We start from the raw sequence: 113,254 nt of genomic DNA on the forward strand, positions 1-113,254 counted from the left end.
TGATCTCATTCATGAGCAAGCGCTGAATGTATACAAAGCGACTTCTCTTGTTATTGATGAAGCGGATTTAATGCTGGATATGGGATTTTTAGAAGATGTGGACCGTATTGGTGCACAAATGCCAGAAAAGCTGCAAATGCTTGTGTTCTCAGCAACCATTCCGGAAAAACTAAAGCCTTTCCTTAAAAAATATATGGACAATCCAAAGTATGCCCATGTTGAACCAAAACGTATTACTGCTGAAAACATTCAGCATATTTTAGTCCCGTCTAAACAGCGTGACAAATTAAAATTACTGCATGAGATGGTGACAAATGTACAGCCTTATTTAGGAATCATCTTTGCTAATACAAAATCAACTGTCGATGAAATTGCTTCATTCCTTCAAGAAAAAGGAATGAAAATTGGTGTGCTTCATGGCGGATTAACACCGCGCGAACGTAAAAAAGTCATGAAACAAATTGAAGATTTGGAATTCACCTATATTGTGGCATCTGATCTTGCAGCCCGCGGGATTGACATTAAGGGCATCAGCCACGTGATCAACTATGAACTTCCATCTGATCTTGATTTCTATGTTCACCGTGTTGGAAGAACAGCTCGAGCGGGCTCTTCTGGAATTGCGATGACCATTTATGACCTCGCTGATGAGGATGCACTTGTTCAGATTGAGAAAATGGGCGTTGTATTTGAGAACAAAACCATTGTTCATGGAGAATGGCGAGATGCGGATGACCGTCTGAAGCGTCAAAGACGTAAAAAAGCACCAAATGAAATTGAAGAAAAAGCGAAGCGTCTTGTGAAAAAACCGAAAGCCGTCAAACCTGGATATAAAAAGAAAATGACACGTGAGATGGATAAAATCAAAAAACAAGAACGTAGAAAGTCAAAGCGTAACGGAAAGTAGGGGGAAACATTGTTGAAGATTGGATCACATGTATCCATGAGCGGAAAACATATGCTTCTTGCAGCGAGTCAAGAAGCTGCCTCTTATGGTTCGAATACTTTTATGATTTATACAGGTGCACCGCAAAATACACGCCGCAAAAAAATTGAAGACCTTAATATTGAAGCTGGACAAGCGCATATGAAAGAGCATGGCATGACAGATATCGTCGTTCATGCACCGTATATTATCAATATTGGGAACACAGTCAATCCAGCGACATTCGAGCTTGGAGTGGACTTCCTTCGCTCAGAAATAGAGCGTACGGAAGCACTTGGCGCAAAACAAATTGTTCTCCATCCAGGTGCGCATGTCGGAGCAGGGACAGAAGCGGGCATTCAAAAAATCATCGAAGGTTTAAACGAAGTCATTGTGAAAGGGCAAGAGGTTCAAATTGCACTTGAAACAATGGCAGGCAAAGGCTCAGAGTGCGGAAGAAGCTTTGAAGAGCTTGCCCAAATTATCGACGGTGTGACACATAACGAAGCACTTTCTGTCTGCTTTGATACGTGTCACACACACGATGCTGGTTACCCGATTGTGAGTGACTTTGACGGTGTGTTAGAAGAATTTGATCGAATCGTCGGCATTGATCGAATCAAAGTACTTCATATTAATGACAGTAAAAACGTACAAGGCGCAAGAAAAGACCGACATGAAAATATCGGTTTTGGTGAAATTGGCTTCGATGCATTGAATTATATCGTGCATCATCCGCAGCTTCAAGATGTGCCGAAAATTCTAGAAACGCCTTATGTAGGTGAAGATAAAAAGAACAAAAAACCACCTTACAAATTTGAAATTGCGATGCTGAAAGAAAAGCAGTTTGATGAAGGCTTACGAGAAAAAATTACGGATCAGTAAAAAAACATGCAATGTGATGAGGTGCCGCTAAATGCGGCCCTTTTTTGCCTAATTTGTAAATTGGTTAAACAGATCATTGACAGTCTGTGCTGTCTGTTTAGAAGTAATCGCTTCCACCTGCTTAAGAAGCCGACTTCGCTCTGCATCATTAAAAATATTGACGTTTTTCCCATTCATGAGTTTGGCGACTTCAGCAGCCTGAGTTGATGTTAAGCTGACCCCGTACTGTTTCGCATACCTTAACAAATCATTTGCTGTGATCTGATTGAGGCGTTGCAGTACAATTTTTTGAATTAAAATCAATGTCATTCCTCCCCTCTGTAACAATGTATGGGCGAAAACGGAAAATGTGCAAAAAATTTTATTTTACTCTGTGAAATGATAAAATAGTAAAGTGAATAAAATGTTCATTGAAAATTTAACAAGTGTAGAAGGGAGAACGTATGGCAAATAGTAAACAGCACAGAAAGGAATCAGTGCCTCATTTTATTTTGAGAATTTTTCTGATTCTAGTAGGAGCTGCATGTGCAGCAGTCAGCATTGAATTATTTTTAGTGCCAAACAATATTATTGATGGGGGCATCATCGGCATTTCGCTTATTTTGGATTATCTCTTTACAGATAACCCATTCATCAATTTTGCGACGATTGTTGTCATTTTGAATATTCCATTTATGATATCGGGATACAAACATATTGGGAAAACCTTTCTCGTTTCCACTGTGATTGGGATTGTCAGCTTAGCCGTGATTGAATCTTCACTCCATCATGTAGAGGCGTTTACAAATCAGCCGATCTTAGCGACTGTATTTGGAGGTCTGTTACTAGGATTTGGCGTTGGACTCGTCATTCGGAATGGAGGCTCAATGGACGGAACAGAGATCTTAGGAATACTTCTGACGAAAAAAATTCCTTTCTCCGTCGGTGAGTTTGTCATGATCGTCAATGTGTTCATTTTTATTTGGGCAGGCTTTGTCTTCGGACCAGAGCAGGCTATGTATTCTGTCATGACATATTATTTGGCAATGAAAACAATTGATGCTGTGATTCAAGGACTTGATGAAACAAAAGCTGTCATTATCGTGTCGGATTATTATGATGAAATTTCAGATGCGATTCTTCATCGTCTTGGCAGGGGAACGACAAAGCTTAGAGGAAAAGGCGGTTATACAGATGAAGAGAAAGATGTCATCTATGCCGTTGTCACAAGGCTTGAAATTACAAAGCTGAAATCCATTGTGTTTGAAATTGATGGTCAAGCATTTATTACGATTATGGATACACATGAAACAAAAGGCGGTAAGTTTAAAACAGCCATTCATTAGCTTTTATTTTACTTTTTTATTAATCTTTTATATAATAAGACGTATGTATGGACAAAGAAAATGGCTCTTGCCATTTTCTTTTTGTTGTATAAATCGTAATCATTCTTTTTATATTGATTAAAGGTGGAAAGATTCATGGCAAAGCCAATTATTGAAATGAAAGACATTTCGTACTCGTATGGACAGCGAAATGTCATTGATCACATTCATTTAACAGTAGAGGAAGGGAACTTTCTGGCACTCGTTGGACCGAATGGATCTGGTAAAACAACCCTATTAAAATGCCTTCTTGGGCTCATTAAACCGCAGCAAGGTGAATTAAAACTATTTGGCACGCCTGTTTCAAAATTTAGAGACTGGGATCAAATTGGATTTGTTTCTCAAAAGGCAAATAGTTTTAATACGGGCTTCCCTGCTTCTGTGTACGAGGTCGTCGCAAGTGGATTGACCGCGAAAATTGGTTTATTCAAACGAATGAGTAAGCAGGATAAATGGCAAGTTGAAGATGCCATTCGCTCGGTTGGCATTCAAGATTTAAAGCACCAAAACATCGGTGAGCTTTCAGGTGGTCAGCAGCAGCGTGCATTTATTGCTCGTGCGCTCGTCAGTCAGCCAAAGCTGCTTATTTTAGATGAACCAACGGTTGGGGTAGACCAGCGGACAGTGGAGGGCTTTTATCAGCTGCTCGAAACATTGAACAAAGAAAAAGGAATGTCTTTAATTCTCGTCACACATGACGTTGGAACCGTCTCTGATAAAGTCACCCATGTGGCTTGCTTAAATCAGACCCTTCATTTTCATGGAGATGCAGCAACGTTTGATTCAATGGATGATCAGGCGTTATCTCAATTTTACGGACATGACATTCAAGTGATTCATCACGACCATCACCATCATGGGGGACATGAATAATGCTATTTCCATTTTTCCATTATGAATTTTTACAAAATGCATTTATTGCAGGAATGCTGATCGGTTTTATTGCGCCCTTACTTGGTGTATTTATTGTCGTGAGAAGGCTCTCACTGATTGCAGACGCTCTCAGTCACGTGTCACTTGCGGGGATTGCAGCGAGTCTATTCCTTGATAAAAAGTTTGGACTATTAACAGGGGTTAGCCCGCTGTACTTAGGGATGGCGTTTTCTGTTGCCGGTTCGTTATTTATTGAACGCCTGCGCTCTGTGTATAAGCATTATCAGGAGCTGGCGATACCTATTATTTTATCAGGCGGTATCGGGATTTCCGTCATCTTCATTTCACTAGCGAATGGCTTTAATACAGATTTGTTTAGTTATTTGTTCGGAAGTGTCAGTGCGGTGTCGAGATTAGATCTTTGGATTGTTGTTGGGATCTCACTTGTTGTTGTGTTAGTTGTTGTGCTTTTATATAAAGAATTGTTTTTGCTTTCTTTTGATGAAGAGCATGCAAAGGCTTCTGGTATTTCAGCCAAATGGATTCATTTTATTTTTATCTTAGTCGTCGCACTTGTCATTGCGGCATCGATGCGTATCGTAGGTACACTGCTTGTGTCCGCGCTCATGACGCTGCCTGTTGCGGCAAGTATTCGGATTGCCAAAGGGTTTAAACAGGCCATTTTCCTTTCTATCTTGTTCGGTGAATTGTCTGTCATGGTTGGATTGATCTTAAGCTATTATCTTGATTTAGCGCCGGGCGGAACCATTGTCATGCTGTCCATTTTGATTTTAATCGGGTGTATTAGTATTGGGAAATTCAAAAGGGGGAATCATCATGAACGTACAAGAAGCGCTTGATTTATTAAAGGAAAAAGGCTACAAATATACAAGCAAACGTGAAGATATGCTTCAATTGTTTTCTGATTCTGACAAATACTTAACCGCTAAAAATGTATTAACGTCATTAAGTGAAGACTATCCGGGTCTTAGCTTTGATACGATTTATCGAAACCTGTCCTTATATGAAGACCTTGGGATATTAGAGACAACGGAATTGTCAGGGGAGAAGCTATTCCGTTTTAAATGTTCATTCTCCCATCATCATCATCACTTTATTTGTCTTGCATGCGGTAAAACAAAGGAGATCGATGCCTGTCCTATGGACAAGCTTGAAGCCGATCTAGAGGATTATCACATTAGCGGACATAAATTTGAAATATACGGAACGTGTCCTTCCTGCGAACCGAAGGAAGTTCACTCGTAAAAGCCAGCCGCCGAGCTGGTTTTTTGTTTTGTCTTTTTGAAAACGTTTTACAAAGAGCAGCTGGTTCATTAGAATGAGATCAGGCAGGTCATACGCTCAAGCAATATTGAGTCTTTTGGAATATAGGGAGGGGTCAAAAGTGGCATATTATGTCGTGTTCGATGTAGGCGGAACGAGAACAAAACATGGATTAATGGATGAGGATGGGAAGCTAATCACTCGCGGTGACTATCAAACGAATTGCCGGCAGCTTGAACCGTTTTTAGAGGCAATGGAGGACGTGGTCAAACAATATCAAAAGACTCGAGATGTCAGCGGAATCGCCATCAGTCTTCCGGGGTTTGTGGACAGTCAAACGGGCTATACAGAATTTGCAGGTGCAATCATCGCCTTAAATGGTCAAAATGTAAAAACGCTTTTAGAAGAAAAAACATCTCTTCGTGTCGAAGTGGAAAATGATGCGAACTGCGCAGCCCTGGCAGAAAAATATAGTGGTCATGCGAAAGATTGTGACAGCTTTATTTGTATGACAATCGGCACAGGTGTTGGCGGCGGTATTTTTGCTGGCGGCCAGCTTGTTCGCGGGGCCTCTTTTCGCGGTGGTGAATTTGGCATGATGCTGACAGAAACAGAAAACGGCCAGTTTACGACACTCAACAGCAGTGCTTCAACGGCTGGATTAATTCGAAGCTATAAAGAAAAGCAAGGAATTCCGCAAAGTAAACAAATAGACGGTCAAGAGATATTTGATAAGGCAAAGCACGATCCGTCTATTGAGAAGCTGGTGGATCAGTGGTACAAACGAATAGCCATTGGTATTTATAATGTAGCAACTGTCCTCAATCCAGAGAAAATTCTCATTGGTGGCGGCGTGAGTGCAAGGCCGGATTTGATTCCAAGCATCGAGAAGCATTTACATACACTCCATGCCTGGAAGAACATTCAGGTGAAGCTGGAAACATGCTACTACTTGAATCAGGCTGGTATGAAGGGGGCTCTGTACCATTTTTTAATGAAAGAAGGGCATCTTGATACATCAAAAAAGCCGATATATTAAGGGTATCGGCTTCTTATATTCACTACATTAGTAAGCAGTTTGCAGACGCTGTTCGTATTGTTTGATCCATTGAGACGCTTCTTGCCAGTTATTGACGCGAATGATTCTATCGTCAATTGGCATTTGGTTATAAGGTGAGTTAAAAAGAATGACCGGAATATCAGCCTCTTTTGCAATCATTGTGGCATTGCCATGATGATCCTCGAAAAACACATCAATCTTGTGCTTTTGAACAGCTTCCAGCTTGTGATGACCGCCAACCAGCTCAATGTCATCATAGTGCACGTGATTTTCTTGAAACCACGTGTAGGTGACATCCGTGTGATGCTGCCTTCTTGCTGTGATATAAATCAGTTTGTGGTGATGTTTCATTTGATCTAGGATCACTTTTGCACCCTCGGCAGGCTTCGCCTGTTTATAAATAAGAGGCTCATGCTGATCCATCCAGCCCCAAAATTCTTCATTTGAAATCTTTAAAAGCTTCGTCAAATCATATTCTGTCATATCATCTAGTGTAATGGCACATTGAAACGACTCATTTAAGTAGGGAACAAAGGTGTCCTGCGCCGTCACTGTGCCATCAATATCAATTCCTAAACGTAACATGCCCACACTCCTCATATTTATACTCTTAAAGTGTAACATAATCAATTCACAATTCCAGCAAGTTTTAGCAAACATGAAACAGACATTTTTGCTCATACTAAAAAAGCTCCTTTCTATTAAGCACAAGGGGGAATTGATCATGGAAAGAGACGAGGATTTCAGAAGAAATGATCGTGAAATCGACACACACTTTAGTAATGATGATGGCTATTTAGAGGAAACAGCTGCTGAAATTGCAGAGCCATATCAGGCATCAAGAGATCGAGAAGACAGACGAGAACGTGACCATGTAGGTGACGATTCAGGCAGTAAGGGGATAGGCTATACAGCACTCGCGATTGCGATTATCTCATTATTTGTCTTGCCGGTGCTATTAGGGGTAGCGGCAATCGTCGTTGGTTATATTGCAAGAAGAAAAGGAGCACATGCGCTTGGCGCGTGGTCAATCGGGATCGGAATTGTTTCCGTCATCCTTGGCATTTTTATCACCCCGTTCTTTTAACAAGAACAGAAAAACGCCTGACAGTGACGTCAGGCGTTTTTGCTATGCGTTCGCTTGTTTTTCTTTTTCAGCTTCCATTTTCGCATAGTGTTCTTCAGCGATTTTATCGATTTCTTTTTTCAGTTCTTCGACCATTGTTTCTTCTGGTACTTTACGAACAATTTCACCTTTACGGAACAATAGGCCTTCGCCTCTAGCGCCTGCGATTCCGATGTCAGCCTCACGCGCTTCACCTGGACCGTTTACAGCGCAGCCGAGAACAGCTACTTTAATTGGTGCTTTAATTGTAGAAATATATTCTTCGACTTCATTTGCAATGCTAATGAGGTCAATTTCGATTCGTCCACAAGTTGGGCAAGAGATCAGTGTTGCTGCATTTGCTGCAAGACCAAATGATTTCAACAATTCACGTGCTACTTTTACTTCTTCAACTGGGTCAGCACTTAATGAGATGCGGAGTGTGTTACCAATCCCCATGTTCAAGATAGCGCCAAGTCCAGCTGCACTTTTTACAGTACCTGCAAATAACGTACCTGATTCAGTAATCCCAAGATGAAGGGGATAATCAAAGGCTTTTGCCGCTTTTTCGTACGCCTCAATCGCAAGGTTTACATCAGATGCTTTCATACTGACGATAATGTCATGAAAATCTAGGTCTTCTAAAATTTTAATGTGATGCAGTGCACTTTCGACCATGCCATCTGCTGTTGGGTAGCCGTATTTATCAAGAATCTTTTTCTCTAATGAGCCGGCGTTTACACCAATTCGAATTGGAATACCTTTTTCTTTTGCTGCTTTCACAACAGCTTCGACTTTTTCTCGTCTGCCGATGTTTCCTGGGTTGATTCGGATTTTGTCTGCACCTGCTTCAATGGCTTTTAGTGCAAGCTTGTAGTCAAAATGAATATCAACAACAAGTGGGATATTGATTTGTTTTTTTATGTCCGCAATTGCATTTGCTGCACGCTCATCTGGGCATGCGACACGCACGATTTGACAGCCTGCTTCTTCTAAACGTTTAATTTCAGCTACTGTCGCTTCGACATCATGTGTTTTGGTTGTTGCCATACTTTGAATGACAACCTCATTATTTCCACCTATAGTTAAAGGTCCCACTTTGACGGGACGCGTTTTAGTACGATGTGTGACTTCACTCACTTGTCAATCGCTCCTTAGTGTACACGCAATCATTTGCCATGTACGTCGTGTTTTACAGTTCATATTGTAACAGTCTCTTTGTATGAATGACAAGGAATTAACGTTTTATCTCTTATAGACTGGAAACTTATATGTGCTGCCTGCTCGAATTTCGTTCGCTTTGACGCCTTGATTCAGCTCTTCGAAATCCTCAATGACTTCATCAAGTGGCTTGCTTGTATGTACAATGGATACCACGGTTTCGCCTTGTTTGACAGTGACCGTCTTATACGCTTTTTTCTCAGATGTTTGAAAGGCACTTGCAGGAACAGCGGGTCCTTCTTGAACTGGAATGGTTCCATTTTTTAAATCAAAAAAGATAATAAAGAGGACAAACAAACTGATTAGTAAAAAAATAATTCGCCGCATTTCACTCACCGCTTTTAAGAGTTTACTTCAGTGTATGCATGTCCTGAAATGATAGAACCAAAAAGGGCAGGAAAGCTAGCATCTGTGGTTCTAGTTTGCTCTAGTAAGCCTTGTAATGGATTGAAAATCCTCACTTTGTCTTCATCAGCTAAGAATAGGTGGTGCTTACCCTTATGATCATTATGATAAAATAAAAAAAGGGGGAGAGTTTATGAAAAAAATAAGTCAGCATATATATGTGAGAACGCTAACAGAAAATGATGCAGAATCACTATTAACACTTGAACTTGAAAATCGCTCATATTTTCAGCAATTTACACCTTTGGTCAAAGATGATTTTTTCGCGTTATCTCGTCAAATTGAACGGATTAATCGCAGTATACAAAAGTGTGCACAAGATGAAGCTTACATGCACGGTATTTTCTTAAATGAAACAGATGCCTTAGTCGGAACGATTTCTCTAAGTTCTGTCGAAAGAGGACCTATTGAAGGGGCCATGCTTGGGTATGTACTCGATCAAAAGCAGGGCGGGAAGGGATATATGACAGAGGCCATTCGTTTAATCATCGATTATGCCTTTTATGAACTGCACCTCCATCGTATTGAGGCTGGAGTAAAGCCGGATAACATTGGTTCCATTCGTGTGCTTGAAAAGACAGGTTTTGAAAATGAGGGACTCAATCGTAAAAAAGTAAAGATTAATGGAGTGTGGGAGGATCACTATTTGTTTGCGATCATCCATCCAGATGAGTCATAGAGCATGAACATACATAAAAAGCTCCTCCAAGTCGGAGGAGCTTTCAGCGTGTAGAGAAACCCTTGTTGTATCTTTCGACAAGCGGTTTATTTTTTTGCAGGTATTTCTTTTACCACAAGATATAAGAAGATAAAGTTAATCACCCAATTTAATAAAAATGAGTTCGCAACAGGGGTGTTTAATGCACTCATGATGGCAAAAAAGACCGTCGTTAATGTGAGTGAATAGGCTGAGAGCTTCCATAGCATTTGGAAGGAAAGCTCTTTTTGCTGCATTCGTTTAATAAATGTACCAAGCATCGCAAGGAATGTCGCGCTGATGAACATGAGAGCCGCAGTTGATAGATATAGTAGCACACAAATGACGGGGATAATGATCGCTTGGTTCTGGTTTGTGACGCGAGCGAGTTCATCTTTAGTGAGCGTCCCGCCAAGGAGCTGGTATGGGATATCTGTCATTTGCCCATCAATGGCAATCACTGCCTTTTCCTTTAATAAAGCAATGGCCGTTTGCTTTGATTCAAGCTCACTTGCTTTTATTTTTTCAGCAGGGTCAAAGATGATCGTGATGCCGTTTTCTTCTTTTTCTATCGGTGCACTTTGATCAGCTTGAAGCTTTCCTTTTTCGATTGAAAAATCGGGTAAATCCTTTTTGATCACATGCTGAAATCCTGACATCGCATTCGAAATCTCCTGGCTCATATGATAACCCTGAGGAACAGCTGCGATGATCGAAAGGATAAAAATGAACAAAATCGCTTTTCCAATCCCTGTAAACCTTGCTCTAGCAATATCTTTTGGTGAGTAAATTCCTTTTAACAATAGACTAAATACGTTCAACCGATTCACTTCCTACATTCTTTTCTATTTCTCACATTGTATCAATGTCTATCCATCAAGTACAAGTACGGCCTTCATAGCTGGTTAAGATAGGTGGAATGAGGCATAATGTATACAGCATATAAAAAGGAGGTGCCGCGGATTGGACGTGCTGTATTGGATTCTGATTGGCTGTGCATTTATCATTGCGTTTGTTGGACTTGTCTATCCAATTATTCCTAGTGTTGTTTTTATGGTCCTTGGGTTTATTCTATATGGTTTCTTTTTCACCTTCGAGCCGTTTACGCTGACGTTTTGGCTCATTCAAGCCATGTTTACAGCTGTATTATTTGCGGCAGATTATGTCTCAAACCTCATTGGGGTGAAGCGCTTTGGCGGCAGCCGGGCAGCCATTTGGGGAAGCACCATTGGGTTATTAGTCGGTCCTTTTGTCATTCCGATTGCAGGCATTATCATCGGTCCATTTATCGGCAGTGTCATTGCAGAGCTTCTTGTTCATCAAAAAGATGTGAAGACAAGTGTGAAAGTAGGGTTAGGCTCATTAATTGGGTTTGTATCAGGTGTATTTGCAAAAGGATTGATTCAAGCACTGATGCTGGGCATCTTTTTATTTTATGTCCTTCGCTAAATCAAAAAATGGTGTTTAAAACTTTTTCTAAAGGGCTAAATACAAAATAAACACTGAAATGTTTCAGATCATGAGCAATAACGTTGAAACAAGCCGTTTCTTTTGATACTCTTTGAGTAGGGTGAATTGCTTGCTTACTATCTAAGGAAGCATTTCAGTACATACATTTCTAAGGAGGAATTTAACCATGGCTTTTAAACTTCCAGAATTACCATATGCTTACGATGCATTAGAACCACATATCGACAAGGAAACAATGACGATTCACCACACAAAACACCATAACACGTACGTAACAAACTTAAACAAAGCAATCGAAGGTGTATCAGCTCTTGAAGATCAATCAATCGAAGAGCTAGTGGCTAATCTAAACTCTGTGCCTGAAAACATTCGTACAGCTGTACGTAACAATGGCGGAGGACATGCGAACCACTCATTATTCTGGACGCTTCTTTCACCAAACGGTGGCGGCGCACCAACTGGTGAACTTGCAGATGCAATCGAAAAAGAATTAGGTGGATTTGAAAAATTCAAATCTGATTTCGCTGCAGCAGCTGCAGGACGCTTTGGTTCTGGTTGGGCATGGCTAGTTGTGAACAATGGCAAACTTGAAATCACAAGCACGCCAAACCAAGATTCTCCTTTAACTGAAGGAAAAACACCAATTCTAGGACTAGACGTTTGGGAGCATGCTTACTACTTAAACTACCAAAACCGTCGTCCTGATTACATTTCTGCTTTCTGGAATGTTGTGAACTGGGATGAAGTAGCTCGCCTTTACAGCGAAGCTAAATAAATCATTTGATTCGAAAAGACCTGCTCTGAAAAGAAGCGGGTCTTTTTATATTTTCCCTCCTTTTTTTACATATCTGCCTTTTGATGAGACAGACTATTGTGTAGAAAAGGAGAATGAAATGTATGAGCAGATTAAAGAAAATGTTCGGGGACATGGATGTCACAAGAGATTTATTGCTCCTCCTCACGATTGGTGGATTATACGCACTGGCGATTGCGCTTTCGAATACGTTTGTGAACGTGTATTTATGGAAACAGTCTGGGAAATTCACAGATCTTGCGATTTATAACTTGGCGATTGTTGTGCTTCAGCCCATTACCTTTTTATTCGCTGGTCGGCTCGCTAAAAAAATAGATCGGGCGTTTGTTCTTCGTTTTGGTGTGATCTTCTTAGCGGCTTTTTACTTAATTGTTTTAATAGCAGGAGAACACGCGGCGGCGCGGCTTGTTTTATTAGGGAGTGTCCTTGGGATCGGCTATGGTTTTTATTGGCTTGCTTTTAACGTGCTCACCTTTGAAATCACAGAGCCTGAAACAAGAGATTTCTTTAATGGATTTCTAGGTGTCCTCACCTCTACAGCTGGCATGATCGGTCCACTGATCGCGGGTATTGTCATTTCTCAATTAACAGATGATACGGGCTATACAGTGATTTTTACTTTATCGCTAATTTTGTTTTCATTAGCGGTTGTGATGAGTTTTTTCCTGAAGAGAAGGCAGTCAAAAGGAAAATTTATGATCAAGCAAATTTGGAAAGAACGCCATGCGGATGAGAATTGGCGTAAGATTACAACGGCTCACTTTTTTCAAGGGCTTCGTGAAGGCGTGTTTGTCTTTTTAATTAGTGTCTTTGTGTTTATTGCAACAAATAGTGAGCTTGCTCTAGGGACATTTGGTTTGGTGAATTCAGGTGTTGCCTTTTTTGCTTATTTCTTCGCTACACGTTTGATTAAGAAAAAATGGCGGAAGAAAGCCATTATGCTTGGCGGGCTTATTTTATACGGCGCTTTATTTCTGATTGTATTTCAATTGTCCTATGTATCGCTTCTTATGTATGCAGTGGCCATAGCGATAGGGTATCCGCTCCTTCTTGTTCCGTATGTATCCTTAACGTATGATGTGATCGGTCATGCTAGGTATGCAAGAAAAGCCCGAATTGAATATATTGTGGTGAGAGAGCTATTTTTAAATGCCGGCCGTATTTGTTCCATTGTCTTGTTTCTTTTGTCTGTCACCCTACTAGGTGATGAGCTCGGCATTCCTGCTTCACTTGTTGTGCTTGGAGCGGGGCACACACTCATTTATTATTTTGTGAAAGATATTCATTTAAAAGAGAAAACAGCGGATATGAAAGAGGCTGACGGTCAAAAGCCAGTATCTCAAACGAACCTTATTAAGGGAGAAAGGTAAAATTTCTTACCAATGGAACATCAAATTTCTAGATAAATAATAGAAAAACCGCTAAAATGATGATGGCACCTTTTATACACAAAAAGGGGTGCCATTTCTTTCTTGATAGAAAAGGTGATGTGATGAGAAACAAGAAAAACAAAAAAGACGCGAAGGAAGGGCGCAAAACACTTCCAATCCGGCTGAATTTATTATTTTTAGCTGCGTTCATTATTTTTACTGGTGTTGTAGTAAGACTTGGGTTTGTGCAGATTGTCAATGGAGAAGATTATAAAAAGCAGGCAGAAAAACAAGAAGATGTGAATGTCAGCTCATCTGCTCCGCGCGGAAAAATTTATGATCGAAACTATAACACGATTGTCAGCAATAAAGCGCTAAATGCCATTACATATACGAGAACTTCGACGACTTCACAAGAAGAGCGGCTCAAAGTGGCAGCAAAATTAGCGGATATGATTCATGTGAGCACGAAAAAAATTACAGATCGTGACAAAAAAGATTTTTGGATCTTAACGCATCCGAATGAAGCAAAAAAGCTTGTTCAAAAGGAATCAGGATTAAAGGGTGACGATAAGGTTTCTGATGATAAACTATATGAGCTTCAACTGAAACGCATCACAGACAAGGAATTAAATCAACTGACGAAAAAAGATTTACAAGTGCTAGCGATTAAAAGGCAGATGGATGCAGGCTATGCACTCACGCCTCAATTCATTAAAAATGAAGATGTGAAGCCAAGCGAAATTGCTTACGTCTCTGAGCATTTGGACGAGCTGCCTGGCGTTGATGTTACGACAGACTGGTCACGCAGCTATCCTTATAAAGGACTGCTCCGCAGTATGCTCGGCAGTGTATCCTCAAGTGATGAAGGTCTTCCGCAGTCACTCCTTGAACATTATCTATCACTCGGCTACAGCCGAAATGACCGTGTAGGAAAAAGCTATCTTGAATATCAATATGAAGATGTCTTGCAGGGCCAAAAGGAAAAAGAACAGAGTACAACCGATAAACAGGGCAATGTCACAAGCTCTAAAGTCTTAACAGAAGGAAAGAGCGGGAAAGATCTTGTGCTGACAATTGATATACAGCTGCAAAAAGCAGTTGAAAAAATCATTGAAAAGAACTTGAGAAGTGCGAAGCAAAGAGGTGGAACAGAGCTTCTTGACCGTGCGTTTGTTGTGATGATGGACCCGAGAAATGGAGAGGTTCTCTCGGTTGCGGGTAAACAGATTACAAACAAAAACGGAAAATACAAATTCGATGACTACGCACTAGGAACGATGACATCATCGTATGCGATGGGATCAGCAGTGAAAGGGGCAACTGTACTGACAGGATATAAAACAGGTGTTCTCCACATTGGAAGTACCCAATATGATGAACCGCTCTATATCGCGCAGTCACCGCCAAAGAAATCCTATCAAAATATGGGACTCATTAATGATTTAACGGCACTAGAGCGTTCGTCAAACGTATATATGTTCAAAACAGCGATTGCCATTGGGAAAGGGGAATATCGTAAGAATCAGCCGCTCCCAATTGATACGAAAGCATTTGATACGTTCCGTTACAATTTCAGTAAATTTGGTCTTGGGGTTGAAACGGGTATCGATCTACCAAACGAAGCAACTGGCTACCGAGGAACGTCTACACAATCTGGTCTCTTACTTGACTATGCGATTGGACAATATGACACGTTTACACCGCTGCAAATGGCGCAGTACGTCTCAACGATCGCAAATGGCGGTTACCGTTTACGCCCTCAGCTAGTAAAAGAAGTCAGAGAGCCCGATCCGCAGCGCGGCATTGGAGCCGTGACGGAATCCGTTAAGCCAGATGTATTGAATAAACTTGATATGACAAGTGATGAGATCAAGCGTGTACAGCAAGGCTTCAAGCTTGTGATGCAAAATCCAAGAGGGACAGCCTATGCAAACTTTGGCAACAAAAAGTACAATCCAGCTGGCAAAACAGGGACAGCTCAATCATTCTATGACGGCCCAATTAAAAGCAAACGTGGCACACCGACATATAACACAACACTTGTTGCGTATGCGCCTGCTGATAACCCAGAAGTGGCCATTTCAGTCGTCGTGCCGTGGGTGTATCAAGACTACAACCAGCGTTATCCGATTACGAATGATATTGGTGAACAAGTATTAGACAAATACTTTGAACTAAAATCAAAACAAGAAAGCAACGATACACAAGCGAAAAACAAAAATAAAATTGAAAATGAAGCAGAAACAAATGACTAGACCTTTCCTAGGTAAAAACGCTCACTTTTTGTGGGCGTTTTTTTATGTTTTCTTCACACTTTTCGATATAAATTGACAAAAATCATAAAAAACTCCGCAAGATCTCTACAAAACTTCGACATTTACAAAACCTTAACATTCCATTTAAACGAAATTAATAAAGAACCTTTAATGTATTACTCGTAGGACAAATTATTCAGGGGGTATTCTTGAAATGAAAAAGAACAAATTATGGCTGCTTACTTTCCTTACTATCGCATTGTTAGCATTCGTCACAGCATGCGGAAACAGCAGCTCAAGCGGAGATTCAAAAGACAGTAAAGGAAATGCTTCAAACAAAGATGAGGCATCAGGTTCCATTACCATCTCAGGATCATCTGCGATGCAGCCTTTAGTTCTTGCGGCAGCAGAAAAATTCATGGATAAACATCCAAAAGCCGATATTCAAGTACAAGCCGGTGGTTCTGGAACAGGACTTTCTCAAGTATCAGAAGGATCTGTACAAATTGGTAACTCGGATGTATTCGCAGAAGAGAAAGACGGAATCGACGCAAAAGCTTTAAAAGACCACAAAGTAGCAGTTGTTGGAATGGCAGCAGCTGTAAACCCTGAAGTTGGTGTCAAAGACATCACAAAGGACGAATTGAAAAAAATCTTCACTGGCGAAATCAAAAACTGGAAAGAGATTGGCGGGAAAGACCAAAAAATCACACTTGTCAACAGACCTGACTCTTCAGGAACTCGTGCAACATTTGTGAAATATGCACTTGATGGTGCGACACCTGCAGAAGGAATCACAGAAGATTCTTCAAACACAGTGAAAAAACTGATTGCAGAAACACCAGGTGCGATTGGATACCTAGCATTCTCTTATTTAACAGATGACAAAATTACACCGCTTAGCATTGATGGTGTGAAACCAGAAGAAAGCAATGTAGAAAGCGGTAAATATACAATTTGGGCATATGAGCACTCTTATACAAAAGGTGAACCAGAAGGTTTAGCAAAACAATTTTTAGATTATCTCATGAGTGACGAAGTACAAAAAGAAATCGTAAAAGACCAAGGCTACATCTCAGTTTCTAATATGAAAGTAGAAAGAGACGCAACAGGCAAACAAACTGATAAGTAAGAGGTCTTGAATTGCTGATGAAGGAAAAGTGGAGCTTTTCACTTTTCCTTTTATGACATTCATAGGAGTGTAGAAAAAGATGAAGCAGATAGAACAGACAGAAGCGAGCGATCGACTGATCAGCTCGAAGAAAAATAGGCAAATGGATGAAGTAAGGGGAAGTATTTTGGTGAGATTTTGCGCATTCTTAATGATTGCTGTATCAATCGCCATCACGATCTTCCTTGGTATTAAGGGTTTACAATCTTTCATCGTAAATGGTGTAAGCCCAATTGAGTTCTTAACCAGTATCAATTGGAACCCAACAGCAGAAAACCCTCAATACGGCGCATTTCCATTTATCTTTGGATCAATCGCCGTCACGCTCCTATCGGCACTCATTGCAGCACCGCTAGGCATAGCAGGAGCGATCTTTATGACAGAAATTGCACCTGCATGGGGCCGGAAAATTCTTCAGCCAGTGATTGAATTGCTTGTAGGGATTCCATCCGTTGTTTACGGATTCATAGGTCTTACAGTATTGGTGCCTTTTATTGGACATTTCAAGTCAAGTGGCTCAGGGCATAGTGTATTAGCAGGAACGATTGTCCTGTCTATTATGATTCTGCCAACCGTTACATCCATTGCAACGGATGCAATGGCTTCACTTCCAAAAAGTTTACGTGAGGGATCGTATGCGTTAGGCGCAACAAGATGGCAAACGATCAGACGTGTTCTTGTACCAGCAGCGCTTCCGACGTTAATGACAGCGGTCGTGCTTGGAATGGCAAGAGCATTTGGAGAAGCCCTTGCCGTTCAGATGGTCATTGGAAACACGCGTAATCTACCAGAGAGCATTATGGACACAGCTGGTACATTAACAACCATTATTACGTTAAACATGGGTCACACAACGTATGGAAGTGTTGAAAACAATACACTTTGGTCAATGGGACTTGTCCTTCTAGTTGTATCATTTATGTTCATACTCATTATCAGATACTTGTCATCTAGGAGGAAGATTTAATGAATAGCAAAATGACCGATCGTTTTGCCACATTTGTTTTTGGATTATGTGCCGCCATTATTACGGCGATTCTTGTTGGTTTGTTTTCTTATATCATTTTCAACGGTGCAAAAGAATTAAACTTTGACTTTTTGACAACTCGCTCAAGTGCAATTGGCTCTGGCGGCGGAATTCGGGATCAGCTGTTTAACTCGTTTTACATTCTATTTATTACAATGCTGATCACAGTGCCTCTTGGTGTTGGCGGCGGAGTGTACATGGCGGAATATGCACCTCAAAACAAAGTCACAGATTTTATTCGTACATGTATTGAAGTGCTATCGTCACTTCCTTCTATTGTCATCGGCATGTTTGGTTTACTGATGTTTGTTAATTTAACAGGCTGGGGCTATACGATCATCGGAGGAGCCCTTGCGCTCACTGTATTTAACTTACCAGTGATGGTCAGGGTGACAGAAGACGCGCTTCGATCAGTACCGAAGGATCAAAAGGAAGCATCACTTGCGCTCGGTGTGACAAAGTGGCATACAGTCAAGACGGTCCTCATTCCAGGTGCGCTTCCGTCTATTATCACCGGTGCGATTTTAGCATCAGGAAGAGTTTTTGGTGAGGCGGCTGCCCTTCTTTTCACAGCAGGTCTCTCAACACCGCGTCTTGATTTTACAAACTGGAGTCCGTTTTCTGATACGTCACCACTGAATATTTTTAGACCGGCTGAAACATTAGCCGTTCATATATGGAACGTCAATACGCAAGGGATCATTCCAGATGCAGAGGCCATTGCAAATGGCGCATCAGCGGTACTTGTGCTTTCAGTCTTAGTGTTCAACTTAGCAGCTAGATGGCTTGGTTCATTTATTCATAAGAAGCTTACGTCAAAATAAATTGAGAGAGGTGTGAAGGGGATATGGTTCAAATGCTGGCAGAAAAAAAAGAGATTGCAGCAAAAAAGGCTCCACTTCAATCGGAACAGATTTTACAGGTGCAGGATTTAAGCATTTATTATGGTGAAAAAAGAGCGGTCAATCAAATATCATTCGAAATTGAGAAGAACGCTATTACGGCATTGATTGGCCCATCAGGCTGCGGGAAATCAACCTTTTTACGCAGCATTAACCGCATGAATGATTTGATTCCAGGTGCGAGAAGTGAAGGGGCGATCATGTACGAAGGATTGAATATTTTAGATGATCGCATTAATGTGGTGAATTTAAGAAGAGAAATCGGCATGGTCTTCCAAAAGCCAAATCCCTTTCCTAAATCAATCTACAACAACATTACGCATGCGTTAAAATATGCGGGTGAAAAAAGAAAATCAGTGCTTGATGATGCGGTAGAGGAAAGCTTAACAAAGGCAGCGCTATGGGATGAGGTCAAAGACCGTCTGCACCGCTCTGCATTGTCATTATCAGGTGGTCAGCAGCAGCGCCTTTGTATTGCACGTACACTTGCGATGAAGCCTAGCGTGCTTCTATTAGATGAACCTGCTTCCGCTCTAGACCCGATCTCAAATGCGAAAATTGAAGAACTACTTACAGAATTAAAAAATGATTATTCAATCGTCATTGTGACACACAACATGCAGCAGGCGCTTCGTGTATCTGACCGTACAGCCTTTTTCCTAAACGGTGATTTAGTGGAATACGATGCTACAGAACGTATCTTTACACGTCCTGCGCAGCAAAAAACAGAAGACTATATCAATGGTCGATTTGGATAAGGCGGGTGGATTTTGATGAATGCAGTAGCAACTGAAACAGCCAAAAAAGAAGTGTTTCGTGTGAATGATATGAACCTATGGTACGGGCAGCATCACGCACTGAAACAGATTAATTTAGACATTAGAGAGCATGAAGTCACAGCGATTATCGGACCATCAGGCTGCGGGAAGTCAACATTTATTAAGACCTTGAATCTCATGGTCAAAACAGTGCCAGGTGTGAAAATCACAGGGGATATGATGTATAACGGTGACAATATTTTAAAAGGCCGTGTCGATTTAGTAGAACTGCGTAAAAACGTCGGGATGGTGTTTCAAAAAGGGAATCCATTCCCTCAGTCTATTTTTGATAATGTCGTATATGGCCCAAGAATTCATGGAGTGAAGAGCAAGCAGCAATTGAAAGAAATCGCTGAAAAAGCGCTTCGTGATGTCGCACTTTGGGATGAAGTAAAAGATCGTTTAAGTGCGCCAGCATTAGGTCTTTCCGGCGGTCAGCAGCAGCGCCTTTGTATCGCAAGAGCGATTGCTACAAGCCCAGACATCTTATTAATGGATGAACCAACATCAGCACTTGATCCTGTTTCAACATTAAAGATCGAAGAATTGATTATGAAATTGAAGGAGAAATACACGATTGCTATTGTGACGCACAACATGCAGCAAGCGGCAAGGGTATCAGATCGAACAGCCTTCTTCTTGATGGGGGAGCTTGTTGAGGTCAATGATACAAATGTAATGTTCTCACAGCCAAACGATCAAAGAACGAATGATTATATATCTGGACGATTTGGATAACAAAAACCCCCTGGAGGTCAGCGCCGCCAGGGGGGTTTTTATTGTTATTTTGTTAAGGCTTTGACGATTTGCTTGAACGTCATACCTGTTTTTAAGTTGAATTTGCCTGCGCGAATTTCTTTATGGTAGCCGGCGTCAATGACGTAATCATTAAAATCTTTAGATGAGTTGATGATTCCGTCTTTTTCAAGCATGTCTGAAACATCACTTGTGCTCATACCGTTTTTAATCACGAATTTGACTGATTTGCCTTTTGGCTTGTCCGTTGTTTGTTTATCATTCTTAGAATCGCCGTCTTCATTTGCCTTCAGCGCTTTTTCTTTATAATCAAGAAGCTGCTGATACGTTTCACGACTGACGGATACTTCTTTTTTAGAGTCTAAATAGTTTTTCACGTCAGTGTCTGTCACTTTTGCTGCGAGGGTTTCTTTTGTCGTTGAATCAGCTGCTGCTTCATCTTTTCCAGTGAGGAAAAATACGATGGCCAGAACACCAGTTGCAAGAATCATCCCCGCTGCAAAGGTTTGGATGCTTTTTTTCGTCATACAAGCACCCTCTCGTTGTCTTTAATGATCATGTTGACATCTTCTACAGACACATGCTCTGCGCGCGCAATCGCTTCAGGCGTCATGCCATTTTGATGCTTTGAAATGATTTGTCTTGCAATGGATGGATCAATTTCTGAATGCTTGCGGACGACGATATTTGTTTCAAGTAATTCTTCTTCAAGAACCTTCATTTTCTTTTTCAGTTTATAGATTTCTTGCATTGCAGATAGTTGAAGTGTTTCAAGTTCCTGCTCTACTTCTTTAATCGGCTCTCTTTGAAAATATGAGAATGCGATCAGTACAATACTGACAACTAGCAATCCGATAATTGCAATTTCCATGTTTCATCACCTTTTATTCATATTTTAATGCTGAAAGCCAAAAAAGGCTCTCATGATTGTTTCAGACAGTTTTCGACCCTTCTTTTTTATACCATAAAAAAGCTAGTTTCAAAAGGAATTGCTGAAGAAAATCACCTTTTTTTCATCATTTTTCTTTTTATATGTCAAACGAGTATGAAAACTTTGCTCGCTGTCAAAATAAAAGAAGCCTGACCGATCAAAAAAGCTGTGGATAGAAGAGGGGTTCTCATGTATACAGTACGACAAAGACCTGAGGTTTTATAGGGGAGCAGGCCATTTTTCATGAAATGATCGCGCGATATGGATCAGAACGCGGACGGATTGCACTGAAAATGAAATTGATGAAAAAACATTCTAGCATTCCTAAGCTAGAAGTGGTATTATGGTTAGGTCTGAATGTGAATTGATTTTAGTTTGGAGGGAAAAATATGCGCGTAAATATTACTCTAGCTTGCACTGAATGCGGTGAGCGTAACTATATTACTAAAAAGAATAAGCGAAACAATCCAGATCGCGTTGAATTCAAAAAGTATTGCTCACGTGATAAAAAACAAACTTTACATCGTGAAACAAAGTAAGCAGCAGGGAATTTTCCTGCTGTTTTTTTATGATGGAGGATGATCCGTGTGAAAAAAGAGCTTCGGCGTCAAACATTAGCAATGCTTGAGCAGATGAGTTCTGAGGAATTTAAGCGAAACGCGGCTGTACTGTATGAGCATCTGTTTCAATTAACCGCATGGAAACAGGCGAAGACGATTGCTCTGACCATGTCTAGAGGCAAAGAGGTACCTACAAGGCCTCTGATTGAAAAGGCGTGGGAGGAAGGAAAAACAGTGTGCGTACCAACCTGTTTTCCAGAGTCGAAAGAAATGATATTTTATCAATATACGCCACAAACGAAGATGAACTCCAGCTACTTTGGGCTGACAGAACCAGACCCTGAGACATCGGCAGTTGTACATAAAGAGGCGATCGATTTGATGATTGTACCTGGCGTATGTTTTGATCAGCAAGGCTACCGCATTGGATATGGGGGCGGCTATTATGACCGCTACTTAGTTGATTATCAAGGCGAAACGCTCGCTCTTTGCCTGTCTGTCCAGCAAATCGAGCATGTTCCGGCTGAAACGCATGATATGCCAGTATCTATAATTGTTAGTGAGAAAGGTGTAATGTATACAAAATAAAAGTCCGCTTCTTATATATGAAGAGCGGACTTTTTGTGTTGAAAAAGCTTCACTTCATGCATAAACCCATCCTATTTAAGCCACGATACGAATATAGGAGGGAATATCATGAATAAAATGATTTGGAGCATTGTGTTCACACTGTTTGCATTCGTTCTGGTGCAAAATCGTTATCGGCTCATGAATTTGATCTTAGGTCAAAATCAAGTGCGTCACTTTTTTATTAAGTGGCTGATGAAAATCCCATATTTTCGGACGAAATTTATTCGCCAAGCATTCTAATCCCGCAAAAGCCGGGATTTTTTTGTTCAGAAATGCGGATAAGAACGATTCTTGCTATAATAATGTAAAAAATGGAGCGCGAATAAATGAATGTCATAGATAGTCTATTTTGGCGAGTTGTTGATGAACTAAGACAAAACGGATACGAGATGATTCAAAGTCCGTACCCAGAGGATGAAATATTTTTTGAAGCACCACGAAACTCAGGATATGATCTCATCCGTCTATATAGAAAAGATGTGAACTTTAGACAGGAGATCGTTCGAGATATTGAAGAGCAGACGTTCCGGATGAATCAGCTGAGAGAAGCTATGCGTAAACGATCTCTTCATCTTTTGCAGCTTCAATTTACAGCTGACGAACCAGTAGATGATTGGGAAGACATAAACGGTCAGCCGCAAAAACAGCAAAAGGTGACGGTTACACCAGTTTTACTCAACGCAAAAGCCCTTCAAAACGATATGAATGAGCTGCAAAAATGGCTGAATACATCGCTTACAGTTGATGTAGAAGAGGCGAAGAGAGATACAGTTGAAGATGCGGTGCAGCTTAAAACGAACGTGCTTCAGGCGTTTGATGACCAGGAAAAGCAGCGTGAACGAGAACGGGCCGTTTTTCAAAATGGCAGACCGATTTTCACCTACTTGCTGATTGCTGTTCAAGTTGTCATGTTTCTTTTACTTGAGCTGTCTGGCGGAAGTACAAATACGGCCACTTTAACAGCGTTTGGTGCTAAAAATAATGTGCTGATCTTAGATGGTGAATGGTGGCGCCTGATTACACCGATGTTTTTACACATTGGCTTGACGCATTTACTCTTTAATACCTTTGCTCTTTGGTCCGTTGGTGCGGCCGTTGAAAGAATTTATGGGTCGGGAAGATTTTTGCTCATTTATTTGATTTCCGGCATATTTGGCTCAATTGCGAGTTTTGTGTTTAATACGGCGATCGCAGCCGGTGCATCAGGCGCGATTTTTGGTTGTTTAGGCGCACTGTTATATTTAGCGATCTCTAACCGCAAGCTTTTCTTTCGAACAATGGGGACAAATATTATTGTGATCATCTTGATCAACTTAGGAATAGGATTCACGGTATCAGGTATTGATAATGCCGGTCACCTTGGCGGCCTTGTTGGCGGTTTTTTAGCAGCTTTAGCTGTCCGCCTGCCTAAACAGCTGCAGCCTGTCAAAATGTTTCTTGCCAGTCTTCTCCTTCTGCTTATTGGCGGTTTTGGATTGTATACAGGGTTTCATTCAGACGATCAAAAAGAAGCAGCGGCAACAAGTGAGGCAGCGAGCTTATTCGATGATAAGAACTATAGCGAAGCAAGTAAACGTTTAGAGGAATATGTGCACCAAAAGGATGCATCTGCTGAAGCACTTCATATATATGCACTCTCTGAAGCGCAGCTGGGTCACCTTGACAAGGCGGTGCAATTTTTACAAAAGTCGCTCGAAAAAGATCCAAATGAACCGAATAAACTGTATCATTTATCATTGTTGTACGTAGAAAAAGGGGAGACAGCGAAAGCAGAAAATCTAATTGAGAAAGCCTTAAAAAAAGATCCTGAAAATGATCAATTTTTAAAGCTGAAGCAATATATCGAAAACACTCAAACACGTTGAATGACTTGACTGAAAGCGCATTTATGAATACGCTTATTCTATCTGTTGATTGAAAGAAATGGTGGATATAATGAAAACGTTATATGATGTACAGCAGCTGCTCATGAGATTTGGAAATTATGTGTATTTCGGAGATCGTGAAGTGGAGTTAGAATTTATGGCAGATGAATTGAAAGAGATGTATACATCGGGAATCATAGACCGAACCGAATGGTCAAACGCAATGACCATTCTTCAAATGGAATTGGCTAAATTAAATCGAAAAACAATGTGAAGGTGGAGGGCATATGACAGGGGATTGGTTTGTAGGCGTTGATCTTGGCGGTACGACAATTAAGCTTGCGTTCATTAATCTATATGGTGAGATTCAGCATAAGTGGGAGATTCCTACGGATAAATCTGGGCAGACGATCACAGTCGATATTGCCAAATCAATTGATCATAAACTGGTTGAGATCAGTATGCCAAAATCAACTCTCATTGGTATAGGAATGGGCGCACCTGGACCCGTAGATAAAGTATCCGGAATCGTCTATAAAACAACGAATCTGGGCTGGACAAACTATCCTTTGAAAGATCACTTAGAGGCCGAAACGGGACTTCCATCTGTGATTGAAAATGATGCGAATATTGCGGCACTCGGTGAAATGTGGAAGGGTGCAGGAGATGGCGCAAAAAACATCCTGATGGTCACACTTGGTACGGGTGTTGGCGGCGGTATTATCGTAAATGGAGAGGTTGTTCAAGGTGAAACAGGTGCTGGCGGAGAAATTGGTCATATTTGTGCAGTTCCATTCCAAGGAGCACCGTGTAACTGCGGAAGAACAGGCTGTATTGAAACCATTGCGTCTGCCACGGGCATCGTCCGGCTTGCAAAGGATAAATTAGAAACCGAGCAGCATACATCTTCACTTGGGACGCTCACTTCGCTGTCTGCAAAAGCTGTATTTGAGGCGGCAGAAAACGGAGATGATCTTGGAATGCGGGTGGTAGAAGAAGTGACAACCCACCTTGGACTTGTCCTAGCGAATCTTGCCAGTGCTTTAAACCCATCAAAGATCGTCATTGGCGGTGGTGTTTCTAAAGCAGGAGAGCTTCTTCGCAGTAAAGTAGAACGCGTGGTCAAACATCATGCATTCCCGCCTTGTGCTGAAGATGTCGAAGTTGTCATTGCATCTCTTGGAAACGATGCAGGTGTCATCGGCGGGGCATGGATGGCAAAAAATAAATGGCTGTCCTGAACAAAAAAGTCATAATGATGTCATTTTTATTAAAAAAGCGATATATGGGCATGAAATTGAATGTTTAGCATATTCATAAGTTTGTCATGGGGAAAAAGACATTGATTTTCCAGCACAGACAGGATAAGATATACTTTAGTTATTTTTGAAGAAGCACCAATAATTAGGGTATGTTCCTAACTTGAGTGCGCGTCCAGCATAAGGAGGTTACAATGCGAAAGAAAAGATTAAAGGCGATCTCATTTTTACTGATTGCGACTTTGTTAATGTGGGTCAAAACCTATGTTATCTATAAATCTAGCTTCAATATCAAAATTGAAAATTTCATGCAGGAGTTTATCCTGTTTATTAATCCGCTTAGCTTTCTCTTGTTTATCTTCGGTATCGGTTTATTCTTTAAAGAAAAAAATCGCAATCGATATATCATCGTGACGAGCTTTATCCTGACATTCATTTTGTTAGCCAACATTGTATTTTATCGATTCTATAGTGATTTTCTAACCATCCCCGTCCTATTTCAAACAAACAATATGGGTGACCTCGGGTCAAGTATTACCTCTTTAATTGAACCAGTCGATTTTCTAATGTTCGTTGATATCATCATTTTAATTTGGCTCTATAAAAAACAGCCTTCCTTTAGAACGGATGTCACCATTTCACGAAAGGAACGAGCAGCTTATTACTTATTTGTGGCAGCCACATTTTTCTTTAACCTTGGTTTGGCTGAAACTGAAAGACCAGAACTGTTAACTCGTTCATTTGACCGTGAGATGCTAGTGAAAAATATTAGCTTATATAACTTCCATATTTATGATGGGGTTCTGCAATCGAAGCAGTCCGCTCAACGGGCCCTTGCTGACAGCAATAGCTTAACTGAAATTGAAAACTATGTAAGCGCAAATCAAACCGACCGTAATGAAAAGACGTTTGGTCAAGCAAAAGGGCGAAATGTCATTCTTGTATCACTTGAGTCTACACAGAGTTTCGTGATTAATGAAAAATTAAATGGGAAAGAAATTACCCCGTTTTTAAACAAATTAATCAAGAAAAGCTACAACTTTACTAATTTTTATCATCAAACAGGTCAAGGGAAAACATCTGACTCAGAGTTTATTGTGGATAATTCTCTCTATCCTCTTGGAAGAGGGGCCGTTTTCTTTACAAATCCAAGCAATGAGTTTACAGCGACACCTGAGCTGTTAAAAGATGAGGGCTACCATTCTTCTGTTATTCATGCGAATAACAAAAGCTTCTGGAACCGTGACCTGATCTACGATAGCTTTGGCTACGATAAATTCTTTGATATTAAATCATTTGATGTGAATGAAGAGAACTCAGTTGGCTGGGGATTGAAAGATGGTCCGTTCTTCGAGCAGTCAGCGGAATTGATGAAGTCTATCCCGCAGCCTTTCTATACGAGATTGATTACATTAACGAACCATTTTCCGTTTGATTTAGATGAAGAAGATAAGCTCATTGATGAATATGATTCAAAGAGTAAAACGCTGAACAAGTACTTCCCTACAGTGCGTTATCAAGATGAAGCACTTAAGCTTTTCTTTAAAAAGATGAAGGAAGCAGGCTTATACGATAACTCCATTTTTGTTTTATATGGGGATCACTACGGAATTTCAGAAAACCATAACGAAGCCATGGGGCAATTTCTAGATAAAGAGATTACACCATTTGAAGAAGTTCAGCTTCAAAAAGTTCCGTTTGTTGTACACATACCAGGGATAACCGATCAAAATCCTAAAGAAATTCATACGGTGGGGGGGCAGGTGGATATCCGTCCAACTGTACTCAATCTTATAGGAATTGATACAAGCAAGCAAATTCAATTTGGTCATGACTTATTATCGAAAGATACAAACGACTTTACAGTGCTCCGCGATGGAAGCTTTATTACGAAGGACAGCATTTTCACAGACGGTGTTTGCTATAATAAAGAAACGGGCGAGCCGAGAGATGACGAAACCGTTTGTCAGTCTTATGAAGAAAAGGCGAAGCAAGAGCTTCAATTCTCTGATCAAATTATCTACGGGGATCTCCTTAGATTTTATGACCGGAACAGCCCGGACCATTCACCTTCCAAAAAAGAAGATGAGAGTAAGCTGAAAAAGGCGTCCTAACATATGAGAAAACCTCTGCTATTTTAGAAGCAGAGGTTTTCTTTTTTTGCATGCTGGCTCATATAGTATGAGAGGAGGGATGTAAATGAAGACACCGTCGTTTGGAAAAATTGAATGGCAGCTGGATGAAGCCAGGATGAATGATGTGGCAAAGCAGCTTGGTATAGGGAAAGCGGCCTTCAAATTATCCAATCAAACAAGTACCGAGCATCTTTTTTTACCGGGGTATAGACTCCCAGAAGGTACCTATACATTTCAATCCATAGGTGATATGCAGAGATTTATTTCGCCTTACCGGCTGCAGCAATCAGATGATTGGATCAACGGAACATTTGAATACGATAGCGCGCAATTAAAAGAAGAGTTAAGACATTTGAAAGGCGTATTTCCTTTTCTTCATATCAGTGTGATTGGTCATTCAGTGCTCGATACACCTATTTATGAAATTCGTACAGAGCCTGTTCAGCATTTACATTCTATTCATCTCAATGCCTCTTTTCATGCAAATGAATGGATCACCACCTCTATTTTATTAAAATGGTTGAAATCCCTTTGTTTAGCAGCGTCTGACCCAGTGCAAGCGAGACATTATGAAGCGGTTCATATACTGCAAACCACTGCGCTATCCATTGTGCCAATGGTTAATCCAGATGGAGTGGATTTGGTTTGCAATGGCCCAGAATCACTAGGTCTAAGCAGTGAAGAATTGACATCGCTAAATGGTGGGCTTTCCGATTTTCGAGAATGGAAAGCGAATATTCGAGGGGTTGATTTAAATAATCAATTTCCTGCTTATTGGGAAATCGAATACTACCGTAATCAGCCGAAAGTGCCGTCTTATCGGGATTTTCCTGGTGATCAGCCGTTAACAGAACCAGAAGCGAAAGCGATGGCAAATCTTGCGTTACGTAAGCGGTTTGACCGGCTGATTGCCCTTCATACACAAGGAGAAGAAATATACTGGGGCTTTCTTGGCCACGAACCAGCGATATCCAAAAATACGGTCAAACGATTAGAACATGTGAGCGGCTACAAGCCGATTCAATATCTTGATAGCTATGCAGGCTATCGAGATTGGTTTATTTATCAATTTCAAAGTGAGGGTTATACAGTGGAGCTTGGTCTAGGGAAGAATCCTCTTTCCATGAATCAATTTGATTCCATCTATGAAAAAACAAGGCGGCTATTATGGGAAGCATGTAAGTATTAAAAAGCACCTGTCTGGTGCTTTTTAACATTTGAGAATAACGCAATTTCTTATTGTCAATATAAACAGCGTTGAAGTGATTGACGAGGGCCTTCTTGTAAGCTATTGTGAAAGAAATGGATGTAAAAAAAAGGATATGTTTTAGGGAGATGTCGATCATTGAGTGCTCAAAGCTTGTGGACAAGAAATTTCACTTACTTATTTGTTTCTAAAATGTGCAAAATCACTGCTGATAGTTTATCTTTCAACACCATCTTGTGGCTTTTAGTACTTGGCGGGAAAGGGGCAATAGGAACAGCTTTTTTTATTGCAGTCAGCTTTGTTCCTCAAGCGATTGTTGGTCCATTTATTACCCCAATGATGAAGCCCCATCAATTGAAATTTTGGATGTGTTTTGCTGATTTAACACGAGGAGCGATTATCCTTGTGATCGTGATCAGTTATTTTCATGGTTTTTCCCCATTAGCACTCATCATTGGCGGTATGCTGCTGCATTCGGCGACAGGAGGCTCCTATGAACCGGCTTCGGTATCGATTATTCCAAAGCTTGTGCATGAGGATGTCATTCAAAAAGCGAATGCAACCATCCAATCAGCAAGTCATGTGGTAAGGCTTGTGACGGTTACGATTTGTGGTGTTATGATTGCGTTTGTAGGGGTAGGGTATACAATGCTTGTGATCATTCCTCTTTACCTCATATCAGCTTTATTGGTTTTAATGATTACATATCAAACAGAAGTCATCATTGATAAAGGAAAAAAAGGGTTATCATACGGCAAAAGATTAATTCGAGGATTCTCACTTGTTAGAAGCCATCATATTTTGTTTCCATTAGCGATTTTTTGTGTTTGCTCAAACTTCGCTGCGGCACCATGGGAAGCATTGTCTGTTATTTATTTAACAGAAGACTTACATAGCGGACCTGTTGTATATTCATTGATCAAAGTCACCACGGCACTAGGTGCATTTCTGATGGGGTTTGTTTTGACAAAAGTTAAAGTGAATCGGTATGGATTACTATTTATAGGTGCTGGGATCGTTGATGGTATCGCGTTCTTCATCACAGGAATGAACGCATTATTACCACTTGTGTTTATATCAGCTTTTGCCCTAGGTGCAGCCATTAGTGCAGTCAATGTACCCGAACATACGATGATTCAATTGTCAGTGAAGGCAGAGGATCAGCCGCAAGTGTATGCGATTATCAACATGATCTCCTATTTAATGATTCCGTTAGGCGCCCTCATCGGCGGCTATATGGCAACTCTATTTGGTTCTGGGTATGTCATTGCGGCAGGAGGAATCATTGAAGCTGTTTCTGGTATCTGTCTGCTTCTGTTCACAAAGATTGGGAAGGTAGAGAGGACGGATTTGACGATAGAACGAGACAAACCTGGCTTAAACGCAACGTGATCATGGCTTTTTTAAATGAGGATGGGTTACAATGAGGACGAGAAAACATGAGGATTCGATTGAAAGGAGCAAGAAACATGGCCATAGCAGATGTCACCATCATTCCAATAGGCACTGAAACACCAAGTGTGAGTGCGTATGTAGCAGATGTACAAAGAATTTTAGAAGGCTTTCAACAAGAAGGAAAAATCAAATATCAATTAACACCGATGAATACGTTAATTGAAGGTGAATTATCCATATTATTTGAGGTCATTCAGCGCATTCATGAGGCGCCTTTTGAAAAGGGATTGCATCGAGTAGCCACCAATATTCGCATTGATGACAGACGGGATCAAACCACAACCCTTACAAGTAAATTAGAAAGTGTGAATAAGCACTTGAATCAATAAAAAAAGCCTGCTATATGCAGGCTTTCAGCGTGTAGACAAACCCTCGCATTCGTTGTCAGTCCTGCGTGCCGGTGCTCACGAATGTCAAATTCGCTCCGCTCCGGTACTCGTCCTTCCTAGACTTCAAAGGTTTTCTATCACGCTGAAAAGAAGAAAAAGGGCTAAAATAAAGATCATTTTAGTCCTTTGTCAACAATCTAAAAGCCTGCTATATGCAGGCTTTTAATGTGCAGTTGGATAACCGCTATAGATGATGGTCATGACAGTAAACCATCCAAAAACCAAAAATGTAGCGCCAGCAAAAGCGATGGCAAGTACGTTCACTTTTTTAAGTGAGCGATAGATGCCGAGAGCGGCTAAAATCGTGACTAGACCGAAAATAATGACGAGCATCATATGAAAATCCCCCTTTGTCATCAATCCCCTTGATTTCCTTTCTTTTCATTTTAACCGTTTTCATAAAGCTTGTCGAGTAGATTCCAGTTGACGATTGTTTGAATTTTTATTGAATAGCCTTCATAATAAAAAAGAATGAATAAAGTAGGTGATGAAAAATGAATTGGAGAAGAATGCCACTAGGCTATGTACAAGCAAATGCGTATATTTGGAAAAATGAGCAGGGAGAATGCTTAATTTTTGATCCAGGCGGTGAAGCGCAAAAGCTGATTTCCTATGTAAAAGAAAAACAGCTCACACCGCTCGCTGTCTTACTGACACATGCCCATTTTGATCATATTGGTGCGGCAGATGAGGTGCGCGCAGAGTGGGGAGTGCCACTATATGTACACGAAAATGAAAAAGAATGGCTCACAAATGCTGAGTTAAACGGTTCAGCTCGATTGATTGGAAATGGAATTACAGTCAAAGAAGCTGAAAAAGTGATTACGTCAGAAGGAACTCTTCAAATTGGATCGTTTACATTAGAGATGTTCCATACACCTGGGCATTCACCAGGCAGTGTGTCTTACTATTCGGCAGAAGAAGGATTTGTCATTTCTGGTGACACTCTATTCGAAGGCGGCATCGGAAGAACAGATTTAGTGGGAGGCAGTCAGGATGTGCTGCTTCAATCTATTCATGACAAATTGTTGTCATTGCCAGAAGCAACTCTTGTTTTAAGCGGCCATGGCGGAGAAACCACTGTGCTTACAGAGCAGGAGCAAAATCCGTTTATTCATGGTTTTTCTCTTTAACCGTAGGCATGAAAAAAAGCATCTCTTCTTAAAGAGATGCTCAGCGTGTAGACAAACCCTCGCATTCTTTGTCAGTCCTGCGTGCCGGTGCTCACGAATGTCAAATTCGCTCCGCTCCAGTACTCGTCCTTTCTAGACTGCAAAGGTTTTCTATCACGCTGAAAAGAAGACAAAGGGCTAAAATAAAGTTCATTTTAGCCCTTTGTCAACAGTCTAAGCATCTCTTCTTAAAGGGATGCTTTTTTCTATTAATGTCCGGTACCGGGAACCATGATGAAAATCGAATAATATGTAAATCCGGCAAAGAAAATCGTCAAGTACGCTCCGAAAATGTAAATATACATTCTTTCGGATAAATTCAAGTAGGATAAAAATACAAAAAGAACGGTTTGACCGAAGAATAGCAAGGATGCATCTTTCATATGTCCTAAATAGAACATGACAGCAAAAATACCCGTCCAAAAGCCAAGCACGCGGAACATGCGATTCATTTCTTTCCCTCCCCTTAAAAAAACCCCTTTGATACATATTATAGCTGATCATCACTTGTTATGTAAACATTTACATTTTTGACAACGTGTGAACATTTAATTAGTAAGTAAAAAAATTTTTGAAAAAGTGATGAAAAAGTGTTTATGCCTAAATACATGAGGGTACTTACTCCATAAGAGAAAAGGTTAACGACCTAAGGAGGAAGACTAATGAGTGACATTACTTTTTATTCATACCCGAGCTGCACGTCTTGCCGCAAAACAAAACATTGGCTGAAGGCGAATCAAATTGATTTTAAAGAGCGTCACCTTTTCAGAGAAACGCCAACTCTAGATGAATTAAAAAAGATTCTTTCCTTAACAACAGAGGGAATGGATGAAATTTTAGCCACGCGAAGTCAAGCTTTTAAAAGCTTAAATTTAAATATTAATGATTTAAAAGTAAACGAGGTACTTGAACTACTCATTGAAAAACCAAAGTTGCTGCGGAGACCGATCATCATTGATGGGAATAAGTTAGTGGTTGGCTATAATCCCGGGGAACTCATGAAAATATCAAAAAAGAAAGCGATTCATCAATCGGTTTCCTAATAAAAAACGAAGATCAGCTGAAACATGCTTCAGCCGTCTTCGTTTTTGTGCTGAACTGGGCTAGCTGGGTTCGAACCAACGATCACGGAGTCAAAGTCCATTGCCTTACCACTTGGCTATAGCCCAATATCAAACGTGTAATGATATTGTTCACCATCTGCGGTCATTTATACATAAAAGTTGGTTTGTCACTAGTTTTAAGTGAAAAAGGAGCGGAAGAAATAAATGAAAAATGAAAAATCTGAGCAATTATATGAATTTATCCTAAAAGAAGCCCCTGTTATGACCGAAGAATGGCTGAAAACAAGAACAGAAGAAGGATCATTATACTCTAGACATGCTTCAGAGGAGACAGAAAAGAAGCTGAAGGAACAGAACACAGCGTTTATTCAAACCATTGCAGCGACGCTTGTAACGGTATCAGACAAAGTAGAGCATCATTTGAAAAAGTGGTCTATTGATATTGCACGTGATCGAGCAGTTCACGAGGTGCCTTTATATGAAATCATCGGACAATTTAAGATATTCCGCCACATATTCTGTTCGAGAATTGAGACATTCACACAAGAAACAAAGCTTGAAGTGACGCTGCAAGATGTGTGCGGGTGGAATCAGCACTTTCACGGCACGTTTGATGATATGATTGAGCGTTTATCAGAAGAATATGACCGCGTGACCCTGAGTCAGCTAAATGCACAAAGAGAAATGATCCAAGAACTTAGTGCCCCTGTTATTCCAGTTTCAAAAGAGATCGGGATTTTGCCGCTAATCGGCGAAATAGATACGTACCGGGCCAAAATTATTTTGGAGTCAGTACTAGAACAGGCTTCGAGACTGCGTCTGACCCATTTATTTATTGATATATCTGGCGTACCAATCGTTGATACAATGGTTGCTTATCAGCTCTTTAAAGTGGTGGATAGTGCGAAGCTTCTAGGAATTGAGACGATTATTTCAGGTATTCGACCAGAGATTGCTCAGACAGTTGTCAAACTAGGCATTGATTTCTCAAAAGTAAACACTGAACATAGCCTTGCAAAAGCGTTAGAAAAGAGAGGATTCCGTATCTTTGAAGAGCAGCCGCAAGAAGCAATATGATCAAAAAACCTGAACTTATAAAAGTCAGGTTTTTTTTATATGCTCTTTTTTTATATTTAATAAAATGCATCCTAATTTGAGGATTTTAACGCTTGATCAGGCGTTAAAATCATGAAATGCGCTTTTGTCAGACTGGTTCCTCCACCTTACAATATGGTCAGAGAAAGGAGTGAATCACTTGTATGGGATTGAATATTTGGGACAAGAGCTGCTAGAAGAAGCATGCCGCATGAGAGCATCTGATGTGCATATTGTCCCAAAAGAAAAGGAAGCTTCGGTATCTTTCCGTGTAGACTCAGATTTAATCCAGCAGCGAACCATTGATAAAAAACGCGGGGAGCGGTTAATTGCTCATTTTAAATTTTTATCCTCCATGGATATCGGCGAAAAAAGGAGACCGCAAAACGGATCATTGGCAGTCATGCTAAGAACTGGCCAAGTGTTTGTTCGGATGTCTACATTACCGACTGTGAATGATGAAAGCTTGGTGATTAGAATTTTACCGCAGGATCATGTCCCGGAAATAAAATATCTGTCGTTATTTCCGAAAGCCTCAGCTAGATTACTATCATTTTTGAATCATTCGCATGGACTCATTTTATTTACTGGGCCAACAAATTCAGGGAAAACAACAACACTTTATTCATTGATACAGTTTGCAAAAAAGCATTTTAACCGAAATATTATTACACTTGAAGATCCTGTGGAAACAAGAAATGAAGAAGTGTTACAGGTCCAAGTCAATGAAAAAGCAGGCATCACGTATGCGGCAGGATTACGCGCTATTTTAAGACATGACCCAGATATGATTGTGTTAGGAGAAATAAGAGATGCTGAAACAGCTAGAACGGCAATTAGAGCAGCATTGACAGGCCATTTAGTGCTGAGTACGCTGCATGCGAAAAATGCAAAAGGTGCTCTTTATCGAATGCTTGAATTTGGTGTGACGATGAATGAACTCGAACAAACAATGGTTGCGATTGCTGCGCAACGATTAATCGAGCTCACGTGTCCTTTTTGCGGGGAAACGTGTCAGCTTTATTGCAAATTAAATCGACCAGTCAGACGAACAAATGTTTTTGAATTACTTTACGGAAAGGAGCTTGGTGAGTGTATCAAAGAGGCCAAAGGAGAATATGCTCACTCGTCATATGAAACACTGCAAAGATTAATTCGTAAAGGAGTGGCACTGGGCTATCTATCGAAAAACACATATCATCGCTGGGTTTATGAAGAAGCGAGTCTCTAAAGCCTGGTCTAGAAGAGAACAAGCTGAATTTCTATCAAAACTTGCTCAATTGATTCAAGCTGGATATACATTGATTGAGGCATTAAAGATGGTGAATATCCAGTTATCAAAGAAACAACAGCTGCTATTAACTAGAGGCATTCAGTGGCTGCTTGAAGGGGAGTCTTTTTATGTGGTGCTGGAGAGATTTCATTTTCAGAGAGAAGTCATTGCCATTCTCTGTTTTTCAGAGAAGCATGGCAGCCTATCACGCGCTCTTGAACAAAGCTCACGTTTTTTAGAGAAAAAAATCAAGCAGTTAGACTCGTTCAAACGCATGTTACGGTACCCGATCTTCCTCATCTTTACGGTTTTAGTTGTCCTGATACTTGTTCAGCAGATGATCATTCCTCAATTTTCTTTATTGTACTCGTCAATGGATACCCGCATGTCATGGCTGATCCAAGGGATGTTTGCACTCTTTCAATTCCTACATGCTTTCCTCCTCATCATAGGGTGTATGTGTATCTGTCTGACTGGATATTATCATGTCTTTTTTAAGAAAAAGTCGACCCTTGAGAAACTGAGAGTGTTGAGCAGGTTGCCTATGTTATATAAAGGGATGCAGCTGATGCATACGTATCTTTTTTCCCTTCAGCTAAGCGGGCTTCTTCAAGCTGGATTATCGATGTACGAAAGCTTGCAAGCTTTCAAACAGCAAAGCTATTTACCCTTTCTTCAAGAAATATCTGAACGGATGATCGGAGAGTTAAGAAAAGGAGAAAGCATGGAACATCAAATAAGTGGGTCTCCTTTTTTTGAAAAACATTTTGCAGCTGTCATCAAACATGGTGAAGCTAGCGGGATGCTTGCCAGAGAATTGTATACGTATAGTCAATTCCTATTAGAGAATGCAGAGCTGAAAATTGAAAAATGGGTTTCATGGCTGCAGCCGGTCATATATGGTTTGACAGCGCTTCTTATACTCATTGTATATTTATCTATTCTTTTACCGATGTATCAATTAATGGAACAAGTGTGAGAAGGAGGCAAAGGCATGAATGATAAAGGATTTACCCTGTTGGAAATGTTAATTGTCATGCTCGTGATTTCCATTCTTTTACTCATTACTATTCCGAATATCACCCGTCACCATCAAAGCATTCAAGCGAAGGGCTGTGAAGGGCTCAAATCAATGGTGAGTACACAGGTGATGGCATATGAATTGGAGCATGACGGCAAGACACCATCTTTGGCTGAATTAGAAAAAGAAGGCTATGTCAAAAAGGGATTAACTTGTCCTAATGGAAAAGCCATTGTCATTCAAAACGGTGACGTGAAGCATGAGTAAATTGCTTTTACATGAAAAGGGTTTTACCCTCATTGAACAGCTCATGATTTTACTTGTTTTATCTATTCTATTGTCGATCTTAGGAGGAAAAGCCCCAAGTATATTAGAAAGTGTTGAAGCAAAAAAACAAGTGAACATCATGAAACAAGATATCCAACTGGCTGCTTATACGGCATTTATCAAAAAAACCCGTGTGAATGTTGAGATTCATCCGCAACATGTATCCTATCAAGTAATAGATCAAAATGGTGATGAGGTGATTGCTTCTTATCAGCATAAAAAAGGCATCATCAAACATTCTACATTTTCACAGGGGATTCATTTTAATGAAAACGGACATCCGAGCAGCGGCGGTTCTCTCATTGTTCAATTTGGCAGCCAAATATATAAACTCACGATTTATTTGGGGAGCGGGCGTATCCATGTTCAAAAACAATAGAGGATTTAGTACGTTTGAGATGCTGTTAGGTTGCCATACCTTCCTATTTGCAGCTCTTGTGCTCATGCCAGCCTATGAAAAAATAATGATGGAAAAAAAGGAATTAAGAGCAAAACTTGAAGCTTACCAAGTGTTACATGAACATATGAACGAAGCATTCATAGAAGGTACAAAGCCATCCGTCAAAAAGAAGAGAGGCGAGATCACATATGAACTCAATTGGAGTAAACAGAAGGGATGTGTATCATACAAAGTACAAAAAAAGAAAACGATATGCTTTCGTCATGTTGAACGATGAACAGGGGTTTACATTTGTACAAGCTTTGTGGCAATTGCATCTATTACTGTTTCTTTCTTTTGGCTGTGTGCTCATCTTTTCTGTTGCAGAGAAAGCCCACCCATTTGAAGAAATCAACCAATTCTCACAAATGGAGTGGAAGCAAACTGTACTGCAATTAGAAGAGGAATTAAATCGTGCACTGGCTGTTAGAGCGGTGAAAGAAGGAAAAGCGTTAGAGTATCTGTCCGATCAAGGGCGAGTGGTGAGGATTGAGCCCTATCAAGAGATGCTGAGGAAGCGAGTGGATCAGGCAGGGCATCTTCCTTTATTGCAAAAGGTGAAACAATTTCGCGTCAGAACAGATCAGCAAACAACAACCCTTGAAGTCACAGATGTATCTGATAAGGTGTATGAAGCCGTTTTTTTCACATATAAAGGAGTGGTTCCTAAAACGTGAAAAGTGAAGAAGGGTTTATCTATCCCCACGTACTTGCTACGATTCTTTTCTTCCTTTTGATCCTAGGCTCAATGACGATTGGATTTCAAAATGAACTGAAAAGTGCAGAGCTGACGATTTCTTATTATAAAAAACAGCAGCTATTTAGAATGGGTGTAAGTGAGGCTGCAAGTAAATTAAATCGTATTTGTGATCAGCAGCATGCTCATGTGGAGACTGAAGAAGGCCGTGTGACATTGAAACAGATCGGGTGCGATCAAAAGAAAAAACTTGTCCACATGCTGGTCGGCGTTAAAACAAAAGATGGTTTAGCAGATGAGCGGGAACTGGTGATGGATTGGAAGACCCGTGAAATCATGAAATGGACAATCCCTGATTAGCCAGTGTATAAAACCATACTCTTCCTGGTAACACTTTAAGGAAGAAGAGGTGAATGTTCGTTGAAAACAAATGACTATGTAAAATATATGACGCAGGAAATCATTAAATATATGAATACACCACGTGACGAACGGAAGGAACATAAACAAGAAAAGATGGAAACAAAACCGCCATTTTCACAGCGTTTATTTGGTGTTCTGCCGTTTGGCTTTTCCATGATGCTAAAAAAACGACATCGACATCGACAAAAGTAAAAAGCCGCCAGCAGGCGGTTTTTTTATGCCACTTTAGCTGTATTCTTCAACGACAATGACTTTATTGACCTTGTTTGAGTAAGGGTTATAGGAAATGGTGACAAATACCCCAAATTCTTTGGCGTGATCTTTTAACGTAATATGATACTGTTTCACAGATTCTTTTTCCCGGTGCCTGTCCCATACTTTTTGTTTAAATAAGACTTGTGCTAACGGATATCTTTTCTTTGCTTCCTTGACAGCTCTTGTTTCCCATTGATCTGCGGCAGTAGTGAATCCTCTCGATTCCACAGGTTTGGCGTCTTGTATGACAGGACCCAACAGTAAACTGAGCATGATCATGATTTTTCCATAGTTCACTTAACATCACCTCACCAGTTATTATCCTGACCAAATCCTACACTTTTATGTAAATTTTTAAGAAGTACAAATGTCACAGAAAAAAATATAGAATATGGCGAAAGAATGAGAAAATGGAAGAATTTTCTCGCAATAGTTCTTGTTTAAGAACAAAATGGACTAATTTGGCGTTTTGGGTTTTATAGGTATTTCCTTATACTGAGTGTAATCGTTCTCTTTAAAGAACATCCTTCCGAGGAGTTGAAAGAATGAATCAGTCGCTCTTTGTACTCTTTAGTGCCATTTGTTTGATTTTCACGTCTCTTCTTATCACACCTACTAACGCTTCTTTTAACGATGTCGAGCATACAAACTTTGTCATGAACACGTGTGAATATTTTGAACAGACAGATCAGCATTGTCAGCCAAAAAAATGGGATAGAAGTGATTTAAAGCTCATAGATCAAACGATGATCGAAGGAACAGTCTGTGCGCCTCAAAAGCTAAGCATGACATTAAAAAATATTGGACAACCCATCGTATACTCTGAATGGAAGTGGGAATTACACAAAGTAGAAAGTGATCAGAAACCATTACAAAATGGTCATATTCTTGAAAAGGGATCTATACAACACCTTTCATCAGAAGAAACGACGACTGTTACAACAGATAAAGCAAAAACGAATGGAATCTATGCATTTAAAATCTATTTTCCTAAAGGATTTGGTGCATCTGAAAAAACATTCTTTTGGTCTAAACAAATGCAGCTCTCAAGCTGTCAAGAAAAGATATCTTAAATGAAGCTGTCTACTGAATGAAAAAATGATATGTGAAGGGGAGATGGGACATGAAAAAATGGATGAAAATGTCTGGGAGTATTCTTTACGTAATGGTTTTCACGATGATGATTGCATGTATTATTGTCGTGTTGTCATCAAGAACAACAGGTGGAGATCCTCAGATTTTCGGTTATCAATTCAAGCAAGTATTATCTGGTTCAATGGAACCGGAATTTTCGACTGGGTCGCTCATTGTAGTAAAACAAGTGACCTCACCTAAGACGCTCAAAAAAGGAGATATTATCACTTTTCAAACGAAGCAAGACAAGTCTTTTGTGACTCACCGAATTGTTGGGGTAAAAGGAAAAGGGACAAATAAAGCCTTTGAGACCAAAGGAGACCACAATATGTATCAAGACGGTACGCTGGTAAAAGCGGATCAAGTGGTTGCGCAGTATACGGGAACGAACATCCCTTATGCAGGAAAACTTCTTTCGTATGCCGGAACTTCGGCTGGAACCGCTTTGCTGCTGATTATACCAGGTGTGATGCTGCTTGTTTACTCAACAATTCATTTTGTGGGCGCTGCGAAACATCGAAGACACACGGCTGATTTACATATGTCAGAGAAGCAAGCATAAATATTCGTTTGTAACCTAATTAGGTTTCAATAAAACAATTTATTAGGGGGTTCATTCATGGCAATGAAAAAATCAATTCGTTTAGGTGTATTATCAGGGGCATTAGGACTTGCTTTAATTGGCGGGGGAACATGGGCGGCGTTTAATGATGTAGAAAAGGCAAACGCGGTCTACTCGACAGGAGAGCTGAATTTATCTGCAAAAGAGAACTCTGGCGCCATCAACCTTTCGAACTTAAAACCTGGTGACCGAATAAAGAAAGAGTTTAATTTTGAAAATAAGGGGTCGCTTGCGATTAATCAAGTGCTGATGAGTCTTGATTATAGCCAGTTTAAAGATGGAACTTCTGCGAAGAATGGTGGTAAGAATACAGCTGAAGAATTCCTCAGCCAGTTTCAGGTGAGTGTTCTTACGGTTGGAGCCGAAGGTGGAAATGGTTATCCAAAAAATATTATTTTAGACCATGCAAACTTGCTTGACCTGCATCTAGTAACGTCAAAACAGGATCAGACCGCATTTGAAAAGATTCGTCATGCCGTCGATGAGAAGTTTTTACATGAAAGTGGTAAAATTAATGTAGCAACCGTTGATGGAACAGCGGCTCCAGAGTATGACGGCATTCCAAAGAATCCGTTTGATTACGATAAAATGGAAATGATCATTGAATTTGTCAATGACCAGACGAAGGATAAAGCTGGTCACTATATCCAAAATAAATACCAAGGCGATGCGATTCAAATTGATCTTTCCTTCGAAGCGACTCAGTGGAATGGTTTAACGATCAATCCTAAAAAGCATACGGATGAAAAAGGCTACGTGAAAGAAAACGAAAAAGCACACAGCGAAGATAAAAAATAAAGATAAAGACAGTCTTTAGACTGATATCTAGTTCTGCATAGCAAGTGGAGGAGTATGCGCTAAAACGTGCGCTTTACTCCTCTTCTTGCTTTTTTTTCCAGATTTGATAATCTAAAAATTCACGAAATTGCTTTTTCGAAACCCCTGATGTCATTGCATCTCGAACTAGTTTTTCCCATTCACTATCTAATTGACCATCGTATTCGGTTTCATCTTTTTCGTGTAACAGTGTATGAACCGAGACGTCCAGAACAGCGGAGATTTTTTCAAGAAATTGAATGGAGGGGTTTGTTTGCAAGTTTCTTTCTATTGAGCTTAAATAAGACTTCGCTACCCCAGCCTTTTCGGCCAGTTCTGATAGTGAGTAGCCTTTTTCATTGCGGTATTGTTTAATACGCTGGCCAATCAATGTCATCACCTTCCTTTCGATATTATAGCACATTCAGAAAGGTTTGATAGAATGACTTCTTACCATAGGGGGAGACTCAGAGGACTTTTCGCTTGATTTGAGAAAATGACGGACTTCTTCAACTGTTAGTCCTGCTTTGCGAGCTTCGCATAATAATTGAACCCATTCACTGTCTAATACTTTCGTTTTCTTTTCCATACAAATACCCTCCTAAAATACTGAATCGTGTATTTCAGGCACTTAACGCATGAAATGGAAAGACACAGGTGGTAAGACCTCATAGATTGCTTGCGTCATTTTTCCGCCCAATACAAACAGACAAACTTTGCTTTTGACTGATCGAAAATTGTATGTCACATGAAGGGGGGCTCGTGAGTCAACCTCCTCTTTTTTGCTGTAAGTAAAAAAGCCCGCCATTTTCAATCGTTAGACTGATTTTTGGTTCGTATAAAGTTTTAAGTGCTTGTCTTTCTATTTCATATTCTACAGACGTGTCTGAAGTCCCTTCATAAAATAGGTTTAAAAGCTCCGAGTCTTCCCTCCACTTTTGAACAGCCCTCACCGCCCAATCGTCTGGTTCCTCATGGGCATAACGCTTTATCAGGCTATTTAGACGTTTGACGCCGCTTTCAGGCTTAATCATTGTACTCATCGTAAAGCAATAATCAGGAATTTGAGATGACAGCTCCCGGGCTTCTAGCTTTTCTTGAAATTGTTCTATGACTTCTCCTCGTATCAGATGAAGCCCAAGTGATAGCAGCTTATCCTTTTTACGGTCTGCCAGATAGGATATCTTCACATTGAGACCAAGCCATGGCTCCAATGCGATTTGGTTGTTGTTGAGCGGCGTCACTCTTTCATAGAGCCGGATAAATCGGCCCTGCTGTTTAACAGCCTCGAATATTTGAAATAAACGAGGGGAGCCGAAATGGACAAATTCACCTTCGATCGCATCACCGGCTTTTTTTTGATCGGTGATTAAGGTCAATTGCCGCGGCTCAGGTACACCGCCTGTTTTTTCAAGCCAGTGCCAATAAAAAGGGCGGTTCATAATCAATTTATCCATTTCGATTGTCAGCTGTACTGTCATATGTCCTGCACTTTCTTCTAGTATGTCGCATTGATTCGCCTGAAAGAAACGGAGAAGAAATGTGTGAATGTCACGCTGCTCCATTGATCAACTCTCCTTTATGAGCCTTGCTGCCTTTTTTCTAAAAGCGGTGTTTGTGCTTCTGTTAAATAGGAAGCAAACTGAGTTAATTTCTTTTTCATATCTCCGTCAGATTCGTGCTGAAAGAGAATATGATGCAATTCTGTTTCGGCCTCTTGGATATCAATTCGCGTTAAAATATCATCTAGATCGCCAATGACATTTTCAAATAGCTGAATTTTTTCATATAAAAGCTTTAGAATATGTTCCTCGACTGTTCCGTTCGTTGCCATATTGTAAATGTGGACATCCCGTTCTTGGCCAAGGCGGTGAATACGTCCAATTCTCTGTTCTAGACGCATTGGATTCCACGGAAGGTCGTAGTTGATGATCTGGTTACAAAACTGAAGGTTAATCCCTTCGCCGCCGGCTTCTGTAGCAATTAACACTTGAGCCCGTTCTCTAAATAAATCTTTCATCCAGTCTTTTTTGCTCCGCTTAAAGCCGCCTCGAAAAGGAACCGAGCTAATGCCGTTTTGCTGAAGAAACCATTGTAAATAAATTTGTGTCGCACGATATTCAGTGAAAATAATGACCTTCTCATTTAACTGCTGAATGAGTTTGACGACTTCCAGCGCCTTTGAATTTTGCTCAACTTGATTGATTTTCTCCATGATTTGCGCAATGGCAGAAGATCCTAGAATGTGTTTTTCTTCTTCCTGCATTTTTTTGATCGTCATATAGACCGCCTCGCGGCTTGAGCAGCATTCTCGTTCCAAGGTCATGATTGAAAACATGTGCTTTGTATAAGATGGATTCTCTTTCAGCTTACAAATTTCATCATATAACGCTTGCTCTGTCGGAGAGAAATGAATGGAGATCGTTTTGACATGCCGTTTTGACCACTCGATGCCTGTGTCTTGTCTTCGGTTACGAATCATCACTTTATTGACTAGCTGTTTCAATCGATCATGGTCTTCAAGCTGCAAGTCCTTTTTGGCAAAAACATCTTTAAACTGATGTTCATTGCCTAGGTGGCCAGGCTTCAGAAGGGAAACGAGATTGAAAATTTCTCCGATTCGGTTTTGAATAGGCGTAGCTGTCAGCAGCAGGCAGAACTTTTTGTTTAGATTTCTCACAAATTCATAGTTTTTCGTTTTATTGTTTTTTAGTTTGTGTGCTTCATCAATAATGACCATATCGTAGGCGATTGATAAAATCGTGTCTCGATGCGGCTGTCTTTTGGCTGTATCAATTGAGGAAACCACGACGTCACACTGCTCCCATACATAGCTCTTTTTTTGTTCGACAGCATCAATGTAAAATTTCGTCCGCAGCTCCTGCACCCATTGAGACACAAGGGAGGCGGGAACGAGAATGAGAATCTTTTTGGCAAGTCCACGAATCATGTATTCTTTGATAATGAGTCCTGCTTCTACAGTTTTCCCAAGTCCCACTTCATCTGCTAAAATGGCTTTCCCGTTCATCTCTTCTACGACTCTTCTAGCCACTTCGAGCTGGTGCTTTAAAGGAGTGAATGCAGGCAGGTGCGCGGGAGCTTGCAAACCCTCGAATGAATCAATTGCTGTGACTTTCTGAACCTGCGTCGCTAATCGGTACATATCCCAGTTCGCCCAGGGACCGTCTGCTGAAAGCCGCTGCTGAAATTCACTTGCCCATTCCTGATCAAAAATCGTTTGAATATTCAATGTCATCGCCTGCCTTTCTAATTAGTTTGTGATAAAATCGTTCTGTTTTTAAACGCTTCATTTTTTAAGGGGTCTTTAAAAGACTATATATTTCAATAAAAGCGAACGATATTGAACATTTATTTTAAAAATGTTAATGATTTTTCTGTTGCTCTTGATCCGTTTCTAATGGTAGGATGTTGGTAAGTGATCTAGAAAATAAGTCACCCATTTTGATAGTATGTCCAATAAATGTGAAGAATATGAGCGGATGATGGTATGGGGAGAGACTTGGCGGTTATTTAGCACTGGCAGGCGCCGAAGGAGCAAGCTGAATTGATTCAGTGAATCTCTCAGGCAAAAGTACTCTTACCGGACGCAACTCTGGAGAGTGTTTGCTCATTGTTTTTTAGCAAACCACCAAAGGGGAAAACGCACAATGATGTTGTGCTGTAAACTTTCAGGTGCAAGGACAGAGACTTCTTTTTGATAAAAGGGAGCTCTCTGTCCTTTTTTGCTGTGATTTTTTTCTGAAAATTCAGCTTGTGGTCTGCACTGTAAGAAAAAAGGGGGAAACGATTGATGTTGAAACGAACACCGCTTTTTCATGCGTATGAAATGTTTGGCGCAAAAACCATTGACTTCGGGGGCTGGGAATTACCTGTCCAATTTTCTTCCATTAAAGAAGAACATGAAGCTGTTCGAACAAAAGCAGGGCTTTTTGATGTGTCTCACATGGGTGAGGTGGAAGTCAAAGGGCAAGATGCCCTTCCTTTTTTACAAAGGCTATTAACCAATGATCTGTCTAAGCTGACGGATGGTCAGGCACTATATACAGCTATGTGTTATGAAGATGGCGGGACAGTGGATGACCTGCTCGTCTATCAAAAAGAAAAGAACAACTATTTGCTTGTCATTAATGCATCAAATATCGAAAAAGATGTGGATTGGCTGCTCCAGCATCAAGGGGAGGATGATGTATTGATCAAGAATGTCTCTGATCAAATCGCCTTGCTAGCACTTCAAGGACCTCTTGCTGCTGACATCATCAAGGATGTGGCGGACGAAGAGGTGACATCTCTCAAGCCATTTACGTTTTTATCACAAGCTGAGGTCGCTCAAAAAGAGGTGCTTGTTTCAAGAACCGGCTACACAGGAGAAGACGGCTTTGAAATCTACTGCCAGTCAGAAGATGCCGTTCACATTTGGTCGGCTTTATTAGAAGCGGGCCAGCCTAAAGGGTTAATACCGTGCGGGCTCGGTGCACGTGACACCTTAAGATTTGAAGCTAGACTGCCGCTTTATGGTCAGGAGCTCACAAAGGATATTTCCCCATTAGAGGGCGGGATTGGTTTTGCTGTCAAAACGGATAAAGAAGTCCATTTTATTGGGAAAGACGCGCTCAAAAAGCAAAAAGAAGAAGGAGCGAAGCGAAAGCTTGTCGGCATTGAAATGATTGATAAAGGGATTCCGCGAACAGACTATCCGGTCTTTTCAGGAGAGAAGCAGATTGGAATTGTCACAACGGGCACACAATCTCCAACGTTCAAGAAAAATGTCGGGCTTGCTCTGATCGAAACATCAGAGGCGCAGCTTCAGGCAGAAGTGGAAGTACAAATTCGTAAAAAACGTCTAAAAGCCAAAATCGTCGCCACACCATTTTATAAAAGAGCCAAATAACGAGGGGGAATAGAGGATGAAGCACAGGTATTTGCCGCAAACCGAGCAAGATCAAAGAGAAATGCTGGATGTCATTGGCGTTCAGTCGATTGATGAGCTTTTTTCAGATATCCCAGAGAAAGTAAGATTCAAAGGAGTATACAACATCAAAGAAGCCGCATCCGAAACACAGCTTGTGCGGGAATTATCTCTCTTAGCTGCAAAGAATAAGGATACTGTTTCCTATGCATCGTTTCTTGGTGCTGGTGTGTATGATCATTATCAGCCTGTCATTGTCGATCACGTCATCTCACGTTCTGAATTTTATACAGCGTATACACCTTATCAGCCCGAGATTTCGCAAGGCGAATTGCAGGCGATCTTTGAATTTCAAACGATGATTGCTGAGCTGACCGGCATGGATCTTGCCAACTCCTCGATGTATGATGGCGGAACCGCATTAGCTGAAGCGGGGATGCTGGCTGCAGGGCATACAAAGAAGAAAAAGATTGTGGTCTCTGAGACGGTTCATCCTGAATCAAGAGCGGTGCTGAAAACATATGCTAAAGGACAGCATATTGAAGTAGTCGAGGTACCTGCGCGAAAAGGACAGACGGATATAGCTGCATTAGAAGCGGCCGTCTGCGACGAAACAGCAGCTGTTCTTGTACAATATCCAAACTTTTTCGGTGTAGTAGAACCGTTAAAAGAGATTGAACCAATTGCACATAAAGGAAAGAGCCTCTTCATTGTCTCAAGTAATCCGCTTGCACTCGGCTTACTGACGCCGCCAGGAAAACTTGGGGCAGATATTGTCGTTGGTGATGCACAGCCGTTTGGTATTCCGGCTGCATTTGGCGGACCTCATTGTGGGTATTTTGCCGTGACGAAAAAATTAATGCGAAAAGTGCCAGGGCGCTTAGTCGGACAAACAGAAGATGAGAATGGCGTTCGTGGATTTGTGCTGACCCTTCAAGCACGTGAGCAGCACATTCGAAGAGATAAAGCGACGTCAAATATTTGTTCGAATCAGGCATTAAATGCGTTAGCCGCTTCTGTTGCGATGACGGCGCTGGGGAAAACAGGCATAAAAGAAATCGCCTATCAAAACGTGCAAAAAGCCCATTATGCCAAGATGCAGGCGGAAAAACATGGGCTACAGGCTGATGTAGAAGGAGCCCATTTTAATGAATTTGTGATCAAGTTAAATGAGCCTGTGAAAGAGGTCAATAAACGATTGCTTGAAAAAGGGATCATCGGCGGCTATGACTTAGGGAGAGATTACCCAGAGCTTCAGCAGCACATGCTTGTAGCCGTGACAGAGCTAAGAACAAAAGAAGAAATTGATACGTTCATCAAGGAATTGGGGGATCGCCATGAATAAACAAGATCAGCCGCTTATTTTTGAATTATCCAAAGAAGGAAGAATTGGTTATAGCCTGCCTGATTTAGATGTACCTGAACAGGAGCTCCCAGCTCTATTTGATGAAACGTACATCCGTCATGAGGATGCTGAGCTTCCGGAAGTATCTGAGCTTGATATCATGCGTCATTATACGGCACTATCAAGACGTAATCATGGAGTTGATTCCGGATTTTACCCTCTTGGCTCTTGTACGATGAAATATAATCCAAAGATTAACGAAAAGGTCGCACGCCTTGCAGGCTTCTCGCAAGTTCATCCACTCCAAGAAGCAGACACTGTGCAAGGAGCATTAGAATTACTTTATGACCTAGGTGACCATCTTGAAGAAATCACAGGGATGGACGCGGTGACATTACAGCCTGCGGCAGGAGCACATGGCGAATGGACAGGACTCATGATGATTCGTGCGTACCATGAAGCGAGAGGAGATCATAAACGAACAAAAGTCATCGTGCCTGATTCTGCTCATGGAACGAATCCAGCATCTGCGACAGTGGCTGGGTTTGAAACGATTACCGTCGCATCTGATGAAAATGGGCTTGTTGATTTAGAGGATTTACGCCGTGTTGTCAATGAAGAAACAGCTGCGCTTATGCTGACAAACCCGAATACACTCGGCCTTTTTGAAGAAAACATCTTAGAAATGGCTGAAATCGTTCACGGGGCTGGCGGTAAGCTTTATTATGACGGTGCGAACTTGAATGCTGTTTTAAGCAGAGCAAGACCAGGGGATATGGGATTTGATGTGGTTCACTTAAATCTTCATAAAACATTTACAGGTCCACACGGAGGCGGAGGTCCTGGTTCAGGTCCAGTTGGCGTGAAAAAGGATTTGATTCCATACTTGCCAAAGCCAGTGCTTGTGAAGAAAGAAGGTCGTTATTCCTTTGATTACGATTGCCCAGAATCCATTGGTCGTGTGAAACCGTTCTATGGCAACTTTGGCATCAATGTCAGAGCGTATGCGTATATCCGCTCTATGGGACCAGACGGCTTAAAGGCTGTGACTGATAATGCGGTGTTAAATGCGAACTATATGATGCGCCGCTTATGTGCTCATTACGATTTGCCATTTGATCGTCATTGTAAGCATGAATTTGTCCTTTCAGGTAAACGTCAGAAGAAACTAGGTGTGCGGACACTTGATATTGCCAAACGATTACTTGATTTTGGCTATCATCCGCCAACGATCTACTTCCCGCTGAATGTAGAGGAATGTATCATGATTGAACCAACTGAAACAGAATCAAAGGAAACACTTGATGCATTCATTGAAGCGATGATTCAAATTGCAAAAGAAGCAGAAGAGAATCCAGAAGTGGTGCAGGAAGCACCGCATACAACGGTTGTCAAACGAATGGACGAAACAAAGGCTGCACGGAATCCAGTTCTTGTGTTTGAGAGAAAATAAAAAAGACTCAAAGGGGGCGGCTAGCTCCCAGAGTCTTTTTTATTAGTTTTTCGTTTTGATGCGGCCGCCCCATTTTTTAAAGCCGCCCTTTAAATTATAAATCTCACGACAGCCGTTTTTACGTAAAGTTTGGGCTGCTTTCCCGCTTCTCAAATTATTTTGGCAATAGAGATAAACAGGCTTGTCAGGACGTATTTCATTTTTTCGCTGCTTTAGTTGTGAAAGGGGGATGTTTCTTGCCCCTAAAATATGTCCGCCTTCAAACTCATTTGGTTCTCTCACATCAATGAGTTGAGCTTTGCGGTAACCTTTAATGAATTCTTCTTCCGTCAGCGTTTTCATAATGCGTTGCTGATAAATGTAGCTGCCGATGGAATAAAGAACGAAAAGTCCACAAAGTGAGAGGACGATATAGTTGAATATTGGCAATACGACTCGACTCCTTCTTGAGCATCAGCACAGTGGCCTGTCTGATGGTACGTTTTAGACAAATACTATTATAGTAAAGCAAAAGAAACTTGTCATCATAAATGGTCAGAATTATTTTCAATTCCTTCCCTATTTGATAGACTGATGAAGAGAGAAAATCGGTGGTCACCACCATCATCTAACATTGACTACGTAAAAGAGAAGGGATTTTTATATGCAAAAAGAGAAATGGTGTTTCATTGATACAGGAAACCAAGACCCTGCCTTTAACATGGCAATGGACGAAGCCTTGCTTTATTGGCATAGTGAGAAGCTCATCCCGCCTGTGATCCGTTTTTATGGATGGGATCCGGCAACATTGTCTGTTGGATATTTTCAGCATGTTGAAAAAGAAATTAACATGGAAGCGGTCAAGCGCTATGGTCTCGGATTTGTCCGCAGACCAACAGGAGGGCGGGGGGTTCTTCATGATCAGGAGCTGACCTACAGCGTCATTGTGTCAGAGGAGCATCCAGAAATGCCAGCGACAGTGACTGAGGCGTACCGCGTCATTTCAGAAGGCATTTTAGAGGGCTTTAAAGAACTGGGACTTGATGCGTATTTTGCCATTCCTCGTACAGAAAAAGAAAAGGAAAGCTTAAAAAACCCAAGATCGTCTGTATGCTTTGATGCTCCTTCGTGGTACGAGCTTGTCGTAGAAGGCAGAAAAGTAGCAGGCAGTGCTCAAACGAGACAAAAAGGTGTGATCCTTCAGCATGGCTCGATCTTAATTGACCTTGATGAAGACAAATTGTTCGATTTGTTTCTTTATCCAAACGACCGGGTAAGAGAGCGGATGCAGCGCAGCTTTAAAAACAAGGCGGTCGCAACCAATGAAATTTCAGATCGAACATGTACATTAGACGATGCCCGTGTGGCGTTTAAACGAGGGTTTGAAAAAGGATTAAATATCGAGCTTGTGCCTTATGAACTGACAGATGAAGAATTAGCGTTTGTCCACCATCTCGCCAAAACGAAATATGCCTCAGATGATTGGAATTACAAGCGTTAAGACGATGGACATTCTTGTTTTTTAATGGGCGATGGTGTAGAATTGTTATGATTATTAAGTAAAGGTGCATTTTGGAGGGGTTTTATGACTACACCTAGTATGGAAGATTATATTGAACAAATTTATATGCTGATAGAAGAAAAAGGATATGCCAGAGTATCTGATATTGCAGAAGCCCTCGCTGTCCATCCCTCCTCTGTAACAAAAATGGTTCAGAAGCTAGATAAAGATGAATACCTCATTTATGAGAAATATCGTGGTCTGATTTTAACCCCGAAAGGCAAAAAAATTGGAAAACGTCTCGTATACAGACATGAACTGCTTGAGCAATTTTTAAGAATCATTGGTGTAGATGAAGAGAAGATTTATGATGATGTAGAAGGCATTGAGCATCATCTCAGCTGGAACAGCATTGACCGCATCGGCGATCTTGTTCAATTCTTTGAAGAAAACGACGAGCGATCTGTACAGCTGAAAGCGATTCAAAAGAAAAACGAACAAACAAATCAAGAATCTTAAGAAAAAGGACACCTATACTGAGGGTGTCCTTTTTGAATAAAGTTCTAATTGAAAGCAAATGCTCCTACACTATTAATAGTGTGAGATAAAAAGGGGGCTCCTGAATGAAGATAGATGGTGTGTTCTCAGGTGGAGGCATTAAGGGTGCAGCGCTTGCAGGTGCTTATGAAGCGCTTGAAGCGAGAGGATTTCAATTTGTCCGGCTTGCTGGTACAAGTGCTGGTGCGATTATTGCTGCACTTATCGCAGCAGGTTTTACAAGTCAGGAGATTCGGGAGCTTTTAGATGAAATGGATGAACATCAATTGCTCGACCGAAGGTGTCAATTCATCCCGTTTAAAATGCTCAGGTGGGTATCCATTTATTGGCGTCTTGGTCTTTACAAAGGAGACCGGCTGGAAAAATGGCTCACAGATGTTTTAAAACGAAAAGGGGTTACCGTATTTGGGGATCTCAAAAAAAATTCGCTCAAAATCATTGCTTCTGACTTAACAAATGGAAGAATCCTCGTCCTGCCAGACGACCTTCCTTCATATGGATTAAATCCAGAACGGTTTTCCGTTGCACGAGCCATTCGCATGAGCTGCAGCCTGCCGTATTTTTTCGAGCCAGTCAAACTAAAGTCTTCAAAAGGCATTTGTACCATTGTTGATGGCGGAGTCCTCAGTAACTTCCCGATTTGGTTATTTGCTGAAGAGAAAAAAAGACCGTTCGTTGGCGTCACGTTAACCCCAAATGAAAAAGAACGCCCTCAACACTCCATCCGCAATGCGTTTGAACTGTTTGGCGCTCTTTTTGAAACGATGCGTGGTGCGCATGACGAAAGACATATTGCCACAAAACACGAACGTCATATTATTTTTATTCCTGTAGAACACGTCATTGCCACTGATTTTCATCTCATGACAGAAAAGAAAAGGGCGCTCGTCGATCTAGGTAGACAGAAGGCCGAGCAATTTTTAAAAAGCTGGACTTTTTAAAATAAGGCGCGGTTCTTCTTTTTGTTTTTCTTGCCTTCAATCACAGTCAATTGTGTTTGGCTTTTCTTTTTGAGAAGGACGGGCTTAGACTTGTGGTCAGTCGGCACGCTTCGCAAATGAGTGACCCGATTTTTCATCTGGCTTTTCGTTTTTGGTTTAGGCTGCTGCTGGTAGCGACGTTTTGATTGTTTGACTGCTTTACGATAAAGATTGCCTTCTGTTCCAGTTCTTCGATTCATCAGCCATCTAAATAGGAAAAACACAACCGCTCCAATGATCACAACTGATAGCAGCATCGTAAAGAGTCTGCCTGGGTTCGTTGTGAGTAAATACACAAATCCCAAAACACCTAAAGCGAAAATAATGGTAAAAGCAGGATGTACTCGGCGATTCATAACTGTCCACCTCCGAAGGAATTTACCGGATTTATAAGCTAGATCACTTGATGAGCAGAATCTGACGCTTGTTTCTCAGACGCTTCCTCTAAACGAAGAAGTTCATTAAAACTTGCAATGGCTACCTCGACTTGATCGTCAGAGGGTTCTTTTGTTGTGAGCAATTGCAGCCAAAGACCAGGATAGCCAAGCACTTTTAGCACAGGCACGTCACGGAGTTTGTTCGTGAGCTGCAAGACTTCAAATGAAATGCCCAGAACAACCGGAATGAGCGCCAAGCGGTTCAGAACTCTTACCCATAAAGGATCTGTCGGTACGAGTAAATAGACGAACATTCCGACAATGACAGTGAATAAAATAAAGCTGCTGCCGCATCGATAATGCAGCCGGGACTGGCTTTGGACATTTTCCACTGTGATGTCAAGATTCTGTTCATAGCAGTTTATGACTTTATGTTCTGCGCCATGATATTGAAATACCCTTTTAATTAAAGGGGTCATGGAAATAAAGTAAATATAGCCTAATAACAGGATCAATTTAAAGAATGTTTCAACTGCGATTTGTGCGAAATTCCCTGAGAAAATAGGCCGCACAAGCTCAGCTAAAAAGACAGGTACTAGGGTAAAGACAAATTTACTAAAGAGAAGAGAGAGAACTCCGATCACAGCAATGCCAAAGATCATCGATAATTTCGAGCCTTTTTGTTCTTTTTCAAGAGAATGATCTTCAGAAGGATCTAAGTCATAGCGCTCACTGGAGAAGTTTAAGTGCTTACTGCCGTTTGCGCTTGCTTCAACAAGTGCAGCAACACCCCTGACAAATGGGATTTTCTTGAGAAAGGCGGTTCGTTTATTGGAGGTCCGGGGAAGCTTCAAAAACTCAATGGACTGATCCTTACGCCGAATCGCTGTCACATAGTTCTTTTTACCTCCGAACATGACACCTTCGACAACTGCCTGCCCTCCATATGCTGGAGGTTTTGTTTGATTGGACATATTTCATCAACCTGCCTGTTTCCTGTAATTTACATGCATTTCCTTATACCTTCATTGTACAGGAAATGAGGGGAAATCACTAGCTCACAGGTCGATTATCTACTAGAATTCTATCTACCTCTTTTTAGCCAGTATACCCTGTTATAAAAATTTTACACTCACGCATGGAAATCCTTTTTTTTCATGACATATTGGACATACTACTTGCTGGAGGTGTTCATATGAAACGTGATGAAAAGAAAAAGCAAGAAGAAAAAAATCAGTCAGTGCAAACGTCATCGCTCGTGGCAAGAGCAGCTGCTACGGGCTTTGTTGGCGGTGTTTTTTGGAGCTTTATCGGATTTTTGACCCATATGTTTCATTTTTCAGAGGTGAGTCCGAATATGCTGCTTCAGCCTTTTGTGCTCGGAGAATGGAAAAAGGGAGGACTTGGCACTTTTATTAGTATTGTGCTTTTAGGGCTTTTATCTATTGGAGCGGCTTTTATTTATTACGGGCTTTTAAAACGGGTCAAAGGCTTTTGGGTGGGTCTCATTTATGGGGGGCTATTATGGTTGCTTGTTTTTTATGTATTTAATCCTATTTTCCCAGATGTGAAGCAAGTACAAGATTTACAGCAAAGCACCATTGTGACGACATTTTGCCTATATATTTTATATGGCATGTTTATTGGATACAGTATTTCGTTTGAATACAATGAATTAACGAGTCAGAAGCTAGCAAGGGCACTCGGGAAAAAGACAGAATAAAGTGTAAATCGCCCATTCATATGATAAAATATTTTTGGAAACGAAAGGTTTCTAAGGAAAAAGAAACAGATATCGAAATAGATTGAATTAGGATGAAGGAGTGGTCAAATGCCTCATTTTCTTATGCTGAATGGACCCAACTTAAATAGGCTCGGCAAGAGAGAGCCTGCTGTTTACGGAAGTAAAACGCTGACGGATTTAGAAACGGATTTGTTTCAGTTCGCAGAAAGAGCAAATATCCAACTAACGTTCTTTCAATCGAATCACGAAGGGGATCTGATCGATGCGCTCCACGAAGCAGAGGATCAGTACGATGGCGTCGTGTTTAACCCCGGTGCTTTTACCCACTATAGTTACGCGCTGAGAGATGCCATTGCAAGTATTTCATTACCTGTCATCGAAGTACATATCACAAATGTTCATAAGAGAGAGGAATTCCGCCATCATTCTGTACTTGCTCCAGTATGCCAAGGGCAAATCGTTGGTCTTGGTTTAGAAGGGTATAAATTGGCGATTCGTTATTTAGTCAGTGAAGGGGGAGCGGTATCTTGAAGCTTGAAAAACTAAGAAAACTTTTAACCGAATTAGAGATTGATGGTCTTGTGATTACGAGCAGCTTTAATTTGCAGTACATGACCAGCTTTACTGGATCAGCCGGCCTTGCAGTCGTTTCAAAGGATCGAGCGGCCTTTATTACGGATTTTCGCTACACAGAACAAGCCAAGGATCAAGTGAAAGGCTATGACATCATTGAACATAAAGGAAACATTGTGGAAACAGCTGCCCAAACGGCAAGGGAGTTTGGGGTAAAATGTCTTGGGTTTGAACAAAACCATATGACATTTGCCACTTATCAGCAGTATGCTGAAAAAGCAGGCGGTATCGAGCTTGTTCCTGTCTCAGAATCAGTTGAAAAGTTGCGCTTGATTAAGTCTAGTGAAGAGATTAAGATATTAGAGGAAGCTGCGAAGATTGCAGATCACGCCTTCGATCATATTCTCAATTACATCAAGCCGGGCCTGACAGAAATTGCCGTCATGAACGAGCTTGAATTTTTCATGAGAAAAGAAGGTGCTGAAGGATCTTCATTCGATATGATTGTCGCCTCAGGTGTTCGTTCAAGCCTGCCACACGGGAGAGCGAGTGAAAAGGTAATTGAATCTGGTGATTTGGTTACACTTGATTTCGGAGCCTACTATAAAGGCTATTGTTCTGATATGACAAGAACGATTGCCGTCGGAACGCCAAGCGACAAGCTAAAGGAAATTTATCATATCGTATTAGAAGCAGAAAACGCTGGTGTGGATAGAATCAAGCCAGGCTTAACAGGAAAAGAAGCTGATCGCATCACACGAGACATCATTGAAAAGTATGGCTACGGTCAATACTTCGGGCATTCGACTGGACACGGGCTTGGTATGGAAGTACATGAAGCGCCTGGCCTTTCCTCACGCTCAGAGGTCGTGTTAGAAGAGGGAATGGTTGTAACAGTTGAGCCAGGAATTTACTTGCCAGATGTCGGCGGCGTGAGAATTGAGGATGATATAGTCCTAACAGCTGACGGCAATAAACGATTGACCCACTCACCGAAAGAACTTATCATATTATGATGGTGAAATGTAGGAGGATGACAAAATGATTTCAGTAAACGATTTTCGTACAGGCCTGACAATTGAAGTGGACGGCGGTATTTGGCGTGTCGTGGATTTCCAACACGTAAAACCAGGGAAAGGCGCAGCGTTTGTTCGTTCTAAACTGCGTAACCTTCGTACTGGTGCTATTCAAGAAAAAACATTCCGTGCAGGTGAAAAAGTAGCGAAAGCTCAAATTGAAACAAAAACAATGCAATACTTGTATGCAACTGGTGACCAGCATGTATTCATGGATACAAGTTCATACGAGCAGCTTGAACTAAGTGAAACACAAATTAAAGATGAGCTGAAATACTTGCTTGAAAATATGTCAGTTCAAATCGTGATGTACGGTGCTGAAACACTTGGAGTTGAACTTCCAAACACGGTAGAACTAGAAGTAGTAGAAACAGAGCCTGGTATTAAAGGTGACACAACATCAGGCGGATCAAAACCTGCGAAAACTGAAACTGGTTTAATCGTCAACGTTCCTTTCTTTGTGAACCAAGGAGATAAACTAGTGATTAATACATCTGATGGTTCATACGTTTCAAGAGCGTAATGAACGAAGAAAGACTGTAAACCTCGTGTTTACAGTCTTTTTTTATTGAAAAAATATGACTCTCGATAAGAACGCCTTCACTCTATTCTCTCATCTATCTCTCCTACGTCTGAAAAACAAGACTACTTCCGGCTAGTCAAGCATATAGTGTAAAAAAAGCTGGAGGTTCTACATGAAACAATTTCTTTTCCCAGGCATACACCCATCAGTGGCTGCGATGGCAGGCATGAGGTTCTTATCTGCAACCATTGAACTAACAGCAGCCATCCTCATTTTGATCACAAATGATGTACGCAAAGCGGTTGTGATCAATAGTATATTGGCGATCATCGGGCCGCTCATTTTTATTATCACCATGACGATTGGAATCTATCAAATGGCAGGGCAGTTATCCTATGCAAAGCTCGTGTTTATTTTCATTGGTGTCGTGTTTATTCTTGTTGGGATCTATAAGTGAAACGGCTTGGCATAATTAACGACTCGCATCATACATTTTAGAGAAGAAAAAAAGGAGGGGAATTCGTTGCGGAGTTTGTTGGATATTCTCCCGCACTCGATTGGACAAGAACTCAGGCTTCTAAATGAGACAGAATGGGCGCAAATAGAAGAAATCCGCATTCGCACGGATCGTCCGATTGAATTGATGCAAGCCGGAAAACCGCGCTTTCTTTCCTATCACACAACAGGAGAAGATGCGTCTCAGCTATTAGGCAGGTTAAGCAATTACAGCATGTACACACTTGAGGAAGAATTAAAACAAGGCTATATCACCATATCTGGCGGACACAGGGTCGGTCTTGCAGGAAAGGTGATCGTTGAAAATGGATTCGTCAAAGGACTAAGAGATATATCTTCATTTAATATTCGCATCGCAAAAGAAAAAATCGGGATTGCACTTCCCTTTCTTCCTTATTTATATGAACAAAATTGGTGCAATACACTTATTATCGGTCCTCCGCAAACAGGGAAAACAACATTGCTGCGTGACGTAGCGCGTCTTGCTAGTACAGGCACAAAAACAATTTCTCCTAGAAAAACAGGAATTATTGATGAACGCTCTGAAATTGCCGGGTGTATAAGAGGGGTGCCACAGCATCATTTTGGGCACCGGATTGATGTGCTTGATGCGTGTCCTAAGGCTGAGGGCTTAATGATGATGATTCGGTCCATGAGTCCAGAGGTCATCATTGTAGATGAAATAGGAAAAAGTGAGGATGTACAGGCGCTTTTAGAAGCGATTCATGCCGGAGTCACCATTATCGTCTCAGCTCATGGAAATTCACTTGAAGATCTATATAAACGGCCATCATTTAAGCCGTTATGGCAGCTTCGTGTGTTTGAACGATATGTGGAATTAAATAGAAAAAATGGTCCCGGCACGATCGGACGGATGTATGACCAAGATGGACAAGAGATGAAGTGGAGGCGGGGAGTGGACGTATGTTAAAGCTCATTGGTGCTATTTTCATTGTCGCGGCCACGACATGGGGAGGGTTCGAGTTTGCCAAACGATACAGCGATCGACCTAAGCAAATTAGGCAGCTCCGGTTTGCTCTCCAGTCTCTTGAAGCTGAAATCATGTATGGTCAAACACCTCTAGCGCGGGCTGCAGAGCAAATTGCGTCGCAAGTAGGCCCCCCAGTGAATCGGTTATTTGAACAATTTGCAGAAAAGCTCAAAATCGGGACTTTTTCTGCACGACATGCATGGCATGAAAGTCTGGAGGATGTTTGGAAAAAGACCGTTTTGAAAAAAGGCGAATACGAGGCGCTTAAGCACTTTGGAGAAACACTTGGTCAGCATGATGTCACTGCTCAGCAAAAACATATCAAGCTAGCTTTAGGCCATTTGGAATCAGAGGAGAAGGAAGCTGAAATCGCCCAAGCGAAAAATGAAAAAATGGTCAGAAGCCTCGGATTTTTAAGCGGATTACTACTGATTCTTTTATTGATGTGAGAGGAAGGGAGTCGAGAGCATGGGCGTTGATGTGAACGTCATTTTTCAAATTGCGGGAGTAGGCATTGTCGTGGCCTTTCTCCATACGATTTTAGATCAAATGGGGAAAAAGGAGTACGCTCAGTGGGTGACGCTACTTGGGTTTATCTACATTTTGTTCATGGTGGCAACCATTGTAGATGATTTGTTTAAAAAGATTAAAGCCGTATTTCTATTTCAAGGATAGGGGAGGGCTTACAAATCGAAATCATACAAATTGTTGGACTTGGTTTAATCGCTACTTTCTTAGCATTAATCGTCAAAGAACAAAAGCCAACCTTTGCCTTTATGCTTGTTGTGTTTACAGGGTGTGTGATTTTTCTTTATTTAATTGATCAAATTTATGCCATTATCTCGATGATTGAAAAAATTGCGGCAAGTGCCGGCGTCAACATGAAGTATGTTGAAACCATTTTAAAGATTATTGGCATTGCCTATATTGCGGAATTCGGCGCCCAGCTCACGAAGGATGCTGGACAAGGCGCCATTGCATCGAAAATAGAGCTTGGCGGTAAGATCCTCATCTTGGTCATGGCAGTCCCGATTTTAACAGTCATCATTGAGACCATCTTAGGCATGATCCCGTCTATGACTTAATTGAAAAGAGGTGATGACTATGAAACGGGTGACAGCTGTTATAGGACTTATACTTTTCTTTTGGCTGATCGCTCCGCATGCAGGTGCAGAAGAAAATGTGCATTTATCAAGTGAAGAACCAGTAGCAGAAGAAGTAGCGAATGGACAGGCTGATGCATTAGAGCTTCATTCCATCAGTGACTTTTGGGAATCCATATTGGACGAATATGGCGGCTTTCTGCCAGAAAGCCAAAAAGGCACAGTGAAGGAAATGATTGATGGCGACAAAGAACTGTCTCCACAAACGTGGCTGAAGGCATTTGTTCATTATCTTTTTCATGAGGTCATTGCAAACGGAAAGCTCCTTGGAACACTGATTTTACTCACCATCTTTTGTTCGCTTTTGCAGCTTTTGCAAAATGCTTTTGAGCAAAGCACCGTCAGTAAAGTCGCATACGCCCTCGTTTATATGGTACTCATCATTATTGCACTAAACAGCTTTCATGTAGCGATTTCCTATGCAACAGAAGCCATTCAAACGATGACCAGTTTTATTCTTGCTCTTATTCCTCTTTTATTAGCACTCATTGCTTCATCAGGCGGGCTTGTCTCGGCCGGATTCTTTCATCCTGTTATTTTGTTTTTGATGAACACAAGCGGCGTTTTTATTCAGTATGTCGTTCTTCCGCTTATCTTTTTATCAGCGATATTGAGCATCGTCAGTACGCTGACCGAACAATACAAGGTCACCCAGCTTGCCCAGCTGTTAAGAAATGTAGCGATTGGCGGACTAGCCGTTTTTTTAACCGTTTTTCTCGGCGTCATTTCTGTGCAAGGTGCATCTGCTGCCATCAGTGATGGAATCGCACTTCGTACAGCCAAATTTATCACCGGAAATTTCATCCCTGTGCTTGGCAGGATGTTTACAGATGCGACGGATACAGTCATCAGCGCCTCTGTTTTGCTTAAAAATACGGTCGGGCTTGTAGGAGTCGCCATTTTGATTTCCATTGCAGCCTTTCCGGCGATTAAGGTTCTGTCGCTTGCCCTTATATATAAGCTTGCCGCTGCCATTCTTCAGCCTCTAGGGGGCGGACCGATTATTAGCTGTCTTGATGTCATTTCAAAAAGTGTTCTTTATATATTTGCTGCACTAGCTGTTGTGTCGCTCATGTTCTTTTTAAGCATTACCGTCATCATTACTGCTGGTAATCTGACCATGATGATGAAGTAAGGAGGGGACACCTATTGAGTTTTCTTACAGAATGGATCACAAGTATTATTCTCTTTATCTTATTTGCGATTGTGATTGATCTTTTGCTGCCCAATTCAAGCATGCAAAAGTATGCCAAGATGGTCGTCAGCTTACTGTTAATCGTCGTCATGCTCAATCCTATTTTTGCCTTATTTCGAGCAGATCCTGACCAAATTTTCTCAGAATTAATGAAAGGGAAGGAAGAAGCACAGTCAGAAGAAATAAAAAATCAGATGAATTTAGAAAAAAAAGAAATACAAGCCTCACAGCGTGCATATATTTTAAAGCAAATGGCTGTCCAACTAGAAAAAAGCGCAAAGGAGCCACTGGAGAAGGAGAGCTATGAAATGAAACACGTAGAAGTGTTGGCAGATGAGGAGCACCTTGATCAGAATATGGAGGCAGATCAATTTCGCATCAAAGCAGTCCTTTCCCCGCTCGCAGGTGATGCTGTAGAAACGGTGGCAAAGGTAGACATTGATCTCACCAGGCAAAAGGAGGAAAGCGCTGAATCGTCATCAAAAGAGGCCGCAAGGATAAAAAAGACGCTTGCTGACATATGGAATACGAGTCCTGAACACATTGCACTGAACATTGAGGGAGGTGACGCAGCAGATGATGAATAACAAGGACTGGAAACAAAAGCTGAAATCATTGTTCCAACCACCTGAAAAATGTGAAGGGAAACCCAAATTAACAAAACACCATTACTTGCTACTTGTATTCATTATCGGCGTGTCTTTCATGTTAGTCAGTCAGATCCTGTCACCCTCATCAAACAAACAACAGGCTGCTGTTCCTGCTTCTAAAAAAACAACCTCTGAAGAGCAGGAGGTATTCAAACCGGCATCCTCGGGTAAACCAAAGGACTCGATTGAGGATGTTGAGCAAGAATACGAAAATCAGTTGAAAGAAATTTTAGAGACGATCATTGGTGTTGAGGATGTATCCATTGTAGTGAATGTAGACGCGACTTCTTTAAAAGTGTTTGAAAAAAACAAATCCAATAAAAGCACAACGACCGAGGAAACAGATAAAGAAGGCGGCGTGCGAAGTGTCACGGATCAAACAAAGGAAGAAGAGATCGTCATTATCAAAAACGGCAATGAAGAAACACCTGTTGTTGTCCAAACGAAAAAACCAGAAATTCGGGGTGTTCTCGTTGTTGCTCAAGGAGTAGACAACGTTCAAATAAAGAAAACCATCATTGAAGCTGTTACACGAGTGCTTGATGTACCGAGCCATAGAGTAGCTGTTGCCCCTAAAAAAATCAAGGAGGATTCGGAATGATGCTAAAAAAACAAACGGTTTGGCTATTAACGATGCTAAGTTTAGTTGTCGTATTGAGTGTGTACTATATCATGTCGCCACAAGGTGAGAATGCAGTGACAGTAGAAGATATGAAATCAAAAGGAACTGAAGAGAAAAAGACCGAAACAGAAAAAGGCTCAGGTGACAAGTCCACTGACAAAGAAACAAACGCCAAACAAGAGGATGTTGAAGCAAGTGGTGAAGAAGGTAAGGTTGTTTCAGAGCAAACAGATGATGAGCTTTTTACAACATACAGACTAGAGCTTGAAGATAAACGAAGCAAGCAGCGTGAAGAATTCAACGAAATCGTGTCAAGTGACGATGCAACAGCACAAGAAAAAAGTGAAGCCTATGATCAAATGACAGCACTTAGTGAAGCAGAAGGAACAGAGCGTCAGCTTGAGACATTGATTAAGACGAAAGGATACAAAGATGCTCTAGTGAGTGCTGAAGGAGATAAAGTCAGCATCACCGTTCGTTCTGATAAAAAATCAAAGTCCCAAGCGGCAGATATTATTGATATGGTCACAAAAGAAATCAGAGGGCTTGATAACATAGCTGTCACGTTTGAGCCATCCAATCAATAAAAAAATGAACAAACGTCCTTTGCCGAAAAGGGCGTTTTTTGATGCGGTTTGACGCCCTTTTCAAGGTGCCTTCGCAAGGTGTCTGATCACAATAGTAGTTGAATTCAACGAAATCCTCCTGTAAGATGGTTATAGTATGTACTTTTAGTACTAGCCTATAAAAAAAGATAAATCCATACATAGGGGTGCAAATCCATGTTAAAAATCGAAGAAATTCATGAACTGATTAAATTAATTGACGAATCTACAATTGATGAATTTACGTACGAAAACGAAGGTGCAAAAATCAAACTGAAGAAAAATAAAGAAGTCGTTCAGCAAGTTGCGGTACAAGCACCAGTGGCTCCTGTCCAAGCAGCTCCAGCTCAACAAGCTCCTAAAGCACAAGCTCCAGCTCAGACCGAAGCCCCTGCACAAGAGGCAACTGCGTCTGAAAATCTGCATAAAATCACATCCCCAATGGTTGGCACATTTTATGCTTCATCCTCACCAGAAGCAGACCCATACGTGACAACAGGTTCTAAGGTGAAGGAAAACTCAGTTGTATGTATCGTTGAAGCGATGAAACTGTTTAATGAAATTGAAGCAGAAGTAAAAGGCGAAATCGTCGAAGTATTAGCTGAAAACGGTCAGCTCGTAGAATTCGGACAACCCCTCTTTCTAGTGAAAGCAGAGTAAGGAGTACGATCATGATTAAAAAGCTATTAATTGCAAACAGAGGAGAAATCGCAGTTAGAATCATCCGCGCTTGTAAAGAGCTAGGAATTGAAACAGTTGCGGTATTTTCTGAAGCGGATCGCGATGCGCTGCATGTTCAAATGGCTGATGAAGCATATTGCATCGGACCGACTGCTTCTAAAGATAGTTATTTAAATGTCACAAACATTGTCAGTGTAGCAAAACTAACAGGTACAGATGCCATCCATCCAGGATACGGCTTCCTTGCTGAAAATGCAGACTTCGCCGAGCTTTGCGAGGAATGTAATGTCATCTTTGTTGGACCAACTGCGTCAGCGATTTCCAAAATGGGAACGAAAGATGTCGCAAGAGAAACAATGAAGCACGCAGGAGTTCCGATTGTCCCAGGTTCTCAAGGGATTGTAAAAGATCTTGATGATGCCGTTTCAACAGCAGCAAGTATCGGGTATCCTGTTATTATTAAAGCAACTGCAGGCGGCGGTGGTAAAGGTATCCGCGTAGCTCGTACAGAAGAAGAGCTCATTAATGGTGTCAAAATCACGCAGCAAGAAGCCGCACAAAACTTTGGTAACCCTGGCGTCTATTTGGAGAAGTTCATCGAAGACTTTAGACACGTGGAAATTCAAGTGCTTGCAGATCAGCATGGGAATACCATTCACCTAGGTGAGCGTGACTGTTCGATTCAAAGAAGAATGCAAAAGCTTCTTGAAGAAACACCATCACCAGCACTTAATGCAGACATACGTGAGCAAATGGGTGAAGCAGCCGTGAAAGCAGCAGAAGCGGTTGAATACACAGGCGCTGGAACGGTTGAGTTCATTTATGATTATAATGAAGAGAAGTTCTACTTCATGGAAATGAATACTCGCATTCAAGTAGAGCACCCTGTAACGGAAATGGTCACAGGTGTTGATTTGATCAAAGAACAAATCATGGTAGCATCAGGTGAGAAGCTTTCTCTTACCCAGGAGGATGTCGTATATGCAGGCTGGGCGATTGAATGCCGTATTAATGCAGAGAACCCAGAGAAAAACTTCATGCCTTCAGCTGGTGAAATTAAAATGTATCTTCCGCCAGGCGGTCTTGGTGTACGTGTTGACTCTGCCGCTTATCCGGGCTATGTGATTCCGCCATATTACGATAGCATGATTGCAAAAGTAATTACGTATGGTAAGACGAGAGAAGAAGCGATTGCGAAAATGAAACGTGCGCTTCAAGAATTCGTCATTGAAGGAGTCTACACAACGATTCCGTTCCATCTTAGATTGCTCGAGCATGAAACATTTGTGAGTGGTAATTTTAATACGAAGTTTTTAGAAACGTATCAAATCATGAAATAATAACAGCTTTCGGAGGTGAATGATCGTGTCAGAAAACAATTTGCTTGAAATGAACCTTGATGAAGATCAATTGGGAAAAGTGCAAATTGCGCCAGAAGTGATTGAAGTCATTGCGGGGATCGCCGCTTCAGAGGTCGAAGGAATTGCCGAAATGCGTGGGAATTTCGCTGCTGATGTAGCAGAACGCTTTGGTAAGAAAAATCACCGTAAAGGTGTAAAAGTAGATGTCTCTGATGAAGGCATCACAATTGATGTATATTGTGTGGTTGAATTTGGCCTATCCATTCCAAAGGTATCCACTGCTGTTCAAGAAAATATCCGTCAAACCCTTTTGAACATGACTGCCTTAACGATTAATGAAATCAACATTCATGTCGTTGGCATTCAATTTGATACAAAAGCACCTGAGGCTGAAGTAGATCAAGAAGTGTAAAAAAGGGTTCAATTGAAACCAAGGAGGCATCGCCTCTTTGGTTTTTTAAAGCCCATTTTTGGGTAAGTTCCGAATATTGATTACGTCACATGTTGATTTATTCGTTTTTCGCTACAGCCCGCATGGATCTTGGTGCGACCACGGTCAAAATATGTTATGATCTCTGTATGGCTTAACGACAAGCGGATAAAGTGGTTAAAGGAGTAAATAATGAAAAGAAGAACTGCAAGAGAAAAGGCGCTACAAACATTATTTCAAATTGATGTCAGCAATATTGATCCGAAAGAGGCCATTACACATGCGCTGGATGAACAAGAATCAGATCCTTTTTTCGAGGAGCTGGTTTTCGGTGTGCTTGAACAAAAGGACAAGCTCGATGAAATGATTTCACAGCATCTTGTGAATTGGAAACTCGATCGTATTGCGAACGTAGACAGAGCCATTTTAAGGCTATCTGTGTACGAGATGGTGTATCAAGATGACATCCCGGTTAGTGTTTCAATGAATGAAGCCATTGAACTGGCCAAATTATTCGGTGATGATAAAGCACCGAAATTTGTAAATGGTGTACTTTCAAGCATTAAAAACGACCTAAAGCAGCAATAGGAGGATTCGACATGACAGCAACAATCATCGATGGAAAAGAAACAGCAAAAGAAAAGCGTGAACAATTAGCAAAAGAAGTAGAAGAGCTAAAACAAAAAGGAGTCACACCTGGTCTTGCCGTTATTCTAATCGGTGATGATCCGGCGTCACTTTCTTACGTACGCGGGAAGAAAAAAGCAGCAGAAGCAATGGGCATGCATTTTCAACTTGATCATTTAGATGCTTCTTTAACAGAAGAGGAATTGCTTCAGCTGATTGATCAGTACAATACGAATGATCAATTCCACGGGATTCTTGTTCAGCTTCCACTGCCAAAACACATTTCTGAAAAAGCCGTCATTGAACGTATTTCACCAGAGAAAGATGTAGATGGTTTTCATCCGTTAAATATCGGGAAAATGCTACTAGGAGAAGATACATTCCTTCCTTGTACACCAGCAGGTATTGTTGAATTGCTGAACAAAACAGGAGTCAATCTTTCTGGTAAAGAAGTGGTTGTTGTTGGACGAAGCAATATTGTCGGCAAACCAGTTGGACAATTGCTGTTAAACGAACATGCAACCGTCACATACTGTCATTCAAGAACAGCGAATATTTCAGAACATACGTTAAAAGCGGACATTTTAGTTGTTGCCGTCGGTCGAGCAAACTTTATTAAAGCTGACCAAATTAAAGAAGGCGCTATTGTCATCGATGTAGGAGTCAATCGTTTAGATACTGGAAAGCTTGTAGGCGATGTTGATTTTGAAGAGGCAAAAGAAAAAGCTTCTTATATCACACCAGTCCCTGGCGGAGTCGGTCCAATGACGATTACGATGCTTGCACATAATACGGTTAAATCAGCAAAACGTACATTAGCATAAGCTTTATCCATTCATCCACCTGCATGCTGCTGGTGGATGAATGTGCGTTTTTGAAGAGGAGGAATACGTCATGAGTGAAAAAGCCTTTGTGACGGTCACAGCCCTTACAAAATACATAAAAAGAAAATTTGATGTGGACCCGCACTTAGAAGATATTTGGATCAAAGGTGAGTTATCCAATGTGAAGATTCATTCAAGAGGTCATGTTTACTTCACCTTGAAAGATGAAAACGCACGCATGCAAGCTGTCATGTTCCAGCGCTCCGCTTCCAAGCTGCCTTTTTCACCAAAGAGCGGGATGAAAGTGTTTGTACGCGGCGGGATTCAAGTATATGAACCAAGCGGCAACTATCAATTATATGCAAAGGAAATGCAGCCTGATGGTGTTGGTGCTCTTCATCTCGCTTATGAAGAGCTGAAGAAAAAGCTAGCAAGTGAAGGCTTATTTGATGCGCGTTATAAAAAACCAATTCCTGAATATCCAGAAGTCGTTGGTGTGATTACATCCCCAACAGGAGCGGCTGTTCGAGATGTCATTACAACCATCAACAGGCGCTATCAGCAGGCCAAAATCATCGTGCTTCCGGCGTTAGTCCAAGGTGAAAATGCCACCCGTTCAATCGTTGAACGGATCAAAGAAGCAAATGAAAAGCAAATCTGCGATGTCTTGATTGTCGGAAGAGGAGGAGGTTCGATTGAAGAACTTTGGGCCTTTAATGAAGAGGCAGTCGCAAGAGCGATCTTCGCATCAGACATTCCAATCATTTCTGCAGTTGGGCACGAAACGGACTTTACGATCAGTGATTTTACTGCAGACATGAGAGCACCCACACCAACAGGAGCAGCCGAGCTAGCTGTTCCAAGCACAGCCGATTTAATGGAACGAATCAAATCGATCGACATTCGGTTAACACGAGCCGTGAAGAATCGAACTTCCCAAGCGAAGGACCGTCTTGTGGCGCTTCAATCCTCTTATGCCTTCCGTTTTCCAAAGCGATTACAAGAGCAAAAAGAGCAGCAATTCGATATGGTATTTGATCGTTTTCAAAAACAGCTGACGAGGCAAATTGAACAAAAACGCAGTCAGCTTGACCGCCAGACATACAGATTAAAGCCGCTTCATCCAAAAGAGCAGCTGCTTCAGGCGAAAAAACGTCACGCCAATGAAACAGATCAACTCATCCGCAGTATGAATGTGCAAATGAAATCAATTCATTCGCAGTTCCAATCTGTTCTTGGTAAACTAAATGCATTAAATCCGCTTCAAGTGATGGAAAGAGGCTACAGTTTAGCCTATAAAGAAGATGAACTGATTAAAAGTGTGAACCAAGTAAATACGAAGGATCAGCTGACCATTACAATGAAGGATGGGCGTCTTATTTGTGAGGTTATTGAGAAGGAGGGACAATCATCATGACAGAATCAAATAAACAAAAAGAAGAACAAATGACATTTGAAGAGGCCATGAAAGGTCTTGAAGAGATTGTTGGGAAGCTCGAAGAGGGAGATGTACCGCTTGAGCAAGCCATCCATTATTTCCAAGAAGGTATGACACTTTCAAAGCTTTGTCATGAAAAGTTACAGCATGTTGAAAAGCAAATGGATTTCATTTTAAAAGAGGATGGTGAACTGGCTCCTTTTTCAGTGAAGGAGGCAGATGCTGGTGACAAGTAATTTAAATGATTTTTTGACAACACGAAAACAGGCAATCGAAGATTATTTATTTACATATGTTCAGGAATTGCATATCCCAGAAGACTTGAAATCCTCTATGCTTTATTCTTTAGAAGCAGGCGGAAAAAGGCTTCGCCCTGTTCTCGTTCTTGCTCTTTTAAATGCCTATGGAAAAAGTGAAAAAGACGGCATACCTGTTGGCTGTGCAGTGGAAATGATTCATACGTATTCATTGATTCATGACGACCTTCCATGCATGGATGATGACGATCTTCGCAGAGGAAAGCCGACCAACCATAAAGTATATGGAGAAGCAACAGCGGTTCTTGCAGGCGACGCGCTTTTAACCGAAAGCTTCCGCCTGATTACATCGCAACTATCTGACAATGTATCCGCTGATCAAAAGCTCAGAATCATAGATGAACTTGTAAAATCAGCAGGTGCGCTTGGAATGGTTGGCGGTCAATTTGATGATATGGAAGCAGAGCAAAAACAACAAATACCTCTTGCTGAATTAGAATCCATTCACGCCCGGAAAACAGGAAAGCTTCTGACCTTCAGCGTAGCAGCAGGTGCGATGCTGGCAGGTGCATCTGATGACGATATCGAAAACTTGAGAGAATTCAGCTATCATATCGGTATTGCTTTTCAAATCCGTGATGATATTTTAGATCTCGAAGGAAGCGAAGAAAAGATAGGAAAACGGGTCGGCTCCGATACAGCAAATGAAAAGTCGACATATCCTTCTTTATTAACTCTTTCAGGCGCAAAAGAAAAACTAAATGAACACATCACACGTGCAAAAAAAATTGTCTCAAATCTGGAGTTAGAGCAGCAATTATTGCATGATTTATGTGATCTGATTGCCTCAAGAGATCATTAAAAACAGCCTAGATTTGAGGGTCCTCGAGCAATTGTGGTAAACTGTAAACAGTTTATTATGATGAGACAACGCTTATTCCTCAATTGGTTTTCATAGGAATAAGGCATTATATATGTATGTAGAAATTTTGTTGAAAGCGAGTTGATCCTGATTGGATCTTTTATCTATAAAAAATCCAACGTTTCTAAAAGGAATGTCAAATGCAGAATTAGAGGAGCTTAGTGCTGTCATTCGCATGTTTTTAATTGAGTCCTTAGCTAACTCTGGCGGGCACATCGGTCCGAACCTAGGTGTCGTTGAACTCACTGTTGCACTTCATAAAGTATTTGACAGCCCGAAAGACAAATTCCTTTGGGATGTTGGACATCAGTCTTACGTTCACAAGCTGTTAACTGGGAGAGGAGCGGAGTTTGATACACTTCGTCAATATAAAGGACTTTGCGGTTTTCCTAAACGAAATGAAAGTGAACATGATGTATGGGAGACGGGTCACAGTTCAACCTCATTATCTGGCGCGATGGGTATGGCGGCAGCGCGGGATATCAAAGGAACAGATGAATATATTCTTCCGATTATCGGAGATGGTGCGTTAACCGGCGGTATGGCGTTAGAAGCGCTGAATCATATCGGTGATGAAAAGAAAGATATGATTGTCATATTAAACGACAATGAAATGAGTATTGCACCAAACGTCGGTGCCATTCACACAATGCTTGGCAGACTGCGCACAGCTGGTAAATACCAATGGGTAAAGGACGAGCTCGAATACTTATTCAAGCGCATTCCAGCCGTAGGTGGAAAGCTTGCTGCAACAGCAGAGCGTATTAAAGACAGCTTGAAATATTTACTTGTGTCGGGCATGTTCTTTGAGGAAATGGGCTTCACCTACTTAGGTCCTGTAGATGGACATTCCTATGAAGATCTTTTTGAGAATCTTGAATATGCAAAGAAAACGAAAGGTCCTGTCCTCCTGCATGTCATCACGAAAAAAGGAAAAGGCTATAAGCCGGCAGAAGCTGATAAAATCGGGACTTGGCACGGCACAGGTCCATACAAAATCGATACAGGTGATTTTGTGAAACCGACAGCAGCAGCCCCGTCATGGAGCGGTCTAGTCAGTGAAACCGTCAGAAAGCTCGCGCGGGAAGATGAGCGAATTGTCGCGATTACGCCTGCGATGCCTGTTGGCTCAAAGCTTGAAGGGTTTGCAAAGGAATTTCCAGAGCGAATGTTTGATGTAGGGATTGCAGAGCAGCACGCAGCCACAATGGCGGCTGGACTTGCAACGCAGGATATGAAGCCATTCTTAGCCATTTACTCAACGTTCCTTCAAAGAGCCTATGATCAAGTGCTGCATGACATTTGCCGTCAGAACCTCAATGTGTTTATCGGAATTGACCGTGCGGGTCTTGTCGGTGCAGATGGAGAAACGCATCAAGGTGTGTTTGATATTGCCTTCATGCGCCATATGCCGAATATGGTTCTTATGATGCCAAAGGATGAAAATGAAGGACAGCACATGGTCAATACAGCCATTCAGTATGATGACGGTCCTATTGCGATGCGCTTCCCGCGCGGAAATGGACTTGGCGTCAAAATGGATGAACAGCTGAAAACCATTCCGATTGGGTCATGGGAAGTTCTTCGTCCAGGGAAGGATGCCGTGATTTTAACATTCGGTACGACCATTAAAATGGCGCTGCAAGCAGCAGAGGAACTGCAAAAAGAAGGGAAATCGATTCGTGTCGTCAATGCTCGTTTCATTAAGCCCCTTGATGAAGAGATGCTAAGTGAAATACTGTCTGAAGACATTCCGATTTTAACGATTGAAGAAGCTGTGCTCCAAGGTGGATTTGGTAGCAGCGTATTAGAATATATACACGACAAGAAAGCGTCACATATAAAGGTAGAACGGATGGGCATTCCAGATGAATTTATTGAGCATGGAAGTGTTGATGCCCTGCTTGAAGAAATTGGTCTGACGAATGCGCAGGTGGTTGAAACTTTACGTGCCCTGCTTCCCGCAGCACCAAGAAAAGGAATTGGATCATGACATCAAAGAAAGAACGACTTGACGTTTTATTAGTCGAACAAGGACTAATGGAAACAAGAGAGAAAGCAAAGCGTGCCATTATGGCAGGGATCGTTTACTCAAATGAGAACCGTTTGGATAAACCAGGAGAGAAAATCGCTCGTGATACACCGCTCACTGTGAAGGGGAATCCTTTGAAATATGTGAGCCGCGGCGGCTTAAAACTTGAAAAAGCGCTAAAAGAATTTGACTTAACAGTTGAAGGGAAATTGCTGATTGATATCGGCTCATCAACAGGTGGATTCACAGATTGTGCACTCCAAAATGGAGCGGTCAAATCATACGCTGTTGATGTTGGCTACAATCAGCTTGCATGGAAATTAAGGCAGGATGACCGCGTGATCGTGATGGAACGCACCAATTTCCGCCATTCCGTCCCAGCTGATTTTACTGAAGGATTGCCAGAGGTTGCGTCGATTGATGTATCTTTTATTTCACTCAAACTCATTCTTCCGGCTTTAAAACATATTCTTGTCCCAGGCGGTGACTGTATCGCGCTCGTCAAGCCCCAATTTGAAGCAGGCAGAGAGCTTGTCGGAAAAAAAGGCATTGTGCGTGATCCATCTGTCCACCTCGGTGTGCTAGAAGAAATGAATCAATTTGCTGCAAAAGAAGGCTATGACGTAAAGGATGTTTCATTTTCACCAATTACAGGTGGAGATGGGAATATTGAATTCCTGCTTCATTTGATGCTTCATCCTGATCAAGAGGAGAATGCGGCACTTCCAGCTTCTGAACTTGAGAAAGTGGTCAAGGAAGCCCATTCCGTATTGAAAGAAAAGAAAAACAGTCCTGAGCCGGCTGACACATGATATCATTCAAACAAAAGGAATAATAGCTCGCTATTATTCCTTTTTACATGGTCAAAAGACGAGAATCGACAGTTTCTCACGTAATGCTTGTTTTTTGAAGTGTGCATCATATAACATAGAACGTAAAGACAAACTGAGAATCAAACGCCTAGGGGGGTCAAAATGAATAAAGGTCAAAGGCATATTAAAATTAGAGAAATCATTGCAAGCCAAGAGATAGAAACACAAGATGAATTAGTCGATATTTTGAAAGCAGATGGTTATAACATCACACAGGCGACTGTATCAAGAGATATTAAAGAATTACATTTAGTGAAAGTACCAACGAACAACGGAACGTATAAATACAGCCTTCCTGCGGATCAGCGGTTTAACCCGCTCTCAAAATTGAAGCGTGCCCTAATGGATGCATTTATTAAGATGGATGCGGCCAGCCATTTAATCGTTCTGAAAACAATGCCAGGTAATGCTCAAGCCATCGGTGCTTTAATGGATAATTTAGATTGGGAAGAAATTATGGGAACCATTTGCGGAGATGATACTATTTTGATTATTTGCCGCACGCCAGATGATACGGATACAGTTTCGGCCAAAATTTTAGAGCTTCTATAAAGAGATCAGGTTTACAAAAAGAGGTGTCAAATGAGTGTTAGCAGAACTAACCATTAAAAACTTTGCAATCATTGAAGAGTTAACGGTTTCATTTGAAAAAGGACTCACGGTTCTAACAGGGGAAACAGGTGCCGGAAAATCAATCATGATTGACGCTGTCTCACTTCTTGTAGGGGGAAGAGGATCATCTGAATTTGTTCGTTACGGTGAAAAAAAAGCAGAGCTGGAAGGGCTTTTTCTTGTGCCGGCAGATCATCCTGTATTTGCCCTATGCGAAGAGCAGGGAATTGAGGCATCGGATGAAATGATGATTCTTCGTCGTGATATTAATCAAAGCGGGAAAAGCATCTGCCGCATTAATGGCAAGCTTGTCACGATTTCTCTTCTGAGAGAAGTAGGACGGCTTTTGCTCGATATACATGGACAGCACGATAATCAGCTGTTGATGGAGGATGAAAACCATTTGCATTTGCTTGATCAATTTGGGGCAGAAGAAATTGCGCCTGCTTTATCACAGTACCATGAAGCGTATGATCAATATACCAAGACCGCTCAAAAGCTAAAACAGCTGTCTGAAAATGAGCAGGAAATGGTGCACCGTTTAGATTTACTGCAATTTCAGCTGGAAGAAATTGAAGCGGCTCAATTAGAACCGGGAGAAGATGAGAAGCTTCAGGAAGAACGTCATCAAATCAGCAACTACGAAAAAATCTATTCCTCACTTCAAAACGCGTATAACGCCCTACGCAATGAGCAAGGAGGGCTTGATTGGGTTGGAATGGCTTCAAGCGAGCTAGAGCAGGTTTCTGAGATCAACGATGATCTGAAAAAGCTTTCTGAGCAAGTCTCGAACTCCTATTACTTATTGGAGGATTCTACCTTCCAAATGCGCAGCATGCTGGATCAGCTAGAATTCGACCCAGCGCGTCTTGATTTTATTGAGTCTAGGCTGAATGAAATGAAGCAGTTAAAGCGAAAGTATGGCGCAACGGTTGAAGAAATCTTGGAGTATGCGGCTAAGATTGAAGAAGAAATAGATCAAATCGAAAATCGAGACAGTCACCTGCAAACGCTCAAAAACAAACTGGATGCAATGAGCCGCGATGCGCTGCTGGAAGCACTCAACGTGTCAGAGCTTCGCAAAAAATGGGCCAAAAAGCTAGCGAAACAAATCCAAGCAGAGTTAAAGGATTTGTATATGGAGAAGTCATCCTTTGATACGGCTTTTACCATTCGATATGCGCCCTTTGGCAGCACGAACTGCCCCCTTTTAGACGGAAAACCTGTCCAGCTCGGGAAAAATGGAATAGACCAATCGCAATTTGTCATTTCTACAAATCCGGGCGAACCGATGAAATCTTTATCAAAAGTAGCCTCCGGTGGAGAAATTTCACGTGTCATGCTGGCAGTGAAGAGTATTTTCTCAGCCAAACAAGAAGTCACATCCATTATTTTCGATGAGGTTGATACAGGCGTCAGTGGCAGGGTCGCACAGGCCATTGCCGAAAAAATTTATAAAGTAGCGGCAGGATCACAAGTGCTCTGTATCACACATCTGCCCCAAGTAGCTGCAATGGCTGACACACATCTCTTCATTTCTAAACGCTCTAAAGCCGGCAGAACACTAACGAGTGTCAAGCCATTAAGTCATGAAGAAAAAGTGAGTGAAATTGGCCGGATGATTGCAGGTGTGGAAGTCACTGAGCTGACAAAACAGCATGCAAAAGAATTATTGCACCAAGCAAATGATGTCAAAATGACAAGGTAGCTGAATGACCAGCTGCCTTTTTTATGTTGTCTAAAATTCGCTGTATATACGCATGAAATCGTCTTTTTCTTTTATCAATTTATCCAATCATTTTCTACATGTGGCAGTTATAAATCCTCGCGAAGAAGGCAAAAGTATAGATGTAGCCAAAACATTAGTGTTCTGGTGTGGGTAAGGAGCGAGGAGAGTGAAAAATGAATGCCCGAAAAGATGAGAAAAGCCATTGGTGTTATTCTCCTTGTTTCTTTAATAAGTACAGGGTTTATGAGCATAGTGAAGGAATATATCAGCATTCCAACAAACGTTGCTGTATTTGAAAAAGAGAAGCACTCAATTGAGACATCGATTGAAGCGTCAGCCAATACTTCTTCACCAGCCTTTAGTCTTTCAGAGAAAAAGAATCAGCTTGAAGTAACTGGACAAAAGGCGGGGAAAGCCGAAATTGTTTATGATTTTAAAGGATTTCCTATTAAGAAAACAAAAGTCGATGTTCTCCCTGAATTAAAAGTCATTCCTGGAGGACAATCCATTGGCGTCAAGCTCCACTCTGTCGGAGTTCTCGTTGTAGGTTTTCATCAAATCACAACGGCAGACGGCAAAAAATCACCAGGTGAAGCCGCAGGCATTCAATCAGGGGATATGATCATTGAAATAAATGGTCAAAAGATGGAGAAAATGAATGACCTCACCCCATTTATCCAGAAAGCAGGAAAAACGGGTGAAACACTTCATTTACTCATAAAGAGAGATCATAAAACCTTTCAAACAACATTAACACCCGCAAAAGATGCAAGTGAAGGCACCTATCGAATTGGTCTTTATATTCGTGATTCCGCAGCAGGAATCGGAACGATGACCTTCTTTGAACCATCTTCTAAAAAATATGGTGCCCTTGGGCATGTGATTTCTGACATGGATACAAAAAAACCAATCGTTGTCGACAATGGTGAAATTGTCAGATCAACCGTAACATCGATCGAAAAAGGCACAGGAGGCAATCCTGGAGAAAAACTGGCGAGATTTTCTTCCGAGCGAAAAACGATAGGTGATATCTCGCGCAACAGTCCATTCGGTATATTTGGTACATTAACCGAAAAGCTCGAAAATCATGTAGCGGACAAACCTCTTCCAGTCGCTTTATCAAATGAAGTAAAAGAAGGTCCAGCAGAGATCTTAACCGTAGTGGACCATGATAAAGTGGAGAAGTTTGATATTAAAATCGTCAGCACAACACCGCAGAAATTCCCAGCCACAAAAGGGATGGTGCTAAAGATAACAGATGAACGATTATTAAGCAAAACGGGTGGAATTGTTCAAGGAATGAGCGGAAGCCCCATCATCCAAAATGGCAAAGTCATTGGAGCGGTCACACACGTATTCGTTAATGACCCGACAAGCGGATATGGCGTACACATTGAATGGATGCTGTCAGAAGCAGGAATCGATCTGTATCAAAAAAACAAAAAAGCAAGCTGATCATGAAACTGCCGTGAATCTTCCGGCAGTTTTTTTCTCCCCTTTCTTTCTCTGCCATCATGTTATAAAATAAGGAAAAAGAGATTTTTCGACAAAATGGAAAATAGTATGTTGTCAAATTGCAATAATCGTCGATTCGTTAAGAAAAACGTAGAAAAAGCTAGATAATGCTCTATTATTCGGAAAATGAAAGTTTTTTAAAGGGGATAGCATGGTTTTGTCGAATTGAACACTCAGAAGAGAAATGCAAAAGACTAAAGGAATCGACATTGGGGAGGAAAGAACGTGGAGAAAATTAAAGTGTGTGTAGCTGATGATAACCGAGAGCTTGTTGGCCTTTTGACAGAGTATATTGAGGGACAGGAAGATATGGAAGTACTTGGCGTGGCGTATAATGGTCAGGAATGTCTGACATTATTTAAAGATAAAGAGCCCGACGTTCTCCTCTTAGATATTATCATGCCTCATTTAGACGGTCTTGCTGTACTGGAACGCCTCCGTGAAAACTCTGATATGACCAAACAGCCAAGTGTGATTATGCTAACGGCATTCGGACAAGAAGATGTCACGAAAAAAGCAGTCGATTTGGGCGCATCCTATTTCATTTTAAAGCCATTTGATATGGAAAACCTAGTAGGTCATATTCGTCAAGTCAGTGGAAACGGCACACAAGTTACCCATCGATCTTCATCTATCCAAAACAGTGTTCTTCGTAATAAACCTGAACCGAAACGTAAAAACTTAGATGCGAGCATTACGACAATTATTCATGAAATTGGAGTGCCAGCTCATATTAAAGGATATTTATACTTAAGAGAAGCGATTTCTATGGTGTACAATGATATTGAGCTTCTCGGAAGCATCACAAAAGTATTATATCCAGACATTGCGAAGAAATTTAACACGACTGCCAGCAGGGTGGAACGAGCAATTCGTCATGCCATTGAAGTCGCCTGGAGCAGAGGAAACATCGATTCCATTTCATCACTCTTTGGTTACACAGTCAGCATGTCAAAAGCCAAACCGACCAATTCAGAATTTATTGCCATGGTGGCTGACCGTCTGCGTTTAGAGCATAGAGCAAGCTAGTTCATTTTAGATGAAAAAACGTTTCTTCATTGAGGCGTTTTTTTATTTTTAAAAAAGATTGTCAAAATATGGTTGTGTTGATAAAATCATCTTAATGTTTAAATTAGACAAACGGATTACTTTATTTTCAGAATAAAATGAAAAATAAAGCATGAAAGAATTCGATAAGACATAAATTAGTGGTAATCAGCTACGCCAATCAATCGATGTAGAAGAAGAAAACGCTCATTCGTAAGAAAAAGGATGAGAGGAAAAGGTCTTATGTAATTGGTAAATAAAGCAAATGAGATCGAAAGTTCTATTTCTATTGACCTGATTGGTTGGCGTTTTAAAGTCACTGGCTTCTTAGAGATTGTGCCATTTGAACTGAATATTCCCATTGTCGAATTTAATAATTTTCACATTCTTTTACTATGCTATAATAATGAAAAGAAGAGGGTGAGGTTATGGGAAAGCTGAAAATCCACTCTGCTGAGGTAGCGAACGAAATTAGCAAGTGGACGAGGGTCATTTCTCAGAATGACCTAGAAAAATCTGCTATCTATAAAGAGAAAATTCAGAATTTGCTAAAAAATACAGATGAAGACCGCGAAGTTCTCCTTTATTATCAACTTGTTGACGGCAGACATGAAATGTTACTTGGAAATATTGAAAAAGCCAATCAAATTATGAAAACTGTCGGAACGCTGGATGAGAAAGCAGATGACATTATTAATTTTTATTTTTACTTTTACAAAGGCCAATACGCCGCATATGTAAAGAAGTATGATGAAGCCATTAGCTTTTACAAAATTGCAGAACAGCGCCTAAAACGCGTGAATGAAGATTTGGAAGTGGGAACTTTTCACCATAAGGTTGCTTCTATCTATTACGAATTGAAACAAAATTTCATTTCCATTAATCATATTAAAAAAGCCATCGATACGTTTAAAGCGCATGAAGAATATACAGCTCAAGCGATTGACAGCTTAATTTTACATGCCAGCAATTGTATTGATTTGTTCCAATTTGATGAAGCAGAGGATAAATATCAAGAGGCACTTGAAAAAAGTAAACGTATGAACAATGAAGTGCTGATTGGGAAATGCTATCACAATTTAGCAGTCCTTTATTATGCAAAGCCTGATTATGAAAAAAGCGCACAATATGCCAAAAAAGGAATGGGCATTCAAATTCACCGCGACAATAGTCATTATTACATCCAATCTTTATATGTTCTGGCCAATGCCTTAGTTCATCTAGGAGATCAAGAGGCGAAAGAATATATCAAAGAGGGAATTCAGTATAGCTGCGATATCCAAAATAATGAATATATAGTAAAATTTGAAATTTTAGATTTGATGTGCGAAAATAGTGGAGCAGCAGACGTATTCTCTGAAAAATTAGACTACATAGAAAAAAATAGATTATATGTAGAGCTTGAGGATTTGTCTGAACAAATATCGAAATACTTCAAGGAACGAAATGACTATCAAAATGCCATTCGTTTTCTTGAAAAGAAATTCGATGCACAAATACTTCAAAAGAAAGTGGAGGTTATCTTATGAAAAAGTTGTTGTTAGGTGTAACAGTCGTTACAGCAGTCGCAGTTGTTTCTTCCCTTTTTGCTCTCGACGCAGAGATGACAGAGCAAGCCATCAGAGCGATTACGTGATCGAATTTATCTTTCAACCTCTTCGTACTTAAAAGAAGAGGTTTTTTTATGTGCCCAAACTGGAAAAACTGAAAAAAACCCGTCATAATGAAGATAAGCATCATATTTAGAGGTGACATATGACGAAAATTTTTGCACACAGAGGCTTTAAAGGAATCTATCCTGAAAACACCATGATAGCCTTTGAGCATGCACTCCATTCTGGAGCTGACGGTATTGAGCTTGATGTTCAGCTGACCAAAGACGGCAAACTGGCTGTCATTCACGATGAGAAGCTGAACCGAACGACGAATATGAAAGGCTTAGTGAAAGACCATACATATGAAGAGTTAAAAGCAGGAGATGCGAGTCATTCTTTCTATGAAGAAACAGGTGCTGTGTCCATTCCCCTTTTAGAAGAAGTATTGGAACTAGTTGCGCAGCAATCATCATTCATCATCAATATTGAACTGAAAAACTCCATTTATCGATATCCAGGTATTGAAGAGAAAGTAAAAGAGCAAATTGAACATTTTCAAATTGAGGATCGTGTACTTGTCTCATCCTTTCATCACGGCAGTTTAGCTCTTTTTCACAAGCTGATGCCGCAAATTGAACTTGCGGTACTTACAATGGATGTGATTCATCAGCCAGAGATGTACTTAAAAACAATCCCTGCAAGTGGATACCATCCAAATATAAAGGGTGCTGGGGTGACAAAAGAGGTCGTATCAGCACTCCATGCGGCTCATCAAGTGATTAGGCCGTTTACAGTAAACAGTGAGAAGCAGATGCAAAAAATGTTCTCCTTAGGTGTTGATGGTATTTTCACTGATTTTCCTGATCGAGCCGTGAAAATAAGAGAAGAAATGAAATAAAGACCTGCAATCATCAGCAGGTCTTTTTTCATGCTTATCTTTGCTTAAAGCGAGCAGTCACCTTATTGCGTTTACGGTCTCTATATAAAATAAACCCAGCTACAACATAAAGACCTCCCCCTAAAAACAACAACCCTGCAATTCCTTGCAGCCATAAAAATGGAAATGGTGCAATGATGATGCCAAAAACAGTGTCACGAAGCAGCTTAATTCCAAGTGCTGCAAAGGCGCCAGGTATTAAAATAATGACTAATGCAAGTATTCTCCCCATCAAATGTCCCCTTAATCGTCATTTACTTCCATTGTCTAATTCAAAAAATATTTTGTCAAGAAAGGAAAACGTGGTAATATAAGAGTTGTGCAATTTTTTGCAACGGAAAATTATGGTGTGCAAATTTTTTCATATAAAGGGGTAACGGGATGCAGAGAGTCTTGATTGTCGGTGCGGGACAGGGTGGATCAGCATTGCTTGAAACATTGCTGAAAACAAATATGATTCAAATCGTTGCGATCGCCGACCTTGATCTTGAGGCACCGGGGATGGTAGAAGCGAAAAAGAATGGAATTGATACGACAACGGATTGGAAAGAATACATAAAAGATGACATTGATATCATCATTGAAACAACAGGCCGTTCTGCTGTGTTAAAGGAACTGATTGAAAAAAAACCAGAGCATGCTGTCATTGTTCCAAGTTCAATGGCGTACGTCATATCAGAATTAATGTCAGAAAAACAGCAGCTTATTCAAATGTTAAAGGAACAAACCTATAAACATGACCGCATTTTTAATGCAACGAACGATGGCATGATTTTTATTAATATGGATGAAGAAGTGGTCCTATTTAATCGATCGGCTGCCAAAATGGTTGGACGATCGCAAAAAGATGCGATTGGCCGTCACATACGAGAAGTGATTCCAAACACGAAACTTCCTTACATTTTAAGATCGAGAGAGCCAGAATTTAATCAAAAACAATTTCTGAATCAGCAAATACAAATTGTCACAACGCGTTTGCCGATTATTGATGACGCAGGGAGAATGCTCGGCGCTTTGTCTATCTTTAAAGATATTACAGATGCTGTGGAGCTTGCGGAGGAAGTCACGAACCTCAAAGAAGTGCGAACAATGCTTGAGGCTATCATTCAATCATCAGATGAAGCCATATCGGTTGTAGATGAGCAAGGAAAAGGGATCTTAATTAACCGTGCTTATACGAAAATGACCGGTTTAACGGACAAAGAGGTTGTGGGTAAACCAGCTGGTGCAGATATTTCTGAAGGTGAAAGCATGCACTTGAAGGTTCTTGAAACAAGAAGACCGGTTCGAGGCGTCAGAATGAAAGTAGGACCAAATAAAAAGGATGTGATCGTCAACGTAGCGCCAGTCATCGTTGATGGCATTCTAAAAGGCAGTGTTGGCGTCATTCATGACGTATCAGAAATCCAATCACTCACGAATGAATTGAATAAAGCAAGACAGCTCATCCGAACCCTTGAGGCAAAGTACACGTTTGAAGACATTATTGGAGAAAGTGAGCAAATGCTTGTGGCACTTGAGCAGGCAAAGCTAGGTGCAAAAACACCGGCTACCATTTTACTCCGAGGAGAATCAGGTACTGGGAAAGAGCTGTTTGCACACGCCATTCACAATGAAAGTGACCGGAAATATAATCGCTTCGTACGGGTTAACTGTGCGGCCTTATCGGAGACCCTTTTAGAGTCAGAGCTTTTTGGCTACGAGGAAGGAGCGTTTTCTGGTGCAAGGCGCGGCGGGAAAAAAGGGCTGTTTGAAGAAGCGAATCACGGCAGCATCTTTTTAGACGAGATTGGTGAAATGACCCCAAGTACACAAGCGAAATTACTTCGCGTTATGCAGGAGAAAGAAATTGTGAGAGTAGGCGGAACAAAAGCCATACCGGTGGATGTCCGTGTGATCACGGCAACAAACGTCAATATTGAAAAAGCGATGGCGGAAGGGAAGTTCAGAGAGGATTTATATTATCGGATGAACAGATACCCGATCTCCATCCCGCCGCTTAGGCAGCGTCTTGAAGATATTGACTCATTAAGCAAACGTCTCATCCAGAAGATCAATTTAGACTATGGACGGAATGTGAGTGGTTTAACAGAAAATGCACTCAATAGACTTCGCTCATACAGCTGGCCTGGCAACGTGAGAGAGCTTGAAAATGTGCTTGGACGAGCCATGATCTTTTTGAATCCGCAAGAAGAATGGATTGATGAAGGGCATATTGCGTTCATGGAGTCAGAAGAACATGAAGAAAAAGAGCAGCAGGAACTTGCTGTAAGCCAATTTGAGGGGGAGACGCTTTCGGATGCCGTTGAAGCATTTGAAGCGCAGCTAATTAAACAAACCCTTGAAAAGCATCAATTCAATCGTACCAAAACAGCGAAAACGTTAGGGATCAGCATTCGGAACCTTTACTATAAAATGGATAAATATCAACTTGCAAAAGATAGCATGCAATAACATGCATGTTGCCTGCAAAAAAATGCACGGATTGATCGGGAAATGGTCCATTTTCCTCGCGTTTCAAGTTGGCACGGAACTTGCATAAAGAAAAGATGAACCGAGCACAAGGAAAGGTGGGCATGTATGAAGCTAGACGATCTGATTATCAAAGCCTCACAGTTGCAGAATAAAACAGCGGCTGTGGCTCATGCAGAGGATGAAGAAGTGCTTCATGCCATCAATATGGCAATTGAACGAAAGGTCGCACGTTTCCTGCTAGTTGGGGACAAACGCAACCTGAAGGAGCGAGTCAAACAGCATGAGATCAATGAAGACTGGATAGATATTATTCATTCTGATTCACCCGAAGAATCTGCCAAAATTGCCGTACAGGCAGTAAGTGAGAAGCATGCAGATATTTTGATGAAGGGGAATGTCCCGACAGCCGTCCTTTTAAAAGCGGTACTGAATAAAGAATACGGACTTCGAACAGCGAGTGTCCTATCACATGTCGCGGCCTTCGAAGTGCCAGGCTTCGACCGTTTTATCTATGTAACAGATTCTGCGATGAACATCGCGCCGGATTTAAATATGCTGAAAGAAATTACGATCAATTCCGTTCAAGTAGCACATGCTGTCGGAAACGACATGCCAAAGGTTGCGGTCTTATCTGCGGTAGAGGTAGTGAACCCAGCAATGGATTCGACGCTGGCTGCTGCAAGTCTTGCCCAAATGAATCGAAGAGGTCAAATTTCTGGCTGCCTCGTTGATGGACCACTTGCTTTAGATAATGCCATTTCTCAAACGGCGGCTTCTCATAAAAATATTACGAGTGATGTAGCTGGCCATGCAGATATTTTGCTTGTGCCAACAATTGAAGCAGGCAACATCTTATATAAATCGCTCATTTACTTTGCACATGCAAAGGTAGGGGCTGTGGTGGCAGGAGCGAAGGCGCCAATAGCTTTAACAAGCCGGTCTGATTCAGCCGAAAGTAAGCTCTATTCAATTGCACTTGCCATCTGTACATCAAATTAAGCGGAAGTATTAGGAGGAATAGACAATGGAACTTTTTAAATATATGGAACGATACGATTATGAACAGCTTGTATTTTGTCAGGATGAGCAATCTGGCTTAAAAGCCATTATTGCCATTCATGATACAACACTCGGTCCAGCACTAGGCGGAACGAGAATGTGGACGTATGAAAACGAAGAAGCAGCCATCGAAGATGCTTTGCGTCTAGCAAGAGGGATGACTTATAAAAATGCGGCAGCAGGGCTTAACCTTGGCGGCGGGAAAACGGTTATCATCGGTGATCCGAGAAAAGACAAGAATGAAGAAATGTTCCGTGCTTTTGGACGTTACATTCAAGGGCTGAATGGCCGCTATATCACAGCTGAAGATGTCGGCACAACTGTAGAAGATATGGATCTTATCCATGAAGAAACTGACTTTGTTACAGGCATCTCTCCTGCATTTGGTTCTTCCGGGAACCCATCTCCTGTCACAGCTTACGGTGTATATAAAGGGATGAAAGCAGCTGCAAAAGCTGCATTTGGGACGGATTCATTGGAAGGAAAAACGATTGCTGTCCAAGGTGTTGGGAATGTGGCCTACAATCTGTGTAAACACCTACACGAAGAAGGCGCACAGCTGATTGTTACAGATATCAACAAAGATTCTGTTCAGCGAGCGGTAGAAGACTTCGGTGCAAAAGCTGTAGACCCTGACGATATTTATGATCAAGAATGTGATATTTATGCGCCGTGTGCACTTGGTGCAACCATTAACGATATGACGATTCCTAAACTAAAGGCAAAAGTCATTGCAGGTGCGGCGAATAACCAGCTAAGAGAAACGCATCATGGGGATCTCATTCATGAAATGGGCATTGTATATGCACCTGATTATGTCATCAATGCAGGCGGTGTCATTAACGTTGCTGATGAGCTTTACGGTTATAATGCCGATCGTGCAATGAAAAAAGTCGAAGGCATTTACCAAAATATTGAGCGTGTCATTGAAATTTCAAACCGTGATGCCATTCCAACCTATAAAGCGGCAGACCGATTGGCTGAAGAGCGAATTGAAAGAATGCGCAAATCAAGAAGTCAATTCTTGCAAAATGGTCAACATATTTTAAGTCGTCGCTAATTTTGAAGAATGAGTTGAAACGGAGGTTTTGTTTTTGCTGACAAAAGAATGGCGTATTCTCACGATTAATCCTGGCTCTACTTCAACAAAAATCGGTGTGTTTCATAATGAACGATCCATCTTTGAAACAACACTAAGACATACAGATGAGGAATTAAAGCAGTTTCCTCATATCATTGATCAATTTTCATTTCGCAAAGAAACAATTCTGAAAACACTGCATGAACAGGGGATGAATATCTCGAAATTTGATGCAGTTTGTGCCCGCGGCGGTCTTCTTCGCCCAATTGAAGGAGGCACATATGAAGTAAATGAGCAAATGGTTGAGGACCTAAAAGCAGGGTATGCCGGACAGCATGCGTCCAACCTAGGCGGTATCATTGCACGAGAAATTGCACTCGGCCTAAATATCCCAGCTTTTATTGTCGATCCAGTTGTAGTGGATGAACTAAAGCCGATTGCTCGCATTTCAGGGCTACCAACGATCGAAAGAAAAAGTATCTTTCATGCATTAAATCAAAAAGCGGTCGCAAGAAAAACAGCTGCTTCTTTTGGGAAGCGTTACGAAGATTTGAACATGATTATTACGCATATGGGCGGCGGTATCACCATTGGTGTACATGAAAAAGGGAAAGTCATCGATGTCAATAACGGTCTGCATGGCGAAGGTCCTTTCAGCCCTGAGCGAGCGGGCACCCTGCCAACAGGTGACCTCGTGAATCTTTGTTTTTCTGGTGAGTATACCCAAGAGGAAATGCTCAAGCGCATTATTGGTGAAGGTGGTCTTGCGGGCTATCTCGGCACGACAGATGCTGTCAAAGTAGAGCGCATCATCGAAGCGGGAGATGAGCGTGCAGCGCTCATTTATGAAGCGATGTGCTATCAAATTGCCAAGGAAATCGGTGCAGCTAGTGCTGTGTTAAAAGGAGCAGTTGACGTCATTGTATTAACAGGCGGACTTGCATACAGCAAACAAATTACATCAAGTATTAGAGGGTACATTGACTGGATTTCAGATGTCGTCGTGTATCCAGGTGAAAATGAATTGCAATCCTTAGCAGAAGGTGCGCTTCGTATTCTAAAAGAAGAAGAATCACCGAAAGAATACCCAAATGATCAAAGGACGAAGAAAGGAGTGACAAGTCATGGCAACTGAATATGACCTCGTCATTCTTGGTGGAGGCACAGGCGGCTATGTAGCGGCCATCCGTGCCTCACAGCTTGGATTGAAAACAGCAGTTGTAGAAAAAGCACAGCTTGGAGGAACATGTCTTCATAAAGGCTGCATTCCATCTAAAGCGCTGCTCAGAAGTGCAGAAGTATATCAAACGGTCAAACGTGCGGCCGATTTTGGGATTGAGACAAGTGGTATCGCCTTACAATTTGCAAATGTACAAAAAAGAAAAGCAGAGATTGTAGAAAAACTAGCAGGCGGCGTCAAACACTTAATGAAACAAGGAAAAATTGATGTATACGAAGGGCTTGGTCGTATACTTGGCCCATCTATCTTTTCGCCAATGCCAGGAACCATCTCGGTAGAAATGGCGAATGGGGATGAAAATGAAATGCTGATTCCAAAGCAGGTCATCATTGCGACAGGTTCAAGACCGCGCGTCTTGCCTGGGCTTGAAGCAGATGGAACGCACATCCTCACATCAGATGATGCACTTGAACTGCAAGAGCTGCCTCAGTCGATGCTGATTGTCGGCGGCGGGGTGATCGGAATTGAGTGGGCATCCATGCTGAATGATTTTGGCGTGAAAGTCACTGTGATCGAGTTTGCGGATCGCATTTTGCCAACAGAAGATCAAGACATTTCTAAAGAAATGGAAAAGCTTTTATCTAAAAAAGGCATCACCTTTGTCACAAATGCGAAGGTATTGCCAGATACGGTAGAAAAGCAAGAGAATTTCGTCAAGATTCAAGCGGAAAAGGACGGAGACATTCAGTCGTTTGAAGCGGAAAAACTCCTTCTTTCAGTCGGTCGAGTACCAAATATTGAAGGCATAGGGCTCGAAAATACGGAGATCCAAACAGAAAAGCAAGGCATTGTCGTGAATGAACATTATCAAACGAAAGAATCGCATATTTACGCGATAGGAGATGTCATTGGCGGACTTCAGCTGGCACATGTGGCTTCACACGAAGGCATGATTGCTGTGGAACATATGGCTGGAAAAGAACCAAAGCCGCTCGATGAAACGCTCGTGTCTAAATGTGTTTACTCTCACCCAGAAACCGCTAGTGTTGGACTCACTGAACAGGCGGCAAAAGAGCAAGGCTATGAAGTCAAAATTGGGAAATTCCCTTTCATGGCGAATGGAAAAGCGCTTGTATTTGGGGAGTCTGATGGATTTGTCAAAATCATTGCTGATCAAAAAACAGATGATATCTTAGGGATTCATATGATTGGTCCTCATGTAACAGATATGATATCTGAAGCTGGATTAGCCAAAGTACTTGATGCAACGCCGTGGGAAGTGGGGCAAACGATTCACCCGCACCCAACCTTGTCAGAGGCGATTGGCGAGGCAGCACTTGCTGTTGACGGTAAGGCGATCCATTTTTAATCAAGGAGGGAAACATGATGAGTAACATGCGTCATCAGGAATTAGGATTATCAGATGAACAAGCAATTGACATATATAAAACAATGCTACTAGCAAGAAAAATCGATGAACGGATGTGGCTATTAAACCGTTCTGGGAAAATTCCATTCGTGATCTCTTGTCAAGGGCAGGAAGCGCAGCAAGTCGGAGCAGCCTTTGCGCTTAATAGAGAAGAAGATTATGTATTACCTTACTATCGCGATATGGGGATTGTGCTGGCATTTGGGATGACAGCGAAAGATTTAATGATGTCTGGTTTCGCAAAAAAAGACGATCCAAACTCAGGCGGAAGACAGATGCCGGGTCATTTTGGACAAAAATCAAACCGAATTGTGACCGGATCATCGCCTGTCACAACACAGGTTCCTCATGCGGTGGGAATCGCACTTGCTGGACGTTTAGAGAAGAAAAACTTTGTCAGCTTTGTCACGTTCGGTGAAGGCTCTTCAAACCAAGGTGATTTCCACGAAGGAGCCAACTTTGCTGCTGTGCATAAGCTGCCTGTTATTCTCATGTGTGAAAACAATAAGTACGCCATTTCCGTTCCATACGACAAACAAGTGGCATGTGAACGCATTTCAGATCGTGCGATTGGGTACGGAATGCCTGGCATTACCGTAGATGGTAATGATCCGCTTGAAGTATATGCAGCTGTCAAAGAAGCGAGAGATCGTGCGGCGAGAGGCGAAGGCCCAACATTGATTGAAGCTATTTCTTACCGTTTAACTGCGCATTCTAGTGATGACGATGATTCAAGCTATCGAGAAAAAGAAGAAGTGCTCGAAGCGAGAAAGAAAGACCCGCTCATCCAATATGAAACGTACTTAATCGAAGGTAACGTCATGACTTCTGAAATGAAAGAAGAGATGACAAAAGAAATCATGCAAATCGTAAACGAAGCCACTGATGAAGCGGAAAACGCAGCTTATGCTGAAGCAGAAAGCGCACTTCGTTACGTGTATGCGGAGTAAGGGGGAAGAAAAATGCCTGTTATGTCATATATAGACGCCATTACACTGGCGATGAAAGAAGAAATGGAACGAGATCCGAAAGTGTTTGTGCTCGGAGAGGATGTCGGGAAAAAAGGCGGCGTATTTAAAGCGACAGCGGGTCTTTACGAGCAATTTGGAGAAGAGCGCGTGATGGATACACCACTTGCAGAATCAGCTATTGCTGGTGTGGGTATTGGGGCAGCGATGTATGGAATGCGCCCGATTGCAGAGATGCAATTTGCGGATTTCATTATGCCTGCTATCAACCAAATCATTTCAGAGGCTGCAAAAATTAGATACCGCTCAAATAATGATTGGAGCTGTCCAATGGTCATCCGCGCACCTTATGGCGGCGGTGTTCATGGAGCACTTTATCATTCACAATCGGTCGAAGCGATTTTTGCCAATCAACCTGGCTTAAAGATTGTGATGCCTTCTACACCTTATGATGTAAAAGGTCTTTTAAAGGCCGCAGTGCGTGATCCAGATCCTGTATTGTTCTTTGAACACAAACGTGCATACCGTCTCATTAAAGGAGAAGTGCCTGAAGAGGATTATACACTTCCTATTGGAAAAGCAGATGTGAAACGTGAAGGCGATGATATCACGGTCATTACATATGGCCTATGTGTTCATTTTGCGCTGCAAGCAGCAGACCGCCTTGCAAAAGACGGAATTTCCGCTCATATTCTCGATTTGCGAACAGTATACCCGCTTGATCAGGAAGCGATTATTGAAGCGGCATCAAAAACGGGAAAAGTTCTTCTTTTAACGGAAGATACAAAAGAGGGAAGCATTATGAGTGAGGTTGCGGCGATCATTTCGGAGCATTGCTTATTTGATTTAGATGCACCTATTAAACGTCTAGCAGGACCTGATATCCCGCCAATGCCTTATGCCCCGACAATGGAAAAATTCTTCATGGTCAATCCGGATAAGGTAGAAGCTGAAATGAGAGAGCTAGCGGCGTTTTAAGAAAGAGGAGGGTTTCAAGTGGCAATTGAACAAATGAAAATGCCTCAGCTAGGTGAAAGTGTAACAGAAGGAACCATTAGCAAATGGCTCGTTTCACCTGGCGATCAAGTGAATAAATACGATCCTATTGCGGAAGTGATGACGGATAAAGTGAACGCAGAGGTCCCGTCATCCTTTACAGGAACGATTACAAAGCTATCGGCTGAGGAAGGCGATACACTTCAAGTCGGAGAAGTTTTTTGTGAAATTGAAGTAGAAGGCAGCACGCAGCAGAGTGCAAAAGAAGAAGCGGCACCTGAACAAAACGAAGCATCCGCTCCTGATCAAGCAAAAGTGGATCAAAGTCAAAAGAAACGATACTCTCCAGCAGTCCTTCGCTTAGCAGATGAGCATGGGATTGATTTAGCGGCTGTTCAAGGAACAGGAGCAGGCGGCCGAATCACAAGAAAAGATTTGCTTCAGCTCATCGAGGGTGGAGGCGTAAAAGAGAAGGCAGCACCTGTAAGTGAAGGTGAGGTTCAAACGGATCGTACGCCGTCATCAAAAGCGAAAGATGCGCCTTCCATCTCTTCAATGCCTGGTGATGTCGAGCTGCCAGTCACACCGATCCGGCAGGCGATTGCAGCAAATATGCTGAGAAGCAAACATGAAATTCCACATGCATGGACGATGATGGAAGTCGATGTGACAAACCTTGTGACAAGAAGAAATCAGCTAAAGGATCAATTTAAAGCAAAAGAAGGCTTTAATTTGACGTTCTTTGCATTCTTTGTCAAAGCAGTGGCTCAAGCATTAAAGGAATTCCCTGAAATGAACAGCATGTGGGCTGGAGATAAAATTGTTCAAAAGAAAGCAATCAATGTTTCGATTGCTGTCGCTACAGATGACGCTCTTTTTGTTCCAGTGATTAAGGATGCTGATGAAAAGACCATTAAGGGTATCGCCAAAGAAATTCATGAGCTTGCTTCCAAGGTAAGACAAGGAACGCTGAAGCAAAGTGACATGGAAGGCGGCACCTTCACCGTAAATAATACGGGGTCATTTGGTTCAATACAATCAATGGGGATCATTAATTACCCGCAAGCGGCCATTTTACAAGTAGAATCGATCGTGAAGCGTCCAATGATTGTGGGTGGAATGATTGCGGCAAGAGACATGGTGAACCTTTGTCTCTCATTGGATCACAGAGTACTAGATGGTCTTGTGTGCGGCAGATTCCTTCAAAGAATTAAACAAATCCTTGAAGGCATCGACGAGCAGACATCTGTTTATTAAGCCACTTTAATTTCCCCCTCCCGATCATGAGAGGGGGATTTCCATATCAATGAGAAAGGAGCGATGATATGTCCGGACTAGATTTTTTTGCTTTTCTAACGATTGGCCTCATGTTTATCACAGCGATTGCGTTCGCTTTTCTTCGGTATATTTCGAAATCACGCAATCAACCTAAAAGATTACTACTCATCATATCCATCGTTTCAATCATTCAAATTGCGTACTGCTTGCTATTTATAGGTGGATTTAAAGGAGCAGCAAATAGCTTTTTAGGCATTTCACTTCTTTTAGGCACTCTGCTTGGGTATGCACTTGAATATTTATACAGACGCTATATTAAAAAAACGCCCGAATCTAAATGATCTCGGGCGCTTTCTTTATTGTGCTGGAACAATAAAGGTCAAATGTTGCTTTAATACTTCGAGGGAAGAGGGGGCTGTCATGTATACTTCACCGTCTGTATCTGCATCCATTTCCTCTTTTGTGTGGATATGAACACGGGACGATTGGATGAGAGACAGATCACCGGTAAAATCCTCTAGCTCTTCCCGGTTCATTGAAAATATCTCTTTTAAAGCAGAGAAACTAGTATTTCTACAAATTAAAATTTCGGCTTTTCCATCATCAATTGCTGCATTTGGCAAATCAATTTTATTTGTACCGATAAATTGTCCGTTCATCACAAGTACGATCACAGCTTCCTCTTCCCAGTTTTCCTCTTCGGTTTCAATGCGTACGTGAAAAGGATCTGTTTGCTGCAGGGTTCTAATGGCGCTTGTGAAGTAGCTGATTTTGCCGAGTACGGCTTTTTCCTTGTCATTAATATTATTGGAGGTGTCTGCAATGAGCCCGATCCCCCAGAAATTTAAAAGGTATCGATCTTCTGCTTTGATTAAGTCGACCTTTTTTCGGGCGCCGTCTACAATCATTTGAGCAGCTTTTTGCATTTGTTGAGGAATGCCAAGCGTTCTAGAAAAGTCATTGCATGTCCCGCCAGGTAATATCGCTACAGCCGGCCTTTTTGCTAAACCGCCAATTCCGTTCATGCATTCATGTACGGTACCATCTCCACCTAATATAATGAGCAATTCAACTGTCTCATCTATCGCACGGCAGAAATGATAGGCATCATTTGGCTGCTTTGTTGGTTTAAGGATGAGTTCATCGATATGTAGAGAAAGAAGAGGCACTGTTTGACCTAGTGTTTTTTCCATGTTTTTTTGTCCAGCATTTCCATTATAAATAAGCATCGCTTTTTTGAATTGTGCCATCACGCAGTTCTCCCTTTCATCTCTTTATCATCACTTTTCCCCAATTTGACAGCTCATAAACGATGTTTGAAAAAAGTGAAGAGGGAAAAGACAACACATTTGCCCGCAGGCGTTTTCCTTGATATGATGGAGTTAAAATGGTGTTGGTACGTAGAAGGAGTGAACGGATATGAATATTGATTTTAATTTATTTATGAATGATATTGTGAAACAAGCGAGAGAAGAGATCAAGCAGGCAGGCTACAATGAACTGACAACAGCTGAAGAAGTAGACGAAGCACTGACTAAAAAAGGCACGGCACTTGTTATGGTGAATTCAGTGTGCGGTTGTGCTGGCGGTATTGCAAGACCAGCTGCTGGTTATTCTGTTCATTACGATAAGCGTCCAAATCAATTGCTAACAGTGTTTGCTGGACAGGACAAAGAGGCAACGGCAAGAGCACGTGAATACTTTGAAGGCTTCCCGCCGTCTTCACCATCATTTGCACTACTAAAAGATGGTAAGATCATCAAAATGGTAGAGCGTCATGAAATTGAGGGACACGAACCAATGGAAGTTGTGTCAAAACTTCAAGCCGCTTTCGATGAGCATTGCGAAGAAATATAAAATGTACCTTTTGAACGAATAAATATGAAGCAGTCCGGTCTTTTGGCCGGTCTGTTTTTTGTTTTATAAGACAATTGTATCGAAATAATTTTAGCAAAATACTATTGCATCTTAAAAAGAAAGTGTTTAAAATACATTATAGTGAATAAATATTCAAATTTACACATGATTTTAAATACTGGGAGGCATCATCATATGAAAAAGTGGTTATTATTACTTATGACGGCTGGTCTTGCAGCTGCCCTAGCAGCATGCGGAACTTCTTCTAATAATTCAAACGCATCAGGAGATGACAAAACACTCATCATGGCGACATCAGCAGATTATCCGCCATTTGAATCAAAAGATGGCGATAAAGTTGTCGGTTTCGATGTAGATCTTGCAACAGCACTGGCGAAAAAGAACGGCTACAAGATAGAAATTCAAGATATGGACTTTGCAAGCCTTGTATCAGCACTTAAAACAAACAAAGCGGATATTGTCCTTGCAGGAATGACACCTACAGAAAAACGTAAAAAACAAGTTGATTTCTCTGATGTCTATTACAATGCTGAAAACTTGGTTGTATCAAAGAAATCTAGCGGAATCAAAGCAGAGAAAGATTTAAAAGACAAAACAGTTGGCGTTCAATTAGGCTCTATTCAACAGGATGAAGCAAACGGTTTTCAAAAGAAATATAACTTAACAGTTGAAGATCGTAATAAAATCTCTGATATCATTCAAGAGATCAAAGCCGGCCGCTTTGATGCAGCGATTATTGAAGATAAAGTGGCTGCTGGTTACTTAGAAAAGGAAAAAGAATTCCAAGCATTTGGATTGAATAGCTCAAACGAAGGTTCAGCCATTGCATTCAAAAAAAATAGCGACTTAACAGCGAAATTCAATAAATCTTTAAAAGAAATGAAGGATAATGGCGAACTTGATCAATTGATTAAAAAATGGTTTGCTGATGAAAAATAATGCAGGAAAAGGATCAGCGTCATTCATGAAAATCAAGTAGTAAGCGCTGAAAAGTTCAACACGTGTTGAACTTTTTTCCTGTTTATTCTTTGATTTCGTATGAAGGCAAAAAAAGGAGAATATAATGATGGATTTTAAAGATGTAATACCTCAGATGCCCTTTATTTTAGAAGGTCTTAAGGTCACGCTTTCTATTGTAGTGGTGTCACTTTTCCTTGGTTTTATCTTAGGGATTTTATTAACGCTCTGTAAAATTAGTGTGTTTAAGCCGCTCATTTGGCTTGCAGATTTTTATACGTCAATCTTCCGAGGCACACCGCTTGTGCTTCAGCTTCTGATTATCTATTTTGGTCTGCCTCAGCTTCTCGGCTTTCAAATCGATCAATACTGGGCTGCTGTAGCGGCATTTTCACTCAACTCGGCGGCATACGTATCTGAAATTATTCGTGCTGGTATTAATGCCATTGATAAAGGTCAAAAAGAAGCGGCCGTTGCTTTAGGCATCCCTTATGCTAAAATGATGAAGGACTTATTGCTTCCACAAGCATTCAAAAATATTTCACCTGCACTTGTGAACGAAACGATTACACTGACAAAAGAATCAGCGATTGTTACAGTCATTGGACTGGGCGATGTGATGAGACGAGCCTACCAAGCAGGTGCCGTTACGTATAATTATCTCGAACCGCTTATTTTTGCGGGTCTCATCTATTATGTCATCGTGCTTGTTCTCACCTTTGTCGGCAAATCGGTGGAAAGGAAGTTAAAATCTAATGATTAAAATAGAGAAGCTCACAAAATCTTTTGGCAAAAATGAAGTACTAAAAGGAATCGACACTACCATTCAAGAAGGGGAAGTTGTCGCGGTCATTGGACCATCTGGTTCAGGAAAATCGACGTTTCTTCGCTGCATCAACTTACTTGAAAAGCCGACTTCCGGTGTCATTACGATTAAGGATACGGAGATCACAAACCCAAAAACCAATGCACTAAAAGTACGTGAGAACATTGGAATGGTGTTTCAGCATTTCCACCTGTTCCCGCATAAAACCGTGTTAGAAAATATTACGTATGCGCCAATGAATGTGAAGAATCAATCGAAAGAAGACAGCATCAAACAAGCCGAAGACCTGTTAAAAAAGGTAGGGCTTTTAGAGAAAAAAGATGATTTCCCGAACCGTTTGTCCGGTGGTCAAAAGCAGCGTGTGGCGATTGCACGTGCGCTTGCAATGACACCAGACATTATGCTGTTTGACGAACCAACTTCTGCACTTGATCCTGAAATGGTGAAGGAAGTATTAGAGGTCATGAAAGAGCTGGCTCAATCGGGGATGACGCTCGTGATCGTCACACATGAAATGGGCTTTGCAAAAGAAGTGGCTGACCGTGTGATCTTTATGGATGACGGGAAAATTGTAGAAGATGCGAATCCTGTTCAATTTTTTGAATCGCCGTCTTCACAGCGTGCGCAAGACTTTTTACAAAAAATATTATAAAGAAAAAAAGAAGGAGACTTAACATCTTCTTCTTTTTTTGATTATAATGGGGAAAGTAAAAAAAGTTCATCATTTCACAAAAGTGAATGGAAACAAGACAGAAAAGAGTGAATTACATCATGTTTAAAATCGGCTACCGAACGCTGAAAACAGCATTAGGAACAGCTATAGCCATCTATATTGCACAAATGCTTGGCTTGCAAAATTATTCAGCTGCCGGGATAATTACAATCCTGTGCATTCAGGTGACGAAAAAAAGGTCACTCTTAGCATCAGGGGCTCGGTTTGCAGCATGCAGTCTCGCCATCTTGTTTTCTTATTTATTTTTCGATCTGATTGGTTATCATCCTTTCGTTATTGGACTCATGCTGCTCGTCTTTATTCCGACAACCGTTTTGCTCCGAATCAAAGAAGGGATTGTCACAAGCTCTGTCATCATTCTTCATTTGTACATGTCTGGGGGGATTACTCTTCATCTCATCTGGAATGAGCTGCTGCTGATCACAACTGGTGTTGGGGTAGCGCTCATTATGAACCTGTATATGCCAAGTGTTGATAAAAAGCTCAAACGATACAGTGAACAAATTGAAGCCAATTTTGCAAAAATCTTTGAAGAAATTGAGCAATACTTGATGACAGGGAAACAAGACTGGACAGGCAAAGAAATACCAGAGACACACCAATTGATCAAAGAAGCGAAAGCTCTCGCATATCGTGATGTTGAAAACCATGTGCTAAGACATGAAAATCTGTATTATCATTATTTCAACATGAGACAAAAGCAATTTGAAATCATTGAGCGCGTGCTTCCGAAAATTACGTCTATTTCCATTACAACAGAGCATGGGCAAATCATTGCAGAATACATCAGAGACTTGCGCGAACATATTCACCCAGGTAACACGGCGCATAAGTTTTTAAGACGTCTCATTGATATGAAAGAAGAGTTCGAAGCTCTCCCGCTTCCGCAAACACGAGAAGAATTTGAGGCAAGAGCCGCACTCTTTCATTTCCTCGGGGAAATGGAACAATATTTAGTGTTGAAAAGCTATTTTAAAGGGATGAAAGAATAGAGACGCATGAGTTCCTCCTTCATTGGTCAATCTAATGAAAAAAGGAGGAGCCTATGCGTCTTTTATTTTATACCGTGCTGACCATGTCCCTTTCGCCTATTTGGCCGCTCGGACAGAACCCGCTTCCCGGAGACCCATTTGTCATTATTAATAAACAAACGAACGAACTTGCTTATATTGATCAAGGGAAAATCCAAAACGTATATCCTGCTTCTACAGGGAAAACAGTTGAGTTAACGCCAGAAGGTGAATTTACCATTATGATTAAAGCGAAAGATCCTTATTACAGAAGAAAGAATATTGAAGGCGGTGCGAAGAATAACCCTCTTGGCCGAAGATGGATTGGATTTGATGCACGAGGGACAGATGGAAGAATCTATGGGATTCATGGAACAAGTGACGAAACATCGATAGGGAAATTTATCACGGCAGGCTGTGTGAGACTTCATAATCAAGATGTAGAACAGCTGTTTGATCAGCTTCCAATTGGAACAAAAGTGTGGATTACCAAATCAAGCGATTCATTTGAAAAGCTAGCAAAAGACAAACAGGCCATTCGTTGATCGAACGAATCACCTGCTTGTCTGCTGTTATAGAAACCTTATAAAAAGGTTGCTGCTCCTGCTAATAGTGAAGAAATTAACAGCAAGCTAATCATGAGCAATACCATAAATTTCATGAATTTCTGAGACATATCGCACCCCTATTACGGAAGATTTTTGCGACGAGCGCACCTTTCTTTATTCTAGCTGGTTTTTTAGTACGCGACAAGTGATCAACAAAGGAAGTGAACGGATGAACCAAATCGATCATATCGCCATTGCTGTCTTTTCTATTAAAGAAACAAGTCATACGCTTCATCAACTGTTTAACTGGCAATTTTCAGACATACAAGAAATTCCTGAACAAGAGATTAAGGCGTCCTTCGCTTCACTTGGTGACCTGCACATTGAATTAATTGAACCGATGGCAGATCATAGCAAATTACATACCTTCCTAACAAAAAGAGGAGAGGGTCTTCATCATATTGCATTAAAGTCAGATGACATTCAGGCTGATCTTACCCATCTTGATCACTTAGACGTACAGCTCCTTCAAAAAACAGCACAAATGGGTGCCAGCGGAAAACGTATCGCATTTATTTCACCAAAAGAAACAGCGGGTGTGTTATTTGAATTGTGTGAGCCCTTGAAAGGAGAGAAATATGGCGATGAATGAATCGTTCAATGACTTGTCTGAATGGCGAGAGAAGGCTTTAAAGGGCGGTGGTGAAAAACGAGCAGCGGCTCAACGAAACAAAGGAAAGCTGACTGTTCGTCAGCGGCTGCATGAACTTCTTGATCAGGATAGCTTGATGGAAATGCAGCCGTTTGCAAAAGGTTACAGATCAGAGCATGTAGGTGACGGCGTCATTATTGGAACGGGGCTGATTCATGAAAGACCCGTATGTGTTTATGCTCAAGATGCGACAGTATATGGGGGATCATTAGGCGAAATGCATGCCAAAAAAATTGCCTCTTTAATGGATCTGGCGGCTAAAAATCAGATGCCCATCATCGGTCTAAAAGACTCAGGTGGTGCGAGAATTCAAGAGGGTGTGGTATCATTAGAAGGATACGGTCAGATTTTTAAACGTAACGTGTTGTACTCTGGTCAAATCCCGCAAATATCCGTTATTTTAGGCTCATGTGCTGGAGGTGCAGTTTATTCGCCTGCATTGACTGATTTTGTATTCATGACGGAGCAAACAGCCCATATGTTTTTAACTGGTCCGAAAGTCATAGAGAAGGCAACAGGAGAAACGGTCTGTCCTGACCGGCTTGGCGGTGCAAGTGTTCAGCATCAGACAAGCGGGAATGTGCACTATACTGGGAAAGATGAGAGGGACGTGTTAAAAGCGGTTCGAACTCTTTTAACGTACATACCAACGAAACAACAGGCTGTCATTCATAGAGAGGCACGTAAGCATGATGCCATTGATCCAGGCGACATCTTGCCAAGGGATCCATCACGCACCTATGATGTCAAACAAGTGGTGACAGCGATAACCGATCACGGCTCATTCTTTGAAACGCAGCCTTGTTTCTCGAAAAATATCGTCACAGGTTTTGCCAGATTACAAGGGTCTTCGATTGGTCTTGTCGCCAATCAGCCAAAGGTGCTGGCAGGAAGCCTTGATCTTGACGCTGCTGATAAAGCGGCCAGGTTTATCCGGTTTTGCGATGCGTTTCATATTCCCATCTTAACCCTTGTGGATGTTCCTGGGTTTTTACCAGGGGAGAAAGCTGAGCATGCGGGAATTATCCGGCACGGCGCGAAGCTTCTATATGCGTACGCAGAAGCGACAGTTCCAAAAATCACCGTGATTTTAAGAAAGGCGTTTGGCGGTGCATATGTCGCCATGAATAGTAAGGGCTTAGGGGCTGACTTTGTTTATGCATGGCCGGAGGCAGAAATCGATATCATGGGAAAAACGTTTGCAGACGAAATTGTTCAATCTGCTTCGCAGGAGTTTGACAAGGAACCGAGTGTATTGAAAGCGGCTCAGTTAGGGCTGGTAGACGATATTTTAACGCCAACTGAAACGAGAGAGCGATTGATTCGCTCATTTGATCTGCTTCGCAGTAAAGTAGAAGATAGACCGTTAAAAAAGCATGGCAACATGCCGCTATAAGAGGAGGAGCACCATCATGATCAATGAGAAACGCTTACTAGACGAATTTTTAGAACTTGTTCAGATTGATTCGGAAACAAAACACGAAGAAAAGATTGTTGAAGTATTAAAAGAAAAATTTACGCAGCTTGGTCTTAAAGTGGTTGAAGACGATTCAAAGGCGACAACTGGCCACGGTGCAGGGAACCTCATTTGCACACTTGAAGGAAATCAAGAGGCGGATACAATCTATTTCACTTCTCATATGGACACAGTTGTTCCAGGGAATGGTGTAAAACCAGTCATTGAAAACGGCTATGTCAAGACGGATGGAACAACCATTCTTGGAGCTGACGATAAAACAGGGCTTGCTGCTATGTTTGAAGCCATCCGCGTGCTGAAAGAGAAGAATTTGCCGCATGGTACGATTGAATTTGTCATCACGGCAGGTGAGGAATCAGGACTGGTTGGAGCAAAAGCGTTAGATCCGAAACTGATGACAGCAAAATATGGCTATGCCCTTGATTCAGATGGCAAGGTCGGTACGATTATCGTGGTTGCGCCAACACAGGCGAAAGTACGCGCAACCATTTATGGAAAAACAGCTCACGCAGGTGTGGCACCTGAAAAAGGCGTGTCTGCGATTACCATTGCATCAAAAGCGATTGCCAGCATGCCGCTTGGCCGTATTGATGAAGAAACAACGGCGAATATCGGCCGTTTTGAAGGCGGAACGCAAACGAATATTGTCTGCGATCAAGTCGATATTCTTGCTGAAGCACGCTCTTTAGAACCTGCAAAAATGGAAGCACAAGTAGCGAAGATGAAAGAAGCCTTTGAAAAAACCGCTAAAGAAATGGGTGGAAGTGCCGATGTACAAATTGACATCATGTATCCAGGCTTCAAATTCTCTCACGGCGATCAAGTCGTAGAAGTGGCGAAAAAAGCGGCTGCGAAAATTGGCCGTCCTTCAGAACTACAGACGAGCGGTGGAGGCAGTGATGCAAACGTCATTGCCGGGAACGGCGTCCCAACCGTCAACCTAGCTGTTGGATATGAAGATATTCATACGAAAAATGAGAAAATGCCGATTGAAGAATTAGTCAAAACAGCTGAAATGGTTCTCGCCATTATCGAAGAAACGACAAATCCATCGTAAAGGCAGGAGACTCTGTGAGCACGCAAAAGATCATTATTTTCCAGGTGGGGCAAGAGGATTTTGGCATCAGTGTAGAGCATATTCGTTCGATTGAGAAGGTTCCTTATTTACAAGAAGTATCGAACCTCCCAAAAGAAATTAAAGGACTCATGTCATTAAGAGGAGAGGTCATTCCAGTCAGTGACACAGGTGTGATGCTTCACGGAAAGCCCCTTGATGTGAACGAACAGTCCAAGATTTTACTATTTGAATTAAACGATCAAATGATTGGCTGTCTTGTCTCAGATGCGAAAGATATCATTGATATCGAGCTAAGCGAGATCAAGCCATTTCATATGAACACAAAAGCATCTGAATATTTCTTCGGCGTCGTGGAGAGAGAGAACAAGATGATTTTACAAGTGGACCCTAGTAAGTTCCTTGGAAAAATTGAGGACCTCGATCAATTGCCAGAAAGATTGAAAGAAGAATTGGCATAAAGAAAGCCCCTTATCATCAGATAAGGGGCTCATTTTTATTCAGCAGCTGGGTTGATTTGATCGTTTGCCGCAGCTTTCGTTTTTGATTTTTGGTACATCACATTTAAAATAATTGTTTGAATCGTGAGTAATAATCCGCTTGTCATCCAGTATAAAGGAAGGGCAGCGGGTGCATTGATTGAAATAAACAGCATCATAATTGGGAAAATCATGCCCATCACTTTGGCTTGCTTCAGCGCAGCCTCTGTTTGGGTGCCTGATTGCTTCGCATATCTTTGCGTGACATAAAATTGCAAGAAATACATAGCGCCTGCAAAGATTGCTACCAATAGATCGGTTTGTCCTAAGTTAAACCATAAGAACGAATGTGTTGCGATCTCTGGTGTTGAGCGGATAGCCGAGTAAAAGCCAAGAACAATTGGAATTTGAATCAGCATAGGCAGACAGCCCATCGCCAGCGGGTTTACGTTGTTCTCTTTGTAAACTTTCATCATTTCCATTTGTAGTTCTTTTTGTTTCTCAGGTTCTTTCGTTTTCTTCAATTTGCTTTGTATTTGGTCAATTTGAGGTTTAATCAGTGCCATTTTCTCCTGCATGACTTTTTGTTTCTTAAATTGATTCGCAAAAAGCGGGAAAATGAGCAGGCGGACAATCAACGTCACGAACATAATGGATAACCCATAATCATCATGAAAGAAGTTCGCAAGCCAAATGATCAACTCAGAAAAAGGCTGGACAAAATAATGATGGAAAAACCCATCAGAGCTCGTATTCGTTTGCGCACTTGCCGCAAATGCAGGTGACGCCATCATCATCAAAAATAAAGTAGTGCAAACAGTCAATAAACGTTTCAATTCGTTTCCTCCTCAATAATAAAAATCTAATAAGAGAGAGGAAGCGAATGGTCTTCATCATCATTTGATGATCTTTTCATTCGAATGACTTTACTAATCCAAGTTGTAATGCGATCATATATGATAAACAGAAAGTCTGTTCGATTCAAGCACGATGCGTTCAACTCTTCCAAACGATGACCACCAAGGTGCTCGTTCATTCGGCAATCTTTTAATAAAAACGCAATGCCGATAGCCGTCAGCGCTGGAAGAATAATCGTAAAGAATTCAACAAGGAAAAAGACTTCATTGAATGTATCAATAATCATGATTATCACATCCATTTCATTACTCACAGTGTACTATACACCATATGAAATGTCTATTGGAACAAACATGAAGTGACGAAGATCAGATAGATGTAGGAGGCAGGCAAATGGCTGATTCTCAAAGGAAGGGACGAATCATTTTTCATATTGATATGAATAGTTTTTATGCATCGGTAGAAATGGCGTATGACCCTTCTCTGAGAGGGAAACCTTTAGCCATTAGTGGAAATGCGAAAGAGCGTAAAGGGATTGTTGTGACGTGTAGCTACGAGGCAAGGGCATTAGGTGTGAAACCGCCGATGCCATTGTGGGAAGCGAAGCGGCTTTGTCCTGGACTGATTGTCCGTACGCCAAACTTTGACCGGTATCGCAGCTCCTCACAAGAAATGTTTACGATACTAAGAGAATATAGCGATTTAGTTGAACCGGTATCGATTGATGAAGGCTATATTGATTTAACGCATACACCATATGCCGAACATGCAGTGAAAACCGCTCATGATATTCAAACGAGGCTAGTAGAAGAGCTCATGCTTCCTTCAAGTATCGGCATTGCACCGAATAAATTTTTAGCCAAAATGGCGTCTAATTGGAAAAAGCCAATGGGTATCACCATTTTGCGTAAAAGAGATGTCCCGCAAATGCTCTGGCCGCTGCCAGCAGGTGACATGCACGGTGTTGGGCAAAAAACGGCAGATAAATTGAAAACGATCGGAATTCATACCATTGAAGATTTAGCCAAAGCAAATGAGTATGCGTTAAAAGAATTGCTAGGCATCAATGGACCGAGATTAAAGCAAAAGGCGAATGGTGAGCATGATGGTATTGTTGATCCAGAAAGGATATACGAATTTAAATCCGTCGGCAATTCTTCAACCCTTCCTCATGATTCTGACGATACAGATGAGCTCGTCACTTTAATCGATAAACTGTCACAATCCGTGAGCGCAAGGTTAAGGAGAAAAGAAGTGATGGCGAATCGGCTGCTCCTCATGATTCGGTATGCTAGCTGGAAAAATATCACGCGAAGCGTCATGCTCACGAATCCAACCGATCGAAAGGAAGATTTATTTGAAGCGGCAAGGCAGTTATTCCTTAAGCATTGGAATGACCAGCCAGTAAGACTCTTAGGTGTTACAGGGACAGATCTTGTAGAACGAAAAGCAGCCGTCAAGCAGCTTGATTTATTTTCTTATACAGAAGATGCAAAAGAAGAGCCGCTCCAATCCATTTTAGACGATCTCAAAGAAAAGTATGGAAAGCCATTGGTTCAAAGAGGAATGACCATTAAAGAAAAAGAGAGCAAAACAAGCGGTACAAGTTTTAATAAAGACTTTTTTCAAGACGAAAAAGGAAATGACTAGCCTGAAAACTTGATAAAAGAGGTGATGTTGTGGTAATTTCAAAGGGTACATCATTTCAGCAGTAATCAATATAGTGTGTTAGAAGGGACGTCAGAATTATGTCAAAACAACAAATCGGTGTGGTTGGACTAGCCGTTATGGGGAAAAACCTTGCCCTTAATATTGAAAGCCGCGGTTTCTCCGTGTCCGTTTATAACAGATCTAGCAGCAAAACAGAAGAATTTCTTCAAGAATCAAAAGGGAAGAACGTTGTAGGCACATACAGCATCGAAGAATTTGTTCAGTCGCTTGAAACACCGCGTAAAATTCTTTTAATGGTAAAAGCTGGTGCAGCAACTGATGCAACCATTCAATCATTACTTCCTCACCTAGAGAAAGGTGACATTTTAATTGATGGTGGAAATACATATTACAAGGATACACAAAGACGTAATCAAGAGCTTGCGGAAAGTGGTATTCACTTCATTGGAACGGGTGTTTCCGGTGGTGAAGAAGGCGCACTAAAAGGTCCATCTATCATGCCTGGCGGTCAAAAAGAAGCGCATGAGCTAGTGAAACCAATTTTAGAAGCGATCTCTGCAAAAGTAGATGGAGAGCCTTGTACAACGTATATCGGTCCAGATGGAGCAGGACATTATGTCAAAATGGTCCATAACGGCATCGAGTACGGAGACATGCAATTGATCTCTGAGTCATACTTTATTTTGAAGCATGTCGCTGGATTATCAGCAGAGGAGCTTCATGAAGTATTTTCCGAATGGAATAAAGGCGAGCTTGACAGCTACTTAATCGAAATTACAGCTGACATTTTCACAAAAGTGGATGAAGAAACAAATCAGCCGCTTGTGGATGTCATTTTAGATAAAGCTGGACAAAAAGGAACTGGAAAATGGACAAGCCAAAGCTCACTTGATCTAGGTGTCCCGCTTCCAATCATCACGGAATCTGTTTTCGCGCGTTTTATTTCTGCGATGAAAGATGAGCGTGTGGAAGCAAGTCAATTAATTCAAGGGCCTGAGCCAACTCAATCAGCTGAAGATAAACAAGCATTAATCGAAGCTGTTAGAAAAGCTCTCTTCATGAGTAAGATCTGCTCTTATGCACAAGGTTTTGCGCAAATGAAAGCAGCATCTGAAGAATATAACTGGGATTTAAAATACGGTGAAATTGCGATGATCTTCCGCGGTGGATGTATCATTCGTGCAGCCTTCCTGCAGCAAATCAAAGAAGCATATGACCGTAACCCTGAACTGAAAAACCTATTGCTTGATCCTTACTTCAAGAACATCGTGGAAAGCTATCAATCATCACTTCGTAAAGTCATTTCACTTGCAGTAGAACAAGGAGTTCCTGTTCCTTCATTCTCAAGTGCACTTGCTTACTTTGATAGCTATCGCACAGCTGTGCTTCCAGCGAACTTAATCCAAGCTCAGCGTGACTACTTCGGTGCACATACGTATGAGCGCACAGATAAAGAAGGCGTATTCCATACTGAATGGATGAAATAAGTATAAAACGGCAGAAAACCTTACCTTTGGTAAGGTTTTTTTGTGTTTATATCTATTCGGCTAAAAATCTGAAAAAGAGGGATGCTATGTAAAAAAGAACAGAAAGTAGGGATAGAAGTGGGCATTTTATATGCACTTCTCCCAGCGATATTTTGGGGCAGTATTGTACTCATTAGTGTCAAACTTGGCGGGAATGCCTATCAGCAAACGCTTGGCATTACCCTTGGTGCCTTTTTGTTTTCAATCGGTGCCTATTTGATCAAGATGCCAGAGCTCACACCGCTTATTTTTGCGGTTTCAGTCATTTCAGGCATCTTCTGGAGTATCGGGCAAATGAATCAGCTTTCGAGTGTTGCCTTTTTAGGGGTATCAAAGGCTGTCCCTTTATCAACAGGTATGCAGCTTGTGAGCACAACTTTATTTGGCGTCATCGTCTTCAAAGAATGGCAAACGATGACAGTCATACTCATTGGTTCTTGTGCCATTTTACTGATCATTGCAGGTGTTGTGATGACATCCCTCGGTCAAAAAAAGAGTGGCGGGAATAGCGGAGGCAATTTTAAAAAAGGGATCATCATTCTACTCATTTCAACCGTTGGCTACGTCGGGGATATGTCGTCATTTTAAGGTGGTTTCATATTGATGGATGGTCTGCCCTCGTCCCGCAATCCGTCGGTATGCTGCTTTCATCCTTGGCGATTAGTCTAAAGCAAGATCCGTTTAGCAAATATACGTTCAGAAATATCATTGCAGGGCTTGTTTGGTCGACAGGAAATCTAGGGCTTCTTTTAGCCATTCCGCTAATTGGCGTAGCCGTGAGCTTTTCGATGTCACAGACAGGAATTGTCATCTCAACATTGGGCGGAATTTACTTATTAAAAGAGAAAGCATCCAAAACAAGCTTTGTGATTGCAGGCTGCTTGATGATCATTGCAGGCGGCGTGCTATTAGGCTTTACAAAATAGGAGGTTAAACGAATGTATCCAGATTTAGAAGGAAAAACAGTCCTCATTACAGGAGCAGGTACAGGGATAGGTCAGGCGATGGCACGCCGTTTTGGACAGGAAAAAGCAAACGTGGTCATCAACTACTTCTCTGATAAAGAAAATCCAGATGACACCATTGCCGACATTCAGAAAAATGGCGGACAGGCTGTCAAAATTCAAGGGGATGTTTCAAAAGAAGAGGATATGCGAGCGATGATTGATAAAGCTGTCGATACATACGGTAGTCTTGATGTCATGATCAACAATGCTGGAATTGAAAATGAAGTTCCTTCCACTGAAATGACGTTAGATAACTGGAATAAAGTGATGTCTACCAATTTAACAGGCATGTTTCTAGGCTGCCGTGATGCACTAAAGTATATGACGGAACACGGGATAGAAGGATCGATTATTAACATGTCATCGGTCCATCAGCAAATTCCTTGGCCTCATTTTGTCCATTATGCAGCAAGTAAAGGAGGCGCCAAGCTTTTGACAGAAACGCTGGCACTAGAATATGCCCCTAAAAAAATTCGCGTAAACAGTATTGCACCAGGTGCAATTGATACCCCAATTAATGCTGAAAAATTTGATGATCCAGCATTGAAAAAAGGCGTCATTGAACTGATTCCAATTGGCTATATCGGAAAGCCAGAAGAAGTGGCAGCATGCGCGGTTTGGCTTGCGTCAAAAGAGGCTAGTTATGTCACAGGATTGACGTTATATGTTGATGGCGGTATGACAAAATACCCTGGATTTCAGGCAGGAAAAGGATAATGACAAAGACAAAGAGCTAAAATAAACATCAATTTAGCCCTTTGTCTTCTTTTTTATATAAAATACAGACAAATAAAACTAAATGTCTAGACATTTAAAAATAAAAATATATAATATTAAATGGAAGCGCTTTTATTACAACAATGGGGTGAGAGAAATGAAACGTATTTTATTAGCATGCAGTTCAGGGATGTCTACGAGTTTACTAGTCACGAAGATGAAAGCCCATGCCGATTCTATTGGGGACGAAGTAGAGATTTGGGCAGTTGGGCAAGATCAAGCGAGAAAAGAAATGGCAAATGCGGATGTTGTATTAATTGGACCGCAAATGAGCTTTTTAAAAGGCGACCTTCAAAAAGAAGCAAAAAAATACGGGATTGAGGTAGAGGTCATTGATATGCAGGCCTATGGGCTTGCAGATGGACAAAAAGCGTATGAACAAGCGGTTGCATTGATGGGGGAATCTTAAAGGATGGAAAAGAAAACGCTCGAAGGACTCACCGAGGAACAAGTCAGTTTTCAATTGATCTTACACAGCGGCAATGCACGAAGCAAATTGCTTCAATCTCTTAAACAATTTCGAGAAGGTCAGGAAGAAGAAGCGTTTGACCTAATGAAAGAAGCTGAAGAAGATTTACGGAATGCACATGAAATCCATTTTCAACTTGTGCAGCAAGAGGCAAGCGGGGAAACCACTCAATTCTCCTTGCTGCTCATGCACGCCGAAGATCACTTAATGTCGACCATTACCATCAAGGAGCTTGTGGGAGAGCTCTTACCGATATTCCAATCGTTAAAACAATAAAGGGTGTAAACAAGGGGGGAAACCAATGTTTGATAAAATAAGTGCCATTTTGGTTCCGATTGCTGGGAGATTGAATAACAATCGCTATTTAGGTGTATTACGGGATGCCTTTATGCTTGCATTCCCGCTCACCATCTTTGGGTCCATTATGGTTGTGTTAATGAATTTGCCATTTTTAGATAAAATCATGAGTCAATCGGCACTGGAAGGATTTCAGTCTGCTCTGAATATCGCGCCAAGTGCGACCATCAGCATTATGACCGTTTTTGTTGTATTTGGGATTGGCTACTATTTATCGAAAAGCTATGAAGTGGAAGCTGTATTTGGCGGCGTGATCGCTCTTGCTTCTTTCTTATTGCTGACGCCATTTTTGCTTGAACAAGAGGGGGCAGCATCCATTGCCGGTGTCATCCCAGTCGATCGTCTAGGGGCAAAGGGAATGTTCCTGGGCATGATTACAGGCTTTTTATCAGCTGAGATTTATCGTTATTTTGTACAAAAGAAATTCGTCATCAATATGCCTCAAGGGGTTCCGCCAGCTGTTTCAAAGTCTTTTGCCGCACTGATTCCGGCTACCCTTACATTAACAGCCTTTTTGCTGATCAATATCATCATTACACAAGTTTTTCATACAAATATGCATGACCTGATTTATCATGCAGTTCAGGCCCCGCTTGTTGGTCTTGGGAGCGGTATCATTCCAACGCTGATCGCCGTTTTCTTTATACAAATTCTTTGGTTCTTTGGATTGCACGGCCAAATTATTATTAACTCTGTCATGGACCCGATTTGGAATACTTTGTCCATTCAAAACCTTGAAAGCTATACAAAAACAGGTGAGGTTCCTAACATCATCAGCAAACAGTTTATCGAAGTATATACGGTTGGAATGGGCGGAACCGGTATGACGCTGGCTGTTGTGTTTACGATTTTAATTTTCCTAAAAAGTAAGCAATTAAAACAAGTGGCAAAGCTCGGCTTAGGACCAGGATTATTTAACGTCAATGAACCGATTATCTTCGGTTTACCAATTGTGATGAATCCGCTTATTCTGATTCCGTGGATTTTGGCGCCAATGGTCATTACATGTATTTCTTATTTTGCGATGGCCGCAGGTATTGTGCCGCCGCCGACAGGCGTGAATATCCCATGGACGGTGCCGATCTTTATTAGCGGAATCATGGCAACAAATTCATTAGCAGGCGGTCTGCTTCAGCTCTTTAATTTAATGATTGTGTTTGTCATTTGGTTCCCGTTCCTGACATTTATTGACCGTATGAATGTGAAAAATGAAAAAATAACAACAACAGAAAAAACGAAACAAACAAACATCAAAGGCGAAGGAGACTCAATACATGTCGATGGAAACTAACAGGCAATCATATACATTCCCAGAAGGTTTCTGGTGGGGATCTTCTGCTTCTGCCACACAAACAGAAGGTAGTAGCCCTGGAGATGGAAAGGGACCGAACATTTGGGATCATTGGTTCGAAAAAGAGCCGACACGTTTTTTTAATGGCATAGGGCCTAGCGTGACATCTCAATTTTATCGAAAATATAAAGAGGATATCCGTCTTATGAAAGAAATAGGGCATAATTCGTTTCGGCTATCGATTTCATGGTCACGCCTTTTACCTGATGGAAAAGGCGCAGTCAATGAGGAAGCAGTATCTTTTTACAATGATGTGATCAATGAACTAATTGCACATGATATCGAACCGTTTGTGAACCTGTACCATTTTGATATGCCAATGGCGCTGCAGGAGAAGGGCGGATGGGTGAACAGGCAGGTGGTAGACGATTATGTCAGCTATGCGACATTGTGCTTTCAGTTATTTGGCGACCGGGTGAAAAAATGGTTTACCCATAACGAACCGATTGTTCCTGTAGAGGGCGGATATATGTATAGCTTTCATTATCCAAACGAAGTCGATTTCCAAAAGGCAGTGCAAGTAGGTTTTCATGAAATTTTATCAAACGCTAAGGCAATTGCGGCTTACAAAGAGATGCAGCAGGACGGGAAAATCGGCATCATCCTGAATCTCACCCCTTCGTATCCGCGAAGCCAGAATCCTCAGGATGTAGAAGCAGCTGAGATGGCTGATGCTTTCTTTAACCGATCCTTCCTAGACCCTGCGGTCAAAGGACACTTCCCTGAAAAACTAGTAGAAGTGTTAAAGAAAGAAGGGTTTATGCCAAGTATGGAGGAAGGGGACCTTGCGCTCATTCAAGAGAATACGATTGATCTTCTCGGTATCAACTATTATCAGCCAAGAAGAGTGAAGGCAAAGGAGCATATGCCGCATCCTCATGCACCATTTATGCCAGACCATTACTTTGATTCTTTTGAGATGCCAGGAAGAAAAATGAATGTGTATCGAGGCTGGGAAATCTATGAAAAAGGCATTTACGATATATTGAAAAAAGTCCAAACAGACTATGATAATATTGAATGCTTTATTTCTGAAAATGGAATGGGTGTCGAAGGAGAAGAGCGGTTTAAGGATGAGGAAGGAATGATTCATGACGATTACCGCATTGACTTTATTTCTGAGCATCTCAAATGGGTGCATCAAGCCATTCAAGAAGGGAGCAATGTGAAAGGCTATCACCTGTGGACGTTTATGGATAACTGGTCATGGTCGAATGCGTATAAGAATCGTTATGGATTTGTCTCAGTTGATCTTCAAGAAGACGGGAAACGAACCATTAAAAAAAGCGGATACTGGTTTCAATCTGTTTCAGAGAATAACGGTTTTTAATCAAGATACTTGCTCTTTCTTTAAAAAGGGCAAGTATTTTTCTTATGTCACGGTGCAGAGAATCAAACAAAAATCGCTGGAAGCTTTTAAGCTCACTAGGCTTAGTGTAGAATGAGAGGAAGGCTAAAAAACGCCATATTTTCTTCTATAAGAAAGCGCTATAATATGATATGAAAAAACAAGTCAGTTGGTGGTGTGAGATGAAAAAGTACGAACTCATTTCAGAAGAAATCAGAAAACGAATAGGAACAGCATATTATCCAGAAGATCAACCCATTCCAGATGAAAACTCGCTTGCCGCTGAATTTCAATGTAGCAGAATGACGATGAAGCGTGCGCTCGATCTTCTCGTTGCAGAAGGTCTGCTCTTTAGAAAAAGAGGTCACGGCACATTTATTGTGAAGGCAGTGCTAAATCAAGGTGCCATCAACGTCTCAGGCCATGAAAATAAAGGATTCACGAAAGTCATGGCAGATAAAAACGTGACGAGCCAAATCATTCGCTTTGATGTGCATTTCCCAAGTGAAGAGGTGGCAGCCCACCTATCGATTGACTCAAGCACACCCGTTTACGACATTATCCGGCTCCGCCTTGTGGATGAAGAACCATATGTATTAGAAAAAACCTTTATGCCTGTAAATGTGATTAAAGGAATAGATGAAGAGGTTCTGCTGGGTTCTATCTATGACTACATATCAAAGAAACTTCATTTGAAAGTGGCAGGAGCGCACAAGAAAATTAGAGCGGCAAAATCAGACCAGCTTGATCAGCAGTATTTAGGCTGTGATCCAAGTGATCCGGTGCTTGAAGTCGAGCAGGTTGCTTATTTAAACACAGGCCGGCCGTTTGAATACTCCTTTAGCCATCATCGCTATGATAAGTTTGACTTTTCAACTGTTGAAATTACGAAAACAGGACGATAAAAAAAGAGCAGAACCCCTAGGGAGACTGCTCTTTTTTCGTATCGATTTTATATATTCCACCAATGGTATCCGTCTTTCTCTAGAAGCTGATCTGCTTCTTTCGGTCCCATAGAACCAGCAGGATAATTTGGTTTTAAGGTTTTGTTTTCTGCCCATTTCTCAGAAATTGGATCAACAAAGTTCCAAGAAAGTGCCACTTCATCCCAGTGAGCGAAGTTTGTTGCATCGCCCAATAAGCAGTCATGAATTAGCTTTTCGTATGCTTCTGGTGTATTCATGATGTCATTATAGTTCGTTTGGTAGTCGAGCTTAATTGGTTTCGCATATGTTCCGCCATCGAGCTTACGAGCGTTCAGGTGAAGGGTAATGCCTTCATCTGGCTGAATGTGAATAACAAGTAAGTTTGGATGCATGGAATTCCCGTTTCCATAGTACAGGTTCATTGGAATGTCTTTAAATTGAACCACGATTTGAGTGGATTTTTTTTCTAAACGTTTTCCTGTACGAATGTAAAATGGCACGCCAGCCCATCTAAAGTTATCGATCAGCAGCTTCCCTGCAACGAATGTTTCCGTATTAGAGTTCGGGTCAACATTTTGCTCTTCAAGATAGGAAGGAACCATGTTGCCATTAATCGTACCAGCATCATACTGACCGCGGACAAAGAATTGATCGACCTCATCTTTAGAGAAAGGGCGAAGAGCACGCAATGCTTTCCGTTTTTCGCTTCGGATTTCCTCTGTATTCAGCTTAATTGGAGGCTCCATTGCTAAAAGTGCGACCATCTGAAGCATATGGTTTTGAACCATGTCTCTTAGTGCACCAGAACTTTCGTAATATCGAGCCCGGTCTTCTACACCTAAAGATTCACTAGATGTAATTTGGATGTTTGAAATATAGCGGTTTGTCCAAAGTGGTTCGAAGATCGCATTCGCAAAACGAATGACCTCAATGTTTTGAACCATTTGTTTACCGAGATAGTGATCAATACGATAAATTTGATCTTCTGTAAATGCACCACGAATTTCTTCATTTAACGTTTTGGCACTTGGCAGGTCATGTCCAAATGGTTTTTCGATGACAAGACGTGACCAGCCGGTTGTTTCTGATACGCCCTCACTCTTTAAGAACTTCGCAATCGTTCCAAAGAATTCCGGTGCCATGGCCAAATAGAACATACGGTTATTTGGGATACTGTACGTATCTTCAAGACCGGAAAGAAGAGTGTTAAGTGCCTGGTAGGAAGCAGGGCTTGATACGTCAAAATCATGATAATAGAAATGAGAAATGAATTCCTCTGTTTTCGCATCTGCATCATCAGAAGAGACAGATTCTTTTACCACAGCTCTGAGGTCCTCATGAGACCATGGGCGGCGCCCAACACCTACAACGGCGAATTGATCCCCAAGTTTTCCGCTATGATAAAGTCTATGTATAGAAGGGTAGAGCTTGCGTTTGGCAAGATCTCCTGTTGCGCCAAAAATGACAATGACTGCTTTTGGATTGTTAGTTTCTGTATTCACGAAAAGTACCTCACTTTATTCGTAGCATTGTAGTAAAAACCGAGAATGTATGTACATTTTCTTTATTTTAAAGGTTCATTGTTCGTAAAGCAAACATTTGATTCGACTTTTTCTGCTCTAGTTTGACTTTTTTCAAAAATTCCGCTGAATTCACATTTACCTTGTCTTCATGTATTCTATATGAATGAAGATATTGTATACCGGCTGTAGGAGGAAAAAGTAATGGAACTGCTCTTTTTAGGAACAGGTGCAGGCATTCCTGCAAAAACAAGAAACGTCACTTGCACAGCGCTAAAGCTCTTAGAGGAGAGAAAAGCAGTGTGGCTTTTTGATTGCGGAGAAGCGACGCAGCATCAAATATTACATACAACGATTAAACCGAGAAAGATTGAGAAAATATTTATTACGCATATGCACGGTGATCATGTATATGGTCTCCCAGGGCTGCTCGGCAGCAGGTCCTTTCAAGGCGGAGAGGATGAATTGACGATCTATGGTCCAAAGGGCATCAAAGCCTTTGTGAACGCGGCACTTTCAGCTACACAAACGCATTTGACCTATCCGCTGCATATCATAGAAATAGATGAAGGTGTCGTGTTTGAGGATGATACCTTTCAAGTAGAAGCAAGACGGGTGTCTCACGGTATCCCCGCTTACGGTTATCGGGTTGTAGAAAAAGATGTACCTGGTGCATTAAAAGCCGAAGACCTAAAAGAAATCGGGGTAAAACCTGGACCTTTGTATCAGAAGTTAAAAAACGGGGAAACCGTTACACTCGAAGATGGCAGAATCATTGACGGAACCGATTATTTGGAACCCCCTAAAAAAGGGAGGATTGTTGCATTTTCAGGAGATACTCGTTTGTGCGAGAATATAAGAAGGCTTGCCAAGAATGCGGATGTGTTAGTCCATGAAGCAACATTCGGTAAAGAAGATGCAGAATTAGCCTACAATTATTATCACAGCACGACAGAACAGGCAGCGAAAACAGCGCAGGAGGCAGGCGCAAAAAGACTAATTTTGACCCATATTAGTGCACGGTATCAAGGAGAAGAGGCACAGAAACAACTGTTGAAAGAAGCCCGCGATATATTCCCGCTGACAGAAGCTGCACATGATTTCTCTTCTTTTACTGTTGACCGCACCCTGTAAAAATTGGATGAATCGTTAAAAATAGTTGTGTGATTTTTTTGATATTTATGATGACGCTCTTTTTCAGGTAGTGGTAAAATGGTGAAGAAAAAACAAATGACGTATCAAACTATGAAGAATACGGGAGGCACAATCAAAGATGAGCGGTTTTACAGCGTTAAGTGAAGCAGAATTGAATGACCTTTATTTGGCACTACAAAATGAGTATGAAACGTACAAAAGTAAAAACTTACACTTAGACATGTCTAGAGGTAAACCATCGCCAAAACAGCTCGATTTGTCTATGGGCATGCTCGATGTTGTGACATCAAAGGATGCGATGACAGCTGAGGATGGCACAGATGTGCGAAACTATGGCGGCTTGACAGGCCTTCCTGAAACGAAGAAATTTTTTGCAGATGTGCTCAATCTGAAGCCAGAACAAATCATCATTGGCGGTAATTCCAGCCTCAATATGATGCATGATACGATTGCCCGTGCCATGACTCACGGCGTATATGACAGCAAAACACCTTGGGGAGAGCTGCCAAAGGTAAAATTCCTTGCACCGAGCCCAGGGTATGACCGTCATTTTGCCATTTGTGAGCTATTTAACATAGAGATGATCACGGTAGATATGAAGGCTGATGGACCTGACATGGATCAGGTAGAAAAATTGGTCGCAGAAGATGAAGCCATTAAGGGCATTTGGTGTGTACCGAAATATAGCAACCCAGACGGCATAACGTATTCAGATGAGGTTGTTGACCGTCTTGCTTCTATGAAAACAAAAGCAGACGACTTCCGTATCTTTTGGGATGATGCATATGCAGTCCACCATCTAACAGATACACCTGATACGTTAAAAGATATTTTTCAAGCAGTAGAGGAAGCAGGACACCCAAACCGTGTGTTTATGTTTGCGTCTACTTCTAAAATTACATTCCCAGGCTCAGGTGTTGCACTGATGGCGTCTAGTCAAGACAATGTGAGCTTCACTCAAAAGCAATTATCGGTACAAACGATCGGACCAGATAAAATCAATCAATTAAGACACCTTCGTTTCTTCGAGAATCCAGAAGGCTTGAAGGAACATATGAAAAAGCATGCAGCGATCATTAAGCCAAAGTTTGACCTCGTTCTTTCTATCCTTGACGAAAAGCTTGGTGGAAAAGGCATCGCTGAATGGCACAAGCCAAATGGCGGATATTTTATTAGTTTAAATACACTTGATCATTGCGCAAAAGCTGTTGTGCAAAAAGCAAAAGAAGCAGGTGTCACACTGACAGGTGCAGGGGCGACATATCCATATGGAAAAGACCCGCTTGATCGTAACATT

The 113,254-nt window shown here is 41.4% G+C and carries 129 protein-coding genes, 1 tRNA gene, 1 pseudogene and 2 riboswitches (2 of these 133 only partly in view); of the genes and pseudogenes, 107 read left to right on the forward strand and 24 right to left on the reverse strand.

Annotation, left to right across the window (positions count from 1 at the left end):
* Both BA70_RS06055 and BA70_RS06060 read left to right on the forward strand, forming a co-directional pair.
* On the forward strand, positions 1-907 hold the 3' portion of the coding sequence (locus tag BA70_RS06055; protein ID WP_034319524.1) for a DEAD/DEAH box helicase. The gene continues 413 nt to the left of window position 1, outside the view; the window shows 907 of its 1,320 coding nt (coding positions 414-1,320); the start codon falls outside the window, past its left edge; its stop codon occupies positions 905-907.
* A 9-nt stretch (positions 908-916) separates the two neighbouring features.
* The gene (locus BA70_RS06060; protein ID WP_034319527.1) at positions 917-1,810 is read left to right on the forward strand and encodes a deoxyribonuclease IV; all 894 of its coding nucleotides are present in this window, start codon (positions 917-919) and stop codon (positions 1,808-1,810) included.
* Positions 1,811-1,858: 48 nt separating this feature from the next.
* On the opposite strand, the gene BA70_RS06065 is transcribed toward BA70_RS06060, so the two are convergent.
* Entirely contained in the window at positions 1,859-2,113 is a 255-nt protein-coding gene (locus tag BA70_RS06065; RefSeq protein WP_034319529.1) for a DUF2624 domain-containing protein, read from the reverse strand.
* Between the two features lie 140 nt (positions 2,114-2,253).
* Here BA70_RS06065 and BA70_RS06070 point away from each other — a divergent pair, with 140 nt between their 5' ends.
* The 5 genes from BA70_RS06070 to BA70_RS06090 all read left to right on the forward strand — a co-directional run bounded on the left by BA70_RS06070 (position 2,254) and on the right by BA70_RS06090 (position 6,370).
* Positions 2,254-3,135 carry a YitT family protein gene (locus BA70_RS06070; RefSeq protein ID WP_034319532.1) on the forward strand — a complete coding sequence of 294 codons (882 nt, stop codon included), beginning with the start codon at positions 2,254-2,256 and terminating at the stop codon, positions 3,133-3,135.
* A 135-nt stretch (positions 3,136-3,270) separates the two neighbouring features.
* A complete protein-coding gene (locus BA70_RS06075; RefSeq protein ID WP_034319535.1) occupies positions 3,271-4,047 on the forward strand; it encodes a metal ABC transporter ATP-binding protein in 777 nt (258 codons plus the stop codon).
* Entirely contained in the window at positions 4,047-4,907 is an 861-nt protein-coding gene (locus BA70_RS06080) for a metal ABC transporter permease (protein WP_034319538.1), read from the forward strand. Before BA70_RS06075 ends, BA70_RS06080 begins: the two co-directional genes overlap by 1 nt.
* Entirely contained in the window at positions 4,885-5,313 is a 429-nt protein-coding gene (gene zur / locus BA70_RS06085; RefSeq protein WP_034319540.1) for a zinc uptake transcriptional repressor Zur, read from the forward strand. Before BA70_RS06080 ends, zur begins: the two co-directional genes overlap by 23 nt.
* A 139-nt stretch (positions 5,314-5,452) precedes the next feature.
* Entirely contained in the window at positions 5,453-6,370 is a 918-nt protein-coding gene (locus BA70_RS06090; protein WP_034319544.1) for an ROK family protein, read from the forward strand.
* 27 nt (positions 6,371-6,397) lie between these two features.
* Here BA70_RS06090 and BA70_RS06095 read toward each other — a convergent pair whose 3' ends face one another.
* Positions 6,398-6,976: a 5' nucleotidase, NT5C type gene (locus BA70_RS06095; RefSeq protein ID WP_034319547.1), complete on the reverse strand. Its 579-nt coding sequence runs from the start codon at positions 6,974-6,976 to the stop codon at positions 6,398-6,400.
* A gap of 139 nt (positions 6,977-7,115) precedes the next feature.
* On the opposite strand from BA70_RS06095, the gene BA70_RS06100 reads away from it, so the two are divergent.
* Positions 7,116-7,478, forward strand: a complete 363-nt coding sequence (locus BA70_RS06100; protein ID WP_008342359.1) for a DUF308 domain-containing protein — start codon at positions 7,116-7,118, stop codon at positions 7,476-7,478.
* Between the two features lie 42 nt (positions 7,479-7,520).
* Here BA70_RS06100 and ispG read toward each other — a convergent pair whose 3' ends face one another.
* Together ispG and BA70_RS06110 are read right to left on the reverse strand one after the other, a co-directional pair.
* Positions 7,521-8,636, reverse strand: coding sequence for a flavodoxin-dependent (E)-4-hydroxy-3-methylbut-2-enyl-diphosphate synthase (gene ispG / locus BA70_RS06105; RefSeq protein WP_034319549.1), 1,116 nt, complete (start codon positions 8,634-8,636; stop codon positions 7,521-7,523).
* A gap of 105 nt (positions 8,637-8,741) precedes the next feature.
* Complete coding sequence (locus BA70_RS06110) at positions 8,742-9,044, reverse strand: LysM peptidoglycan-binding domain-containing protein (protein WP_034319551.1); 303 nt, start codon at positions 9,042-9,044, stop codon at positions 8,742-8,744.
* Positions 9,045-9,255: 211 nt separating this feature from the next.
* On the opposite strand from BA70_RS06110, the gene BA70_RS06115 reads away from it, so the two are divergent.
* Positions 9,256-9,801, forward strand: coding sequence for a GNAT family N-acetyltransferase (locus BA70_RS06115; protein ID WP_034319554.1), 546 nt, complete (start codon positions 9,256-9,258; stop codon positions 9,799-9,801).
* Between the two features lie 86 nt (positions 9,802-9,887).
* On the opposite strand, the gene BA70_RS06120 is transcribed toward BA70_RS06115, so the two are convergent.
* Complete coding sequence (locus BA70_RS06120; protein ID WP_034319557.1) at positions 9,888-10,640, reverse strand: DUF1189 domain-containing protein; 753 nt, start codon at positions 10,638-10,640, stop codon at positions 9,888-9,890.
* A gap of 142 nt (positions 10,641-10,782) precedes the next feature.
* On the opposite strand from BA70_RS06120, the gene BA70_RS06125 reads away from it, so the two are divergent.
* From BA70_RS06125 to pstB (BA70_RS06165), 9 genes are all read left to right on the forward strand, one after another.
* Complete coding sequence (locus BA70_RS06125; RefSeq protein ID WP_034319560.1) at positions 10,783-11,268, forward strand: DUF456 domain-containing protein; 486 nt, start codon at positions 10,783-10,785, stop codon at positions 11,266-11,268.
* Positions 11,269-11,455: 187 nt separating this feature from the next.
* Positions 11,456-12,064 carry a superoxide dismutase SodA gene (gene sodA / locus BA70_RS06130; protein WP_007501264.1) on the forward strand — a complete coding sequence of 203 codons (609 nt, stop codon included), beginning with the start codon at positions 11,456-11,458 and terminating at the stop codon, positions 12,062-12,064.
* 122 nt (positions 12,065-12,186) lie between these two features.
* Positions 12,187-13,473, forward strand: coding sequence for an MFS transporter (locus BA70_RS06135; protein ID WP_034319563.1), 1,287 nt, complete (start codon positions 12,187-12,189; stop codon positions 13,471-13,473).
* 122 nt (positions 13,474-13,595) lie between these two features.
* Positions 13,596-15,731, forward strand: coding sequence for a peptidoglycan D,D-transpeptidase FtsI family protein (locus tag BA70_RS06140; protein ID WP_034319975.1), 2,136 nt, complete (start codon positions 13,596-13,598; stop codon positions 15,729-15,731).
* Between the two features lie 214 nt (positions 15,732-15,945).
* Positions 15,946-16,863 carry a phosphate ABC transporter substrate-binding protein gene (locus BA70_RS06145; RefSeq protein WP_034319566.1) on the forward strand — a complete coding sequence of 306 codons (918 nt, stop codon included), beginning with the start codon at positions 15,946-15,948 and terminating at the stop codon, positions 16,861-16,863.
* Positions 16,864-16,942: 79 nt separating this feature from the next.
* Positions 16,943-17,869, forward strand: a complete 927-nt coding sequence (pstC, locus tag BA70_RS06150; RefSeq protein WP_034319569.1) for a phosphate ABC transporter permease subunit PstC — start codon at positions 16,943-16,945, stop codon at positions 17,867-17,869.
* The gene (gene pstA / locus BA70_RS06155) at positions 17,869-18,753 is read left to right on the forward strand and encodes a phosphate ABC transporter permease PstA (RefSeq protein ID WP_008360050.1); all 885 of its coding nucleotides are present in this window, start codon (positions 17,869-17,871) and stop codon (positions 18,751-18,753) included. Before pstC ends, pstA begins: the two co-directional genes overlap by 1 nt.
* Before the next feature lie 23 nt (positions 18,754-18,776).
* Positions 18,777-19,589, forward strand: coding sequence for a phosphate ABC transporter ATP-binding protein PstB (pstB, locus tag BA70_RS06160; protein ID WP_034319571.1), 813 nt, complete (start codon positions 18,777-18,779; stop codon positions 19,587-19,589).
* A gap of 15 nt (positions 19,590-19,604) precedes the next feature.
* Positions 19,605-20,387, forward strand: a complete 783-nt coding sequence (pstB, locus tag BA70_RS06165; protein WP_034319574.1) for a phosphate ABC transporter ATP-binding protein PstB — start codon at positions 19,605-19,607, stop codon at positions 20,385-20,387.
* A 44-nt stretch (positions 20,388-20,431) separates the two neighbouring features.
* Here the strand turns inward: pstB (BA70_RS06165) and BA70_RS06170 are convergent, their stop codons facing one another.
* Positions 20,432-20,932, reverse strand: a complete 501-nt coding sequence (locus BA70_RS06170; protein WP_034319577.1) for an endolytic transglycosylase MltG — start codon at positions 20,930-20,932, stop codon at positions 20,432-20,434.
* Positions 20,929-21,276, reverse strand: a complete 348-nt coding sequence (locus BA70_RS06175) for a hypothetical protein (RefSeq protein WP_034319579.1) — start codon at positions 21,274-21,276, stop codon at positions 20,929-20,931. The genes BA70_RS06170 and BA70_RS06175 overlap by 4 nt, the downstream gene beginning before the upstream one ends.
* Before the next feature lie 449 nt (positions 21,277-21,725).
* Here BA70_RS06175 and rpmG point away from each other — a divergent pair, with 449 nt between their 5' ends.
* From rpmG to BA70_RS06220, 10 genes are all read left to right on the forward strand, one after another.
* Complete coding sequence (gene rpmG / locus BA70_RS06180) at positions 21,726-21,875, forward strand: 50S ribosomal protein L33 (protein WP_008360061.1); 150 nt, start codon at positions 21,726-21,728, stop codon at positions 21,873-21,875.
* A 48-nt stretch (positions 21,876-21,923) separates the two neighbouring features.
* Positions 21,924-22,484, forward strand: a complete 561-nt coding sequence (locus tag BA70_RS06185; RefSeq protein ID WP_034319581.1) for a 5-formyltetrahydrofolate cyclo-ligase — start codon at positions 21,924-21,926, stop codon at positions 22,482-22,484.
* A 108-nt stretch (positions 22,485-22,592) separates the two neighbouring features.
* A complete protein-coding gene (locus BA70_RS20275; protein ID WP_017367602.1) occupies positions 22,593-22,766 on the forward strand; it encodes a hypothetical protein in 174 nt (57 codons plus the stop codon).
* 86 nt (positions 22,767-22,852) lie between these two features.
* Positions 22,853-24,391 carry a rhomboid family protein gene (locus tag BA70_RS06190; protein WP_034319584.1) on the forward strand — a complete coding sequence of 513 codons (1,539 nt, stop codon included), beginning with the start codon at positions 22,853-22,855 and terminating at the stop codon, positions 24,389-24,391.
* Positions 24,392-24,461: 70 nt separating this feature from the next.
* Positions 24,462-24,665 carry a YqgQ family protein gene (locus BA70_RS06195; protein ID WP_008342322.1) on the forward strand — a complete coding sequence of 68 codons (204 nt, stop codon included), beginning with the start codon at positions 24,462-24,464 and terminating at the stop codon, positions 24,663-24,665.
* A 13-nt stretch (positions 24,666-24,678) separates the two neighbouring features.
* On the forward strand, positions 24,679-25,632 hold the full coding sequence (locus BA70_RS06200; protein ID WP_034319587.1) for an ROK family glucokinase: 954 nt from the start codon (positions 24,679-24,681) through the stop codon (positions 25,630-25,632).
* 212 nt (positions 25,633-25,844) lie between these two features.
* A complete protein-coding gene (locus BA70_RS06205; RefSeq protein WP_034319590.1) occupies positions 25,845-27,764 on the forward strand; it encodes an LTA synthase family protein in 1,920 nt (639 codons plus the stop codon).
* Between the two features lie 85 nt (positions 27,765-27,849).
* Positions 27,850-28,974, forward strand: coding sequence for a M14 family metallopeptidase (locus tag BA70_RS06210; RefSeq protein ID WP_034319592.1), 1,125 nt, complete (start codon positions 27,850-27,852; stop codon positions 28,972-28,974).
* Between the two features lie 156 nt (positions 28,975-29,130).
* Positions 29,131-30,384 carry an MFS transporter gene (locus BA70_RS06215; RefSeq protein WP_034319594.1) on the forward strand — a complete coding sequence of 418 codons (1,254 nt, stop codon included), beginning with the start codon at positions 29,131-29,133 and terminating at the stop codon, positions 30,382-30,384.
* Positions 30,385-30,461: 77 nt separating this feature from the next.
* A complete protein-coding gene (locus tag BA70_RS06220; RefSeq protein ID WP_034319597.1) occupies positions 30,462-30,776 on the forward strand; it encodes an MTH1187 family thiamine-binding protein in 315 nt (104 codons plus the stop codon).
* A 222-nt stretch (positions 30,777-30,998) separates the two neighbouring features.
* Here the strand turns inward: BA70_RS06220 and BA70_RS19400 are convergent, their stop codons facing one another.
* On the reverse strand, positions 30,999-31,172 hold the full coding sequence (locus BA70_RS19400) for a DUF2759 domain-containing protein (protein WP_003217333.1): 174 nt from the start codon (positions 31,170-31,172) through the stop codon (positions 30,999-31,001).
* Positions 31,173-31,330: 158 nt separating this feature from the next.
* Here BA70_RS19400 and BA70_RS06230 point away from each other — a divergent pair, with 158 nt between their 5' ends.
* Positions 31,331-31,969 carry an MBL fold metallo-hydrolase gene (locus tag BA70_RS06230; RefSeq protein WP_034319600.1) on the forward strand — a complete coding sequence of 213 codons (639 nt, stop codon included), beginning with the start codon at positions 31,331-31,333 and terminating at the stop codon, positions 31,967-31,969.
* 248 nt (positions 31,970-32,217) lie between these two features.
* On the opposite strand, the gene BA70_RS06235 is transcribed toward BA70_RS06230, so the two are convergent.
* Positions 32,218-32,460, reverse strand: coding sequence for a DUF2626 domain-containing protein (locus BA70_RS06235; protein ID WP_003217440.1), 243 nt, complete (start codon positions 32,458-32,460; stop codon positions 32,218-32,220).
* Between the two features lie 210 nt (positions 32,461-32,670).
* Here BA70_RS06235 and BA70_RS06240 point away from each other — a divergent pair, with 210 nt between their 5' ends.
* Positions 32,671-33,051, forward strand: a complete 381-nt coding sequence (locus BA70_RS06240) for a Spx/MgsR family RNA polymerase-binding regulatory protein (protein WP_034319603.1) — start codon at positions 32,671-32,673, stop codon at positions 33,049-33,051.
* Positions 33,052-33,106: 55 nt separating this feature from the next.
* Here BA70_RS06240 and BA70_RS06245 read toward each other — a convergent pair.
* A tRNA-Gln gene (locus BA70_RS06245) sits at positions 33,107-33,177 on the reverse strand.
* Between the two features lie 99 nt (positions 33,178-33,276).
* Here BA70_RS06245 and BA70_RS06250 point away from each other — a divergent pair.
* The 9 genes from BA70_RS06250 to BA70_RS06290 all read left to right on the forward strand — a co-directional run bounded on the left by BA70_RS06250 (position 33,277) and on the right by BA70_RS06290 (position 38,539).
* Entirely contained in the window at positions 33,277-34,149 is an 873-nt protein-coding gene (locus BA70_RS06250; RefSeq protein ID WP_034319605.1) for an STAS domain-containing protein, read from the forward strand.
* 178 nt (positions 34,150-34,327) lie between these two features.
* Positions 34,328-35,398: a competence type IV pilus ATPase ComGA gene (gene comGA / locus BA70_RS06255; protein ID WP_034319608.1), complete on the forward strand. Its 1,071-nt coding sequence runs from the start codon at positions 34,328-34,330 to the stop codon at positions 35,396-35,398.
* Complete coding sequence (gene comGB / locus BA70_RS06260) at positions 35,379-36,419, forward strand: competence type IV pilus assembly protein ComGB (protein WP_034319610.1); 1,041 nt, start codon at positions 35,379-35,381, stop codon at positions 36,417-36,419. The genes comGA and comGB overlap by 20 nt, the downstream gene beginning before the upstream one ends.
* 15 nt (positions 36,420-36,434) lie before the next feature.
* Positions 36,435-36,728, forward strand: coding sequence for a competence type IV pilus major pilin ComGC (gene comGC / locus BA70_RS06265; RefSeq protein ID WP_008360227.1), 294 nt, complete (start codon positions 36,435-36,437; stop codon positions 36,726-36,728).
* Entirely contained in the window at positions 36,721-37,167 is a 447-nt protein-coding gene (gene comGD / locus BA70_RS06270; protein ID WP_034319614.1) for a competence type IV pilus minor pilin ComGD, read from the forward strand. Before comGC ends, comGD begins: the two co-directional genes overlap by 8 nt.
* Before the next feature lie 19 nt (positions 37,168-37,186).
* A complete protein-coding gene (gene comGE / locus BA70_RS20805; protein WP_275574578.1) occupies positions 37,187-37,465 on the forward strand; it encodes a competence type IV pilus minor pilin ComGE in 279 nt (92 codons plus the stop codon).
* Positions 37,377-37,904 (forward strand): competence type IV pilus minor pilin ComGF, encoded by a 528-nt coding sequence (gene comGF, locus BA70_RS06280; protein WP_239646632.1) that lies wholly within the window; start codon positions 37,377-37,379, stop codon positions 37,902-37,904. Before comGE ends, comGF begins: the two co-directional genes overlap by 89 nt.
* Positions 37,901-38,284 carry a competence type IV pilus minor pilin ComGG gene (locus BA70_RS06285; RefSeq protein ID WP_034319621.1) on the forward strand — a complete coding sequence of 128 codons (384 nt, stop codon included), beginning with the start codon at positions 37,901-37,903 and terminating at the stop codon, positions 38,282-38,284. Before comGF ends, BA70_RS06285 begins: the two co-directional genes overlap by 4 nt.
* Before the next feature lie 60 nt (positions 38,285-38,344).
* Positions 38,345-38,539, forward strand: a complete 195-nt coding sequence (locus BA70_RS06290) for a YqzE family protein (protein WP_034319624.1) — start codon at positions 38,345-38,347, stop codon at positions 38,537-38,539.
* Positions 38,540-38,572: 33 nt separating this feature from the next.
* Here BA70_RS06290 and BA70_RS06295 read toward each other — a convergent pair whose 3' ends face one another.
* Positions 38,573-38,899 carry a DUF3889 domain-containing protein gene (locus BA70_RS06295; protein WP_034319628.1) on the reverse strand — a complete coding sequence of 109 codons (327 nt, stop codon included), beginning with the start codon at positions 38,897-38,899 and terminating at the stop codon, positions 38,573-38,575.
* Positions 38,900-39,147: 248 nt separating this feature from the next.
* Between BA70_RS06295 and tapA the strand changes: the two genes are divergently transcribed.
* From tapA to tasA, 3 genes are read left to right on the forward strand one after another with little or no spacing between them, the layout of a single operon-like run.
* Positions 39,148-39,675 carry an amyloid fiber anchoring/assembly protein TapA gene (gene tapA / locus BA70_RS06300; protein WP_034319631.1) on the forward strand — a complete coding sequence of 176 codons (528 nt, stop codon included), beginning with the start codon at positions 39,148-39,150 and terminating at the stop codon, positions 39,673-39,675.
* 50 nt (positions 39,676-39,725) lie between these two features.
* On the forward strand, positions 39,726-40,298 hold the full coding sequence (gene sipW, locus BA70_RS06305) for a signal peptidase I SipW (RefSeq protein WP_034319633.1): 573 nt from the start codon (positions 39,726-39,728) through the stop codon (positions 40,296-40,298).
* Between the two features lie 57 nt (positions 40,299-40,355).
* Positions 40,356-41,156, forward strand: a complete 801-nt coding sequence (tasA, locus tag BA70_RS06310; protein WP_034319635.1) for a biofilm matrix protein TasA — start codon at positions 40,356-40,358, stop codon at positions 41,154-41,156.
* A gap of 73 nt (positions 41,157-41,229) precedes the next feature.
* Here tasA and sinR read toward each other — a convergent pair whose 3' ends face one another.
* The 4 genes from sinR to BA70_RS06325 form a co-directional block, all read right to left on the reverse strand.
* Positions 41,230-41,565, reverse strand: coding sequence for a transcriptional regulator SinR (gene sinR / locus BA70_RS06315; protein ID WP_105925821.1), 336 nt, complete (start codon positions 41,563-41,565; stop codon positions 41,230-41,232).
* Between the two features lie 33 nt (positions 41,566-41,598).
* Positions 41,599-41,763, reverse strand: a complete 165-nt coding sequence (locus BA70_RS19410; protein WP_078061660.1) for an anti-repressor SinI family protein — start codon at positions 41,761-41,763, stop codon at positions 41,599-41,601.
* Between the two features lie 178 nt (positions 41,764-41,941).
* Positions 41,942-42,739 carry a YqhG family protein gene (locus tag BA70_RS06320; RefSeq protein ID WP_034319638.1) on the reverse strand — a complete coding sequence of 266 codons (798 nt, stop codon included), beginning with the start codon at positions 42,737-42,739 and terminating at the stop codon, positions 41,942-41,944.
* 14 nt (positions 42,740-42,753) lie between these two features.
* On the reverse strand, positions 42,754-44,424 hold the full coding sequence (locus BA70_RS06325) for a DEAD/DEAH box helicase (protein ID WP_034319978.1): 1,671 nt from the start codon (positions 44,422-44,424) through the stop codon (positions 42,754-42,756).
* Between the two features lie 250 nt (positions 44,425-44,674).
* A riboswitch (glycine riboswitch) is annotated at positions 44,675-44,782 on the forward strand.
* 3 nt (positions 44,783-44,785) lie between these two features.
* Positions 44,786-44,881: riboswitch (glycine riboswitch) on the forward strand.
* Between the two features lie 104 nt (positions 44,882-44,985).
* On the opposite strand from BA70_RS06325, the gene gcvT reads away from it, so the two are divergent.
* The 3 genes from gcvT to gcvPB are packed head-to-tail and all read left to right on the forward strand — an operon-like array spanning position 44,986 to position 48,899.
* Positions 44,986-46,083 carry a glycine cleavage system aminomethyltransferase GcvT gene (gene gcvT / locus BA70_RS06330; RefSeq protein ID WP_034319639.1) on the forward strand — a complete coding sequence of 366 codons (1,098 nt, stop codon included), beginning with the start codon at positions 44,986-44,988 and terminating at the stop codon, positions 46,081-46,083.
* A gap of 16 nt (positions 46,084-46,099) precedes the next feature.
* The gene (gene gcvPA, locus BA70_RS06335) at positions 46,100-47,446 is read left to right on the forward strand and encodes an aminomethyl-transferring glycine dehydrogenase subunit GcvPA (protein ID WP_034319641.1); all 1,347 of its coding nucleotides are present in this window, start codon (positions 46,100-46,102) and stop codon (positions 47,444-47,446) included.
* Complete coding sequence (gene gcvPB, locus BA70_RS06340; RefSeq protein WP_034319642.1) at positions 47,439-48,899, forward strand: aminomethyl-transferring glycine dehydrogenase subunit GcvPB; 1,461 nt, start codon at positions 47,439-47,441, stop codon at positions 48,897-48,899. The genes gcvPA and gcvPB overlap by 8 nt, the downstream gene beginning before the upstream one ends.
* A gap of 42 nt (positions 48,900-48,941) precedes the next feature.
* On the opposite strand, the gene BA70_RS06345 is transcribed toward gcvPB, so the two are convergent.
* Positions 48,942-49,322: a rhodanese-like domain-containing protein gene (locus BA70_RS06345; protein ID WP_099726786.1), complete on the reverse strand. Its 381-nt coding sequence runs from the start codon at positions 49,320-49,322 to the stop codon at positions 48,942-48,944.
* A gap of 220 nt (positions 49,323-49,542) precedes the next feature.
* Between BA70_RS06345 and BA70_RS06350 the strand changes: the two genes are divergently transcribed.
* From BA70_RS06350 to BA70_RS06360, 3 genes are all read left to right on the forward strand, one after another.
* Positions 49,543-50,379 (forward strand): lipoate--protein ligase family protein, encoded by an 837-nt coding sequence (locus BA70_RS06350; RefSeq protein WP_034319647.1) that lies wholly within the window; start codon positions 49,543-49,545, stop codon positions 50,377-50,379.
* An 84-nt stretch (positions 50,380-50,463) separates the two neighbouring features.
* Entirely contained in the window at positions 50,464-50,898 is a 435-nt protein-coding gene (gene mntR / locus BA70_RS06355; protein ID WP_003215946.1) for a transcriptional regulator MntR, read from the forward strand.
* Positions 50,899-51,002: 104 nt separating this feature from the next.
* Positions 51,003-51,878, forward strand: coding sequence for a patatin-like phospholipase family protein (locus BA70_RS06360; RefSeq protein WP_034319649.1), 876 nt, complete (start codon positions 51,003-51,005; stop codon positions 51,876-51,878).
* Here the strand turns inward: BA70_RS06360 and BA70_RS06365 are convergent.
* Both BA70_RS06365 and BA70_RS06370 read right to left on the reverse strand, forming a co-directional pair.
* Positions 51,875-52,273, reverse strand: coding sequence for an SA1362 family protein (locus tag BA70_RS06365; RefSeq protein ID WP_034319651.1), 399 nt, complete (start codon positions 52,271-52,273; stop codon positions 51,875-51,877). The genes BA70_RS06360 and BA70_RS06365 overlap by 4 nt on opposite strands.
* Positions 52,274-52,311: 38 nt before the next feature.
* On the reverse strand, positions 52,312-53,268 hold the full coding sequence (locus BA70_RS06370; RefSeq protein WP_034319653.1) for a DUF1385 domain-containing protein: 957 nt from the start codon (positions 53,266-53,268) through the stop codon (positions 52,312-52,314).
* A gap of 221 nt (positions 53,269-53,489) precedes the next feature.
* Between BA70_RS06370 and BA70_RS06375 the strand changes: the two genes are divergently transcribed.
* The 29 genes from BA70_RS06375 (at position 53,490) to BA70_RS06520 (ending at position 78,792) form a co-directional block, all read left to right on the forward strand.
* The gene (locus tag BA70_RS06375) at positions 53,490-54,017 is read left to right on the forward strand and encodes a YqhR family membrane protein (protein WP_034319656.1); all 528 of its coding nucleotides are present in this window, start codon (positions 53,490-53,492) and stop codon (positions 54,015-54,017) included.
* A 108-nt stretch (positions 54,018-54,125) separates the two neighbouring features.
* A complete protein-coding gene (gene aroQ / locus BA70_RS06380) occupies positions 54,126-54,569 on the forward strand; it encodes a type II 3-dehydroquinate dehydratase (protein WP_034319659.1) in 444 nt (147 codons plus the stop codon).
* The gene (locus BA70_RS06385) at positions 54,566-55,627 is read left to right on the forward strand and encodes a M24 family metallopeptidase (protein ID WP_034319662.1); all 1,062 of its coding nucleotides are present in this window, start codon (positions 54,566-54,568) and stop codon (positions 55,625-55,627) included. Before aroQ ends, BA70_RS06385 begins: the two co-directional genes overlap by 4 nt.
* Positions 55,628-55,652: 25 nt before the next feature.
* Positions 55,653-56,210, forward strand: coding sequence for an elongation factor P (efp, locus tag BA70_RS06390; protein WP_034319665.1), 558 nt, complete (start codon positions 55,653-55,655; stop codon positions 56,208-56,210).
* Positions 56,211-56,382: 172 nt separating this feature from the next.
* On the forward strand, positions 56,383-56,667 hold the full coding sequence (locus tag BA70_RS06395) for a YqhV family protein (RefSeq protein WP_034319668.1): 285 nt from the start codon (positions 56,383-56,385) through the stop codon (positions 56,665-56,667).
* 66 nt (positions 56,668-56,733) lie between these two features.
* Positions 56,734-57,657, forward strand: a complete 924-nt coding sequence (gene spoIIIAA / locus BA70_RS06400) for a stage III sporulation protein AA (protein ID WP_034319671.1) — start codon at positions 56,734-56,736, stop codon at positions 57,655-57,657.
* Positions 57,651-58,166, forward strand: a complete 516-nt coding sequence (gene spoIIIAB / locus BA70_RS06405; protein WP_034319674.1) for a stage III sporulation protein SpoIIIAB — start codon at positions 57,651-57,653, stop codon at positions 58,164-58,166. The genes spoIIIAA and spoIIIAB overlap by 7 nt, the downstream gene beginning before the upstream one ends.
* Before the next feature lie 19 nt (positions 58,167-58,185).
* A complete protein-coding gene (spoIIIAC, locus tag BA70_RS06410) occupies positions 58,186-58,392 on the forward strand; it encodes a stage III sporulation protein AC (RefSeq protein WP_003153142.1) in 207 nt (68 codons plus the stop codon).
* On the forward strand, positions 58,389-58,802 hold the full coding sequence (spoIIIAD, locus tag BA70_RS06415; protein ID WP_087978339.1) for a stage III sporulation protein AD: 414 nt from the start codon (positions 58,389-58,391) through the stop codon (positions 58,800-58,802). Before spoIIIAC ends, spoIIIAD begins: the two co-directional genes overlap by 4 nt.
* Before the next feature lie 19 nt (positions 58,803-58,821).
* Complete coding sequence (gene spoIIIAE, locus BA70_RS06420) at positions 58,822-60,015, forward strand: stage III sporulation protein AE (RefSeq protein WP_034319677.1); 1,194 nt, start codon at positions 58,822-58,824, stop codon at positions 60,013-60,015.
* Between the two features lie 14 nt (positions 60,016-60,029).
* Complete coding sequence (gene spoIIIAF, locus BA70_RS06425) at positions 60,030-60,662, forward strand: stage III sporulation protein AF (RefSeq protein ID WP_034319680.1); 633 nt, start codon at positions 60,030-60,032, stop codon at positions 60,660-60,662.
* A complete protein-coding gene (spoIIIAG, locus tag BA70_RS06430; RefSeq protein WP_034319981.1) occupies positions 60,655-61,326 on the forward strand; it encodes a stage III sporulation protein AG in 672 nt (223 codons plus the stop codon). Before spoIIIAF ends, spoIIIAG begins: the two co-directional genes overlap by 8 nt.
* On the forward strand, positions 61,326-61,934 hold the full coding sequence (locus tag BA70_RS06435) for a SpoIIIAH-like family protein (RefSeq protein ID WP_167331425.1): 609 nt from the start codon (positions 61,326-61,328) through the stop codon (positions 61,932-61,934). The genes spoIIIAG and BA70_RS06435 overlap by 1 nt, the downstream gene beginning before the upstream one ends.
* 195 nt (positions 61,935-62,129) lie before the next feature.
* Positions 62,130-62,612: an acetyl-CoA carboxylase biotin carboxyl carrier protein gene (accB, locus tag BA70_RS06440; RefSeq protein ID WP_034319686.1), complete on the forward strand. Its 483-nt coding sequence runs from the start codon at positions 62,130-62,132 to the stop codon at positions 62,610-62,612.
* Between the two features lie 11 nt (positions 62,613-62,623).
* Positions 62,624-63,973, forward strand: coding sequence for an acetyl-CoA carboxylase biotin carboxylase subunit (gene accC / locus BA70_RS06445; RefSeq protein ID WP_034319689.1), 1,350 nt, complete (start codon positions 62,624-62,626; stop codon positions 63,971-63,973).
* 25 nt (positions 63,974-63,998) lie between these two features.
* Complete coding sequence (locus tag BA70_RS06450; RefSeq protein ID WP_034319693.1) at positions 63,999-64,406, forward strand: Asp23/Gls24 family envelope stress response protein; 408 nt, start codon at positions 63,999-64,001, stop codon at positions 64,404-64,406.
* Between the two features lie 210 nt (positions 64,407-64,616).
* On the forward strand, positions 64,617-65,012 hold the full coding sequence (gene nusB / locus BA70_RS06455; RefSeq protein ID WP_034319695.1) for a transcription antitermination factor NusB: 396 nt from the start codon (positions 64,617-64,619) through the stop codon (positions 65,010-65,012).
* Positions 65,013-65,023: 11 nt separating this feature from the next.
* A complete protein-coding gene (gene folD, locus BA70_RS06460; protein WP_034319697.1) occupies positions 65,024-65,875 on the forward strand; it encodes a bifunctional methylenetetrahydrofolate dehydrogenase/methenyltetrahydrofolate cyclohydrolase FolD in 852 nt (283 codons plus the stop codon).
* A 70-nt stretch (positions 65,876-65,945) separates the two neighbouring features.
* Entirely contained in the window at positions 65,946-67,292 is a 1,347-nt protein-coding gene (gene xseA, locus BA70_RS06465) for an exodeoxyribonuclease VII large subunit (RefSeq protein WP_034319698.1), read from the forward strand.
* Positions 67,289-67,549 carry an exodeoxyribonuclease VII small subunit gene (locus BA70_RS06470; RefSeq protein ID WP_003215880.1) on the forward strand — a complete coding sequence of 87 codons (261 nt, stop codon included), beginning with the start codon at positions 67,289-67,291 and terminating at the stop codon, positions 67,547-67,549. Before xseA ends, BA70_RS06470 begins: the two co-directional genes overlap by 4 nt.
* Positions 67,533-68,432 (forward strand): polyprenyl synthetase family protein, encoded by a 900-nt coding sequence (locus BA70_RS06475; RefSeq protein ID WP_373465686.1) that lies wholly within the window; start codon positions 67,533-67,535, stop codon positions 68,430-68,432. Before BA70_RS06470 ends, BA70_RS06475 begins: the two co-directional genes overlap by 17 nt.
* A 151-nt stretch (positions 68,433-68,583) precedes the next feature.
* Positions 68,584-70,485 (forward strand): 1-deoxy-D-xylulose-5-phosphate synthase, encoded by a 1,902-nt coding sequence (dxs, locus tag BA70_RS06480; RefSeq protein WP_034319704.1) that lies wholly within the window; start codon positions 68,584-68,586, stop codon positions 70,483-70,485.
* Positions 70,482-71,336, forward strand: coding sequence for a TlyA family RNA methyltransferase (locus BA70_RS06485; RefSeq protein ID WP_034319707.1), 855 nt, complete (start codon positions 70,482-70,484; stop codon positions 71,334-71,336). The genes dxs and BA70_RS06485 overlap by 4 nt, the downstream gene beginning before the upstream one ends.
* A gap of 162 nt (positions 71,337-71,498) precedes the next feature.
* Positions 71,499-71,948: a transcriptional regulator AhrC/ArgR gene (gene ahrC, locus BA70_RS06490; RefSeq protein WP_008358598.1), complete on the forward strand. Its 450-nt coding sequence runs from the start codon at positions 71,499-71,501 to the stop codon at positions 71,946-71,948.
* A gap of 34 nt (positions 71,949-71,982) precedes the next feature.
* Entirely contained in the window at positions 71,983-73,716 is a 1,734-nt protein-coding gene (gene recN / locus BA70_RS06495; RefSeq protein WP_034319711.1) for a DNA repair protein RecN, read from the forward strand.
* 198 nt (positions 73,717-73,914) lie between these two features.
* The gene (spoIVB, locus tag BA70_RS06500; RefSeq protein ID WP_034319714.1) at positions 73,915-75,192 is read left to right on the forward strand and encodes a SpoIVB peptidase; all 1,278 of its coding nucleotides are present in this window, start codon (positions 73,915-73,917) and stop codon (positions 75,190-75,192) included.
* 285 nt (positions 75,193-75,477) lie between these two features.
* Positions 75,478-76,281: a sporulation transcription factor Spo0A gene (gene spo0A / locus BA70_RS06505; protein WP_034319717.1), complete on the forward strand. Its 804-nt coding sequence runs from the start codon at positions 75,478-75,480 to the stop codon at positions 76,279-76,281.
* A 446-nt stretch (positions 76,282-76,727) separates the two neighbouring features.
* Positions 76,728-77,828, forward strand: coding sequence for a response regulator aspartate phosphatase (locus BA70_RS06515; protein ID WP_034319723.1), 1,101 nt, complete (start codon positions 76,728-76,730; stop codon positions 77,826-77,828).
* 226 nt (positions 77,829-78,054) lie between these two features.
* Complete coding sequence (locus BA70_RS06520) at positions 78,055-78,792, forward strand: glycerophosphodiester phosphodiesterase (protein WP_034319726.1); 738 nt, start codon at positions 78,055-78,057, stop codon at positions 78,790-78,792.
* A gap of 34 nt (positions 78,793-78,826) precedes the next feature.
* Here the strand turns inward: BA70_RS06520 and BA70_RS06525 are convergent, their stop codons facing one another.
* Complete coding sequence (locus BA70_RS06525; protein ID WP_034319728.1) at positions 78,827-79,063, reverse strand: DUF2627 domain-containing protein; 237 nt, start codon at positions 79,061-79,063, stop codon at positions 78,827-78,829.
* Between the two features lie 149 nt (positions 79,064-79,212).
* On the opposite strand from BA70_RS06525, the gene BA70_RS06530 reads away from it, so the two are divergent.
* The 9 genes from BA70_RS06530 (at position 79,213) to BA70_RS06570 (ending at position 89,638) form a co-directional block, all read left to right on the forward strand.
* Entirely contained in the window at positions 79,213-81,285 is a 2,073-nt protein-coding gene (locus BA70_RS06530; RefSeq protein WP_034319731.1) for a sigma-54 interaction domain-containing protein, read from the forward strand.
* A 126-nt stretch (positions 81,286-81,411) separates the two neighbouring features.
* Complete coding sequence (gene yqiS / locus BA70_RS06535) at positions 81,412-82,305, forward strand: phosphate butyryltransferase (RefSeq protein WP_034319734.1); 894 nt, start codon at positions 81,412-81,414, stop codon at positions 82,303-82,305.
* A gap of 25 nt (positions 82,306-82,330) precedes the next feature.
* On the forward strand, positions 82,331-83,425 hold the full coding sequence (gene bcd, locus BA70_RS06540) for a branched-chain amino acid dehydrogenase (protein WP_034319737.1): 1,095 nt from the start codon (positions 82,331-82,333) through the stop codon (positions 83,423-83,425).
* A 34-nt stretch (positions 83,426-83,459) separates the two neighbouring features.
* Positions 83,460-84,581 (forward strand): butyrate kinase, encoded by a 1,122-nt coding sequence (buk, locus tag BA70_RS06545; RefSeq protein WP_034319740.1) that lies wholly within the window; start codon positions 83,460-83,462, stop codon positions 84,579-84,581.
* A complete protein-coding gene (gene lpdA / locus BA70_RS06550) occupies positions 84,571-85,995 on the forward strand; it encodes a dihydrolipoyl dehydrogenase (RefSeq protein ID WP_034319742.1) in 1,425 nt (474 codons plus the stop codon). Before buk ends, lpdA begins: the two co-directional genes overlap by 11 nt.
* A gap of 17 nt (positions 85,996-86,012) precedes the next feature.
* Positions 86,013-87,005 (forward strand): thiamine pyrophosphate-dependent dehydrogenase E1 component subunit alpha, encoded by a 993-nt coding sequence (locus tag BA70_RS06555; protein WP_034319744.1) that lies wholly within the window; start codon positions 86,013-86,015, stop codon positions 87,003-87,005.
* 12 nt (positions 87,006-87,017) lie between these two features.
* The gene (locus BA70_RS06560; protein WP_034319747.1) at positions 87,018-88,001 is read left to right on the forward strand and encodes an alpha-ketoacid dehydrogenase subunit beta; all 984 of its coding nucleotides are present in this window, start codon (positions 87,018-87,020) and stop codon (positions 87,999-88,001) included.
* Positions 88,002-88,019: 18 nt separating this feature from the next.
* Positions 88,020-89,276 carry a dihydrolipoamide acetyltransferase family protein gene (locus BA70_RS06565; RefSeq protein ID WP_034319750.1) on the forward strand — a complete coding sequence of 419 codons (1,257 nt, stop codon included), beginning with the start codon at positions 88,020-88,022 and terminating at the stop codon, positions 89,274-89,276.
* Positions 89,277-89,344: 68 nt separating this feature from the next.
* Complete coding sequence (locus BA70_RS06570; RefSeq protein ID WP_034319752.1) at positions 89,345-89,638, forward strand: YesK family protein; 294 nt, start codon at positions 89,345-89,347, stop codon at positions 89,636-89,638.
* A gap of 15 nt (positions 89,639-89,653) precedes the next feature.
* On the opposite strand, the gene BA70_RS06575 is transcribed toward BA70_RS06570, so the two are convergent.
* A complete protein-coding gene (locus tag BA70_RS06575) occupies positions 89,654-90,547 on the reverse strand; it encodes a YegS/Rv2252/BmrU family lipid kinase (RefSeq protein ID WP_034319755.1) in 894 nt (297 codons plus the stop codon).
* Between the two features lie 169 nt (positions 90,548-90,716).
* Between BA70_RS06575 and BA70_RS06580 the strand changes: the two genes are divergently transcribed.
* From BA70_RS06580 to BA70_RS06605, 6 genes are all read left to right on the forward strand, one after another.
* Positions 90,717-91,154, forward strand: a complete 438-nt coding sequence (locus BA70_RS06580; RefSeq protein ID WP_034319759.1) for a BrxA/BrxB family bacilliredoxin — start codon at positions 90,717-90,719, stop codon at positions 91,152-91,154.
* A gap of 195 nt (positions 91,155-91,349) precedes the next feature.
* The gene (locus BA70_RS06585) at positions 91,350-92,114 is read left to right on the forward strand and encodes a transporter substrate-binding domain-containing protein (RefSeq protein WP_034319762.1); all 765 of its coding nucleotides are present in this window, start codon (positions 91,350-91,352) and stop codon (positions 92,112-92,114) included.
* 127 nt (positions 92,115-92,241) lie between these two features.
* The gene (locus BA70_RS06590) at positions 92,242-92,895 is read left to right on the forward strand and encodes an arginine ABC transporter permease ArtQ (RefSeq protein ID WP_008358556.1); all 654 of its coding nucleotides are present in this window, start codon (positions 92,242-92,244) and stop codon (positions 92,893-92,895) included.
* Positions 92,888-93,610 carry an arginine ABC transporter ATP-binding protein ArtM gene (locus BA70_RS06595; protein WP_034319766.1) on the forward strand — a complete coding sequence of 241 codons (723 nt, stop codon included), beginning with the start codon at positions 92,888-92,890 and terminating at the stop codon, positions 93,608-93,610. The genes BA70_RS06590 and BA70_RS06595 overlap by 8 nt, the downstream gene beginning before the upstream one ends.
* A gap of 119 nt (positions 93,611-93,729) precedes the next feature.
* Complete coding sequence (locus tag BA70_RS06600) at positions 93,730-94,683, forward strand: aromatic acid exporter family protein (RefSeq protein ID WP_034319768.1); 954 nt, start codon at positions 93,730-93,732, stop codon at positions 94,681-94,683.
* 53 nt (positions 94,684-94,736) lie between these two features.
* Entirely contained in the window at positions 94,737-95,246 is a 510-nt protein-coding gene (locus BA70_RS06605; protein ID WP_034319771.1) for a L,D-transpeptidase, read from the forward strand.
* A gap of 38 nt (positions 95,247-95,284) precedes the next feature.
* Here BA70_RS06605 and prli42 read toward each other — a convergent pair whose 3' ends face one another.
* On the reverse strand, positions 95,285-95,377 hold the full coding sequence (gene prli42 / locus BA70_RS19930) for a stressosome-associated protein Prli42 (RefSeq protein WP_149865350.1): 93 nt from the start codon (positions 95,375-95,377) through the stop codon (positions 95,285-95,287).
* A gap of 101 nt (positions 95,378-95,478) precedes the next feature.
* Here prli42 and mce point away from each other — a divergent pair, with 101 nt between their 5' ends.
* From mce to BA70_RS06625, 4 genes are read left to right on the forward strand one after another with little or no spacing between them, the layout of a single operon-like run.
* Complete coding sequence (gene mce / locus BA70_RS06610) at positions 95,479-95,901, forward strand: methylmalonyl-CoA epimerase (RefSeq protein ID WP_034319773.1); 423 nt, start codon at positions 95,479-95,481, stop codon at positions 95,899-95,901.
* On the forward strand, positions 95,888-97,357 hold the full coding sequence (locus tag BA70_RS06615) for an acyl-CoA carboxylase subunit beta (protein WP_034319776.1): 1,470 nt from the start codon (positions 95,888-95,890) through the stop codon (positions 97,355-97,357). The genes mce and BA70_RS06615 overlap by 14 nt, the downstream gene beginning before the upstream one ends.
* Before the next feature lie 16 nt (positions 97,358-97,373).
* Positions 97,374-98,495 (forward strand): M20/M25/M40 family metallo-hydrolase, encoded by a 1,122-nt coding sequence (locus BA70_RS06620; RefSeq protein WP_034319778.1) that lies wholly within the window; start codon positions 97,374-97,376, stop codon positions 98,493-98,495.
* Between the two features lie 14 nt (positions 98,496-98,509).
* Complete coding sequence (locus BA70_RS06625; protein ID WP_034319781.1) at positions 98,510-98,974, forward strand: chemotaxis protein CheW; 465 nt, start codon at positions 98,510-98,512, stop codon at positions 98,972-98,974.
* Positions 98,975-99,009: 35 nt separating this feature from the next.
* Here the strand turns inward: BA70_RS06625 and BA70_RS06630 are convergent, their stop codons facing one another.
* Both BA70_RS06630 and BA70_RS06635 read right to left on the reverse strand, forming a co-directional pair.
* Positions 99,010-99,828: a membrane protein insertase YidC gene (locus tag BA70_RS06630; RefSeq protein WP_034319784.1), complete on the reverse strand. Its 819-nt coding sequence runs from the start codon at positions 99,826-99,828 to the stop codon at positions 99,010-99,012.
* A 26-nt stretch (positions 99,829-99,854) separates the two neighbouring features.
* A complete protein-coding gene (locus tag BA70_RS06635) occupies positions 99,855-100,136 on the reverse strand; it encodes a hypothetical protein (RefSeq protein WP_008358810.1) in 282 nt (93 codons plus the stop codon).
* Between the two features lie 107 nt (positions 100,137-100,243).
* On the opposite strand from BA70_RS06635, the gene BA70_RS06640 reads away from it, so the two are divergent.
* From BA70_RS06640 to BA70_RS06680, 9 genes and pseudogenes are all read left to right on the forward strand, one after another.
* Positions 100,244-101,500, forward strand: coding sequence for a DNA polymerase IV (locus BA70_RS06640; RefSeq protein ID WP_034319788.1), 1,257 nt, complete (start codon positions 100,244-100,246; stop codon positions 101,498-101,500).
* Positions 101,501-101,598: 98 nt separating this feature from the next.
* Positions 101,599-103,008, forward strand: coding sequence for an NADP-dependent phosphogluconate dehydrogenase (gene gndA / locus BA70_RS06645; protein ID WP_034319791.1), 1,410 nt, complete (start codon positions 101,599-101,601; stop codon positions 103,006-103,008).
* A gap of 81 nt (positions 103,009-103,089) precedes the next feature.
* Positions 103,090-103,973, forward strand: a pseudogene (locus BA70_RS06650) (GRP family sugar transporter).
* 12 nt (positions 103,974-103,985) lie between these two features.
* Entirely contained in the window at positions 103,986-104,771 is a 786-nt protein-coding gene (locus BA70_RS06655; RefSeq protein WP_034319794.1) for a glucose 1-dehydrogenase, read from the forward strand.
* A gap of 157 nt (positions 104,772-104,928) precedes the next feature.
* Positions 104,929-105,240: a PTS sugar transporter subunit IIB gene (locus BA70_RS06660; RefSeq protein ID WP_034319797.1), complete on the forward strand. Its 312-nt coding sequence runs from the start codon at positions 104,929-104,931 to the stop codon at positions 105,238-105,240.
* Between the two features lie 3 nt (positions 105,241-105,243).
* Complete coding sequence (locus BA70_RS06665; RefSeq protein ID WP_034319800.1) at positions 105,244-105,576, forward strand: PTS sugar transporter subunit IIA; 333 nt, start codon at positions 105,244-105,246, stop codon at positions 105,574-105,576.
* A gap of 25 nt (positions 105,577-105,601) precedes the next feature.
* Entirely contained in the window at positions 105,602-106,948 is a 1,347-nt protein-coding gene (gene celB, locus BA70_RS06670; RefSeq protein WP_034319803.1) for a PTS cellobiose transporter subunit IIC, read from the forward strand.
* Positions 106,932-108,338 (forward strand): glycoside hydrolase family 1 protein, encoded by a 1,407-nt coding sequence (locus tag BA70_RS06675; protein WP_034319807.1) that lies wholly within the window; start codon positions 106,932-106,934, stop codon positions 108,336-108,338. Before celB ends, BA70_RS06675 begins: the two co-directional genes overlap by 17 nt.
* Before the next feature lie 200 nt (positions 108,339-108,538).
* Positions 108,539-109,261, forward strand: coding sequence for a GntR family transcriptional regulator (locus BA70_RS06680; protein WP_034319810.1), 723 nt, complete (start codon positions 108,539-108,541; stop codon positions 109,259-109,261).
* Between the two features lie 47 nt (positions 109,262-109,308).
* Here BA70_RS06680 and zwf read toward each other — a convergent pair whose 3' ends face one another.
* On the reverse strand, positions 109,309-110,784 hold the full coding sequence (gene zwf, locus BA70_RS06685; protein ID WP_034319813.1) for a glucose-6-phosphate dehydrogenase: 1,476 nt from the start codon (positions 110,782-110,784) through the stop codon (positions 109,309-109,311).
* A 222-nt stretch (positions 110,785-111,006) separates the two neighbouring features.
* Between zwf and rnz the strand changes: the two genes are divergently transcribed.
* The gene (rnz, locus tag BA70_RS06690) at positions 111,007-111,936 is read left to right on the forward strand and encodes a ribonuclease Z (RefSeq protein WP_034319815.1); all 930 of its coding nucleotides are present in this window, start codon (positions 111,007-111,009) and stop codon (positions 111,934-111,936) included.
* Positions 111,937-112,075: 139 nt separating this feature from the next.
* Positions 112,076-113,254 carry the 5' portion of an aspartate aminotransferase type Ic gene (locus BA70_RS06695; protein ID WP_034319817.1) on the forward strand. Its footprint extends 129 nt past the window's final position, so the window shows 1,179 of its 1,308 coding nt (coding positions 1-1,179); the start codon lies at positions 112,076-112,078; its stop codon lies beyond the right edge, outside the window.

This window comes from Bacillus zhangzhouensis (assembly GCF_000715205.1).
GTDB classification, from domain to species: domain Bacteria; phylum Bacillota; class Bacilli; order Bacillales; family Bacillaceae; genus Bacillus; species Bacillus zhangzhouensis.

What these genes read in the sequence shown, in the direction of transcription:
- BA70_RS06070 (WP_034319532.1), top strand. Translation starts at nt 2,254, where the DNA reads ATGGCAAATAGTAAACAGCACAGAAAGGAATCAGTGCCTCATTTTATT.
- BA70_RS06075 (WP_034319535.1), top strand. Translation starts at nt 3,271, where the DNA reads ATGGCAAAGCCAATTATTGAAATGAAAGACATTTCGTACTCGTATGGA.
- BA70_RS06080 (WP_034319538.1), top strand. Translation starts at nt 4,047, where the DNA reads ATGCTATTTCCATTTTTCCATTATGAATTTTTACAAAATGCATTTATT.
- zur (WP_034319540.1), top strand. Translation starts at nt 4,885, where the DNA reads ATGAACGTACAAGAAGCGCTTGATTTATTAAAGGAAAAAGGCTACAAA.
- BA70_RS06095 (WP_034319547.1), bottom strand. Translation starts at nt 6,976, where the DNA reads ATGTTACGTTTAGGAATTGATATTGATGGCACAGTGACGGCGCAGGAC.
- BA70_RS06100 (WP_008342359.1), top strand. Translation starts at nt 7,116, where the DNA reads ATGGAAAGAGACGAGGATTTCAGAAGAAATGATCGTGAAATCGACACA.
- BA70_RS06110 (WP_034319551.1), bottom strand. Translation starts at nt 9,044, where the DNA reads ATGCGGCGAATTATTTTTTTACTAATCAGTTTGTTTGTCCTCTTTATT.
- BA70_RS06115 (WP_034319554.1), top strand. Translation starts at nt 9,256, where the DNA reads ATGAAAAAAATAAGTCAGCATATATATGTGAGAACGCTAACAGAAAAT.
- sodA (WP_007501264.1), top strand. Translation starts at nt 11,456, where the DNA reads ATGGCTTTTAAACTTCCAGAATTACCATATGCTTACGATGCATTAGAA.
- BA70_RS06135 (WP_034319563.1), top strand. Translation starts at nt 12,187, where the DNA reads ATGAGCAGATTAAAGAAAATGTTCGGGGACATGGATGTCACAAGAGAT.
- BA70_RS06140 (WP_034319975.1), top strand. Translation starts at nt 13,596, where the DNA reads ATGAGAAACAAGAAAAACAAAAAAGACGCGAAGGAAGGGCGCAAAACA.
- BA70_RS06145 (WP_034319566.1), top strand. Translation starts at nt 15,946, where the DNA reads ATGAAAAAGAACAAATTATGGCTGCTTACTTTCCTTACTATCGCATTG.
- pstC (WP_034319569.1), top strand. Translation starts at nt 16,943, where the DNA reads ATGAAGCAGATAGAACAGACAGAAGCGAGCGATCGACTGATCAGCTCG.
- pstA (WP_008360050.1), top strand. Translation starts at nt 17,869, where the DNA reads ATGAATAGCAAAATGACCGATCGTTTTGCCACATTTGTTTTTGGATTA.
- pstB (WP_034319571.1), top strand. Translation starts at nt 18,777, where the DNA reads ATGGTTCAAATGCTGGCAGAAAAAAAAGAGATTGCAGCAAAAAAGGCT.
- pstB (WP_034319574.1), top strand. Translation starts at nt 19,605, where the DNA reads ATGAATGCAGTAGCAACTGAAACAGCCAAAAAAGAAGTGTTTCGTGTG.
- BA70_RS06170 (WP_034319577.1), bottom strand. Translation starts at nt 20,932, where the DNA reads ATGACGAAAAAAAGCATCCAAACCTTTGCAGCGGGGATGATTCTTGCA.
- BA70_RS06175 (WP_034319579.1), bottom strand. Translation starts at nt 21,276, where the DNA reads ATGGAAATTGCAATTATCGGATTGCTAGTTGTCAGTATTGTACTGATC.
- rpmG (WP_008360061.1), top strand. Translation starts at nt 21,726, where the DNA reads ATGCGCGTAAATATTACTCTAGCTTGCACTGAATGCGGTGAGCGTAAC.
- BA70_RS20275 (WP_017367602.1), top strand. Translation starts at nt 22,593, where the DNA reads ATGAATAAAATGATTTGGAGCATTGTGTTCACACTGTTTGCATTCGTT.
- BA70_RS06190 (WP_034319584.1), top strand. Translation starts at nt 22,853, where the DNA reads ATGAATGTCATAGATAGTCTATTTTGGCGAGTTGTTGATGAACTAAGA.
- BA70_RS06195 (WP_008342322.1), top strand. Translation starts at nt 24,462, where the DNA reads ATGAAAACGTTATATGATGTACAGCAGCTGCTCATGAGATTTGGAAAT.
- BA70_RS06200 (WP_034319587.1), top strand. Translation starts at nt 24,679, where the DNA reads ATGACAGGGGATTGGTTTGTAGGCGTTGATCTTGGCGGTACGACAATT.
- BA70_RS06205 (WP_034319590.1), top strand. Translation starts at nt 25,845, where the DNA reads ATGCGAAAGAAAAGATTAAAGGCGATCTCATTTTTACTGATTGCGACT.
- BA70_RS06210 (WP_034319592.1), top strand. Translation starts at nt 27,850, where the DNA reads ATGAAGACACCGTCGTTTGGAAAAATTGAATGGCAGCTGGATGAAGCC.
- BA70_RS06220 (WP_034319597.1), top strand. Translation starts at nt 30,462, where the DNA reads ATGGCCATAGCAGATGTCACCATCATTCCAATAGGCACTGAAACACCA.
- BA70_RS19400 (WP_003217333.1), bottom strand. Translation starts at nt 31,172, where the DNA reads ATGATGCTCGTCATTATTTTCGGTCTAGTCACGATTTTAGCCGCTCTC.
- BA70_RS06230 (WP_034319600.1), top strand. Translation starts at nt 31,331, where the DNA reads ATGAATTGGAGAAGAATGCCACTAGGCTATGTACAAGCAAATGCGTAT.
- BA70_RS06235 (WP_003217440.1), bottom strand. Translation starts at nt 32,460, where the DNA reads ATGAATCGCATGTTCCGCGTGCTTGGCTTTTGGACGGGTATTTTTGCT.
- BA70_RS06240 (WP_034319603.1), top strand. Translation starts at nt 32,671, where the DNA reads ATGAGTGACATTACTTTTTATTCATACCCGAGCTGCACGTCTTGCCGC.
- BA70_RS06250 (WP_034319605.1), top strand. Translation starts at nt 33,277, where the DNA reads ATGAAAAATGAAAAATCTGAGCAATTATATGAATTTATCCTAAAAGAA.
- comGB (WP_034319610.1), top strand. Translation starts at nt 35,379, where the DNA reads ATGAAGAAGCGAGTCTCTAAAGCCTGGTCTAGAAGAGAACAAGCTGAA.
- comGC (WP_008360227.1), top strand. Translation starts at nt 36,435, where the DNA reads ATGAATGATAAAGGATTTACCCTGTTGGAAATGTTAATTGTCATGCTC.
- comGD (WP_034319614.1), top strand. Translation starts at nt 36,721, where the DNA reads ATGAGTAAATTGCTTTTACATGAAAAGGGTTTTACCCTCATTGAACAG.
- comGE (WP_275574578.1), top strand. Translation starts at nt 37,187, where the DNA reads ATGCTGTTAGGTTGCCATACCTTCCTATTTGCAGCTCTTGTGCTCATG.
- comGF (WP_239646632.1), top strand. Translation starts at nt 37,377, where the DNA reads ATGAACTCAATTGGAGTAAACAGAAGGGATGTGTATCATACAAAGTAC.
- tapA (WP_034319631.1), top strand. Translation starts at nt 39,148, where the DNA reads ATGAATCAGTCGCTCTTTGTACTCTTTAGTGCCATTTGTTTGATTTTC.
- sipW (WP_034319633.1), top strand. Translation starts at nt 39,726, where the DNA reads ATGAAAAAATGGATGAAAATGTCTGGGAGTATTCTTTACGTAATGGTT.
- tasA (WP_034319635.1), top strand. Translation starts at nt 40,356, where the DNA reads ATGGCAATGAAAAAATCAATTCGTTTAGGTGTATTATCAGGGGCATTA.
- BA70_RS19410 (WP_078061660.1), bottom strand. Translation starts at nt 41,763, where the DNA reads ATGGAAAAGAAAACGAAAGTATTAGACAGTGAATGGGTTCAATTATTA.
- BA70_RS06320 (WP_034319638.1), bottom strand. Translation starts at nt 42,739, where the DNA reads ATGGAGCAGCGTGACATTCACACATTTCTTCTCCGTTTCTTTCAGGCG.
- gcvT (WP_034319639.1), top strand. Translation starts at nt 44,986, where the DNA reads ATGTTGAAACGAACACCGCTTTTTCATGCGTATGAAATGTTTGGCGCA.
- gcvPA (WP_034319641.1), top strand. Translation starts at nt 46,100, where the DNA reads ATGAAGCACAGGTATTTGCCGCAAACCGAGCAAGATCAAAGAGAAATG.
- gcvPB (WP_034319642.1), top strand. Translation starts at nt 47,439, where the DNA reads ATGAATAAACAAGATCAGCCGCTTATTTTTGAATTATCCAAAGAAGGA.
- BA70_RS06350 (WP_034319647.1), top strand. Translation starts at nt 49,543, where the DNA reads ATGCAAAAAGAGAAATGGTGTTTCATTGATACAGGAAACCAAGACCCT.
- mntR (WP_003215946.1), top strand. Translation starts at nt 50,464, where the DNA reads ATGACTACACCTAGTATGGAAGATTATATTGAACAAATTTATATGCTG.
- BA70_RS06360 (WP_034319649.1), top strand. Translation starts at nt 51,003, where the DNA reads ATGAAGATAGATGGTGTGTTCTCAGGTGGAGGCATTAAGGGTGCAGCG.
- BA70_RS06365 (WP_034319651.1), bottom strand. Translation starts at nt 52,273, where the DNA reads ATGAATCGCCGAGTACATCCTGCTTTTACCATTATTTTCGCTTTAGGT.
- BA70_RS06370 (WP_034319653.1), bottom strand. Translation starts at nt 53,268, where the DNA reads ATGTCCAATCAAACAAAACCTCCAGCATATGGAGGGCAGGCAGTTGTC.
- BA70_RS06375 (WP_034319656.1), top strand. Translation starts at nt 53,490, where the DNA reads ATGAAACGTGATGAAAAGAAAAAGCAAGAAGAAAAAAATCAGTCAGTG.
- aroQ (WP_034319659.1), top strand. Translation starts at nt 54,126, where the DNA reads ATGCCTCATTTTCTTATGCTGAATGGACCCAACTTAAATAGGCTCGGC.
- efp (WP_034319665.1), top strand. Translation starts at nt 55,653, where the DNA reads ATGATTTCAGTAAACGATTTTCGTACAGGCCTGACAATTGAAGTGGAC.
- BA70_RS06395 (WP_034319668.1), top strand. Translation starts at nt 56,383, where the DNA reads ATGAAACAATTTCTTTTCCCAGGCATACACCCATCAGTGGCTGCGATG.
- spoIIIAB (WP_034319674.1), top strand. Translation starts at nt 57,651, where the DNA reads ATGTTAAAGCTCATTGGTGCTATTTTCATTGTCGCGGCCACGACATGG.
- spoIIIAC (WP_003153142.1), top strand. Translation starts at nt 58,186, where the DNA reads ATGGGCGTTGATGTGAACGTCATTTTTCAAATTGCGGGAGTAGGCATT.
- spoIIIAE (WP_034319677.1), top strand. Translation starts at nt 58,822, where the DNA reads ATGAAACGGGTGACAGCTGTTATAGGACTTATACTTTTCTTTTGGCTG.
- spoIIIAG (WP_034319981.1), top strand. Translation starts at nt 60,655, where the DNA reads ATGAATAACAAGGACTGGAAACAAAAGCTGAAATCATTGTTCCAACCA.
- BA70_RS06435 (WP_167331425.1), top strand. Translation starts at nt 61,326, where the DNA reads ATGCTAAAAAAACAAACGGTTTGGCTATTAACGATGCTAAGTTTAGTT.
- accB (WP_034319686.1), top strand. Translation starts at nt 62,130, where the DNA reads ATGTTAAAAATCGAAGAAATTCATGAACTGATTAAATTAATTGACGAA.
- accC (WP_034319689.1), top strand. Translation starts at nt 62,624, where the DNA reads ATGATTAAAAAGCTATTAATTGCAAACAGAGGAGAAATCGCAGTTAGA.
- nusB (WP_034319695.1), top strand. Translation starts at nt 64,617, where the DNA reads ATGAAAAGAAGAACTGCAAGAGAAAAGGCGCTACAAACATTATTTCAA.
- folD (WP_034319697.1), top strand. Translation starts at nt 65,024, where the DNA reads ATGACAGCAACAATCATCGATGGAAAAGAAACAGCAAAAGAAAAGCGT.
- xseA (WP_034319698.1), top strand. Translation starts at nt 65,946, where the DNA reads ATGAGTGAAAAAGCCTTTGTGACGGTCACAGCCCTTACAAAATACATA.
- BA70_RS06470 (WP_003215880.1), top strand. Translation starts at nt 67,289, where the DNA reads ATGACAGAATCAAATAAACAAAAAGAAGAACAAATGACATTTGAAGAG.
- BA70_RS06475 (WP_373465686.1), top strand. Translation starts at nt 67,533, where the DNA reads ATGCTGGTGACAAGTAATTTAAATGATTTTTTGACAACACGAAAACAG.
- BA70_RS06485 (WP_034319707.1), top strand. Translation starts at nt 70,482, where the DNA reads ATGACATCAAAGAAAGAACGACTTGACGTTTTATTAGTCGAACAAGGA.
- ahrC (WP_008358598.1), top strand. Translation starts at nt 71,499, where the DNA reads ATGAATAAAGGTCAAAGGCATATTAAAATTAGAGAAATCATTGCAAGC.
- spoIVB (WP_034319714.1), top strand. Translation starts at nt 73,915, where the DNA reads ATGCCCGAAAAGATGAGAAAAGCCATTGGTGTTATTCTCCTTGTTTCT.
- BA70_RS06515 (WP_034319723.1), top strand. Translation starts at nt 76,728, where the DNA reads ATGGGAAAGCTGAAAATCCACTCTGCTGAGGTAGCGAACGAAATTAGC.
- BA70_RS06520 (WP_034319726.1), top strand. Translation starts at nt 78,055, where the DNA reads ATGACGAAAATTTTTGCACACAGAGGCTTTAAAGGAATCTATCCTGAA.
- BA70_RS06525 (WP_034319728.1), bottom strand. Translation starts at nt 79,063, where the DNA reads ATGGGGAGAATACTTGCATTAGTCATTATTTTAATACCTGGCGCCTTT.
- BA70_RS06530 (WP_034319731.1), top strand. Translation starts at nt 79,213, where the DNA reads ATGCAGAGAGTCTTGATTGTCGGTGCGGGACAGGGTGGATCAGCATTG.
- yqiS (WP_034319734.1), top strand. Translation starts at nt 81,412, where the DNA reads ATGAAGCTAGACGATCTGATTATCAAAGCCTCACAGTTGCAGAATAAA.
- bcd (WP_034319737.1), top strand. Translation starts at nt 82,331, where the DNA reads ATGGAACTTTTTAAATATATGGAACGATACGATTATGAACAGCTTGTA.
- lpdA (WP_034319742.1), top strand. Translation starts at nt 84,571, where the DNA reads ATGGCAACTGAATATGACCTCGTCATTCTTGGTGGAGGCACAGGCGGC.
- BA70_RS06555 (WP_034319744.1), top strand. Translation starts at nt 86,013, where the DNA reads ATGAGTAACATGCGTCATCAGGAATTAGGATTATCAGATGAACAAGCA.
- BA70_RS06560 (WP_034319747.1), top strand. Translation starts at nt 87,018, where the DNA reads ATGCCTGTTATGTCATATATAGACGCCATTACACTGGCGATGAAAGAA.
- BA70_RS06570 (WP_034319752.1), top strand. Translation starts at nt 89,345, where the DNA reads ATGTCCGGACTAGATTTTTTTGCTTTTCTAACGATTGGCCTCATGTTT.
- BA70_RS06575 (WP_034319755.1), bottom strand. Translation starts at nt 90,547, where the DNA reads ATGGCACAATTCAAAAAAGCGATGCTTATTTATAATGGAAATGCTGGA.
- BA70_RS06580 (WP_034319759.1), top strand. Translation starts at nt 90,717, where the DNA reads ATGAATATTGATTTTAATTTATTTATGAATGATATTGTGAAACAAGCG.
- BA70_RS06585 (WP_034319762.1), top strand. Translation starts at nt 91,350, where the DNA reads ATGAAAAAGTGGTTATTATTACTTATGACGGCTGGTCTTGCAGCTGCC.
- BA70_RS06590 (WP_008358556.1), top strand. Translation starts at nt 92,242, where the DNA reads ATGGATTTTAAAGATGTAATACCTCAGATGCCCTTTATTTTAGAAGGT.
- BA70_RS06595 (WP_034319766.1), top strand. Translation starts at nt 92,888, where the DNA reads ATGATTAAAATAGAGAAGCTCACAAAATCTTTTGGCAAAAATGAAGTA.
- BA70_RS06600 (WP_034319768.1), top strand. Translation starts at nt 93,730, where the DNA reads ATGTTTAAAATCGGCTACCGAACGCTGAAAACAGCATTAGGAACAGCT.
- BA70_RS06605 (WP_034319771.1), top strand. Translation starts at nt 94,737, where the DNA reads ATGCGTCTTTTATTTTATACCGTGCTGACCATGTCCCTTTCGCCTATT.
- prli42 (WP_149865350.1), bottom strand. Translation starts at nt 95,377, where the DNA reads ATGTCTCAGAAATTCATGAAATTTATGGTATTGCTCATGATTAGCTTG.
- mce (WP_034319773.1), top strand. Translation starts at nt 95,479, where the DNA reads ATGAACCAAATCGATCATATCGCCATTGCTGTCTTTTCTATTAAAGAA.
- BA70_RS06615 (WP_034319776.1), top strand. Translation starts at nt 95,888, where the DNA reads ATGGCGATGAATGAATCGTTCAATGACTTGTCTGAATGGCGAGAGAAG.
- BA70_RS06620 (WP_034319778.1), top strand. Translation starts at nt 97,374, where the DNA reads ATGATCAATGAGAAACGCTTACTAGACGAATTTTTAGAACTTGTTCAG.
- BA70_RS06635 (WP_008358810.1), bottom strand. Translation starts at nt 100,136, where the DNA reads ATGATTATTGATACATTCAATGAAGTCTTTTTCCTTGTTGAATTCTTT.
- BA70_RS06640 (WP_034319788.1), top strand. Translation starts at nt 100,244, where the DNA reads ATGGCTGATTCTCAAAGGAAGGGACGAATCATTTTTCATATTGATATG.
- gndA (WP_034319791.1), top strand. Translation starts at nt 101,599, where the DNA reads ATGTCAAAACAACAAATCGGTGTGGTTGGACTAGCCGTTATGGGGAAA.
- BA70_RS06655 (WP_034319794.1), top strand. Translation starts at nt 103,986, where the DNA reads ATGTATCCAGATTTAGAAGGAAAAACAGTCCTCATTACAGGAGCAGGT.
- BA70_RS06660 (WP_034319797.1), top strand. Translation starts at nt 104,929, where the DNA reads ATGAAACGTATTTTATTAGCATGCAGTTCAGGGATGTCTACGAGTTTA.
- BA70_RS06665 (WP_034319800.1), top strand. Translation starts at nt 105,244, where the DNA reads ATGGAAAAGAAAACGCTCGAAGGACTCACCGAGGAACAAGTCAGTTTT.
- celB (WP_034319803.1), top strand. Translation starts at nt 105,602, where the DNA reads ATGTTTGATAAAATAAGTGCCATTTTGGTTCCGATTGCTGGGAGATTG.
- BA70_RS06675 (WP_034319807.1), top strand. Translation starts at nt 106,932, where the DNA reads ATGTCGATGGAAACTAACAGGCAATCATATACATTCCCAGAAGGTTTC.
- BA70_RS06680 (WP_034319810.1), top strand. Translation starts at nt 108,539, where the DNA reads ATGAAAAAGTACGAACTCATTTCAGAAGAAATCAGAAAACGAATAGGA.
- rnz (WP_034319815.1), top strand. Translation starts at nt 111,007, where the DNA reads ATGGAACTGCTCTTTTTAGGAACAGGTGCAGGCATTCCTGCAAAAACA.